This window comes from Nitrospira sp. (assembly GCA_030692565.1).
Lineage (GTDB): Bacteria > Nitrospirota > Nitrospiria > Nitrospirales > Nitrospiraceae > Nitrospira_D.
Genome location: JAUYAO010000044.1, coordinates 1 through 84815, shown reverse-complemented (window position 1 = coordinate 84815; position 84815 = coordinate 1). Strand labels below are relative to the sequence as shown.

76 protein-coding genes, 1 pseudogene and 1 riboswitch are annotated in these 84815 nt (G+C 56.5%); of the genes and pseudogenes, 65 read left to right on the top strand and 12 right to left on the bottom strand.

Annotated features, from left to right (window positions below; genetic code table 11):
* Nucleotides 1-595: 595 nt before the first annotated feature.
* The 5 genes from Q8N04_11700 to Q8N04_11680 all read right to left on the bottom strand — a co-directional run bounded on the left by Q8N04_11700 (nucleotide 596) and on the right by Q8N04_11680 (nucleotide 6746).
* On the bottom strand, nucleotides 596-1714 hold the full coding sequence (locus Q8N04_11700; protein MDP3091337.1) for an ISL3 family transposase: 1119 nt from the start codon (nucleotides 1712-1714) through the stop codon (nucleotides 596-598).
* A gap of 238 nt (nucleotides 1715-1952) precedes the next feature.
* Complete coding sequence (locus Q8N04_11695) at nucleotides 1953-2102, bottom strand: hypothetical protein (protein ID MDP3091336.1); 150 nt, start codon at nucleotides 2100-2102, stop codon at nucleotides 1953-1955.
* Between the two features lie 62 nt (nucleotides 2103-2164).
* The gene (locus Q8N04_11690; GenBank protein MDP3091335.1) at nucleotides 2165-3187 is read right to left on the bottom strand and encodes a ribonucleotide-diphosphate reductase subunit beta; all 1023 of its coding nucleotides are present in this window, start codon (nucleotides 3185-3187) and stop codon (nucleotides 2165-2167) included.
* Nucleotides 3184-5685: a ribonucleoside-diphosphate reductase subunit alpha gene (locus tag Q8N04_11685; GenBank protein MDP3091334.1), complete on the bottom strand. Its 2502-nt coding sequence runs from the start codon at nucleotides 5683-5685 to the stop codon at nucleotides 3184-3186. The genes Q8N04_11690 and Q8N04_11685 overlap by 4 nt, the downstream gene beginning before the upstream one ends.
* 249 nt (nucleotides 5686-5934) lie before the next feature.
* A riboswitch (cobalamin riboswitch) is annotated at nucleotides 5935-6141 on the bottom strand.
* A 314-nt stretch (nucleotides 6142-6455) separates the two neighbouring features.
* Nucleotides 6456-6746 carry a HigA family addiction module antitoxin gene (locus Q8N04_11680; GenBank protein MDP3091333.1) on the bottom strand — a complete coding sequence of 97 codons (291 nt, stop codon included), beginning with the start codon at nucleotides 6744-6746 and terminating at the stop codon, nucleotides 6456-6458.
* Nucleotides 6747-6981: 235 nt separating this feature from the next.
* Here Q8N04_11680 and Q8N04_11675 point away from each other — a divergent pair, with 235 nt between their 5' ends.
* On the top strand, nucleotides 6982-7212 hold the full coding sequence (locus tag Q8N04_11675) for a hypothetical protein (protein MDP3091332.1): 231 nt from the start codon (nucleotides 6982-6984) through the stop codon (nucleotides 7210-7212).
* Entirely contained in the window at nucleotides 7209-7643 is a 435-nt protein-coding gene (locus Q8N04_11670) for a PIN domain-containing protein (GenBank protein ID MDP3091331.1), read from the top strand. The genes Q8N04_11675 and Q8N04_11670 overlap by 4 nt, the downstream gene beginning before the upstream one ends.
* Nucleotides 7644-7700: 57 nt before the next feature.
* Here Q8N04_11670 and Q8N04_11665 read toward each other — a convergent pair whose 3' ends face one another.
* Nucleotides 7701-8027 carry a hypothetical protein gene (locus tag Q8N04_11665; GenBank protein MDP3091330.1) on the bottom strand — a complete coding sequence of 109 codons (327 nt, stop codon included), beginning with the start codon at nucleotides 8025-8027 and terminating at the stop codon, nucleotides 7701-7703.
* A 291-nt stretch (nucleotides 8028-8318) separates the two neighbouring features.
* Between Q8N04_11665 and Q8N04_11660 the strand changes: the two genes are divergently transcribed.
* Complete coding sequence (locus Q8N04_11660) at nucleotides 8319-9089, top strand: hypothetical protein (GenBank protein MDP3091329.1); 771 nt, start codon at nucleotides 8319-8321, stop codon at nucleotides 9087-9089.
* A gap of 75 nt (nucleotides 9090-9164) precedes the next feature.
* Here Q8N04_11660 and Q8N04_11655 read toward each other — a convergent pair whose 3' ends face one another.
* The 5 genes from Q8N04_11655 to galU all read right to left on the bottom strand — a co-directional run bounded on the left by Q8N04_11655 (nucleotide 9165) and on the right by galU (nucleotide 15632).
* Nucleotides 9165-10586 (bottom strand): HD domain-containing protein, encoded by a 1422-nt coding sequence (locus Q8N04_11655; protein ID MDP3091328.1) that lies wholly within the window; start codon nucleotides 10584-10586, stop codon nucleotides 9165-9167.
* A 14-nt stretch (nucleotides 10587-10600) separates the two neighbouring features.
* Nucleotides 10601-11089 carry a DUF2062 domain-containing protein gene (locus Q8N04_11650; protein MDP3091327.1) on the bottom strand — a complete coding sequence of 163 codons (489 nt, stop codon included), beginning with the start codon at nucleotides 11087-11089 and terminating at the stop codon, nucleotides 10601-10603.
* A 13-nt stretch (nucleotides 11090-11102) separates the two neighbouring features.
* Complete coding sequence (gene thiL, locus Q8N04_11645; GenBank protein MDP3091326.1) at nucleotides 11103-12137, bottom strand: thiamine-phosphate kinase; 1035 nt, start codon at nucleotides 12135-12137, stop codon at nucleotides 11103-11105.
* An 11-nt stretch (nucleotides 12138-12148) separates the two neighbouring features.
* Complete coding sequence (gene lon, locus Q8N04_11640; GenBank protein MDP3091325.1) at nucleotides 12149-14656, bottom strand: endopeptidase La; 2508 nt, start codon at nucleotides 14654-14656, stop codon at nucleotides 12149-12151.
* Between the two features lie 79 nt (nucleotides 14657-14735).
* Nucleotides 14736-15632, bottom strand: coding sequence for a UTP--glucose-1-phosphate uridylyltransferase GalU (galU, locus tag Q8N04_11635; GenBank protein ID MDP3091324.1), 897 nt, complete (start codon nucleotides 15630-15632; stop codon nucleotides 14736-14738).
* Between the two features lie 239 nt (nucleotides 15633-15871).
* Here galU and bamA point away from each other — a divergent pair, with 239 nt between their 5' ends.
* The 29 genes from bamA (at nucleotide 15872) to Q8N04_11490 (ending at nucleotide 47542) form a co-directional block, all read left to right on the top strand.
* Nucleotides 15872-18283, top strand: coding sequence for an outer membrane protein assembly factor BamA (gene bamA, locus Q8N04_11630; protein MDP3091323.1), 2412 nt, complete (start codon nucleotides 15872-15874; stop codon nucleotides 18281-18283).
* Nucleotides 18284-18312: 29 nt separating this feature from the next.
* Nucleotides 18313-18870 carry an OmpH family outer membrane protein gene (locus tag Q8N04_11625; GenBank protein ID MDP3091322.1) on the top strand — a complete coding sequence of 186 codons (558 nt, stop codon included), beginning with the start codon at nucleotides 18313-18315 and terminating at the stop codon, nucleotides 18868-18870.
* An 18-nt stretch (nucleotides 18871-18888) separates the two neighbouring features.
* Nucleotides 18889-19431 carry an OmpH family outer membrane protein gene (locus Q8N04_11620; protein MDP3091321.1) on the top strand — a complete coding sequence of 181 codons (543 nt, stop codon included), beginning with the start codon at nucleotides 18889-18891 and terminating at the stop codon, nucleotides 19429-19431.
* Nucleotides 19432-19626: 195 nt separating this feature from the next.
* Nucleotides 19627-20073, top strand: a complete 447-nt coding sequence (gene fabZ / locus Q8N04_11615) for a 3-hydroxyacyl-ACP dehydratase FabZ (GenBank protein MDP3091320.1) — start codon at nucleotides 19627-19629, stop codon at nucleotides 20071-20073.
* Between the two features lie 108 nt (nucleotides 20074-20181).
* A complete protein-coding gene (gene lpxA, locus Q8N04_11610; GenBank protein MDP3091319.1) occupies nucleotides 20182-20997 on the top strand; it encodes an acyl-ACP--UDP-N-acetylglucosamine O-acyltransferase in 816 nt (271 codons plus the stop codon).
* On the top strand, nucleotides 20994-21842 hold the full coding sequence (gene lpxI / locus Q8N04_11605) for a UDP-2,3-diacylglucosamine diphosphatase LpxI (protein MDP3091318.1): 849 nt from the start codon (nucleotides 20994-20996) through the stop codon (nucleotides 21840-21842). The genes lpxA and lpxI overlap by 4 nt, the downstream gene beginning before the upstream one ends.
* A gap of 144 nt (nucleotides 21843-21986) precedes the next feature.
* A complete protein-coding gene (locus tag Q8N04_11600) occupies nucleotides 21987-22949 on the top strand; it encodes a Gfo/Idh/MocA family oxidoreductase (GenBank protein ID MDP3091317.1) in 963 nt (320 codons plus the stop codon).
* Between the two features lie 79 nt (nucleotides 22950-23028).
* Complete coding sequence (lpxB, locus tag Q8N04_11595; protein MDP3091316.1) at nucleotides 23029-24162, top strand: lipid-A-disaccharide synthase; 1134 nt, start codon at nucleotides 23029-23031, stop codon at nucleotides 24160-24162.
* Nucleotides 24150-25895 carry a lipid A export permease/ATP-binding protein MsbA gene (msbA, locus tag Q8N04_11590; GenBank protein MDP3091315.1) on the top strand — a complete coding sequence of 582 codons (1746 nt, stop codon included), beginning with the start codon at nucleotides 24150-24152 and terminating at the stop codon, nucleotides 25893-25895. Before lpxB ends, msbA begins: the two co-directional genes overlap by 13 nt.
* Before the next feature lie 21 nt (nucleotides 25896-25916).
* Nucleotides 25917-26570: a lysophospholipid acyltransferase family protein gene (locus Q8N04_11585; GenBank protein MDP3091314.1), complete on the top strand. Its 654-nt coding sequence runs from the start codon at nucleotides 25917-25919 to the stop codon at nucleotides 26568-26570.
* 133 nt (nucleotides 26571-26703) lie between these two features.
* Entirely contained in the window at nucleotides 26704-28089 is a 1386-nt protein-coding gene (locus tag Q8N04_11580) for a 3-deoxy-D-manno-octulosonic acid transferase (protein ID MDP3091313.1), read from the top strand.
* Between the two features lie 2 nt (nucleotides 28090-28091).
* Nucleotides 28092-29183: a tetraacyldisaccharide 4'-kinase gene (gene lpxK, locus Q8N04_11575; protein ID MDP3091312.1), complete on the top strand. Its 1092-nt coding sequence runs from the start codon at nucleotides 28092-28094 to the stop codon at nucleotides 29181-29183.
* Nucleotides 29176-30900, top strand: coding sequence for a lipopolysaccharide heptosyltransferase II (waaF, locus tag Q8N04_11570; GenBank protein ID MDP3091311.1), 1725 nt, complete (start codon nucleotides 29176-29178; stop codon nucleotides 30898-30900). Before lpxK ends, waaF begins: the two co-directional genes overlap by 8 nt.
* A gap of 100 nt (nucleotides 30901-31000) precedes the next feature.
* On the top strand, nucleotides 31001-32035 hold the full coding sequence (locus Q8N04_11565) for a glycosyltransferase family 9 protein (GenBank protein MDP3091310.1): 1035 nt from the start codon (nucleotides 31001-31003) through the stop codon (nucleotides 32033-32035).
* The gene (locus Q8N04_11560; protein MDP3091309.1) at nucleotides 32032-33051 is read left to right on the top strand and encodes a glycosyltransferase family 9 protein; all 1020 of its coding nucleotides are present in this window, start codon (nucleotides 32032-32034) and stop codon (nucleotides 33049-33051) included. Before Q8N04_11565 ends, Q8N04_11560 begins: the two co-directional genes overlap by 4 nt.
* A 127-nt stretch (nucleotides 33052-33178) precedes the next feature.
* On the top strand, nucleotides 33179-33766 hold the full coding sequence (locus Q8N04_11555; protein ID MDP3091308.1) for a winged helix-turn-helix transcriptional regulator: 588 nt from the start codon (nucleotides 33179-33181) through the stop codon (nucleotides 33764-33766).
* 222 nt (nucleotides 33767-33988) lie between these two features.
* On the top strand, nucleotides 33989-34369 hold the full coding sequence (locus Q8N04_11550) for a four helix bundle protein (GenBank protein ID MDP3091307.1): 381 nt from the start codon (nucleotides 33989-33991) through the stop codon (nucleotides 34367-34369).
* 14 nt (nucleotides 34370-34383) lie between these two features.
* Nucleotides 34384-34908, top strand: coding sequence for a UpxY family transcription antiterminator (locus tag Q8N04_11545; protein MDP3091306.1), 525 nt, complete (start codon nucleotides 34384-34386; stop codon nucleotides 34906-34908).
* A gap of 38 nt (nucleotides 34909-34946) precedes the next feature.
* The gene (gene gmd / locus Q8N04_11540) at nucleotides 34947-36032 is read left to right on the top strand and encodes a GDP-mannose 4,6-dehydratase (GenBank protein MDP3091305.1); all 1086 of its coding nucleotides are present in this window, start codon (nucleotides 34947-34949) and stop codon (nucleotides 36030-36032) included.
* Nucleotides 36033-36364: 332 nt separating this feature from the next.
* Complete coding sequence (locus Q8N04_11535) at nucleotides 36365-38035, top strand: ABC transporter ATP-binding protein (GenBank protein ID MDP3091304.1); 1671 nt, start codon at nucleotides 36365-36367, stop codon at nucleotides 38033-38035.
* A gap of 193 nt (nucleotides 38036-38228) precedes the next feature.
* Nucleotides 38229-39308: a glycosyltransferase family 4 protein gene (locus Q8N04_11530; protein MDP3091303.1), complete on the top strand. Its 1080-nt coding sequence runs from the start codon at nucleotides 38229-38231 to the stop codon at nucleotides 39306-39308.
* Between the two features lie 9 nt (nucleotides 39309-39317).
* Nucleotides 39318-40343: a glycosyltransferase family 2 protein gene (locus tag Q8N04_11525; GenBank protein ID MDP3091302.1), complete on the top strand. Its 1026-nt coding sequence runs from the start codon at nucleotides 39318-39320 to the stop codon at nucleotides 40341-40343.
* A 21-nt stretch (nucleotides 40344-40364) separates the two neighbouring features.
* A complete protein-coding gene (locus tag Q8N04_11520) occupies nucleotides 40365-41270 on the top strand; it encodes a class I SAM-dependent methyltransferase (protein MDP3091301.1) in 906 nt (301 codons plus the stop codon).
* 362 nt (nucleotides 41271-41632) lie between these two features.
* Nucleotides 41633-42298: a glycosyltransferase gene (locus Q8N04_11515; GenBank protein MDP3091300.1), complete on the top strand. Its 666-nt coding sequence runs from the start codon at nucleotides 41633-41635 to the stop codon at nucleotides 42296-42298.
* 37 nt (nucleotides 42299-42335) lie between these two features.
* The gene (locus tag Q8N04_11510) at nucleotides 42336-43163 is read left to right on the top strand and encodes an FkbM family methyltransferase (GenBank protein MDP3091299.1); all 828 of its coding nucleotides are present in this window, start codon (nucleotides 42336-42338) and stop codon (nucleotides 43161-43163) included.
* An 18-nt stretch (nucleotides 43164-43181) separates the two neighbouring features.
* Entirely contained in the window at nucleotides 43182-44459 is a 1278-nt protein-coding gene (locus Q8N04_11505; protein MDP3091298.1) for a class I SAM-dependent methyltransferase, read from the top strand.
* 13 nt (nucleotides 44460-44472) lie between these two features.
* Entirely contained in the window at nucleotides 44473-45492 is a 1020-nt protein-coding gene (locus Q8N04_11500) for a GDP-mannose 4,6-dehydratase (GenBank protein MDP3091297.1), read from the top strand.
* Nucleotides 45493-45566: 74 nt separating this feature from the next.
* Complete coding sequence (locus Q8N04_11495) at nucleotides 45567-46487, top strand: FkbM family methyltransferase (GenBank protein ID MDP3091296.1); 921 nt, start codon at nucleotides 45567-45569, stop codon at nucleotides 46485-46487.
* A 38-nt stretch (nucleotides 46488-46525) separates the two neighbouring features.
* Nucleotides 46526-47542 carry a glycosyltransferase family A protein gene (locus Q8N04_11490; GenBank protein ID MDP3091295.1) on the top strand — a complete coding sequence of 339 codons (1017 nt, stop codon included), beginning with the start codon at nucleotides 46526-46528 and terminating at the stop codon, nucleotides 47540-47542.
* A 279-nt stretch (nucleotides 47543-47821) separates the two neighbouring features.
* Here Q8N04_11490 and Q8N04_11485 read toward each other — a convergent pair.
* A pseudogene (locus Q8N04_11485) lies at nucleotides 47822-48838 on the bottom strand (IS30 family transposase).
* Nucleotides 48839-48922: 84 nt separating this feature from the next.
* On the opposite strand from Q8N04_11485, the gene Q8N04_11480 reads away from it, so the two are divergent.
* From Q8N04_11480 to cysE, 33 genes are all read left to right on the top strand, one after another.
* Nucleotides 48923-49867 carry an FkbM family methyltransferase gene (locus tag Q8N04_11480; GenBank protein MDP3091294.1) on the top strand — a complete coding sequence of 315 codons (945 nt, stop codon included), beginning with the start codon at nucleotides 48923-48925 and terminating at the stop codon, nucleotides 49865-49867.
* A 66-nt stretch (nucleotides 49868-49933) separates the two neighbouring features.
* The gene (locus Q8N04_11475; GenBank protein ID MDP3091293.1) at nucleotides 49934-50656 is read left to right on the top strand and encodes a hypothetical protein; all 723 of its coding nucleotides are present in this window, start codon (nucleotides 49934-49936) and stop codon (nucleotides 50654-50656) included.
* 72 nt (nucleotides 50657-50728) lie between these two features.
* Nucleotides 50729-51661, top strand: coding sequence for a glycosyltransferase family 2 protein (locus Q8N04_11470; GenBank protein MDP3091292.1), 933 nt, complete (start codon nucleotides 50729-50731; stop codon nucleotides 51659-51661).
* A 223-nt stretch (nucleotides 51662-51884) separates the two neighbouring features.
* Nucleotides 51885-53723 carry an asparagine synthase (glutamine-hydrolyzing) gene (asnB, locus tag Q8N04_11465; protein MDP3091291.1) on the top strand — a complete coding sequence of 613 codons (1839 nt, stop codon included), beginning with the start codon at nucleotides 51885-51887 and terminating at the stop codon, nucleotides 53721-53723.
* Between the two features lie 101 nt (nucleotides 53724-53824).
* Nucleotides 53825-54901, top strand: coding sequence for a glycosyltransferase family 4 protein (locus Q8N04_11460; protein MDP3091290.1), 1077 nt, complete (start codon nucleotides 53825-53827; stop codon nucleotides 54899-54901).
* A gap of 138 nt (nucleotides 54902-55039) precedes the next feature.
* Entirely contained in the window at nucleotides 55040-56329 is a 1290-nt protein-coding gene (locus Q8N04_11455) for a glycosyltransferase family 4 protein (GenBank protein ID MDP3091289.1), read from the top strand.
* Nucleotides 56326-57348, top strand: coding sequence for a polysaccharide biosynthesis protein (locus tag Q8N04_11450; GenBank protein MDP3091288.1), 1023 nt, complete (start codon nucleotides 56326-56328; stop codon nucleotides 57346-57348). Before Q8N04_11455 ends, Q8N04_11450 begins: the two co-directional genes overlap by 4 nt.
* Nucleotides 57349-57397: 49 nt before the next feature.
* Complete coding sequence (locus tag Q8N04_11445) at nucleotides 57398-58504, top strand: NAD-dependent epimerase/dehydratase family protein (protein MDP3091287.1); 1107 nt, start codon at nucleotides 57398-57400, stop codon at nucleotides 58502-58504.
* Nucleotides 58501-59628, top strand: a complete 1128-nt coding sequence (gene wecB / locus Q8N04_11440) for a UDP-N-acetylglucosamine 2-epimerase (non-hydrolyzing) (protein MDP3091286.1) — start codon at nucleotides 58501-58503, stop codon at nucleotides 59626-59628. Before Q8N04_11445 ends, wecB begins: the two co-directional genes overlap by 4 nt.
* Before the next feature lie 18 nt (nucleotides 59629-59646).
* On the top strand, nucleotides 59647-60642 hold the full coding sequence (locus Q8N04_11435) for an SDR family oxidoreductase (GenBank protein ID MDP3091285.1): 996 nt from the start codon (nucleotides 59647-59649) through the stop codon (nucleotides 60640-60642).
* 104 nt (nucleotides 60643-60746) lie between these two features.
* Nucleotides 60747-61670 carry a glycosyltransferase family 4 protein gene (locus tag Q8N04_11430; protein MDP3091284.1) on the top strand — a complete coding sequence of 308 codons (924 nt, stop codon included), beginning with the start codon at nucleotides 60747-60749 and terminating at the stop codon, nucleotides 61668-61670.
* A gap of 72 nt (nucleotides 61671-61742) precedes the next feature.
* Nucleotides 61743-62471, top strand: a complete 729-nt coding sequence (locus Q8N04_11425) for a glycosyltransferase family 25 protein (protein MDP3091283.1) — start codon at nucleotides 61743-61745, stop codon at nucleotides 62469-62471.
* 100 nt (nucleotides 62472-62571) lie between these two features.
* The gene (locus Q8N04_11420; protein MDP3091282.1) at nucleotides 62572-63732 is read left to right on the top strand and encodes an O-antigen ligase family protein; all 1161 of its coding nucleotides are present in this window, start codon (nucleotides 62572-62574) and stop codon (nucleotides 63730-63732) included.
* Nucleotides 63733-63836: 104 nt separating this feature from the next.
* On the top strand, nucleotides 63837-64640 hold the full coding sequence (locus tag Q8N04_11415) for a glycosyltransferase family 2 protein (protein ID MDP3091281.1): 804 nt from the start codon (nucleotides 63837-63839) through the stop codon (nucleotides 64638-64640).
* Nucleotides 64637-65458 carry a glycosyltransferase family 2 protein gene (locus tag Q8N04_11410; protein MDP3091280.1) on the top strand — a complete coding sequence of 274 codons (822 nt, stop codon included), beginning with the start codon at nucleotides 64637-64639 and terminating at the stop codon, nucleotides 65456-65458. Before Q8N04_11415 ends, Q8N04_11410 begins: the two co-directional genes overlap by 4 nt.
* Entirely contained in the window at nucleotides 65455-66351 is an 897-nt protein-coding gene (locus Q8N04_11405) for a class I SAM-dependent methyltransferase (protein MDP3091279.1), read from the top strand. Before Q8N04_11410 ends, Q8N04_11405 begins: the two co-directional genes overlap by 4 nt.
* A 3-nt stretch (nucleotides 66352-66354) precedes the next feature.
* Nucleotides 66355-67557 (top strand): glycosyltransferase family 4 protein, encoded by a 1203-nt coding sequence (locus Q8N04_11400; protein MDP3091278.1) that lies wholly within the window; start codon nucleotides 66355-66357, stop codon nucleotides 67555-67557.
* A 43-nt stretch (nucleotides 67558-67600) separates the two neighbouring features.
* Nucleotides 67601-68713, top strand: a complete 1113-nt coding sequence (locus tag Q8N04_11395) for a glycosyltransferase family 9 protein (protein MDP3091277.1) — start codon at nucleotides 67601-67603, stop codon at nucleotides 68711-68713.
* Between the two features lie 21 nt (nucleotides 68714-68734).
* Nucleotides 68735-70627: a nucleoside-diphosphate sugar epimerase/dehydratase gene (locus tag Q8N04_11390; GenBank protein ID MDP3091276.1), complete on the top strand. Its 1893-nt coding sequence runs from the start codon at nucleotides 68735-68737 to the stop codon at nucleotides 70625-70627.
* 140 nt (nucleotides 70628-70767) lie between these two features.
* Nucleotides 70768-71502, top strand: a complete 735-nt coding sequence (locus Q8N04_11385; protein MDP3091275.1) for a sugar phosphate nucleotidyltransferase — start codon at nucleotides 70768-70770, stop codon at nucleotides 71500-71502.
* Entirely contained in the window at nucleotides 71503-72531 is a 1029-nt protein-coding gene (gene rfbB, locus Q8N04_11380; GenBank protein ID MDP3091274.1) for a dTDP-glucose 4,6-dehydratase, read from the top strand.
* Nucleotides 72519-73370, top strand: coding sequence for a dTDP-4-dehydrorhamnose reductase (rfbD, locus tag Q8N04_11375; GenBank protein MDP3091273.1), 852 nt, complete (start codon nucleotides 72519-72521; stop codon nucleotides 73368-73370). The genes rfbB and rfbD overlap by 13 nt, the downstream gene beginning before the upstream one ends.
* A gap of 144 nt (nucleotides 73371-73514) precedes the next feature.
* A complete protein-coding gene (locus tag Q8N04_11370; GenBank protein MDP3091272.1) occupies nucleotides 73515-74024 on the top strand; it encodes an HAD hydrolase family protein in 510 nt (169 codons plus the stop codon).
* Nucleotides 74025-74055: 31 nt separating this feature from the next.
* Complete coding sequence (locus Q8N04_11365; protein ID MDP3091271.1) at nucleotides 74056-75510, top strand: mannose-1-phosphate guanylyltransferase/mannose-6-phosphate isomerase; 1455 nt, start codon at nucleotides 74056-74058, stop codon at nucleotides 75508-75510.
* A 17-nt stretch (nucleotides 75511-75527) separates the two neighbouring features.
* A complete protein-coding gene (locus tag Q8N04_11360; GenBank protein ID MDP3091270.1) occupies nucleotides 75528-76928 on the top strand; it encodes a phosphomannomutase/phosphoglucomutase in 1401 nt (466 codons plus the stop codon).
* Nucleotides 76929-77002: 74 nt separating this feature from the next.
* Nucleotides 77003-77749, top strand: a complete 747-nt coding sequence (locus Q8N04_11355) for a DUF3108 domain-containing protein (GenBank protein ID MDP3091269.1) — start codon at nucleotides 77003-77005, stop codon at nucleotides 77747-77749.
* A 53-nt stretch (nucleotides 77750-77802) separates the two neighbouring features.
* Complete coding sequence (fbp, locus tag Q8N04_11350; protein ID MDP3091268.1) at nucleotides 77803-78807, top strand: class 1 fructose-bisphosphatase; 1005 nt, start codon at nucleotides 77803-77805, stop codon at nucleotides 78805-78807.
* Nucleotides 78808-78845: 38 nt separating this feature from the next.
* Nucleotides 78846-79769, top strand: a complete 924-nt coding sequence (locus Q8N04_11345; GenBank protein MDP3091267.1) for a class I fructose-bisphosphate aldolase — start codon at nucleotides 78846-78848, stop codon at nucleotides 79767-79769.
* Between the two features lie 37 nt (nucleotides 79770-79806).
* Complete coding sequence (locus Q8N04_11340; protein MDP3091266.1) at nucleotides 79807-81351, top strand: DegQ family serine endoprotease; 1545 nt, start codon at nucleotides 79807-79809, stop codon at nucleotides 81349-81351.
* 233 nt (nucleotides 81352-81584) lie between these two features.
* On the top strand, nucleotides 81585-82610 hold the full coding sequence (locus Q8N04_11335) for a TRAM domain-containing protein (protein MDP3091265.1): 1026 nt from the start codon (nucleotides 81585-81587) through the stop codon (nucleotides 82608-82610).
* Complete coding sequence (gene ispD / locus Q8N04_11330; GenBank protein MDP3091264.1) at nucleotides 82603-83319, top strand: 2-C-methyl-D-erythritol 4-phosphate cytidylyltransferase; 717 nt, start codon at nucleotides 82603-82605, stop codon at nucleotides 83317-83319. The genes Q8N04_11335 and ispD overlap by 8 nt, the downstream gene beginning before the upstream one ends.
* Nucleotides 83319-83813 carry a 2-C-methyl-D-erythritol 2,4-cyclodiphosphate synthase gene (gene ispF / locus Q8N04_11325; GenBank protein MDP3091263.1) on the top strand — a complete coding sequence of 165 codons (495 nt, stop codon included), beginning with the start codon at nucleotides 83319-83321 and terminating at the stop codon, nucleotides 83811-83813. The genes ispD and ispF overlap by 1 nt, the downstream gene beginning before the upstream one ends.
* A 12-nt stretch (nucleotides 83814-83825) precedes the next feature.
* Nucleotides 83826-84476, top strand: coding sequence for a serine O-acetyltransferase (cysE, locus tag Q8N04_11320; protein MDP3091262.1), 651 nt, complete (start codon nucleotides 83826-83828; stop codon nucleotides 84474-84476).
* Nucleotides 84477-84815: the final 339 nt, after the last annotated feature.

Here is an 84815-nt window from a genome sequence, read left to right as displayed (position 1 = left end):
ACGCCGGCCCTTACAGAAAGGCGAACGTCTGGCCGATCGCATCACCGCGCAACTCGCCGAAATGGCGCGCCGCCCCGCACTCGTCCGTTCGTTCTTCAGACATCCAAGTGTTGCCTATATTGCTGCCTGCTGAGTAATGGCGATGCCTGCATCTGGTTCTTGGACCCCGAGCAATGGAATAAACACGCTGTTGATCTGCGGAGCTTCACGGGGGCAGTCCTAACTACAGACGACCCCAATGCTCATGCATACAAACCGGTTGGTAAAACGATTCAAGGAATATTTGAGGAGTACAAGAAAGTAGGGAACAGAGACATTGCCCGACGTTACGCCTCTTGCCAGAAATAGGAGGTGGCTCCAGCAGAACGCTCTTTCGCACACAGATGGCTTTTATTACAGTCAGCGTTCACATCCCGCATGAACGCTTGCATTGACGCCGAGGATAAGTATGTCATTGCCACTCGTATCCGAGATTTGGCAATACATCTTGCACCTCCAGCAATACAAGATCATCTCCCTGCCCGAAAGACCGAGTGACTTCTCCTAATAAAAAAGGGGTTCATCTCCTCCCCGAGTGGGTGATTTCGGCCTGATTTCAGATCGGATCGAGCATGCAAGAGAGGACCTTGAGGCGCAAATACTCCTCGTTGCGTAGCCCGTAACTGCGCCGCTGAATGACGCGGATCTTGTTGTTGAACCCCTCGACGAATCCCAAGGCAACTTTGTTCTCCGGCTTGCAGTAGGCCGCGATACCGTCCCAGTACCGGTCGATCATCTCGGCGAACGTCTCGTGGGGCTTCAGGCGCTGCCATTTGAGCGATGTGCGCCAGTGCTCGAAGAAGCGCCGAGTCCAGCCTTCGCGCTCGTAGTCCCAGAGCTGCCCGAACTCCTCTTTGAGGAGGTAGGCCGTGTTCAACCGCTTGTTGGCCTTCAGCAGCAACCGCAGGCTTTGCCGGCCATCCGGCTTCAGGTTCTCCCGGTGCGAGAGTAGCGCGTACTTCTGGCCCTTGATGAACCGCCGATCCTTCCCCGTCACCCGGGAGTACTCGGCCTTGCGCACCGTGTCCAACGCCTCGCCGAGATGCCGCAGCACATGGAACGTGTCGAACAAGATGGCGGCTTGCGGCGCGTGCTCCGGCTTGCGCGTCGAGGTGCGGAACGCTTTCCACATGTCCCTCACGGCCAGCCGTATTGTCTTGCTTTGCGACACGCCCCGCCACTGGTAGAACTCGTCCATACTCACTTCTGAGCAGTCCTTGCCCCCGAACCAGATCGGCCGTCGTCGTTCCAAGTCGCTGACCACGATACGGCAGGTGTGCCCCTTGCGGATCGAGATCTCGTCGATCACGACTACCCTCGGAGCCGGCGTGCCCGCTCGACGAAACTGCTCCTGCATGTACTGCTCGTCGAGGGCCTTGATCGTTTTCCAGTCCAGCCGGGTTTCCTCGGCCACGTCCTTGATCGGCATGGTCCGGCAGCGCCGTCCCACGAAGAAGGCGAAGCGTTTGGTGTAGAACGGATTGTCCGCCAGCCAGTCCAAGATTTCCTGCTTCACCGTGCCGCACTGCTTGCACTCGACGCGACGAATCTCCACCTCCAGGTAGACCCGCGTGTCCCCGCAGGGCAGGTCGCGAACGCGGCGTGTCTTGCGGTCGTACCAGGATCGGGTGACCTGCCCGCACGCGCCGCATGCTGGTTTTTTCCCCGCCGGCACAGGTGGATGACGCGGGCCTTCGGGTCACCGATGATGCCCTGTCCCGTTGGCGTTGGCCGGAAGCCGGGGAAGCGGTAGGTGTCCCAGAGGTGTCGGTGTATGTGCATCCGGCAATCATGCCAGATTTCCAGACCCCGTAGAACGCAGCGTTCACGCCCCTATCCCCCTGAAAATGTCGTTTCTCGCGCTTCGTTTACCCACTCACCACGGAGAAGAACCCTTATTTGTATATCCATTATCAAAGATGAAACCGACGCCGCGACCGGGCGGCGCTCGTCTGAAGATCGGCCGCTGTGCTCTTATTCGACCACAATGATTCGAGCGCTTTTTTGAGTTCCCGGCCGACACCGATACGAGGATGCCCCAGACAGGTTGCAAGTATGGCCATGATGCTGTCTCCTTTCGACAAGCTGGAAACCGGTGTGGATCGACGACCAAGCTTTCCCGAGATTAGAAGGCGGCATCGAACGCCACAATCCCGGTCACCCCAACTTGATAGGCGGAGACCCGTCGCTCGAAGAAGTTGGCAAGCTCTTGGACGTCCTGGAGATTCATAAAGTCAAAGGGATTTCTCGTCCCATACTGCTTCGAGAGACCGAGGGTCGCCAGCCGTTGATCCGCCACGAACTCGAGGTACTGTCGCACGTCACGCATGGAGAGGCCTGCCACGCCGCCGCCGAGCAGATCTTCCGCAAAGGCAGTTTCGCACGCCACCGCGTCATCCATCATCCGGCGAATGTCGGCTTCGAGGGCTTCGTCAAACAACTCGGGTTCTTCACGGCGCACCTGGTTCACGACTTCGAAAGCAAAAGCCATGTGCGCGCTCTCGTCCCGAAATACCCAATTGGTGCCGCCGGCGAGTCCATGCAAGAGACCGCGTGAGCGCAGGAAGTACACATAAGCGAATGCGGCGAAGAAAAAGAGCCCTTCGATACAGGCTGCGAAACAGATGAGGTTTTTCAAGAACTGGCTGCGCATCTCACGAGAATCCAGCCGTTCCAGATGCTGGAGCGAGTCGATCCACTTGAAGCAGAACTCCGCCTTTCTCCGAACCGACGGGATGGTTTCGACCGCGGCAAAAGCTGAGAACCGTTCGTCGGGATCCGGCATGTAGGTATCGATCAGCGTTAAATAGAACTGGACATGCAGGGCTTCTTCATACAGTTGGCGCGACAGATACATCCGCGCCTCAGGCGCATTGATGTGTTTGTAGAGATTGAGTACGAGATTGTTCGCCACGATGGAGTCGCCGGTAGCGAAGAATGCCACGAGACGATGGACCAGGTGACGTTCTGCAGCGCTCATCTTCGTACGCAGATCGCCCACGTCAGTGGAAAAGTCGACCTCCTCCACGGTCCAGGTATTTTTGATGGCGGAACGGTACATCTCAAAAAATACCGGATAGGCCATAGGACGGAGCGTCAGACACATACCGGGATCAAGGAGCCGTAGGGGACGATCAATAGCGCTCATTGGCAGGCCTCACAGCTCTCAGGGTTATCGAGGGAACATGCGACAGAAGCAGAGGCTTGCCCTCCTTGTGGTGAGGCCGCTATCCATCCGGGATCGGCCTGCGGACGGGCGCCGCCGTTCGGCGATCCATCCGATGCCGTTTGCACCGTGGCCTTCGTGATCCGTGTCGCCGGCCTGGAGCGCAAGTAGTACGTCGTTTTCAGCCCCTTCTTCCAGGCATAAAAGTACATGCTCGACAGTGACCCGATATTTGGATTCTCGATGAACAGATTCAACGACTGACTTTGGTCGATGAAGGCCCCGCGATCGGCCGCCATGTCGATCAAAGACCGCATGGGAACCTCCCATGCCGTCCGATAGACGGCGCGGACGTCCGGAGATAATTCCTCCATCGACTGGACGGACCCTTCTGCCAACTTGAGTCGCGCCCGCATGGCGTCGGTCCACAAACCTTGTGCTTTGAGTTCGCTCACGAGGTATCGGTTCACTTGTAGAAAGTCGCCCGACAAGGTCTCGCGTTTGAACAGATTGGAGATCTGCGGTTCGATGCACTCGTAACAACCGGCGATTGACGCGATGGTGGCCGTGGGAGCGATTGCAATCAGCAACGAATTGCGCAGTCCGTGCGTCCGGATCCGGGCACGCAACGTGTCCCACCGTTCGGCATCTTGCGGTGAGACACCCCAGGCATCGAACTGCAGTTCACCTCGCGCCGCCCGTGTGTCCTCAAACGCGGGATGCCTCCCCTTGACGATCGAGAGCTCGACCGAAGCCGAGAGCGCGTGGAAATACACGTGCTCCGCAATGCGAGCCGACAGCGTCCGCGCGTCGGGCGCGTCGAACGGAAGGCGCATCTGGAAAAACACATCTTGCATGCCCATGAGCCCCAGGCCCACCGGACGCCAGCGAAGATTCGACGACCGTGCCGCAACGATCGGATAATAGTTGAGATCAATGACACGATCGAGTTGGTGAACGGCGCTCCGCACGGTTCGTGCTAGCCTTTCAAAATCAAGGGTCACCGTCCCGTCAGTGGCGATGACTGTGTGGCGTCCGAGATTGATCGAACCAAGATTGCAGACCGCAGTTTCATCTCGCGACGTCACTTCGATAATTTCCGTGCAGAGGTTCGACAGATGGACTGTCCGACCCGGCAGAGCCGTCTGGTTACAGGCCCGGTTGGACTTGTCCTTGAACGTCATCCAGCCGTTGCCGGTTTGCGCCAGCGTGCGCATCATACGTCCATACAGATCGCGGGCCTTGATGGTTTTCGCCGCGAGGCCGGCCTTCTCGGCTTGTTCATACGCCTGTACGAACGCGTCACCGTAGAGATCCGGCAGTTCCGGAACTGTTTTCGGATCGAATAGGCTCCATTCCTTATCCGATTCCACCCGCGCCATGAAGAGGTCGGGAACCCAGTTGGCCAGGTTCAAGTTATGCGTGCGACTGGCCTCGTCTCCGGTGCTATCACGCAATTCTAGAAAGTCTTCGATATCGGCATGCCAGGGTTCCAGATAGACACAGCAGGCCCCTTTGCGTTTCCCTCCTTGATTCACCGCGGCGACAGATGCGTCGAGCGTTTTCAACCAGGGGATGATCCCGCTTGAGTGCCCGTTCGTGCTATCGATGAGCGACCCGCGCGAACGCACGCGGTGGTAGGCAAGCCCAATGCCTCCTGAAAACTTCGAGAGCATCGCAACGTCCGTGTAGCGCTGGTAAATATGTTCAAGATGATCGTCGGGAGAATCCAGAAGGAAACAGCTCGACAACTGCTCATGTCGCGTGCCGGCGTTGAAGAGGGTCGGCGAGCTGGGAAGGTATTCCAGAGATGACAACAGACGATACAGCTCCAGCGCATCCGAAACCGTCTCGGCAAGAGCACATGAAATGCGCAAGAAAAACTGCTGCGGCGTCTCGATGACCTGCCGATTTGTGGGATGCTTCAGCAGATACCGATCATAGATTGTGCGGAGGCCGAAATACTCGAACTCGCGGTCACGCTTGGGATCGAGCGCATCGTTCAATTTGCGGCTATTCTGGACCACAAAATCCAGAAGTCGGTCGTTCACTAGACCCAGCCGGTGACCCGCGGCAATGGACTGGGAAAATGCATGAATTTCCTGATTGCGAACTTCTTTGTCGATATAGGTCGCGAGCAGCCTAGCTGCTAACTTTGCATACTGCGGTTCTTCCACAATGAGTCCGGCAGCCGTCTGAATGGACAGCCGGTCAAGTTCACGGGTTGTCGCTCCGTCATAGAGACCACTGATCGTTTTAGTGGCGATTCGAAGTGGATCGATATCGGAAAGGCCTGCGCAGCAACGATCGACGGCACGCACGATCTTAGTAACATCGACAGGCTCAGACGAGCCATTGCGCTTTTTCACGCGCATGGTCTGCTGGGGATGCGCATCCTCGGCTAGGAGATCTTGAGGCGGGTCTTGTTCGGATGTGGCCGCGGGGCTCGTACTTCTTGAAATAGGTTCGCTGGGCATCATGTGCTCCTCCTTCAACGGGTTATGCAAAAGGGAAGACCCTTTGTGTAGGACCGCGAGGAGAAGTAGCCAGGCGAGATGCGCGCGAACATGCGACGGTATCTCGGACCGACCTTCACCCCCACGGGTGACTGCAAAACCATATGAGGGGGGGGTGGTCGTGAACGAGAACGGAAGAGGGGACTGGATCCGAACCAGCTCAGACCGATGGACCTCCCTCGAGGTTTCCAGGTCGAACCGGCTCAGGTTGTCTCTCCCGTGCCGGATGCTGGCAGGTCTTCGGGCTCGCGAGCACTTCGGCCTTCGCCGAGTTCCTACTCTCCACCGCTTCCCAGCTCCAAGAGCCAGTGCGTGTCGTGGATTCGTTCTCGCTTACCGCTGCGGGGCAGTCCCGGATTCGCACCGGGTTCCCTTTTACTCTCCGAGAAAACTCAGAGAACCAGTATGGACGGCATACTATTGTGGCATTTGATTTTTGTCAACATAGGGTTCGGCGGATTCATTCGATCCACGCAACACCCCCGAGATACAGTGGAGTGGCGCTCTATTGGACGACCGTTGCCGGAGGCCGGATCCTCTGGACAACGGACCGGAATTCCACGGGACGGCATTGGATGCATGGGGTACGGCTGCACTTCATCAGTCCCAGATCGTGATTGACGCCTGGCGCAGAAAATATCATGGGTGTAGGTGTGGGTCATAGGTGTGTAGGTGTGGGGTCATTGCTTGACTTTGCATCGCATCACCCGCCTGTACTGACCTGCAGTACAAAGTTACGCAATGACCCCGCCTTTGATATTCACGATTTGGCGTTTGGCAACTCGCAGATCGAACCCATTCTGCAGTCCCATCCAGAGTTCAGAGGAGGTTCCTAGATATTTTGCCAGGCGCAACGCGGTGTCGGCGGTGATAGCTCGCTTCCCGTTCACAATGGCGCTGATCCGCCCAGGCGGGACGCCGATATTGCGCGCCAGCCGGTTGATGCTGATATCCATGGGCGCCATGAATTCCTCGAACAGAATCTCTCCCTGATGGATAGGATCAAGTAACGGTTTTCGTGCCATGACGTATCCAATGATCGTTGAGCGACGAAGCCCGCTACAAAATCCTGAGGGCAGTTTCTTTCGCCTCTCGTCGTAGGGCAAGACCTGAGGGGGATAAGAAGGTGTGAAGGGGCCCTAACGACGCGTGAATTTTCGACACAAGGATGAGTAAATGACATTTCGCCAGGGTCTGTCTTGTCGCGATGGTGAGCCCGTGTTACACTGATCCTGTGTTTGGTGTGACGGGAGGGGGCTGATGGCGAATCTTACGATTGCGATTGAAGAGATGGTGTTGAAACAGGCCAGGCTCCGCGCCCTGGAAGAGGGCACGTCCGTGAATGCGGTGTTGCGAAAGTATCTGGAAGACTACGGGGGAATGCGCTCTCGTCAGGAACAGGCCGTCACGGATTTGCTTCGCCTCGCCAAGGTTTCACCCGCCCGGCGTGGCGCCAAGCGGTGGACCAGGGATGATTTGCACGACCGATGAGTGAGCGGATCTTCCTCGACACGAATATTCTGGTATATCTCTTCGATCACGACTCGCCTGAGAAGCAGCGCCTTGCCCGCGAGATCCTCGCGAAGTATGGACCCACAGGGAGCCTCTTGCTGAGCACGCAGGTCCTGCAAGAGTTTTATGTCACCGTGACGAAAAAACTGGCCGTGCCCCTTGCTGTAGAAACGGCAGCTCAGGCTGTCAGCGACTTGGCGGCGTTGCCGCTTATTCCCATCGATTCTGCGCTGATCCTTTTGGCCATCCGGAGAAGCCATATGGCGCGGCTTTCGTTCTGGGATGCCCTCATCATCGAAGCGGCCCTAGCCGGCAAGGCAACACATCTCTATTCCGAGGACTTGCAACATCACCAGCAATTCGATGGCCTCCGTGTCGTCAATCCATTTCTCTCTGCCGCATCAACGTAACTGTCTCGATTCCGGCCAGGTGTTGGATTGCAAGAGAGCAGGCGCGATCGGCTTCCGCTAGTTCGGCGAGATTCCTAATCCCCCAAGCAGCGGCATGAGCGCCGCTTCACCCGGGCCTTGGCCGTTCTTCATGGCATCGCTGATTTCATCAAGGAGTTGGCCTGCCTGTGGATTCAGATTCTTGAGCTTTTCCCCCAGATGTCCGGACATCATGCCTTGTTGAACCTCTGCCTCTGAAAGTTTGCCTTCTTTGATGCCTTGCTGAAGGTGTTGGGCGAGAGCTTGCACCTTTGCCAAAAGGTCGGAAGGCATGCTGTTCAAAATTTTAGCGGCTTCTCCCGTTCCCATTTGAGCGGTACAGGGGAATGCCAGCAGTCCAATCAATCCACAGGTCATCATGGCGGTTCTGTAGTCGAATCGCATGGGGATTCCTCCGATCGTTCAGCGCCCAATCAGTTCATAGGCCTCTGCACATTATCTTCTTCCATCGACTAGGTGAATAGAAAATTCATGAATCCATAAGGAATGCTTGGACGGCTGTTCAGGGGCTGGATGGAGGGGAGAGCCCCGCAATAGGACAATGTCCGGACTGCTTGGAAAAGAGAATCCCCTAGGTGCTGAGGGGGACCAGTGCTATCGTGAGCCCACTATAGTGTTGTTGCATGAGGAGGCACGATGTTGGCAGGGATCGAAATACCCGATGTTACGCTCTACTTGGTGGCTGTCCTGGCGCTCTTGGTCATCTGGCAGTACTACAAGATGCAGATCATGGCCGGCCGAATTCTGGCGGTTGATATCTTCGACCGGTCAGGAATTCGCATGTATTTCTATGTGACGGCCGATGATGATCATATCTGCGACGTTTGTTCAGACGCGAACGGGCGCGTGTTTTCATCGTCTCAAGTCGCGAAGCGGTCATTCTCTCCACTGGACGGAAAGTGTAAACGGGCGGTGCCTTGTGCCAGCGTCCTTGTAGGTTTGTACGGAGGATGGCTTGAGGCCAGGGGCGTATTAGAGCGATTGCGGGCGAATCTCAGAAGCGGGCAAAGCATCCAACTATCCCCTGAAGAAATGCGCGCCATGGTGAATGGACAGTGGGAACGCAGCATCAGCGCGGATACGGACCGTCTGGGGATCCACATCATTGAAGCCATGTGTTACGAAAAAATAAATGCGGATGTTGCGATCGCCGGGTATCGTTTTGTCGTCGACCAGGCCAAGGAAATTCGACATCTGATGTTGTTGGTGCCTGCCTACCTTCGACTCACCCAGCTGTTGATCAGAACAGGGGAAGCGGCTGAAGCCCTTGAGCTGGTCGAACGGTTCGAAACACGCTTCCCGACCAATAGACGAGGACCGCATTTCCCCTCCGATGAGCAGCGCGAGATGATGCGGACTAAGAAGACGCAACTGCTGAAGGGCCTGCCGCTGGAGATTCCGGCCTAAACATTCCGTCTGTGTGCGCTCGATCGAGCGGTCGATAACGAAAGCGTGTCCGGCAGTCGATCGGCGAGAATCCCACTAATAATTTGATTCAAGGCTGGAGGGAGTCTTGTTGAGGACGGTGGCTGTGGCGCGCGATAAGGCTGCGTCATGGCGGTGATCCAGCCCGTAGACTCTGAACTGAATCAGGCGGGTCGGAAGCAAATCGAGAAATTCTTCCAGCGGGTCGGCTGAGACCTGTCTGGTCCCGGGGTCATAGACATAGAGCGGATTCCCTCGGCGATCTTTCGGATCCGGCCGTGGGTCGAGCGGGGCCATATCGACACGAAACTCCACCTTCCTCAGTTCTTTGGGCAGCTCCTTCGCAATTTGCAGCGCGAATTGCTCGTGACTCGGGAATGCCATGCCCCGTTCCTGCCCCTTCTCCTTCAATGCCGTGCTATAGGCCATCTTCCACTTCACATCGCGATCCAGGATGCGCGCCCATTCCTGGCCGAGCTGGCGGTGCGCTTTCTGGCGGGAGGTCGCCCATTGGCGGACCTCCTCCAGTAGCGACCAGTCGGTGAGTCTCAGATAGTCTTCCATCTTTTTGCGCGGATCGTTCGGGAACAGGAGCTTCATTGTGTCCCCGAAAATGTCCCGCAGGTGGATGTCGATGGCTCTCGTCGTGCGATGAAAATACACGTTGGAATAGAGGTACATCCTGGTGTTCAGGAACATTTGCAAGGCCGGGAGCCCGGTCTTGTGGATGGTGAATCCTTTGTCGGTGATGATGGTGTAGTGGATTAGTCGAGTCAGATCGACAGGGCCCACGGCCACGCCACACATGTACGAGTCGCGGAGCACATAGTCCAGGTTGTCGCCGGTATAGCTGCCGGAGATGACCGGTTGCAGCATGTCGAGCCAACGCGGGATCTTGGAATTGTCCTTCCCCTTTTCCTTCAGGATCAGATGGGCGATCTGATCGGGGTTCAGTTCTTCCCCTTTGTCAAAAGGCCCTGACGGGCTGCGCCGGATTTTCCGAATAATGGATCCGAGATGTTCGCGGACAATGATCTGTCCCAGCTTTTCGTGGGTGAGATGAAACCCGTGGAGATAGTTGTCGTCGAAGAAGTGACAAAAGGGGCCGTGGCCGATGTCATGGACTAATGCGGTCACTCGCAGCAGTTCCTCGACATAGTTGGCCGAAGGGACGTCCTTCACGACTTTCTTGAGATAGGGGTACAGATGCCGGGCGAACCGTCCGGCCACGTGCATGGTGCCGAGAGAATGGACGAACCGTGTATGTTCTGCCGAGGGATAGACCCAGCGCGCACTCTGGAGCTGATAAATGTAGCGGAGCCGTTGGACCCAGGGTGAATCGATCAGATCCTTTTCCGTGCGTTCGTGAGGATCGGGAATCGCATAGGGAACGGTGAACGAGACATACTTGTGGATCGGATCGGCGATGAGGGCGGAGCCGTCATAGGGGGCGTTGATGGGTTCGTCAACCTGTTGCATACGTAATCTGCATCTTAGCCCAGCGGATCATGGGGCGGCAATGGCGCAAGATCGTGTGGGGAGTGCGAGCGGCGATATTTCGAAATGAAATAGCAGGCGGCGGGATACGCCAGGAGCGATCCGATAAGGCTGAGGACGATACCCCCCAGGGCAAATGGCACGGCATAGGGGAGCATTTGTTGGTAGAGGGCGGCGAAACTGAGGTCGTGCCAATCGAAAACCGGCGTATCGGTTCGCCCGATCAGCAGGGCCCCGCTCCAGTAGGTTAGGCCGAGAATCGGGATGATCGTCCAGGGATTGTTGATGAGGGCTCCGGCCAGCAGAGCCACAAAATTGAGTTCGAACAGCCAAGTGAACAAGCCAACGAGAATCATGTGAAAGCCATAGGCCGGACAGAAGGCGACAAATACCCCGAGGGCAAAAGCAAAGGCGGTTCGCTGAGGCGACTCTTGAAGGTGCAGCACCTGGCGAAGGAGTGAGCGGAACGATCTGCTGTCAGCCACAATGTCTCATGCGTTAGGTGAAATGGCGGTAACTGGTGACGGGCAATGGTACTCTGGTGCCATCGGAAGCGAGGGATTGCAGGCCGAATCGGCGTGGACGAATCGTCCCGATTTTGGTGATCGGGCATCGCCTGGCTCGGGCCTGACGTATGAGCTTCTGCTCATTGAGTGCAGCGACAGTAAAAAGCAGTTCATAGTCTTCCCCGCCCGCCAGCGCCAGCGTGCTGGGATCCACTTCTTGCTTGTCGGCATAGGCTCGACAGGCCGGTGAAATGGGGAGGCGCGAGAGCTCAATCTCTGCCCCTACCTGGCTGGCTTCGCACACATGGCGGAGATCCCCGGAGAGTCCGTCTGAGAGATCGATCATTGCAGTCGCTAACGGTGCCTGATTGAGCCAGAGGCCTTCCCGTACCCGGGCGGTCGGGTGTTGGTGCCGGTCGATCAGAAAATCCCGGTCGGCTCTCGTCAGCCGGGTTTCTTGGTGTGGCGTGCGACAGCGTGTGAGGAGTTGAAGCCCTGCGAGCGAATCTCCGAGCGTGCCGGTGACGTAGATCCCGTCTCCGGCTCGTGCACCCTTTCGAAACAAGGCACGGCCCTCTGGAGTAGTGCCGAGCACCATGATGCTCAGGAAGAGGCCTTGGAGTGAGGCCGACGTATCGCCACCGATCAGATGCATATGGTACTGGTCACTTGCCGACATAAGCCCTCTGTATAACGCGAGGATGTCGGCGGCGCAGAGTGTGGGCGGAATCGCAATCGATACCAGAAGAAACCGAGGGGTGGCGCCCATGGCCGCGACATCGCTCAGATTAGCCATCGCCGCTCGATAGCCGACTGACGCTGGCGAGGTTGTGCGTAGGTCGAAATGGATGCCTTCGGTCAGGAGGTCGGTGGTGAGCACGGCCCAGTCGCCGGCGGGGATCGAGACAACCGCGGCATCATCCCCGATGCCTTTCCGAATCAACGGACTGCGCCGCTCATGCCGGCGCTGGAGTTGCCGGATGAGCGGAAATTCCTGGATGGGCTGTGTGGCCTTGCGGCGGGCCATAGGTGCCAACGTTATGGCCGGAGGTGAGCGGGCAAGGCCATGATGGTGGCCCGTGTGGCTCCCCCTCCGGCGGTTCTTCGGCTCTTCTGTGTCCGCGAGGGTTTACTCCGTGCGGCCGCCGACGGGGTGGAATTCTTCTTGGGCGCTGCCGTGGCCTTCGGCTTTCGGCGCAGGGCTACCTTCATGACATCGTCCATGGTGTCGGCAAAGTGCAGCTGGATGCCCTTTAGGATGTGTTTGGGGATTTCTTCCAAGTCTTTCTTGTTCCGCCGCGGGAGGATCACGGTCGTGAGCATGGCCCGTTTGGCTGCGAGAATCTTTTCTTTGAGTCCCCCGATGGCCATGACGCGGCCACGCAAGGTAATTTCACCGGTCATGGCCAGATCTCGCCGGACAGGAATGCCCGACAGCGCCGAGGCAATCGCGGTGGCCATGGTAATGCCGGCGGAGGGTCCGTCTTTGGGGATGGCTCCGGCCGGGACATGGATGTGGAGATCCTGCTTGCTGAACATGTCCGGATTGAGATTGAGGGTTTTTTCACGTGACCGCACATAGCTGAGGGCGGCCTGGGCGGATTCCTTCATCACGTCGCCGAGATGTCCGGTGAGTGTCAGATGGCCCTTCCCCTTCATCGCCGTGGCTTCGATATAGAGGACATCGCCGCCCGACTCAGTCCAGGCCAATCCGGTGGCGACACCGATTTCATCTTTTTCGAGTTCGGCCTCCGGGACATATTTGGGGACGCCCAAGTATTTGTGCAGGTTTGCTGGATTGACGGGGAAGCCCTGGCCTTTCCCTTCGGCGACTTTCTTGGCGACCTTCCGCATCACGTTGGCGATTTCGCGTTCCAGATTTCGCACACCGGCTTCACGCGTATAGTTGGTGATGATCTGCCGAAGCGCGGGGTCGCTCACCTTCACATGCTTGGTGGTGATGCCGTGTTCAGTCAGCTGCCGGGGAATCAAGTAGGTTTGCGCGATGCCCAGCTTTTCTTCTTCGGTGTACCCGGGAATTTCAATGATCTCCATCCGGTCGCGCAGGGCCGGAAGAATCGGATCGATCAGATTCGCCGTGGTAATGAACATGACCTCAGTCAGGTCAAATGGCACGGCGAGATAGTGGTCGGTAAATGCGTTGTTTTGCTCGGGGTCCAACACTTCGAGCAGCGCGGCTGAAGGATCTCCTCGAAAGTCCATGCCGACTTTGTCGACTTCGTCGAGCATGAAGACGGGGTTAGCTGTTCCGGCCTGCTTCATCCCTTGAATCAGGCGGCCGGGGAGCGCGCCGACATAGGTGCGGCGATGGCCGCGGATTTCGGCTTCGTCGCGCACGCCGCCGAGGCTGATGCGGACGAATTCCCGTCCCAAGGCTTTGGCGATGGATTTTCCCAGCGATGTTTTTCCGACACCCGGAGGGCCGACGAAGCAGAGAATCGGCCCTTTCATTTTCTCTTTGAGTTTCCGGACGGCCAGGTACTCGAGTATGCGCTCTTTCACTTTTTCGAGATCGTAGTGATCCTCATTGAGCACCCGGGCGGCGGCTTTGAGGTCGAGGTTGTCTTTGGACCGTTTCGACCAGGGGAGCTCAACCATCCATTCGAGATAGGTGCGGACTGTGGCGGACTCCGCGGTATCCGGATGCATCTTCTCCAGCCGCTTCAGCTGTTTCTCCGCTTCTTTCAAGACCTTTTCCGGCATCTTGGCCTCGGCGATCCGTTTCCGGAACTCCGTCACTTCTTCCGCCCGCTCGTCGAGTTCCCCCAGTTCTTTTTGGATCGCTTTGAGCTGTTCGCGCAGGAAGTATTCCCGCTGCGTTTTGTCCATCTCGCCCTTGGCCTGGGCCTGAATCTTTTGCTGCATCGAGAGGACTTCGATTTCTTTGCCGAGAATGTCGCTGACCCGTCGGAGCCGCTGGATCGGGTCCGGAAGCTCCAGGACGCTTTGCGTGACATCGACTTTGAGACCGAGGTTTGACGCCACCATGTCGGCCAGGCGTCCGGGCTCTTCCAGATTCTCGATGACGACCATGACGTCGGGAATCAGGACTTTGCCCAGGCTGACGATCCGTTCGATCTGCTCCTTGACCGTTCGCATGACGGCCTCGGATTCCAACGTCGTGGCCGTGATCTTGGTGTCGGGCATCTTGTCGATGCGCACGGAGTAGTAGGGGTCGGATTGAATGTAATTCGTGACCTTGGCTTTGGCGATGCCTTGCACGAGAATCTTGATCCGTTCATCGGGCAGCTTGAGCATGCGCATGATGATGCCGACGGTACCGATCGCATGAATGTCTTCGGGTTTTGGATTCTCGACGTCGAGCGCCTTCTGGGTGGCCAGGAAGATCATGCGATTGCCGGCCAGGGCTGCTTCGATGGCCTTGATGGACATCTCGCGTCCGACAAACAGCGGTAACACCATATAAGGGAAGACGACAATATCGCGAACGGGCAAGAGCGGCAGCTGGTCCGGGACTTCTACGTTCTGCGGGGGCTGAAGATCTTGTTCAATCGAGTCAGTCATGGAGCATCTGCCCTTTTCTGCGTTGGTGTTCCAAGCGAGCGGTGATCCACCCGGCGTTGCGGCGGTTGTGGTCCTGCGATCAGGTACGACGAGTGCCTGTGGCCGGACGCATTCTGTTTGAGAGGTATTCGTGAAAGTCAGGCCCGAGGGAGGGGTTCTTGAGCGCAAACTCTACCGTTGCAATTAAGAATCCCAACTTGTCTCCCGCATCGTGGCGGTGTCCCACCACTTCATGGGCATACATGGGCATTTTTTTTGCCAGTTCTTTCAAGGCATCGGTCAATTGGATCTCTCCGTTTTTCCCCGGGCGTGTCTTTCGTAGGATCGGGAAAATCTCCGGCGGAAGGATATAGCGGCCAATGACCGCGAGATTGGACGGCGCCTCGGCCGGCGACGGTTTCTCGACCAGGTCGTCCACGCGATGCAGGCCTTTCCCAAGCTTCGTCGGCGTGACAATCCCGTACCGGCCCACATCTTGTTTCGGGACTTCTTGTACACCCAGGACGGCCCCATGGCGTTTCTTGTATATGTGGATGAGTTGCGCGAGTGCCGGGACCTGGGCATCGATGATTTCATCCCCGAGGATGACCGCGAAGGGTTCATCGCCGATCAGATGCTGCGCGCAGAGAACGGCATGGCCCAATCCCAAGGCTTCCGACTGGCGGACATAGCAAAAATTCGCGAGGTTCGAAATCTGGCGGATCTGGTTGAGCATCTGGGACTTGCCGGTCCCTTTAAGATTTTCTTCCAGTTCGACGGAGCGGTCGAAGTGATCTTCGATGGCGCGTTTGCCCCGGCCCGTGATGACGATGATATCTTCGATGCCGGAGGCGACGGCTTCTTCAACCGTGTATTGGATCAACGGTTTGTCGACCAGCGGCAACATCTCTTTCGGGGAAGCTTTTGTGGCGGGAAGGAAACGAGTGCCGAGGCCTGCCGCAGGGATAATGGCTTTTCTGACGGTGTGCGATGACATCGGAGGGATAGTATGTGATGGGTGAAGTGAAGTCAAGAAATGGGCAATCTTTCTCGGCCGATTCACGCGGCGGTTCCGGTGTCTCCATACTCCTTTACATCATTGAAAGGGCTCAATATAATCCGAGAGTTTTGCGCCATGGGTCGCATCTGCATTCACTGCACAGCGAGTGAGGGGCGTTCTCTTACCGAGAGGAGCGCCGCGACGGTGCTTCCTCAGAATAGGATCGGCCGAGTGACATGACTTCGGCTCAGGCCTTGCGTGTGTTTCGGATAGGGTCGCAGGACATCGTGGCCGTCTACACTATTATGGTAGGGGGATCTGGGTTTGTGTTGTTGAGCGGGTATGGCAAGCTCCCATGGTGTGTCGTGATGCTGGTGCTCATCCTTTCTTGCCTGGCGGTGGGGGATGTGGTCGCTCAGATTGCCGGCATTAAGGTCAAGACCATCGAGATCCGTGGAAATAAGCGGATCGAGTTGCCGGCGATCGCCGGGCGCCTGACCCTTAAGGTCGGTGATCCGTACCAGCCGGAAACGGTCCGTGGACAAGTCAAAATTCTGTACGATACGGGGTTTTTTGAGGATGTGCAGGTCGAGACGGAAGCGGGTGAAGGAGGCACGGCGGTCGTCTTTGTCGTGCGGGAGAAGCCCTTCATTACCGAGATCGTGTACGACGGAAATGAAAATCTGAGCGACGATAAGCTCAAAGAGAAGACCACGATCAAGAGCCAGTCCTTTCTGGATCAGCAGCAGGCCAAAGAAAGCGCTGAGAAAATCCGCCTGGCCTACCAGGAAGACGGCTACTACAACGCGCAGGTGATCCCGGTCGTGCAAACCTTGGACGAAGACCGCAAGCGTCTGACTTTCTTTGTGAAGGAAGGGGACAAGGCGCGGGTGAAGGCTGTCGTCTTTGAAGGCATGCGCGCGGCGACGAAAGAGGAAGCCTTCAAGGTCACAGCCACGCGCGAGTGGATTCCCTGGTACGGGCTCTTCACGCAATTGAAGTTGCCCTCGTTCTTATCGGACGCCGGCATTCTGAAACATGATGAGTTGGCGAACGACGTCGAGCGGGTGAAGGAAATCCTGCTGAACAAGGGGTACCTGAATGTGCAGGTCGGATTGCCCACGGTGGAGCTGACGGAAGACAAGAAGTGGTTCATTATCACCTACAATGTGTCGGAGGGAGAACCCTTTACGGTCGCGGAGGTCGGCTTTCGGGGGTACACCGTTTTCGAGGAAGCGGAGCTTCGTGACAAACTGAAAATCAAGGACGGCGAGATCTTTCAGCGGGCCAAAATTCGCGATGAAATCACCCGTCTCACGGACATGTACGGCAGTAAGGGCTATGCGTTTGCCGATGTCGTGCCGAATGTGAATCCGAACAATGAAGAGCGCACCGCCAGCATCATTCTCAGCATCAAGGAAGGTGAGATGATGCGGATCCGGCAGATCAATATCAACGGGAACGACAAGACCCGCGACAACGTGATTCGCCGGGAAATCCGCGTCGACGAGCAGGATGTCATCGACACGCCCTCGCTGAAGCGGAGCTTCCAGCGCCTGAATAACCTGAACTTTTTCGAGACGGTTGAAATTCTTCCGGCGCAAGTCGAGGCCGACAAGGTCGATCTGAATGTGCGGGTCAAGGAGAAGCCCACCGGCCAGTTCAGTATCGGCGGCGGATTCAGCACGCTGGACAAGCTCGTGGCCATTGCGGATATCACCGAAGGCAATCTCGGCGGCAACGGCTACATGGGCCGTATCCGTGGCCAGCTCGGGCAGCAACGGACCCTCGGCCTCATCACCTTCCGCAATCCCTACTTGAATGACAGCCTGACGTCGGTTCAGCTCGATATTTATCGCAGCATGACGAACTTTATTTCCTATTTCGAAGAGAAGTCAGGCGCCAGCGTGACGTTTGGGCGGTGGCTGTCCGAGTATGTGACCGGAAGCATCAGTCTTGTAGCTGAACAGTTGAATTTTAAGGATCCTCAGGTCGGACTTTGTCCGGATCTCTTGCCGCTGATTTGCCGGCAGCTCGGTAATCAGACGACGACGGGGTTCCGGACGACCATGTTCCGGGATACCCGGGACTATTTCCTGGACCCTCGAGCCGGCTGGCGAGTCGGCGGCGGTGTCGACTACGGCACGCCGTTCCTCGGAGGGTCCAATAATTTCGTGAAGTATTATCTCGATGTGAGCAAGTATACCCCCCTGCCGTTTGATACGCGATTCTCAGTCCGGGCGCGTTTCGGAGCCATTGAAGGCATCGGCGGGAAACCGATCCCGCTGACCGAGCGGTTTTTCGTCGGCGGTATCAATACCATGCGCGGATTCGTGTTCGGACGAGCCGGCCCCGTGGTCCCGAATATCTTTTCAATTATCGGAGCGTCAAAGGAGTTGATATTCAACTTTGACTATATCTTTACGATTTCAGCCGATGCCAAACTCAACGGCGTGATCTTCTTCGATTACGGGAAGGGTTTCGATGACAATGAGAAATTTTCGCTGAACCTGCGGAAAGCAGCTGGTATTGAAGGGCGCTGGATTTCCCCGTTTGGACCGTTGCGCGTCGCCTACGGACTCAATCTCGCCCCGCAGACCGGAGAGCGGACCGGGGTATTTGAATTTACGATCGGGTCACTGTTCTAGTAGGTGACGGAAGGAATTGTGTGACGAGAATGGCCGCGATGACGAATCAATGCCGGAATACCTGTGCGGCGCTGCTCATGGTCGCATTCCTTGCCGTGAGTGGATGTGCGGGAGCGGGCGCCGGCGCGAAAGTCGAGGGGAAGATCGGGGTATTGGATCCGGCCCGAATTCTGTCCGATACCAACGCGGGGAAAAAAGCCAAGGACAACCTCACGGCCTTTTCCAAGAATCGACAGACCCTGATCGAGCTCGATGAAAAGGAATTGCGTCGGCTGGAAGAGGATTTCGTGAAACAGGCCAGCGTCCTGAGTCCCGCGGCCAAACGTGATCGGGAAGAAGCGTTTCGCCGGCGCATGCAGGAGTATCAGCAAAAGGTCACGGAGCTGAATCGGGAAGTGCAGGAGAAGCAAAAAGATGTGATGGACGGATTTCGCGGCAAGATCGAGACGGTGGTCGGCAAGGTTGCGAAGCGGCTGGGCTTGCAGATTGTCGTGGACAGCAGCAAAGGCGGAGTGACGCTCTATCGCGAGGACACGCTCGATATTTCGAATCAGGTGATTGAAGAGTTCAATCGGGACTATCCCTAGCAGGAGGAGACGGATTATATGAAACGACAGCGCGTGATCGGGATGCTCGGAGTGCTGGCGGCGAGCCTGTGGTTCGTCCATGCGGCCGTCGCGGCGGAGACGTTTAAGGTCGGGGTGATGGATCAGCAGGCGGTGATGGAACAATCCAAAGCCGGCAAGCGGGCGCTGGAGGAAATGAAGAGCTATTCGCTGACCCGGCAGAAAATCGTGAATGCGGACGACCAGGAATTGAAGGATATGGAGCAGTCCCTCCAGGATCCCAACAGCAAGTTGAGCGAGCAGGCAAAGCAGGAAAAACAGGAACAATTCCGGACGAAGCTGGAGGCCTATCAGCGTCGCCTGGCTGACTTTAATCGGGAAGTGCAGCAGAAACAACGCGAGATGGTGACGGAGTATGCCAAGAAGATTGCGGCGGCCGCACAAGCGGTGGCGCAGAAAGACGGCTATCAGGCTATTCTCGACAAGGGCAGCGATGCGATGGTGCGGATTGTGTTGTACCATCAGCCCGCGCTGGACGTGACGGATCGTGTCGTGAAGGAGTTCGATAGCCAGAATAAGTAGCGAGGCGGTGGCGCAGCAGGACGGCGATCAGCACTGTTTTCGGCGAAGGGCAGCGTGGCCATAGTGCGGATGGTGTTGTACCATCAGCCCGCGCTGGACGTGACGGATCGTGGCGTGAAGGAGTTCGATAGCCAGAGTAAATGGCGGCGGTAGGGTGACGTGACGGGGAACAGAGGAGGCAACGGCATGGCAGTGATGGAACAAGCAGAGATTCAAGCATTACTCCCGCACCGGTATCCGTTCCTGTTGGTTGATCGGGTGCTGGAGTTGGATCCCGACCGCCGAATCGTGGCGATTAAGAACGTGACGATCAACGAGCCATTTTTTCAAGGCCATTTCCCCGGGCGGCCGGTGATGCCGGGCGTGCTCATCCTGGAAGCGATGGCGCAGGTCGGCGGCGTGCTGGCCTTTAAGTCCGTGCAGGTCACCGGTCGACCGGTTGTCTATCTGACCGGCATCGATAGCGCGAAGTTCAGGAAACCGGTGGTGCCCGGCGATCGCCTGCGGTTTGAGGTCGATGTCGTCAAGAAACGGGCGCCCTTCTGGAAGATGCAGGCCAAGGCCTATGTCGAAGATGATGTGGTGTGTGAAGCGGAAGTGACGGCCATGGTGACGGAGGAGAAGACCGAGGCCCGTCAATAGTCATCCGTCATGCGTCAACCGTGAGAGATCATAGAGCTGAGCTATGACTTTTCTCAAGCGATTGACGAATGACCGTTGGCGATTGACGTTTCCCATTGGAGGTTCAGCGTGCAGATTCATGCGACAGCAATAGTTCATCCGGGTGCGAAATTGGCGGACGACGTGGTGGTCGGACCGTTTTGTCTGATCGGCGAGCATGTGTCGATCGGAAAGGGAACCAGGCTGTTTTCCCATGTCACGGTGGACGGGTGGACCGAGATCGGCGAGCGGAACGAAGTGCATCCCTTCTCGTCCATCGGCGGCCCGCCCCAGCACTTGGGCTATAAAGGTGAACCGACGAAGGTGGTCATCGGCGACGACAATATTCTGCGGGAATATGTCACGGTCAATCGAGCCACGGTGCAAGGCGGAGGGCTCACCTCCGTCGGCAGCAAAAATTTCCTGATGGCCTATGTGCATGTCGCCCACGATTGCCGGTTGGGGAATCACCTGATTCTGGCGAATGCCGCCAGCCTGGCGGGACATATCACCATCGGCGATCATGCCATCATCGGCGGGTTGACGGGCGTGCATCAGTTCGTGCGCATCGGAGCCTATGCCATGGTGGGAGGCTGTTGCGGCGTCGTCCAGGATGTGCCGCCGTTTACGCGGGCCGCCGGCGGGTATCGATCCAAACTCTACGGATTGAACTCGATCGGGTTGCGCCGTCACGGATTTTCCGGCGAGCGGATCTCAGTGTTGAAGAAGGCCTACGACCTCCTGTTCCGCGAGGGCCATCGATCCGCCGAAGCGATCAAGCTGGCTAGGGCGGAGTTCAAGGATCAGGCGGATGTCGCCCAGATCCTGACCTTCATGGAAGCCACCAAGCGTGGAATTTCCCGTTCGATCGGGAAGGACCAGGGCGATGAGGATGAATCCGCGTGACCACCTCAATGCCCACCGAAGACAAACGGATCGGACTGATCGCCGGGAATGGGCGATTTCCGATTATCTTCGCCGACAATGCCAAGAAATTGGGGTACTTTGTGTCGGCCGTCGCCCATGTGGGAGAGGCGGAGCCTGAACTTGAGCAGCATGTCGATAGCATCCACTGGGTGAAGATCGGGCAGCTGAACAAGCTGATCAATGCCTTCAAGAGCGATAATGTGAAGCGCGTGGTCATGCTGGGCGGCGTCAAGAAGACGCATGTGTTTACAACGGTGCGGCCGGATCTGCGGGCGCTGGCCTTGTTCGCGCGGGTCGCGCTCTGGCGGGACGACGACATTCTCAGGGAAATTGCGGCGGAGATCGAGCGGGAAGGGATTACGATTTGCGAGTCCACCTTCGGTCTTGAAGGCATCCTGGTCGAAGAAGGAACGCTTGCCTCTCGCGAGCCGTCCAAAAAAGAGTGGGAGAATATTCGATACGGCTGGGAAATGGCCTACGAAATGGGGCGTCTCGATATCGGACAGTGTGTCGTGATCAAAGACAAAGTCGTGGTGGCGGTCGAAGCGGTCGAAGGGACCGATGGCGCGATCAAGCGGGGCGGGGAATTGGCGAAAGAGGGCGCGGTTGTCGTGAAACGGTGCAAGCCGCAACAGGATCTCCGATTCGATTTGCCGGCTATCGGGCCGCGCACGATCGAGGTGATGGCCTCGGTGAATGCCACGGTGTTAGCCGTGGAAGCCGGACGAACCGTGATGCTGGATCGGGACCTGTTGTTGGAGAAGGCGCGCCAGGCCGGTATTGCCGTGGTCGGGATCAAGCATCTTGAACCGATCAAAGCGTAGCAGAGTGCTGAAAGAGGCTGCCGGCGGCGTTCTCGCTTCACGAAGAGGCTCAACGTACCGCCGCGTACGCCTCTTCGCTCGCTGCGGCCTTGCTGGACGGCCTCTTTGAGCACTCTGCTAAGTGAACCGGAGGAAGTGCCTTTAGTGAAAACAATACGGGCAGGCGTCATCGGGGTCGGACATTTGGGGCAGCATCATGCGCGCCTCTATGCGTCCATCCCCGGCGTGACACTCGTCGGCGTCACGGATCAGAGTCCTGAGCGCGGGCAAGAAATCGCCGGACGGCATGCCGCCCAGTTCTACCGCAGCCCCGAAGAACTATTGAAAGCGGTCGATCTGGTCAGTGTGGCCGTGCCCACGTCCTCTCACTATGCCGTGGCCAAGCGGTGTCTCGAAGCCGGCAAACACGTGTTGGTCGAGAAGCCGATTGCCGTGCAGCCGGCCGAGGCGCATGAACTGGTGGCGCTCGCCAAGGCGAAGGGTTGCCGGCTGCAAGTCGGTCATAGTGAACGCTTCAATCCCATCATGCGGACCATGCGGACGCACATCAAGCGCCCGGTCTTTATCGAGGGCCATCGACAGAGTAGTTACAGCCCGCGCGGGACGGACGTCGACGTGGTGTTGGATCTGATGATTCATGACCTGGATCTCGTGCTCTCGTTCAATCCCGGTCCGGTCGAAGAGGTGCGTGCGTCCGGCGTCGCGGTGCTCTCTCCGACGATCGATATTGCCCAGGCCCGCATTCAGTTCCGTGGCGGCTGTGTGGCGAATCTCACCGCGAGTCGGGTGTCGACGAACAAGATGCGCCGGTTGCGGCTGTTTCAGCGGGAACAGTATCTCTCGATCGATTTTCAAACCCGGCAGGCGGTGATCTCACGGCGTCGCATCGCGCCCGGTGCACCGCCTGAACTCGATACCGAAACATTTCAGGGGAACGCTGACGAGCCGCTCAAGCTTCAGCTGGAGTCCTTTGTGCAGGCCATCCACACCGGAACGCGGCCCGAGGTCTCCGGTGAGGACGGGGCCGCGGCACTGGATGTGGCGCATCTGGTTCTCGCTGCGATTGCTGAGTATACGGGGCGTGTGCAATCCCAGCCCGAACGGTGACGGCCAGCGTCGTCGGTCCAATGGTCCTTCCGGCGCGGACAGTTCAGCGTAACCTGACCTTCAACCTGAGAGACTGTCGATGTCGCGGATTTTGATCGTAGCCGGAGAGGCTTCCGGTGATCTGCATGGCGCCAACCTGGCCCGGGCGCTTCAGGAACTCGATCCCACTGTCCGATTAGTGGGCGTCGGCGGGGCGGCCATGAAGTCCGCCGGCGTGCAGCTGGTGGAAGGGTTCGGGCATCTCGATGTGATGGGGATCGTCGGGTTCTCGGCCCTGCGCGCGATCATCCGACGATTTGCCGCCATGCGCCGGCTGCTCCGGTCCGAGCGGTGGGATGCCGTGGTCTTCATCGACAATCCCGGGCTCAATCTGCGCTACGCCTGGTTTGCCAAATCGGCCGGGCTGCGGGTGATCTATTATATCGCGCCGCAGATCTGGGCCTGGCGGCCGGGCCGGATGAAATATATTCAACAGCGTGTCGATCAGGTGATGGTGATTCTTCCGTTCGAACCGGAGCTGTATCGGAAGGTCGGCTTGCCCTGTACCTTTGTCGGCCATCCGCTTCTGGATGCCGTGGCTCCGCACTATGATCAGGCGAAGCTGCGCGAACACTTCGGGTTGCAGCGGAGCGGCCGGGTCATCGCGCTCTTGCCGGGAAGCCGGTCGGCTGAGGTGCGCCTGCATCTCCCGATTCTTTTGGAAGCGGCGGAGCGTTTGCTGCGCGACGACCCGACGACGCAATTTCTCATGGCGCAGGCCTCGACGATTGCCGATGATCTCATTCAGCCGTTGCTGCAGAAAAGCTCGGCCCCGGTGAAGGTGGTCGCGGAACAGGCGAGCGAGGTCATGGCGGCCGCGGATCTGCTCTTCGTGGCGTCGGGGACTGCGACGCTGCAGGCCGCGGTCGTCGGAACGCCGATGGTGCTGCTCTATCAGGCGCATTCCTGGTTGACCTATCGGTTGGCCCGGTTGCTGATTCGAGTGAAGTGGATCGGTCTGGTCAATCTGGTCGCCGGGCGGACGGTGGTGACGGAGTTGATTCAACATGAAGCCACGGGCGCAAGGGTGTATCATGAAGCCCGGCGGTTGCTGGATGACCCTGCCGCGTATGATGAGATGAAGCGAAGTCTACAGGCGGTGAAAGCGAGCCTCGGGGAGCCCGGCGCTTCCCGTAGAGCAGCCCAGGTGGTGTTGAACGCATGTCGAGCGTAGACCGATTTCTTCGGTTATTGAAATATGTCCGGCCCTATCGGGGCCGGTTTGTCGCGGCGATTGTCTGTTCCGGCATGGTGGCGGCGTTGTCCGGCGTCTATGCCTGGTTGGTCAAGCCGGTGCTGGACGGGATTTTCATCGAGAAGAACGAGTCGCTTTTAGTGGTGCTCCCGCTTGCGCTCCTGGCGGTGTCGATCGTCAAAGCCTTCTTCAGCTACGGACAGACCTATCTCATGAACTACGTCGGCAATCGGGTGATTGCCGACATTCGCCAGGCGCTGTTTCTCCATCTGATGCGGTTGCCGGTCGGCTATCATGACGCCAATACGTCGGGCCGCTTGGTCTCCCGTGTGGTCAACGATGTGGGCCTGATGGCGAATGCCGTCTCCAACGTCTTGAAAGATATTTTTCAGCACGCCTTGACGTTTATCGTGATGCTCGGCGTCATCGTCTATCAAAACTGGCAACTGGCCGGATTGTCGATCATTGTCATTCCGCTCGCCGTTCTCACGATGTCCCGGATGGGTCGGCGTCTGCGGGCATTGGCGACCAGCGGGCAGGAGCGGATGGGGGACATGTCCTCGACGGTGCAGGAAACCTTATCCGGGATCCGGATGGTCAAGGCCTTCCGTCGCGAAGAGGCGGAGGCCGCTCGATTCGAGCTGAGCAACCGGGCCTTCTTGAGTACGACGCTGAAGGCCAATCAAGTGTGGTCGATCGGGTCGTCGCATATGGAAGTGATCGGCGTGGTCGGCGTAGCCGTGATCATCTGGTACGGCGGCTATCTGGTTCTTCATGGCAGTATGACGCCGGGCGCCTTCTTTTCGTTTCTGACGGCGATGTTCATGGCCTACACGCCGATTCGAAAATTGGCCGGGGCGAACAATTTGATTCAACAAGCCTTGTCCGCCTCGGAGCGGGTCTTTGAAGTTCTCGACCTGCCGACAGAGCAGGCGCAGGACCGGGGCACGCTCGTCTGCCAGGGAATCTCGGACCAGATCGAGTTGCGCGGGGTGTCGCTCAGCTACAACGGGCAGACGACGCCGGCCTTGACGGGAGTCGATCTGGCTATCCGTGCCGGTGAAATGGTGGCGTTGGTCGGGAGCAGCGGCAGCGGAAAGTCCACGCTGGTGAGCCTGTTGCCGAGATTTTACCAGCCGACGGGCGGGCAGATATTGCTCGATGGCGCTCCGTTAGAGTCCTATTCCCTTGCGTCGTTGCGCACGCAGATCGGCATCGTTTCGCAGGATGTGGTGCTGTTCGACGACACGGTCGCCAGCAATATCGCCTTCGGGCGTCCGGGCGCGAGCGCGATGGACATCGAGCAGGCTGCCAAGCAGGCCTACGCGCATGACTTTATTTCCCGGCTGCCTGGGGGCTATCAGACGACGATCGGCGAACGGGGTGTGAAGTTGTCGGGTGGAGAGCGTCAGCGCGTGGCCATCGCCCGGGCGATTTTGCGCGATCCCCCGCTGCTGATTCTGGATGAGGCGACGTCCGCGCTCGACACGGAGTCCGAGCGCATCGTGCAGCTGGCGTTGGCGAACTTGATGAAGAACCGCACGACGGTGGTGATTGCTCATCGGCTCTCGACCGTGCAGAATGCCACCAGGATAGTGGTATTGGATCGCGGCCGGGTTGCCGAGATCGGCACGCACGAAGAGCTCTTGCGGCACAACGGCCTCTATCAGCGGTTGCATGCGATGCAGTTCCAGGATGTGACCAATGTCTAAACGCCGCGTGACAGGTGACATGTGACAGGTGATGAGAGGCCAAAGAAAGCCACTCTGAAGAAACGGGTAGAGCAGTGGATCAAGTTTACGGTGCTGCCTCCGCTCGGAGCCCTGGTCATCCGTGGAATCAAGGGAAGTATGCGGCTTGAGCAGCGCGGCTATGAGCCGGTGGATGCGTTGTATCGAGAGAAGCGGTCCATCATTCTGGCCTTCTGGCATGCCCAACAGCTGATGATTCCCTTCGGGTATCGCGGGCCCGGGTCGCATGTCTTGATCAGTCAGCATGGCGACGGAGAAATCATCGCCCGCATCATCGCCCGGTTCGGTCATGAGGCCGTGCGCGGGTCGAGTACCCGCGGCGGCGCCGGGGCGCTGCGCTCGCTCATTAAGCTGGGGCGGTCGGGCAAAGATGTCGTCGTGACGCCGGATGGTCCCAAGGGCCCGCGGCAGGTGGCCAAGTTGGGCGTCATTCAATTGGCGAAAGCCACGGGGCTCCCGATTGTCCCTCTCGGCTTTGCCTGCTCAAAAAAAAACTCTTCTCGAGCTGGGATCGCTTCATGGTGCCGTACCCCTTTTCCCGCGGCGTCTTCCTGTGGGGAGCCCCGATCTGGGTGTCGCGGGAGGCGGATGACGCCGCGCTTGAGGCCGCTCGTGTCGAATTGGAATCGACCTTAAACCGGCTGACGGCTGAGGCTGAAGTCGGCGCGACGAGCGAGAAAAGCAAGACTGGCGCGAAAGGTGGGGAGTGCTAGTCGCGCCAGTCCCGCGCGTCCCGCCTGTCGCGCCTCTCTCGCGCTGCAGCGATCTCATGTGGCGACTGCTCTACAATATTCTTCTTATACTGGCTACGCCGATCATCCTTTGCATTCTGCTCGCCAAAAAACGGTGCCGGAGGGGCTTGCGTCAACGATTGTTGGGGGGGGACGGTCTGTCGAGTCTGTTCTGTCTATCTGGTCGGGCAGGCAGACCAAATAGACCAGATGGACTAGACGGACCAGAGAGACCGACCATCTGGATCCACGCTGTCTCGCTGGGTGAAGTGGTGGCGGTCACGCCCTTGGTGAAAGCCCTGCATCGCAGCCATCCCGATCACCGGCTGATCGTCTCGACGGTAACGGAAACGGGACGCGAGGCGGTTGAACAACGACTGGTCGGAATCGCCGAGCATCGCTACGCCCCGCTCGACGTTCCCTGGGCCGTGTCCCGCGCGATCGCGCAGTGGCAACCGGTGCTCTATGTATTTGTCGAGACCGAACTCTGGCCGAATCTCTTATGGACCTTGCGGGACCGGCAGGTGCCGACTGTCATGGTGAACGGACGGTTGTCGTCGCGGTCGTTTGCCCGGCAGCATATCGCCGGGCTCATTTCGTTCTATCGTTCGGTGCTGCGGTCGCTCACGCTGTGTCTCATGCAGTCGGAGCGTGATGTGCAGCGGATCGTGGCCCTGGGGGCCGACGCCGAACGGGTCCATAGGACCGGCAACATCAAGTTCGATCAGCCTCTGCCGACGATGGCGGCTGATACGTCGTTGCGTACTGAGTTGGGCCTGCGGGAAGGCGAATCACTCGTTCTCGCCGGGAGCACGCACGCGGGCGAGGAGGAGGCGCTGGTTGCGGCCTATCGGCAGATCGTCGTCACCCATCCTCATGCCGTTCTCATGCTTGCCCCGCGCCATATCGAGCGGGCCGCCGATGTCGTGACGATGGTTCAGGTGGCGGGTTTGCCGGTGCAGCGCAAGAGCCGGCTTGAATCAGTTGGATCCGGGGCGCGAGTCATCATCCTCGATACGCGCGGTGAATTGGCCCGGGCCTATCATGAGGCGACGGTGGCATTTGTCGGCGGCACCCTGATTCCCGTGGGCGGGCATAATTTGCTGGAGCCGGCCGTCTGGGGAAAGCCGGTCCTTTTTGGTCCCTATACGGACCACTGTGCGGAAATCGCGACGCTTCTTTTGGAATCCGGCGGTGCCGTTCGAGTATCCGGTGCGGACGATCTCGCGCGCACGGTTTGCGCGTGGCTGGAGGATTCGTCGGCGCGTCGCCAGGTCGGGGAGGCCGCACGCCGGACCGTGTCGGACAATCAGGGGGCGTTGCGGCGGAGTGTGGAATTGATCGAAGCCTGTATATCTCAGGCGCAGTCTTCTTCTTTCCGGTCTGTCGGTTCTGGACCGCGGCCGGTGATTGCGAGGCCGTGAACGTGGCATTCCTGCGTCCCGGCGATCCGGTTCGCTCCTGGCTGGGCGGCCCGGCCTTTCTGTACGGACTGGCGGTTCGCGCCAGGATGTGGGCGTATGATCAAGGATGGCAGAAGCAGGCACGATTGCCCTGCCGAGTGATGAGTGTCGGAAACCTGACGGTCGGCGGAACGGGGAAAACCCCGATGGTGATTCTGTTGACCGAGTGGCTGCAGGCGCAGGGGCACCGGGTCGCGGTGCTGAGTCGCGGCTACAAGCGGACGTCGACGGCGGCGCAGGTATTGGTGTCGGACGGGGAGCGAGTCTTGGTCGGTCCGGCGGAGGCCGGTGATGAGCCCTATCTCATTGCAAACCGCTGTCCCAAGGCCATTGTCGCAGTCGGGGCGGATCGCGCAACGGTCGGACGATGGCTGCTTGACCGATGGCCGGTGGACTGGATCGTGCTCGACGATGCCTTTCAGCATCGCGCCCTGTACCGTGACCTTGATGTGGTATTGATTGATGCGATGGATGCGACAGGATTGGATGGCTTATTGCCGGCCGGGCGCCTCCGTGAGCCGTTAGCCGGACTCGGGCGTGCGGATGCGGTCGTCATCACCCGGGCCGACTCCGAGCGGGATGTGGCCGCCGTGCGCGCCCGATTGCAGGCGGCCATGACAGGACATCCGGTTCAGGCAGAGGTGATCTTCAGGCTGGACGAAGTGGTGTCGGTCACGACCGGCGTGCGGCATGCGGCAGACTGGTGTGTGGGAAAGAAAGCCTGGCTGGTCAGCGGGATCGGCAACAGCGAGTCCTTCCGCCGGTTGGCGATGGAGAATGGGCTACAGGTATGTGGCGAAACCGCGTTCGCAGACCATTACGTGTATCGGAGCGAAGACGTTGATCGTCTGCGTGTTCAGGCAACACGATCCAATGTCGAGATGGTGCTCACGACCGAAAAGGACGCCGGGAAGCTCGCGCCACTGTTGCGGCCTGAGGATTCCTGGTGGGCCGTGCGGCTGCGGGCCGATGTCAGGCGCGGACAGGATGCGCTCCATCGCTTGTTGTCCGATGCCTCGGATGCGTCGAAGTCCCAGGGAGATGTGCGTGCGTAACGAATCGCCCTCTCGAATTCTGGTGCGCGCGCCGAATTGGATCGGCGATGCGGTGATGTGCGAGCCGGCTTTGCGCGGGCTGCGCGCGCGCTTTCCCAGCGCGGAGGTCACGTTGCTGGCGAAGCCGGCCATTGCCGAGCTGTTCATTGCCTATCCGGGCATCGATCGCCGGTTGGTTTACGATGATCGGGGGATTCATGCGGGACTGTCAGGGAAATGGGCGCTGGCGGGCCTCCTGCGTCGGCATCAGTTCGATCTGGCGGTGTTGTTCCAGAATGCCTTTGAGGCGGCGCTGATCACGTGGCTTGCCGGTATCCGCCGCCGTTACGGGTATGTCACCGACGGCCGCGCGTTTTTGCTGACCGATCCCGTTGCGCGGCCAGACCGCGCCACGCTCGTGCATCAAGTACACTACTATTGGGACCTGTTGAAGCCGCTCGGTGTGAACGGTTTGCCGTCTGTCCCAGCGTTGGCGGTCTCGGAGAACGAAACGCGTGCGATGGATGAACGGTTGAGGGATCTTGGCATAGGGCCGGACGATCTGGTTGTCGGCGTGAATCCTGGTTCAACCTACGGCGGCGCTAAGCGATGGCTGCCGGAACGATATGCGGAGGCTGCGCTGCGGGTCTGTCGCCAGATCGAACAGCAGCAGGGGCGGCCGGTCTCCGTGGTGATTCTCGGGGCGAAGGGCGAAGAGGAGTTGGGCCATTCGGTGGCAGATCGCCTCACGGTACGGTCAGCAGTGCTGTCGGGGCGGACGAATATTCGGGAACTGATGGCGGCGACCAAACGCTGCAGCATCTTACTGACCAACGATACCGGGCCGATGCACCTGGCGGCGGCGTTTGCGGTGCCGGTGGTGGCCGTGTTCGGTCCCACCGATTGGAAAACCACGGCGCCATACAGGCAGGAGGCGTCGATTGTCCGGCAGCCGGTCGATTGCGCGCCCTGTCTGTTGCGGGAGTGCCCCATTGATCATCGCTGTATGACCGGGGTGACGGTGGAGATGGTCTATGAAGCGTGTCTGTCTAGTCTATCTCGTCTCTCGGGTCTATCTAGTCCGGACCAGACCGACCAGACAGACCGAACAGACCAGACAGACCAGACAGACCAGACAGACCGAACAGACCAGACAGACAAGAAGGACCGGACGACTCTTCTTTCCGGCTACACCGTCTTCTTGGATCGTGACGGGACGCTGAATCCGGATCCCGGGTACATCGGGTCCCCTGACCAGTTCGAATTGTTTCCCGGTGTTGCCGCGGCGCTCGCCAGACTGACGCGCGCGGGCGCTCGACTGGTGGTGGTGACGAATCAATCGGGAGTCGGGCGGGGATTGTTTTCTTCCGGGGATCTTGATGCGATTCATGCGAAGCTTCGTCGATTGTTGCATGACGCGGGAGCATTGCTGGATGCGATTTATGTGTGTCCGCATCATCCGGACGATCGTTGTCGCTGCCGGAAGCCTGAGACGGGGATGGTTGACCAGGCGGTGCGTGAACTGGGCATCGATCTGTCCCGATCCTATCTCATCGGGGACCATGCCAAAGATATGGAGTTGGCCAAACGGGTGGGTGCGAAGCGCGTGTGGGTGACAACCAGCGAGCATGGAGCAGGGGCCCCGTCCGAGTCCGGCAATGATGCGGCAGTGGTCGCATCGTCGCTGGATGAGGCTGTGACGTGGATTTTGGCCGATGCGCGAGCCAGTGACTCGTGACTGGTGACGTGTGACAAGAATGAAGGTTGGAAGACAGTGTGTAGGGAGAAGCTGGCATAGTGTGATGCGCGTCACGCGTCACTCATCACGGACCATTGCCATGTCTGACTTCAAACGTATCCTGCTCATCAAGCCGAGCTCGCTGGGCGACATCGTCCATGCGATGCCGGTGGTGGCCGCGTTCAAACAGCGCTGGCCGTCAGCGCATCTGACTTGGCTGGTGAAGCGCCAATGGTCTGAGATCGTGCAGCGAATCGAAGGCGTCGATGCCGTGTGGGCGGTCGATCCCAGCCTGGGGTCGTGGGTTGGTCAAGCCATGGCACTAAGGGCCCAGCGGTTTGATCTGGTTGTTGATCTGCAAGGCCTCTTGCGCAGTGCGCTCGTGGGTCGGATGACCGGATGCGCTCAACGAGTGGGATTTGCTAACGGGCGCGAAGGGAGTCCGTGGCTGTACTCGCAGCGTGTGGCTGTGCCGACGCCTGAGATGCACGCGGTGGATCGGTATCTGCTGATGGCGGCGGCTGTCGGTGCGCCTGTGGAGAACGAGCCGCAATTTCGGTTTCGATTGCTGTCTCAAGATGTGACGGCGCTGCGGGAGCTGTTCAGGCGTAAGGGAATCGATCTGGATGCGCCGTGGGTGGCCATGAATGTTTCAGCGCGCTGGCAGACGAAACGCTGGCCGGCCGCCTCGTTTGCCGCCGTGGCGACTCAATTGGCGGCGCGCGGCATCGGACCGCTGGTGGTGATCGGCGGGCCCGACGAACGGGAGGCAAGCGGTCTCATGCGGAGTCTGACGGCCTGTCCGGTGGTCGATCTGACCGGCGAGACCCCGATCGGATTGTTGCCTGCTTTGTTGTCGAAAGCCTGCGTATTGATCACGAACGATTCAGGGCCGATGCATGTGGCCGCGGCAGTGGGGAGGCCGGTGGTGTCGATCTTCGGGCCGACCAGTGCGGTGCGTACCGGTCCTTACGGAGCAGGGCATACCGTCTTGACCCATGATCTGCCTTGTCGTCCCTGCTTCAGTCGCGTCTGCCGCAATGCGGTGCCGATGGAATGTCTCGAATCAATCACTCCTGAACAGGTCGTGGCGGCCGTTGTGTCCCAACAGTCCTGCCGTGCGGTGTCACGATGAATGTGCTGATCGTGCGTCCCGACGGGATCGGCGATTTGGTGCTCTCGCTTCCTGTTGCGACGCAATTGCGACAATTGATACCCGGAGTTCGCATCGGGGTGCTGGCGAATCCCGTGGCGGCGCCGATCTTGGAGCACCATTCCGATATCGATTATGTGCGAACGGTTTCCTTGCAGGCGTCGATACCCGACATGATGCAAGCTTTTTCCGGCGGGATCGATGCGGTCATTTTTCTCAAGCCGTTTCGGCGCTTGATGTGGGCGGCGTGGCGGGCCGGCATTCCGCTTCGCGTGGCCACGGGCTTTCGATGGCAGAGCGTGTTGGCGAATCGCTGGATTCATGAACACCGAAGCAGTTTTCAGAAGCATGAGTCGGACTGCAATGTGGAGATGCTCAAGGGGCTGCGGCTGACGCCGTTACCGGTGGCGGCGCCTGCGCTTCAACTCACCGAGGTGGAGCGAGCCGATGGGGGGCGACGATGGGGCGGCGCTGCATTGCCGCGAGTCGTCATGCATCCCGGTGGTGTGTCGGCCAGGCATTGGCGACCAGCGCATTATCGGGATCTTGCCCAGACGTTGGCACAACAAGGGTATGCGGTGGTGTTGACTGGCAGCCAGGTCGAACGCGATCAATTCCAGAGCGAGACGTTGGACGGTATCGTCCTCCACCCCGAGATCAACAATCTCATGGGGCAACTCGCCATTCGGGAGTTAATGGCGGTGATCGGGGCTGCTCATGTAGTGGTATCTGGCGCAACCGGTCCGGCCCATCTGGCTGCAGCCCTCAGTGTGCCTACGGTCAGTCTGTTTGATCCGCGTCGGAACAATCTGCCGATCCGCTGGAAGCCATTGGGGCGTGGGGTGCTGCTTCGCCCGGACGTCCCGACCTGTGATAAATGTATCGGCGAGGCTTGCCCTTATTGGGATTGTCTCGATCGATTTTCCGTTGAGGATATCGCCGCTCGACTCGGTGCCGTGGTTCGATCCGCCCAGCCGTTAACGATTCACCATATCTAGTCGCCGCCGACTTGGCCAATCTTCCCCTAGATCGTTGATATCCCTACCTATTGTGGAATTCTTTCTTGACTCCCTCTCCTAATTGTGTTCATATCCTGAACGTTTTTTAGTGGAGCCTCTAAATGAGATGAATCTTCAGGGACAACGAGACCTTATTTTGCTCACGGAGTTGGAGCGGGACGGCGCGATCACGCAGCGGTCTCTCGCTATTAAATTAGGTGTGGCACTTGGTCTCACGAATCTGTACCTCAAGCGGCTTGCGAGAAAGGGATACGTCAAAGTCACGACCATCCCATCTCACCGGATTCGTTATCTGCTGACGCCTCAAGGATTTGCCGAGAAGTCCCGGCTTACCTACCTCTACATGCAGTACTCCTTGTCGCACTATCGGGATATGCGCGCCCGTTTGCGCGATGTCCTGTCGCGGGTCACCGTGGTGGGAGGTCGGCGGATTGTGATCTTTGGGACCAGCGAATTTGCCGAAATGGCCTACCTCTCGTTGCGGGAGATGGACATGGAGTTAGTAGGGTTTGTCAGCGACGAGACGGCAGGGACGTTTCTCTCGTATCCCGTCTCGCATCCGAGTGTCTTGAAAGAGTGGGAGTTTGATGCCGTGGTGCTCGCCGATCTCGATCGGTCGCATGAACACGGAGAAATGCTGGTGCAGTACCAGGTTCCGAATGGCAAGGTGCTCGCGCTCGGCCCCACGGCCTGAGTAGACCGTACTCTCAGGTAGTTCTTTGTGTTCACTGTAAGTGAGAGGGCGAAGCTGTCTCCGAAGACTGGTCTATCTGGTCGAAGAAGTCTATTCGGTCTATCTAGTCTGTTCGGTCAGTTGATCAGATAGACCATAGGGACCGGACCCACCAGACAGACCAGACAGACCAGACAGACCAGAAAGACCAGAAAGACCAGAAAGACCAAACAGACCCGCACCATGAAATTAACCCGTTTTGAAGACCTTGAATGTTGGAAGGAAGCTAGGCAGTTGACTCGTCTGGTGTACGAGGCGGTGGGACAAAGCTCCCAATGGCAAAAGGATCTTCGTCTTTGTGGGCAAATGCAAGGCGCGGCCGTTTCTGTTATGGCGAATATTGCCGAGGGATTCGTTCGACATTCAGACAAGGAATTTGTCCAGTTCCTATTTGTAGCGGTGGCCTCCGCAGCTGAAGTTCAAAGCCACCTTTATGTGGCGGTAGATCAGGGGTATCCTGCGCCGGAGAAATTTGACTCCATGTATGTGCAAGCAGAAAAGACCGGCAGAACCATCTCAGGACTCATCAAGTATCTTCGACGTACGACCAAGTCGACCAAATAGTCCGGGTAGGCTGGATGAACCAGACAGACCAAACGAACCAGACAGACCAATCCCCCCGCTGGTATGCGCTTCGTACCAGGTCGCGCCATGAAAAGTTGGTGCGAGATCAGTTGGAGAAACAAGGGATTGAGCCGTTGCTACCGACAGTGAAACGGCTTAGTCAGTGGAAGGATCGCAAGAAGGAGATCGAAGTTCCGCTGTTTTCAGGCTATTGCTTCGTGCGGTTTTCGCAGCAGGATAGGCTTCCCGTGCAGAAGGTATCCGGCGTGGTGGAAGTTGTGGGGAGCGGGAGCCAGCCTGAGCCGATTCCAGATGAAGAGATTGAAGCATTGAAGACTCTCATGACCAGTGTCCTGCCATATGATCCCCATCCATATCTCCATGAAGGCATGATGGTGGAAGTGGTGCGGGGGCCATTGCGGGGTGTGCATGGCCTCCTCTTGCGGAAGGAGAAGCGGCATCGGCTAGTGATTGGTGTTCGCTTGATTCAGCAGGCGGCGGCGGTGGAGATCGATGTGCAAGACGTGGTGCCTTCATAACTGTGGCAATTAATCTGGGAAGCAATGGAGTCTCACGAATGCAAAAGGTCGCACTGGTCACCGGCGTCACAGGTCAAGACGGGGCCTACTTGACCGAATTTTTGTTGAACAAAGGCTATATAGTTCATGGCATCAAGCGCCGTGCGTCCTCGTTCAATACGGCACGGATCGACCATCTCTATCGTGATCCGCATATCGAAGGCGTACGGCTTTTCCTGCATCACGGTGATTTGACGGACTCCTCCAACTTAACGCGTATCATTCAGCAGACGCAGCCGGATGAGATCTATAATCTTGCGGCGCAGAGCCATGTGGCCGTGTCCTTCGAGTCTCCCGAATATACCGCGGATGTCGACGGTGTGGGGACCTTGCGAATGCTGGAGGCGATCCGCATTCTCGGTCTTGAGAAGAAGACCAGATTTTATCAGGCTTCGACATCTGAGTTGTACGGATTGGTCCGGGAAACGCCACAAAAGGAGACCACGCCGTTTTATCCACGGTCTCCCTATGCCGTCGCCAAATTATACGCCTACTGGATTACGGTCAATTACCGGGAGGCGTATGGGCTATACGCCTGCAACGGCATCCTCTTCAATCATGAATCTCCCATTCGCGGTGAGAATTTTGTCACTCGCAAGATTACTCGTGGCCTGGCACGAATCAAGGTCGGGCTCCAGGATACTCTGTACATAGGGAATTTAGATGCCAAGCGTGATTGGGGGCATGCGAAGGACTATATTGAAATGCAATGGCTCATGTTGCAGCAGGAGCGTCCGGAAGACTTTGTCATTGCCACCGGCGTGCAGTACAGCGTCCGGCACTTCATTAATGCGGTGGCCGGAGAGTTGGGGCTTTCCATTCGGTGGGAAGGTGCAGGGATTGATGAGAAGGGGTATGGGACTGATGGAAAGTGTATCGTTGCCGTTGATCCACGGTATTTCCGTCCGGCCGAGGTGCAGTCGCTTCTCGGAGATTCCTCGAAAGCAAAAGCAAAGCTGGGTTGGGAGCCGAAAATTACGTTCGATCAACTGGTTTCAGAAATGGCGTGTGCAGACCTAAAGTCTGCCGAGCGGGATAAGCTAGTGAGGAGCCACGGGTACGATGTCTTAGACCAGCATGAGTGATAATTCGTTGAGCCGTAGGGCTATCTTGACCCAATGAGTATGCGGTCGTCTTTTTGGTTCACCTCTTATTCAAGCTGCGTGTTTTTCTGATCCTGGACTTGATCGCTCTGGACATCTCCACTCGTTGTTTTGCCTTCATGGGTAGCAGTAGTTATTGTCCGACCGGCCGTCAGAGATATTGAGTAATGTACTCTTCATCGAGAAGCGATAGCCTTCCCAGCGTACTAAGAGGTCTGTGGCAACACCTCAGTTGTCGGCGTCAGAACCAGTTTAAGCTGCTCCTGGTTCTCATGCTGGTGAGTGCATTCACCGAGATTGTGAGCTTGGGGGCCGTGCTGCCATTTATTGGAATCATCACTGCACCGGAGGTTGTATTTAAGAGTCCGATGGTCGCGGAGCTGGTCCGGGTTTGGGGGGTCACATCAGCCGATCAATTGGTGTTGCCGTTCACGGTGGGATTTGCAGTGGCTGCGTTGGTGGCGGGAGTAATCCGTCTCCTTCTCTTGTGGGCCAGCACGCGACTTGCTTTTGCCAGTGGCGCCGATTTGAGCATTGAAGTCTATCGTCGGACGCTGTACCAGCCCTATCAGGTGCATGTCGCCCGCAATAGCAGCGAGGTGATCAACGGCATCACAAACAAGGTCAACAGCGTGGTATTCGGGGTGCTCCTGCCCGTACTCACGTTGATGAGTTCCATGGTCCTGTTGGTGGCTGTCACCCTTGCGTTGATTGCCATTGATCCGGTCATGGCTTTGGCAACGACACTGGGCTTTGGTGCGACCTATGGAGTAATTGCCTGGATGTTTCGGAGAAAGCTCAATCGCAACAGCGAACGCATCGCCTATGAACAGACGCAAGTTATTAAAGCGCTTCAAGAGGGGCTAGGTGGCATTCGTGATGTACTCTTAGACGGGACTCAACCAGTGTACTGCGATGTCTACCGTCAGGCAGATCATCCAGCTCGGTTGGCGCAGGGGAATAATATCTTTATGGGGCATTGTCCTCGCTATGCCATTGAAGCGTTGGGGATGATCGTGATTGCCGCTCTGGCCTACAATTTAGGCCATCAGCCTGGCGGACTCGCCATGGTTTTGCCGGTATTGGGCGCGCTTGCTCTTGGTGCGCAACGCCTGCTACCTGCTTTGCAGCAGGCCTATAATGCTTGGGCTGTGATCATTGGAAGCCATGCGTCAGTCGTTGATACTCTTTATTTATTGGATCAGCCTCTTCCTCCAGAGTCGCTGCAGCCTGCACCGGCTCCGTTAGTATTTCACGACAAGATCAGTTTCAACGCGGTCCGCTTTCGCTATAGCCCTGAAGGCCCTTGGGTATTGGATGGGCTCGGTCTCACAATTCCCAAAGGAGCCCGGATCGGTTTTGTGGGGAGCACCGGTAGTGGGAAAAGCACCGTGCTGGATTTGTTGATGGGGCTACTCGTTCCTACCGAGGGGGATGTCCTGGTAGACGGTCAGTCCATCTCAGGCAACCGTCTCAGGGCCTGGCAGCGAACCATCGCCCATGTCCCGCAAAACATATTTCTGGCGGATACTACTCTGGCTGAAAATATCGCTTTTGGTGTGCCGCTGGCAGCCATTGATATGCAACGGGTTCAACAAGCTGCACGGCAAGCTCAAATTGCAGATTTTATTGAAAGTCGTACCGATGGCTATGGGGCTTATGTTGGAGAGCGGGGCATCCGGCTGAGCGGGGGGCAACGGCAACGAATCGGCATTGCTCGCGCCCTGTACAAACGTGCGAGCGTGTTGGTGTTTGATGAGGCGACCAGTGCGCTCGACAATACGACTGAACAGTCCGTGATGGATGCCATTGATGGACTGGATCGTGGTCTCACAATCCTGCTCATCGCTCACCGGCTTACCACCGTGCGACGCTGTGATGAAATCGTGGAGCTTGGGAGCGGTCGCATAGTCGCCCAAGGATCATACGACCAGCTGCTAGTATCCAGTCCCTCGTTCCGTGGAAATGCTCGGGTCGTTGGGTGAGAGGCCTGGTCAAGTTGTTTCTTGGACTGAGAGAAGCATGTTCCGAACACTCCGCCTTACACGACACTCCTGGTCGGCTTGCTAATCATATAGATCGCCGGTGTGTGCTGTATCGAATCTATTCTTGTGTGATGGATGCTCTTGAGGCTCGGGCCGCTCTGTGGCGTGGGGCCTTTTGCCGGAGTGCGCATTGATGAAAGTTCTTTTTGTCGCCGGCGACGTCAGGCGAATCGGGGGAATTGAAAAGTTCAACAGAGATTTTCTCTCAGCGCTCACTCACGGCGGGGCGGACATCATCCTTGTTGAGCGACGAGAGGGACAGTTGTGGGCGAAGATTTCTTTTGTCGCCAGATTCCTATGGCGGTTCTTCGTGGATCGCCCTGATATTGTTTTTTGTGCGCATTTGAATTTTTCCCCGGTGTGCGCGTTTCTGAAAGCATTGTGGGGAACGCCGTACACATTGGCACTCTATGGGATTGAAGTGCTTGATGTGAAAAGCTTCTTGAAGCGCCGTGGGATTTCAGAGGCGCGGATGATCATTACGATTTCTGAATATACGAAGGGATTGATTCTTAAACAATTTCCGGAAGTCGAAGACCGTATGTTCATGCTCCCGAGCGCTGTCGATGGGGATGCGTTTTTCGTGAAAGAAAAAAGTCGGATCTTGCTGGACCGATTTAAACTCGCAGGGCGACCGATTATCCTCTCGCTGGCCAGACTTTCCACACTTGAGCATAAAGGGCAGGATCGGGTGCTGAAAGCGCTTCCTCGTGTATTGGAACAGGTGCCCGATGCGCTCTACCTCATCGTCGGGAGCGGTCAGGATGAGCGTGTGAACGCAATTCTTACCGAGCATCCGGAACTCAAGAAAAGTGTGATTATGGCTGGGGCGGCAGCCGATCATGAGCGGGTCGATTATTACAATCTTGGAGATGTGTTTGTGCTTCCGTCAAAGTTCGAAGGTTTTGGCATTGTGTTTATTGAATCGTTAGCCTGTGGCGTTCCGGTTGTGGCAACTGCCGGGTACGGCTGCCGCGAAGGGCTTCTCGGTGGCGAATTAGGGCTGCTGGTTCAGCCGGACGATGTAGATTCGATTGCAGATGCAATCGTCACGATTCTGGCCAGAACAGCGCCCTGCAAATTGTTCGACCGCGAATATTTGCGCAAACGAACGCTGGAGGTCTATGGCATCCGTGCGTGGAACGAACGTGTGGAGGCGTTGCTGGAATTGTTCGGCGCGCCCAAGCCGACGACAGGGAAAACTGCGGCATAAGCCTTTGATATGAGCCAGCCGATTTTCGCCTCAATCTGTATCTTGAGCTACAACCGGCCAGAGTTACTTCTGCGGCTGCTGAAAACCATTGATGTATCTCGAGGAGACGAGATTGAAGTGGTGGTGTGCGAGGACTCCAGTCCGAGGCAGCAGGAAATACGAGACGTCGTCGCCGGATTTAGATCGGACCGCTCGTATCCTGTGGTGTATTTGGCGAACAAGAAAAATCTTGGATATGACGGAACTTTTTGTGAATTAGTCAAGCATGCAAGTGGAACCTGGCTGATCTTCATGGGTGATGACGACGAGTTTGTGCCGGGTGCCCTTGATAAAGTCTTGGGTTTTTTGCGCGGCTACCCTGGGCTAGGGTACGTGATGAAATCGCACTATCTGATTTACGACGAGAAAAGGAAGGAGCGGTTTCGATATTTTCAGCAGTCCATGTTCTTCGAGCCGGGGGTTGAAGCCTATGTTGAGCTGTTCCGGAAGAGCGTCTATATCGCAGGGTTTACGATTCGCCGGGAGTATGCTGCTCCTTTTCTGACAGACCGGTTTGACGGAACGATGCTCATTCAGCTCTATTTGCTTGCCGAAGTGGTGTTGCGGCATCCCTCCGCGTATTTTGATGACCCCTTTACGCAGCAGTACGCCTCTCACGAGCACAACGTGGGCGATGTCATGTTCGATCGAGAGAAGGGGAAATTCATCCCACGTCGCCCCACGCTTGAAATATCATTGAACTTTCTGAAAAGTTTTTCCCGGATCACGGAGTTTGTCGACCAACAACATGCGATTGCGTCGACTGAGCGTATCAAAAAGGATATGTCCAAGTATTTTTACCCGAGCTTGGCCGTTCATCGGAACTCAGGATTGAAGGCGTTTTTTCAATACGTCCGCGAGCTCAACAAGCTGGGCTTTAATGCCTCCTACTTGTACTACCTCTACGTCGTGTTGCTGGTGGTGCTGGGTAAGGGGGTCTGTGATTGGGGTGTTTTTCAGCTTAAGCGGGTATTGGGTCACACGCCGAGATTGTAAGGGGGCATAGTGAGACCGATCATGACAAGTAGGCCAGTGGCAGCTGAAAGCCTGCCGATGCGGGTATTCAGAAAGCTCGGAATGGATCCAATCGCGTGGTCGTTGCGCCGGTTGTATTGTCCGGTCGGCAGGGATGCGCTGGTGTTGGAGGTTGGAAGCGGTGCGTCCCCTTATTTCAGGGCCAATGTGCTGTGCGATGCCTATGAGGAAACACAGGAGAGATTCTACGCCCATCTTGTACGCGATCGGCCGACTATTCTGGCGTTTGGCGAACGATTGCCGTTCAAGGATGGGAGTTTCGATTTCGTGATTGCTTCACATGTGCTCGAACATTCCGCCGAACCCGAGAAGTTCCTGAGCGAGATTCAGCGTGTGGGAAAGGCGGGATATATTGAAGGGCCCGATGCATTCATGGAGCGATTGACGCACTATGGTTTTCACCGCTTAGAAATTGCCGACACGGATGGCCAGCTTGTCATAAGAAAGAAGAAACATTACATCCAGGACGAAGAAGTTGTCGGGCTGTTTCATAATAAAGCGCGGTCCATATTTCCGAACTGGGTGTCCCGATTTCCCTTCCATTTCCATGTCCGGTATTTTTGGAATAGAGAGAGCGGCGGAATCAAGTATCGGATTCTGAACCCGGAGTGTGATGCGAGTTGGGATGGACCACAGTCAAGCGCAGCCGAGCTCATTCAGAACCCGGCACCGATGGCGATCATCAAACAACGGATTCTGGCAGTCATTCGGAGGCTGTTTTCCCAGAACAGTAGGAATAAATCGCTAGATCTGATGAACCTGCTGGAGTGCCCGAACTGCCATCGGCAATCCTTCAAGTTGCAGGGTGGCCATGCCGTATGTGAGGGGTGTCAGGCCAAACATTCGGTGTACCTGCCGTGCGGTACCGGCAATTCAATCCCGGCATGAGTCGCATTCTCTATATCGGTGACCTGAATGAGTATGGGAGAGGATTCCAACGCTATCGGACATTAGAAGGCCTTGGGCATGAGGTCGTTGCCTTGTCACACACAAAAGTATCACCCCCCGGGCGTATTGATCCTCCCTCCATTCTCTATCGAGTGCGCTGGAAGCTGAAAATCCCGGTCGATGACATGTGTGTCAATGAGCAGGCCTGCGCTGTCCTTCGATCTGCCCCGTTCGATGTCATATGGATTGAGAAGGGAAATATGATGTGGCCGTGGACCTTGCGGCATATCAAGGCTCAGATGCCTTCTGCAAGGTTGGTTTCGTGTTCAGAGGACGATATGTTTGCCTGGCACGGACATTCGATGTGGTATCGCTGGGGCGTCCGCTACTACGATGTTGTGTTTACGACGAAACGATATAACCTCAGCGAACTGAAATTGTGGGGCGCTAGGCAGACGAGGCTCTTTCTTGACTCATACGATGAGCGTGTGCACAGGCCTATTTCCTTGACCGAGACAGATCTGGCGCGCTTTTCTTGCGACGTGAGCGCAATCGGTGCATTTGAGAAGGAACGAGCCGAATCATTACTATATCTTGCCGAGCACGGGGTGAGGGTGGTGGTGTGGGGTAATGGATGGAGTGGATGGGTGAATCGACACCCACACCTTGTCGTGAAGAACGAGTTTCTTTTCGGTGAGGACTATTCGAAAGCTATTTGCGCCACCAAAATCAATCTGAATTTTCTGCGCAAAGTGAATCGGGATGAAGTGACAAGCCGCAGCGTGGAAATTCCTGCCTGTGGCGGGTTCATGCTTGCGGAGAGAACTAGCCGGCATGGGGAATTTTTTGAGGAGGGGAAAGAGGCGGAATTCTTCGCGTCAAACGATGAACTCCTCGCCAAGATCACGTATTATCTCGCCCACGATGAGGACCGGGAGCGGATCGCGCGTGCCGGCTGTGAACGCTGTGTGAAGAGCGGCTACAGCATGCGTGTTCAGTTGGCTCAGATGCTAAGAGCTATTTCTTGACTGGCTTAACAGTCATTGGTTCGGAGGGTAAGCGGCCATGGCCATGGATGTTCTGCGAATATTAAAAACTGCTGCTAAACACACGCTTACCTTTCCTCAAGTTCTACTCCATCGAGTGAAAGGGATTGAAGGCAGTCATGACGAGCTCGTCACTTTCTTTAGGTACTTTCCATTTGCAACAATAAATAAAGATCGAACGGTTTCTTTTTCGATGAACGGGCGCAAGGTTAAAATCTTCTACGGGGATTTATTCCCTATGGCGGCGGGGATATTTAAGAGCGGTGAGTATGACGTTCTTCCCGTTGCGGGCAAGGTTGTCGTTGATATTGGTGCTGCTATCGGTGATACAGCAGTGTATTTTCCCCTGAAGGGGGCAAGCAGAGTTTACAGGTATGAATTGAATAGAAGGTATTTTGATTTGGCGCAAAGGAATATAGACCTTAATAATTTTAGAGATAAAATTGAAATCGAGTATTGCGGTGTTTCAAGCAGGAAGATCAGTAGCTCGGACGCTATCCTTGGGGCATGTGTTCCAGAACAGGACAGGCAAGAAGTGGACAAGGCTCCCTTCAAGACGCTTGATGACATAGTCAAGCGAAGTGAAGTGCGAGATGCTATTTTGAAGTTAGACGTAGATGGGTTTGAGTATGAAATAATTCGTTTTGCGAGTCGTGAGACGTTGCGTCGTTTCAGCCTCATTTTCATTGAATATCATTTTGGACCACAAGATCTGGAAAGCAAGCTCGTTGAAGCTGGTTTTTCGGTTGAGAACAAGAAAATTACTACTGTGGTTATTTCTAGGCATCCAGATGAGTATCGCAATATGGATATCGGTTATATCCTAGCCAAAAGAGGGAATTGTTAATTATTAAGGAAACAACATATGAGTAGCGCTAGTTACAGGACTATTGAAAAGTGCAGAGTTTGTGAGTCCCAAAACTTGATGAGCATCTTGTCGCTCGGGGACTTGTTTGTTTCCGACTTTCTCGACGTGCCAGACAAGTCGAGGGGGATCAAGGCTCCACTTGAGCTGGTGTTATGTGATCAACATGCCGGGGGGTGCGGGTTGCTGCAGCTTCGGCACACAGTTTCCGGCGAAGCCATGTACCGAAATTATTGGTACCGATCAGGTATCAATAAAACCATGACGGACGAGTTGAATAGCATTGCTGAGAAGGCCGCCAAGATCGGAAAGCTTCAGTCGAATGACTATGTCATCGATATTGGCGCAAACGATGGCACATTGCTCCGGGGTTATAAAGTTGCCGGGCTCAAGACAATCGGGTTTGAGCCGGCAAGAAACCTGGAAGCGTTTGGAACGCAGGGAACGACAAAGATCATTGTGGATTTCTTTAATGCCGATGCCTGGAAGAAGACGTTCGGGACCGATCGGGCCAAAGTCATTACAGCCATCGGGATGTTTTATGATCTCGACGATCCCAATGCTTTTGTCTCCGATATTGTGAAGTGTTTGGATGATGAGGGCTTGCTGATCATCCAGATGATGTATCTCCCGTCTTTCTTGGAGCGTAATGCTTTCGACGGAATCTGCCACGAGCATCTTGAGTATTATTCTTTGCAATCTCTTGAACGGCTTCTTGACCGACATGGGCTCAAGGTGTGCGATGTTGAGATGCGAGAGCATATCAATGAGGGCAGTGTGCGCGTCTTCATCAGGAAGGCTGGCTTAGGCCGTTCCCTCAGTCTTGATGCGGGGGCCGAGGGGCGGGTCACTGCCCTGCGAGCAAAGGAGGCCAGTCTTGGCCTTGACCATCAGCAGACCTATGACGCGCTCGTAAAGCGAATTCTGGATGCGAAGGAACAGGTTGTCACCTTGATACGACAAGAGGTGGCCAAGGGTAAAAAGGTTCATGGGTATGCCGCCTCGACGAAGGGTAATACAACCCTCCAGTTTTATGGTCTTACCCCGGACTTGATTGAAGCCATTGCGGATAGAAACCCTCAAAAATGGGGAAAATATACGGCGGGAACCGTCATTCCAGTTATTTCAGAAGAGGAATCCAGGGCTCGAAAGCCGGATTATTATTTTCTTTTGGCGTGGCATTTCTTGCCGGAGTTCTTGAGTAGGGAGACGGAGTTTCTTCGCAAAGGCGGAAAGTTTATTGTTCCGATGCCAGAATTTAGAGTGATAGGAAGCTAGGCGCAGTATTCCTATGAATACAGAAAAGAAAGTTGCCGTAATTACAGGAGTGAATGGCCAGGACGGTTCTTATCTGGCGGAACTCTTACTCGGAAAAGGTTATGCGGTTCATGGGCTATTGCGTCCTCCCTCGATAGGCGAGAGTGGGAATTCTTTCTCCAATATTGGTCATCTTCTGCTGAGCCCACAGCTTACGCTCCATCATGTTGATATTACAGACGAGAACTCGCTTAAGAAGGTCGTGTATGCAATAGAGCCAAGCGAAATTTATCACCTGGCTGCACAAAGCCATACCCCAAAGTCCTTTGAGAATCCTTGGGGGACTTTTCAGGCAAATACTCATAGCACTCTCTCGCTTCTGTCGGTCATTAAAGACGTGATGCCGCGGGTTAGATTTTATTTTGCCGCGAGTAGTGAACTGTTTGGAGATGCGGTTGAGTCCCCGCAGAGCGAAGTTACCCCGTTTAATCCAAACTCCCCCTATGGGATTTCAAAAATTGCCGGTTATTATTTGACTAAACTTTATCGGAGAAAGTATTCGATTTTTGCATGTTCAGGAATCTGTTTTAGCCACGAGTCTCCTCGTCGTGCCAATATTTTTGTAACAAGGAAAATTACTTTGACCGCTGCGCGTATCAAGTACGGCCTGGCCGAAAAATTAGTACTGGGTAATTTAGAGACGAAGCGGGATTGGGGATACTCCGGGGATTTTGTCGAAGCAATTTGGGCGATGCTGCAGCAGGATTTGCCAGATGACTATGTAATCGGCACTCAGGAGAACCACACGATACAAGAATTTGTTGAGCGGGCATTTGCTTATGCGGGGCTCGATTGGAAGCGGTATGTTGTTGTAGATCCCCAGTTGTATAGGCCTGCCGAAGCTACTCCGTGGCTTGCAGACACAACGAAAGCTAGGCGCCATTTAGGCTGGAAGCCTAAGACATCATTTAGTGAGCTCGTAACAATGATGATGGACAGCGATCTTGCAATCGCACAAGGGGAAAGAGATCGGCCTGATAATCGTAATCATTGAATCTTGATGGCGAAAGGCATGCCACCCAAGTGCTCTGACTCTACGGAGAAACGCCTTGATTGGGGGGAGTGTTGATGGAAACTAGACTGAAAAGACTGCAGCTCGCTATCAAAACCACCGCAAACTGGCCGTCTGCAATAGCAGTTTGGCTTGGATTGGCGCAGGAGTGTCATGCGCGGTTTAAAGGGGGCCATGTTCTTAAGTTCAACCGGAATTCCTGGCTTGAATATCTCCGATGCGTGTATCTGTTTCATCATTTCCCCTCTGCAACTCTTACAGAGAACACGGTTAATTTTACATACAAGGGTAAGGAGTTGTCTTTTGCATTTGGGAAGTATGGGTTCGATACGGTGCTGGAAATTTTTGGTGGTGATCCCTACCGGGAATTCTTTGAGTCCACTAGCGTTCGAGGCAAGCAGGTTGTTGATATAGGGGCGGCTTTCGGCGACACTGCGGTCTCGTTCTTGCTTGAGGGCGCCAAGGCGGTGTATGCGGTTGAGGCCTTCCCTGGGTACTTTCGGTTGGCAGAAGAGAACATCCGAAGAAATGGATTCTCAAATTCTTGCCAGATAATTCTTGCTGCTGCGGGAAAGAGTCCGGGGTCGCTAACAATTGATCACGATCTGGAAGATATGTTTGGGGTAGGCATCGAGAGCTCCGAAGTGGGCACGTCGATTCCCGTAATGACGCTTGAAGAAATCGTGAATAGATTTGAGGTTGATTCCGGGATTCTGAAGATGGATGTGGAGGGCTATGAGTACGATATATTGTTGAATACGGATAAGGCAATTCTGCGAAGATTTTCCGATATGGTGATTGAATATCATTATGGGTTCGAGAAATTGAAATCTCATCTTGAAGCTGCGGGGTTTGTCGTGAAGCATACTCCTCCCCACTTGGTGTACATGCCTCAACTCAAGGATGAGCAGTCGCGGAATATGTGGGTAGGGAACATTTATGCAACCCGTGAGAAGGAAAGTTGTCAAACAGCATGAACGCGGCCACGAATCTTCGCCGCATGCGAGCATGATTCATGATTGATAGCCAAAACAAAATCACTCTCAGTGTGTGCATCCCAACATACAATCGTCCGCATGAGCTGGAGCGTATGCTGAAAGGTCTCTTGCCGCAGATGACCCCAGAGACAGAAGTGGTCGTGCGAGACGATAGTACCACTGCAGATTCAAAAGACGTATTTGACAGGATGGTCGCGGGGAAGGCCATTAACTTTCAGTACTTCACTGGGCCAAAAATTGGTCTTGATGCGGCTAGTCTGTTCTTGCTGGAGCGCGCGAAGGGTGAATTCTATTGGCTGTTCAGTGACGATGACGAACTTTTGTCAGGCGGGATAGATGCTGTGCTTGGTTTGATTAAGGCTAATCCTGATCTGAATTTGATTTGGGCAAATTTCGACTCAGATCTTCCTCGAGGGGTGGCAATCCAGGGTAGACCGTCCGGTTTCTTTCGAGATGGAAGCGAAGCGTTGGAGGTTGTAGGAACTGGGATAGGTCTTGTATCGACACAAATCATGCGGAAGCAGAGTGGTTTGTCAGGTTTGGACATCGCGCGCAAGCATGTGGTGGGTTTTTCGTTTGCATCGACCTGTGCCTATCTTCATGTCCTCTCTGGGCCGGGCAGGTTCTACTTCCTTGCCGGCCCCTATGTCCTAAACCACCCAACTACCGTTGAGGAAATAAAGAGGGCGACAATCAAGACCGGAGAGATCGTAAACGAAGGATTCAATGTTTATGGAATTCATTTCTATTCTATTGTGAAGGAGTTTGAAGGGAAATTTACCCGTCGATCGATCCGAAAGATTCTAAAAACGAATTTCGCCGCGCTTTGGAGGGGTATGCTCGTCGGTTGGGTTGGCGGGTGGGATACTCCTTCTGGGAAGCTGTGGAAAATGTTTAAGTACTATTGGAGTTTCCCGGAATTCTGGATTGCCTTGCCGGTTTTCCTGATGCCTTTGTGGGTGAATAGAGTTCTATACAAGGTATACAAGCTCTTCTTTAGTCATCGCAGATTGCGTGTTTTGCAGGAGTATTGAGTTGATTGGAGCTTCGTGGGCACAAGGGTTGGTTTTTCTGACTCCCTCACCCCGGTAGAGTAGGTCTTACGAACAAATGTGGTACTCCGGCCTGGGCAAGAGTGAATGGTGGCGGCAGTGTGTCGTGAGTGTGGGTGGTCTGTTTTACGGTTTATGGATTGAGTGCGGCCTACAGTGTGAGACCTTTGGCATTTGTAATTGTACGCCTTGCAAGTGGTTATTTCGAATTGGGTGGAGCGGATGGGGTGGCTGAGAGAGTGTGTCTGTGCATTCAAAATCTTAGCACACCAGGTGGTGAAAAGCATGAGCCGGACTGTGCCAGTTCAGAATTTTCCGCGGGCGATCGTTGAGCATCGCCTGCACGCGTTTGATCGCCCGCCGCGAGACGCGCTGGAACTCGGTGCCGGCGGGAAAGAACTGCCGCAGCAAGCCGTTCGTGTTCTCGTTCGTCCCCCGCTCCCAGGGACACTGGGGATGGGCAAAGTAGACCTGCATCTTGGTCTGTTTGGTAAAGAGGCGGTGCTCCCGCATTTCCTGGCCCTGGTCATACGTGAGGGAGCGGCGGAGTTGGGCAGGCAGCGTCCGCACTTCCCGGGCGAAGGCCCGCCGCACGGCGGTCGCGTCTTTGGCCGTCAGCGGCACCAGCAGCGTAAACCGGGTGGTGCGTTCCACCAGCGTCCCGAGCGCCGACGCGTTCGCCTGGCCGACCAACAAGTCGCCCTCCCAATGGCCGGGCACCGTGCGATCGGCCACCTCGGCCGGCCGTTCGTCAATGCTCACGATGTCCTGGACGGGGCGCGACGAGCGGCGGATCTTGCGGGGACGACGACAGCGGTGACGGCGTCGCAGATAGCGGGCGAGTTCGCGTTTCAACGCCCCGCGGGGCAGCCCCTACACATACGTGTAGATGGCTTCGTGCGAGAGGCGCATCGTGAGATCGTCAGGATACCGCTGGCGCAAGCCGTGGGCAATCTGTTCAGGCGACCAGCGCTGAGCGAGCAGCGTCAACACGGCCCGGCGGCGCCGGCGATGGACCGCGAGCTTGCGGGGCTTCCGGGGACGATGGGCCCACCGGTGGGCGCGGTGATGGGCTGGGACAGCCCGATAGGTGATGGGACAGGCGCGGTGCCGAGCAAGTTCCCGCGCCACCGTGCTCGGCGCGCGCTGCAGCGCTTGAGCCGTGGCCCGCAGGCTATACCCGGCAGCCAACATTCGACTGAGTGCTTCACGTTCCATAAGAGTCAGGCGTCGGTAGAGGGCCCTGTGCAACTCCTTGGTTCCTGGATGCTTCAGGATACTGGTGTTGCACTAGAACCTTGAACCCACAGTCTCTCTCTTTGTTAGGTCGATAATTATCCTACAATAAGCAAAGGATCGAGCATGAACTCTGCAATAGAGTCGAATGGAACCGTCCTGGGCAATGCAGCAGCCAGAATCAGGAGTCTCTATTATGTGATTCGGTCAACGAGGAATTGGATCGATGCGCTTTTGGTTCGCTATGGGAGTAAAGAGAAATGTCTTATCCGATTCAGAAACGGTTATGAATTGCCGCTGACCAAGCAGTCCTGGCAAAAATACATTCTGCACACGCACCTGTTTAGTTTGTTGCCCTCAACAAAACTGTCAGGTGAGTCTATGACCTTTGACTACCATGGCAGGCAGTTAGAATTTGCGTTTGGGAAGTATGGATTTGACACCATCTTCGAGATATTCGCATTTGATCCCTATCGTGGGTTTCTCGGTTCTGTCAGTCCTAAGGGGAAGCGGGTCATCGATATCGGTGCGGCATTTGGGGACACAGCTGTCTATTTCTTGCTGGAAGGTGCTACTCATGTCGTGGGTATTGAGGCTTTCCCAGGGTATCATCGCCTTGCCGAGAGAAATATACGGCAAAATGGATTGACTGCATCCTGTGAAATCTTGTTGTCTGCGGTGGGGGGGAAGGCCGGCAGTATTACGCTTGATCCCGCTTCTGAAGATATGTTTGGCGCCAATCTTCTTACTCCTCAGGCTGGGCAGACCGTTCCGATGATTACGCTTTCCGACATAGTCAGCCGCTTCGACGTTGCCGATGGTTTCCTTAAGTTAGATACCGAAGGTTTCGAGTACGAGATCTTGCTCAAGACTCCCAAAGCTGTCCTGAGAAAGTTCTCGGACATGATGATTGAATATCACTACGGCTACGAAAAATTGGACCAATATCTGCGCGAATGCGGCTATTCAACATCGCATACGGGGCCGACTCATGCCTATGTGCCTCATCTTGTTGGGGAAGAGGCGAGAAATATGTATACCGGTCACCTTCTCGCCAAAAGAATCGACTGAGAAATACGCAATCAAGTTTTGACTGCCTGGAACGCAAGCTGATTCAGAAAGTGGGTATCTTGAGCCATGAGAGCTGAGCTGGGACTGCTGTATGAAAAAGGTGGGGTGCTAGGTATCGGCAGGAAGCTAGTTGAGGTCGGGGCTCGACTAGCCCGGGATATGCTGAAAAACCTCTACTTCCGCATCACTCCGTCAGGCAGTTTTGAGTATTGTGGGCACCGACTGAAGTACTTCCGTCATACCTACAATCTCGCCTATCAAAATGAAAGAACAGTTGAGATACCCGTAGCTGAGTGGTTCCTGCGAGCTCATAGACAAGGGGCAAGAATTCTCGAGGTGGGAAATGTCCTCAGGAATTACGGATTCAGACAACAGCGAGATATTCTCGATAAGTATGATTCGTCGCCGGGCCTGATCAACGAGGACGTCATTGATTTTGCCCCAAGTGAAAAATACGATGCGATCATCAGTATCTCAACGTTAGAGCATGTTGGATGGGATGAGGCGGAGCGGGATCCTGGGAAAATTCCATTCGCGTTCAAGAATCTAAGGGATAATTGTATGCGATCGGGCGGCGTGATGCTGGTGACCTTGCCTCTCGGGTACAACCAATATTTCGATGAGTATCTGGAGCGCGGAGGCGATGTTTTCTCAGAACGGCATTACCTCAAAAGAATATCAGCCGACAATCAGTGGGAGCAAGTAGAGTATTCCAAGGTTGCAGCGAGTAAGTTTGGTGAACCGTACAATAATGCCAACGCCATGTTTATTGGAATCGTCCGGGCCTAACTTCACAGGCTTCACGGGTTCGCCTCCGGCTCAACTCCGCAATTATAGATATCTCTGACCTCCCCTTCTTCTATGCTTCTGAGTGTCTGTATCCCAACATATGGTCAGCCCAACCAGATGAGGCGAACGCTGGATAGTTTGCTTGGGCAGGATTTGGAGAGTGTCGAAATTGTCATTCGGGATGATAATCCGGATGCTGAAACGGAGAAGATCGTATCCGGGTATTTGACCAGGCTGCCCATCAGATACTTCCACTTAAAAAAAGAAGGGGTCGATCTCGCGTTCATGTTTGTCAGCCGGGAGGCGCGGGGCAATTTTGTGTGGTGGTTTGGTGATGATGTGTTTTGTCCAGGGACGGTTGGCAGAGTCCTCGGTGTTCTAAGGGATGTGCGTGACATAGACTTTATGTACATCAATTCGACTGATATGGCCGGAGAGAATTACTCTATTCATCTTGGTGAGAGCCGACTGACGAAAGATCGGGATGAGGTATTGTCTACACTGAAGGATCAGCTTGGTTTTTGTTCTGCCATGCTCTTCAGGCGGGAGACGTTATTGTCGGGTATGGAGAAGGCTCTCGCATTTATTGGCACATCATGGGTAACCCTGTTCTTATCGTTGAATGCACTGTCGGTGGGCAGGAAGTTTTATCTGCTGGACGGGAGAAATTTCTTAAGCGATGAAAAGCCTGCAGGGGAGGCCCGCTGGTATGATTCGTTTGAAGTGCATGGAATTAACTATGCGCTCGTCGCCCGTGAATTTACGGAGTCTTTTGACAGGAAACTACTAAGGCATGTCCAGGCTCAGAAGTTTGGGCGCTCCTGGAGGGCCGTTGTCGTCGAGCGCGCGAAAGGGTTTACGACAGGCTTTGGCTCGTCAACCCCCAAAATTGTCAAGATGGCAAAATTGTTCTGGAGCTATCCTGAGTTCTACCTTGCCTTTCCTCTCATGCTCATCCCTCGGCCCATGCTGCGGCTGTGTTATTCCCTCTACAAAAGAGCCTGATGTGCCAGGGATGCCCTCGGTTAGTTCATCGTAGCGCAGGTTTGTTGGAGGGGCAGTACGGAGAGTTCGGCCTCGTCTCAGTTGGCAGCCCTCAGTCAATAAGCAGAGTTACTGTCCCGGGATTGTGTGCTCGGATCTCTATTGCCTTGGGCTCAGAGCAGACGGAGTCAATCCGGGATACGGTACGTACTGACGGGGAAGCGTTGCAGGAGTTATTAAGATTATGTGTGGGTTGGCAGGAGTGTTTCTTTCCCGAACGACAGCCGGTCAGTGCTCTGCTGATGACGCTGTGCGAAAAATGTGTGATCGAATGCAAGCGCGCGGTCCAGATGCTCTGGGGTATTGGACGGATTCAAAAGCAGATCTGAGTTTGGGTCATCGTCGGTTGTCGATTATCGATTTGGAGTCTCGCGCAAACCAGCCGATGCTTTCCGATGACGGCCGCTTTGTGATTGTGTTCAACGGAGAAATATACAATTTTCTCGAGTTGCGCCGTGGGCTTGAGGAAGACGGTGACCGCTTTCGTACGCAAAGCGACACGGAGGTGCTGCTGCGACTCTTTGCCCGGCATGGCGAGGGAATGCTGTCTCGCTTGCGCGGGATGTTTGCCCTTGCGATATGGGATCGCATCACTCGTACGGTATTGTTGGCCCGGGATCCTTATGGCATTAAGCCGTTGTACCTTGGTCAGAGCAAGAAGGGCTGGCTATTTGCTTCTCAGGTGAAAGCCTTGCTCGCCTCCGGTCTGATTTCGTACGACTCCGATCCGGAGGGGCAGGCTGGGTTTTGGCTGTTAGGGAGTGTCCCTGAGCCGCGCACCTGGTTCCGTGATATCACTGCCGTGCCTGCCGGTAGCTGGTGCCGTATATCCGCAGACGGTCAGCTCGTTGGTCCTCACAAGTATTGGGATATCGGGGATTCCTGGCGCAAGGCGCCGGAGTGCCGTATGACGGCCGACGACGTTCAAGAGGCTGTGCGCACTGCGGTTTCCCGTTCTGTGCAACAACATCTGGTCGCCGACGTCCCGGTGGGTATATTCCTTTCCGGCGGGATCGATTCCGGCAGTCTTGCGGGATTAATGAAAGACAACGGAGCGCGAGATGTCCTCGGTGTTACGGTGGCATTCAGGGAATTTCACGGACAGCACGAAGACGAAGTGCCCGCGGCCAAGGAGATTGCCGAGCGGTTCGGGATCAGGCATCACGTGCGGGTGATTACGCGACAGGAGTTTGATTCCGACCTCCCGAGGATCCTCTCGGCCATGGATCAGCCGAGCATTGACGGGATCAATACATGGTATGCGAGCAAGGCTGTGGCTGAGCTGGGTTTGAAGGTGGTCATTTCCGGTATCGGCGGGGACGAATTGTTTTATGGCTATCCAAGCTTTCAGCAGCTTCCCTTGCTTGTCTCGCGACGGAGGCGGATGGCGAAAGTTCCCGGGGCCCTGTTGGCGGCAGATCTCGCGCTGCGCGTTTTTTCGCGATACAGCGGGAATTCGCGTTGGCGCTGGTTAACCCGTCAAGCCGGAAATCTGTACGGCGCCTATTGGCTGCGGAGAGGCCTCTTTACGCCTGACGACCTGCCTACACTGCTGGAGGGAGGGGGATCGTCCCAGGGGTCGCGACAGCGTGATCCCGCGGCCCTCCTGGAGTCTGTCGCTGGCGACCTCCCGGCTGATTCTATGGCTGCTGTAGGGCAACTCGAGTCCATGGTCTATCTTCGCAATCAGTTATTGCGGGACAGCGACTGGGCCAGTATGGATCATAGTGTAGAGTTGCGCACGCCGCTGGTTGATGCCTGGCTGTTGCGGGATTTGATGCCTGTACTCAGATCGTTCGGGCGACTACAAGGAAAGCATTTGCTCGCCGCCAGCCCCGTCACGCCGCTGAGTCAGGCCATGACCGGTCGAACGAAGTCAGGCTTTGGGATTCCTTTGGGCGTATGGATGAACCATGAGGTGGATCGCCTTGCTGGCCGCCATGGAGTATCCGCCGCACATGAAGCCGGGCAGAGCAGCCGTCGCTGGGCCGCCACGGTCGCGAATGCGATCTATGCGCGATGAGTCGGCCTAATCCGTCCAGAAGACCTGTTGTTCTGGTCTTCGCTCGTTCCTATCTTCCGGGTTATCGAGCCGGAGGACCGGTTCGAAGCCTCTCTAATCTTGTGGAGGCGTTGAGTGCCGAATACGATTTTCGTATCGTCTGCCTGGACCGGGATCACCGCTCGGATATTCCTTATCCGGACATTAAAGTGGGCCAATGGCAACGCCGAGGTGGGGCCGCCATTTTCTATGCAGCTCCATCCGATCTGGGATTTGGCTTCTGCCGAAGGGTGGTATCCGATGCCAATCCGGACATGATTTATCTCAACAGCTTGTTCGACCGGTCGTTTTCAATGTTGCCGCTTGTCGCTTTAGGGCGCGGCCGTTCGACTCCGATCCTTCTCACTCCGAGGGGCGAGTTTTCGTCGGGGGCTCTTGGGCTAAAAGCGACCCGCAAGCGGGGTTTTGTACTCGCAGCCAGAGGGGTCGGACTTTACAAACATGTGTTTTGGCATGCCTGCTCCGAGCCGGAGGCCGAACAGATTCGAGGTGTTTTATCTCCGCGGGCTGGCAGGTTGTTTCTTGCCAGCAATTTACCGGAAGCTGAGTCCGCGCGGATCATCCCTCATGTCGAGAAACAGCCCGGTACATTGCGCCTGGTTCTTGCGTCCCGCGTGGTGCCTATGAAGAACACCCTGGCTGCAATTCGTATTGCGTCTCAACTATCCGGGCGAGTTCAGCTTGATCTCTGGGGGCTTGTTGAGGACAAGCCATATTGGGATCTTTGTCAGCAGCAGATTGCCCTCTGTCCGGATCATGTATCGGTGCGTCATCGAGGAGAAGTTGCTCATGAGCATCTGTCTGAGCGGCTTCACGAATACGATGTGATGCTGCTTCCGACGCTCGGCGAGAACTTTGGCCATGCGATTCTTGAAGGACTTGCTGCGGGTCTTCCCGTGGTGATCAGTGATCGAACCCCCTGGCGCCATCTGATGCGTGCAGGTGTCGGGGCCGATTTGCCGCTAGCGGACGAACAGGCTTTTGTGCGGGAACTGAGTCGCTATCAAATGATGACCGAAAACGACATGGCCAAGATACGCGAAGCCTGTACACACTATGTTGCTGCGTGGCGTGCAAGTCATGTGGACCTGGACGCTTACCGGAGTATGTTTGATGCCGTCCTGGCATCCAACTCGTGAGGGGCCCTGGTGCGTCATATTGGTGCTTGGACCCCGGTGGAGATTTCTTCGGTGGTTCCTGGGGTGAGATTGTCGGAGAGTGACCGAATGTGTCCGGGGAGCGGTGGCGGAGGCTGTTTAAGGGGTTGGTCTGAGTAAGTGCGACTTCTTATTGTTAGCCAGTATTTCTGGCCGGAGAATTTTCGGATCAATGATTTGGCACGCGAGTTTCAACGGCGCGGTCATGTCGTAACGGTCCTCACGGGTTTGCCGAATTACCCGGCGGGGACTTTCTCTTCAGGGTATGGTTTCGGCGGACCCTATCGGGAATGCTACGAAGGGGTAGAGGTAATCCGGTGTCCTTTGTTTCCCCGCGGCAGTGCGACCGGAGTGCGCCTGGCGCTCAACTACCTATCTTTTGCGGTAATGGCAACGCTCAGGGGGGGGCTGAGCTGCCGAAAGAATTACGATGTGATTTTTGTCCATGAGCCATCTCCAATGACGGTGGGGTTCCCCGCTCTTGCGCTAAAAGCTCTGACACGAGCCCCAATATTGTTCTGGGTGCTGGATTTATGGCCTGAGAGCGTTTCGGCCACGCAAGCGATTCGGTCGTCGCGCGCGCTGCAGTGGATCGAGCGTATGGTGCGGTTCATCTATCGGCATTGCGATCGGATCCTTGTGCAATCACGAGCCTTTGTATCTCATGTCGAACAACAGCGTGTTCCTTCGGGGAAAATCCTGTATTTCCCGAGCTGGGCGGAAGCTCTCTATGAGACTGCCGTCGGTCGATTGCCTGTGCCGGAGAGTGTCCATTTTCCGGAAGGGTTTCGAGTGATGTTCGCCGGGAATGTGGGGGCGGCGCAGGATTTTGAGACGATCATTGCGGCGGCGGAACGGGTGAAATCGAGAGCGGATATTCACTGGATTATTGTCGGCGATGGACGCATGTTGAGCTGGGCTCAGGCTGAAGTGGAACGACGGCAGTTAGCCGGCACCGTACATTTTCTTGGCAGGCATCCGCTTGAAACCATGCCGGCGTTTTTTGCGCAGGCCGATGCCATGTTGGTGACTCTCCGGCGTGAGCCCATTTTTGCTTTGACAATTCCCGGGAAGGTGCAGTCCTATCTGGCTTCGGGGCGTCCGATTATTGCCGCACTTGACGGGGAAGGGGCTCGGATTATTCGAGAGGCGGGAGCAGGCCTCGTCTGTTCAGCCGAGCAGCCGGAGGCTTTGGCCGATGCTGTGCTGAGAATGGCGGAGACTCCACGCGAAGCCAGGGAACTGATGGGCCGTCGCGGAGCGGAATACTACGCCGCGCATTTTGACCGGTCCATGCTGTTCGACCAGCTTGAAAAATGGATGCAGGAGTTAGTCGAAAGGCAAGGGAACATACGGGCGTCGGCTGCATCCGAATCGGCCTTGTCGAGTGAAAGGGGAAGACCTTCATGAGCGATGTGTTGAAGGGGAAAACGGTGTTGATTACCGGAGGGACCGGATCATTTGGTCGGGCATTTGTGGATATCCTCCGGCCTCGTGAGGTGAAAGAAATCCGCATTTTCAGTCGCGATGAATTGAAGCAAGAAATGATGCGGATAGAGCTGAACGAACCGCGCCTCAAATTTCATATCGGCGACGTCAGGAGCCGCGAGAGTGTGGATGCGGTCATGCAAGGCGTGGACTTTGTCTTCCATGCCGCGGCCCTGAAGCAAGTGCCGTCCTGTGATTTTTTCCCTATGCAGGCTGTCTACACCAATGTCATCGGCAGCCACAATGTGGTTGATTCTGCCATCAAGCACGGGGCGACAAAGGTCATCTGTCTGAGCACGGACAAGGCGGTGTATCCGATCAATGCGATGGGTATGACGAAGGCCTTGATGGAAAAGGTGGCTCAGGCTGCCGCGCGCACGACCGGTCCCGGCGCTACCGTGGTGAGTACGGTGCGGTATGGGAATGTGATGTACTCGCGTGGCTCGGTCATTCCGCTCTTTGTCCAACAGATCAAGGCGCAACAGGCGCTGACCATCACCGAGCCAGGCATGACGCGGTTTTTGCTTCCGCTATCGGAGGCCGTGGATCTCGTTCTCTTTGCATTTGAGCATGGACGCCAGGGAGATATTCTAATTCGTAAAGCGCCTGCCTGTACGGTGGCCGACTTGGCCGCGGCCATGAAAGCGGTATTTCAGTCCACGGTTCCTGTGAAAGTGATCGGCGTTCGTCATGGTGAAAAACTCTATGAAACGCTGGCGACCCGTGAGGAGTTGCGTCGGGCCGACGACATGAAAGAGTATTACCGGGTTGCCATGGATTCGCGGGATCTCAACTATAGCAAGTATTTTACGGAAGGTGATTTACAGGAGGCCGAAGTGGATGACTACACGTCCCATAATACACAACGGTTGACCGTGAAGGAGGTCGAGGTGTTGCTGCGCACGCTGCCGGAAATCCGGCAGGCGCTGACAGGGCGATGACCTGGCTCCGCGTGGTTCCCGTAGTTCCTTCCTCGGGTAGGATTTCTTTATGACAACGATAGCAATTACAGGAGCGGCTGGATTTCTCGGTTGGCATCTACGAGTACATTGCCACGCCAAACCTGAGATCAAGATTCTTCAAGTTGATCGGGAAGGTTTTCGCGATCCCGCCCGTTTCCAAGAAGTGATCCGGCAAGCCGATGCGGTTGTCCATCTGGCAGGCCTGAATCGCGGCAATGATCAGGACATCGAGCGTGTCAACCTCGAGCTCACTAATCAGCTTATTACCGCCTGTAGGCAAACGGGGGCGCGACCTCATGTGCTCCTGGCAAATTCAACCCATCAGGAGCGGGATACGGCCTATGGGCGATCCAAACAGAAAAGCGCCGCCCTGCTGGGGGCTTGGGCATCAGAAATCGGAGCCGTTTTTACAGACCTTGTGATTCCCAATGTATATGGAGAGGGAGGGCGCCCGTTTTACAATTCCGTCGTGGCCACATTTTGCCACCAGCTTGCCTCGGGAGAGGAGCCGAAGATCATTCAAGATGGGCAGCTCGAGTTGATGCATGCTCAGAGAGTGTCACGTGCGCTCGTTGCGGCCATAGAGGGCCATGTATCCGGCCAGGTGCGGGTGGAGGGAGAGCGGCTGTCAGTGTCCGAATGCCTTTCGAAGTTGCAGGCGTTTGATCGGTGTTACCGGGCGCATCTTGTCCCCGACCTGAAAGCCGATCTGGATCTGGACCTGTTCAACACCTACCGATCGTTTCTCTATCCGCGTCATTATCCGGTGACGCTCCAATTGCACAGCGATGCCAGGGGGCATCTGTTCGAGGCGGTCAAGAGTCTGCATGGTGGGCAGTGCTTCATCTCGACAACGAAGCCCGGTATCACCAGAGGCAACCACTACCACGCCAGGAAGTTCGAACGGTTCTTAGTCCTGGGCGGGGATGCGGTCATTCGAATTCGGAAACTGTTGACGAGGGATATCGTGGAATTCAAGGTATCGGGAACTGTTCCGCAGTATATCGATATGCCGACGTTCTGTACCCATGACATTACCAATACAGGCCAGGCGGAGCTCACGACGTTGTTCTGGGCCCACGAGATCTTCGATCCACAACGATCCGATACGATTCGGGAGCCTGTAGACTTATGAAAAAGCTGAAAGTGATGACAGTGGTGGGTACTCGCCCTGAGATCATTCGATTGTCACGAGTCTTGACCGCCCTTGACCGCTATACTAATCATTGTCTGGTGCATACTGGCCAGAACTACGATTATGAGCTGAACGAAATCTTCTTCAAGGAGCTGGAGCTTCGGAGACCAGACTATGTCTTGGGGGCTGCCGGGCAATCGGTTGCGGAAACGATCGGAACCATTCTGATCAAGATCGATCCGATCCTGGCCAAGGAGCAACCCGATGCGCTGTTGGTGCTGGGCGATACCAATAGCTGTCTGGCCGTCATTGTCGCCAAGCGCCGGAAGATCCCGGTGTTTCATATGGAAGCGGGCAATCGATGCTTCGATCAACGCGTTCCGGAGGAGTTGAACCGGAAGATCGTCGACCATCTGAGCGATATCAATATGACCTACAGCGAGTTGGCTCGTGAGTATTTGCTGAGGGAGGGGGTAGCTCCGGAACGTGCAATCAAAACCGGCAGCCCGATGTATGAAGTGTTGTCGCATTATCAGGGAAAGATCCGCCGGTCGAAGGTGCTGAAAGCGCTCCGTCTTTCACCGAACAAGTACTTTGTTGTGAGTGCTCACCGAGAAGAAAATGTCGATTCGCCGGCGCAGTTCAAAAGGCTCGTCGACTTGCTCAAGGCTCTCGCCGAGACGTTCGGGCATCGGGTTATCTGCTCCACGCACCCGCGTACGCGGGTGCGTATGGAATCAGAGAAGGTGAAATTGCCGACATTGGTGGAACTCCACAAGCCCTTCGGACTATTTGATTATGTCCATTTGGAGACGCAGGCACGTGCGGTCTTATCGGATAGCGGGACGATCACCGAAGAGTCCTCGATTCTTAACTTCCCTGCGGTGAATATCCGTGAGGCTCACGAGCGGCCGGAAGGCATGGAAGAAGGCGCGGTGATGATGACGGGGCTTGATAGGGAAAGAGTGCTTCAGGCCTTGTTGATTTTGGAAGCTCAGCCTCGTGGAGATAAACGCGGGTTGCGGATCGTCCGGGATTACGATGTGCCGAACGTGTCTGAGAAAGTGGTCCGCATTATTCTGAGCTATACGGATTACGTGAATCGACTTGTCTGGCACAAGTGATCCGGTATCTGGCAGACTGTGGCTGACCGAATTCTGGTAACGGGAGCGAACGGGTTTGTGGGGACGGCCCTCTGCCGCTGCCTGCAGGAAGCCGGGTTCCTGGTGAGGGGGGCGGTTCGAGATCGGGCGAAGCTGCCGCAGAGCGTGGTCTCAGATTCCAACGGCCTGGAGCGGGTGGTGCTGCACGACCGATCCGGTGCGGACGAGACAAACCATGCGCTGCAGGCCGTGCAGGTAGTGGTTCACTTGGCGGCTCGAGTCCATGTGATGACCGACGATGCGGCTGATCCGCTCTGCGAGTTTCGGCGGGTCAACACAGACTGGACGGAGCGGCTGGCGCGAGCCGCTGCATCGCGAGGTGTCCGTCGGTTTGTGTACTTGAGTTCGATCAAGGTCAACGGCGAACAGAGCCTCTTCCCGTTTACCGAACAGGATCTCCCGAATCCACAGGACCCCTACGGAGTTTCGAAGTGGGAGTCAGAACAGGCTCTTGCGAGAGTATCGACGCAGACAGGGCTGGAGATCGTCGTTGTCCGGTCACCGCTTGTATATGGACCCGGTGTCGGAGGGAACTTTTTACAATTGCTGAAAGTTCTGCGTCGGGGTGTGCCACTACCCCTGGCCAGTATTCAAAATCAGCGCAGTCTTATCTATCGTGGGAATTTAGTCGATGCGCTAGTCTGTTGTGCGCAGGACATACGGGCTGCCGGTCACACCTATCTGGCCAGTGACGGGGAGGATCTTTCCACTGCTGAATTGATCCGGCGGCTTGGCAAGGCGCTCGGGGTATCTGTACGTCTGTGGCCGTTGCCGGTATTCCTCCTTCGCTTCCTGGGAAAGATCTTGGGAAAGCAGGCTGTCATCGATCGGCTGCTCGGTTCGCTGCAGGTCAACTCGTCAAAGATCAGGCAGGAGTTGGACTGGCAGCCTCCTTTCTCAGTAGACCAGGGACTTACTGAGACAGCGGCCTGGTATACTCGGGGGCCTGCTGTGAACTCCCTCAGGTCGGCCTGACCCGATGTTGCCGTGTTATCTATACCGATCTCATGAGTAATGCAGTTCCTTTTTGCCTTCTTATTTCTCCCTTGATTGCGTTTGGGATCACCTGGATCGTGATTATGGGGCTGCTTCGCCATTTTGCCGGTCATCTTCTCGACCATCCCAATGAACGATCACTCCATGAACGACCTGTTCCGAGAACGGGAGGTATCGGTGTCACGGCTGGTATCGCCGTGAGCATGTCGCTGGTTTCTCCTGTTGCGTGGTGGCCGCTATGGATCGGGGCAGTGCTGCTGGTGGCGATTTCTTTTCTGGATGATCTCGGGAACCTTCCGATCGTCTCCCGACTGGTCATACATTTCGTTGCGGCGACCGGATTCGTGTGGGGGGTGCTTTTGTGGCAGATTGGATTGGGTTGGTCCGTTGTTGCGGTGATTGCTATCGTGTGGATGATCAACCTCTATAATTTCATGGATGGGATGGACGGGCTTGCCGGCGGTATGTCGTTGATAGGGTTTAGCTTCCTATCGGTTGTGGCGTGGCTTGGCGGAAGTAACTTGCTTGCACTTGTGAGCGCTTCGATTGCCGCTGCATCAGGAGCATTCTTACTCTTCAATTTTTATCCAGCCAGGATGTTTCTTGGGGATGCGGGTTCGACGACGTTAGGTTTTCTTGCAGCCGGGCTGGGCCTCATTGGATGGAGAGACGGAGTCTGGTCAATCTGGTTCCCTGTTCTCGTCTTTTCACCGTTCATTATGGATGCATCTCTGACATTGGGGAAGCGGATTTTCCGCGGCGAGCGATTCTGGCGAGCCCACCGCGAGCACTGTTATCAGCGGCTGGTGCTGAGCGGGTGGAGCCATCGAAAGACCGCGTTGGCGGAGTACGGTCTCATGTGTGTGTGCGGTGCCGGGGCATTGGCGTTTCAATGGGCCGCCCCCGATATTCAAATTGCAATTTTGGGAGGTTGGATTCTGCTGGCTGCGGGTCTTGCCCTAGCCGTGTCCCTGGCCGAGCGGCGAGGTGTACCACGTGAAGGTTGAAGGGACGAGGCCTCCGTTCGTCATATGCCCGGTGTGCATCGGGGCACACGGTTTGTTGGTGTGTGGTCGGGTATGACTGAACGGGAGTGTCACCGGAACGAGCCGGGGCTTGATGGGATACTCGTCATCAACCCCAGAGATTTTGTAGATCGCCGGCGGAGTATCGAACGGCAGCTTCAGAGCCTCGATCTGAAATATGAATTTATCCATTCGTACGATGCCGGCGATTGGGATGCAACCATTGCGAGCCGATACTTTACGGACTCACTCCTGAGTCCCGGGCAACAGTCCTGTGCGTTGAAGCATCTCCAGGCATTGCGCCTGATCGTCGAGCGTAATTGGCAGCGGGCGCTGGTTTTGGAAGATGATGCGCTCCTCGCCGGGCAATTTGTTCCTCGGCTCCAGGCGGCGCTCAAAGAATCTTCGTCCATCGCTTCTCCGCATGTGCTGTTCATCGGCAGCGGGGGGAATCTCTATACGCCTCGGCGCCTGAAGGTCCCGGGCCGGCATTTGTATAAGTCCACTCGCGGACGGTTGGGAGAGGCCTATGTATTGGGGAGCCAGGCGGCCCGTTTACGGATAGGGTGGATCGAACAGCGCGGGATTATCTTTCCCATCGACAACCTCTTCGAGCGGATCGATCGGGAACTCGGGATCGCCATGTATTGGCTCGAACCTCCTATTGTGGAACAGGGCAGCAAGAATGGGCACTTTCGCTCCGTCCTAGAGCCGGCCCCTCCCAACTTTGTCCGGCGGGTGACGTCCGTATTCCAGAAAATCCGCCGAAAGTATCTCTACTAGTTCTTTTTAAAATATGGCAGTCATTTCCTCTCAACGACTCATCGATCTGGGGCGGCTTGCGGCCATCATTGCCTGCGTAGGGCTCTTGTATTCACCCTCGGTGGGCACGATCGGCCTGGTCCTAGCTTATGTGGCGTTCCTTGCGAGTGGTCAGGCTATTGACCGTTTCAGGCAAGTGCTGAATCGGCCATCAAGTCATTGGGCGATTGCCTTTCTCGGGATTGTCCTGACAGGGGTGTTGTATGCCTCGGTTCCTTGGTCTGAGCGATGGATCGATGTGTTCAAGTGGCGTACCATTTTCTGGATGTTTCTAACGCTAGCCATATTTGATGAGGCTCGTTGGAGGGATCGGCTGTTGGCTACGTTCCTCATTGGAACCGTCGTGGGGGTTGCCGGTTCGTTTGCAGCCGCTACTGGTTTAGTGACTCTCTGGCGTGGCCCCGCCGATCTGCTGCGGAACTATGGCACGCAAGGGATGGCCTTTGCCTGCGCTGCTTTGATTTGTGCCTGGACGGTATTGGAACAGAAGAGCCTTGGTCTAGCCCCTTGGGTCTGGCTCATACTTGGAGTTTTCTTCGTCACGAACATTGTATTTATTACGGATTCGAGAAGTGCGTACGTTGTTTTGGGGCTGGGTCTTAGTCTCCTCCTGTCGTGGCGGGCGTCGTGGAAGCATCGGGTACTCATTCTCGTCGGACTCTTCGTGGCTGCTGGCTTGGCTTTTGCTGTCTCTCCTAAAGTTCAGGGAAAAATGAGCAAGGCCATAACAGAATGGACCCATGAGTCTGACTTGGAAAGCCATACAGGATTCGGTGCCAGGCGTGTGTTCTATGCCAACACGCTTGAAATCATCGGCGAGCATTGGGTATTTGGTGTTGGAACGGGAGGATTCCCTCAAGCGTATCGTGAGCATATCGCCGGTAAGTATCCTCCCGAGGATTGGCGGGCCGAGCCGACGGGAGACTCGCACAATCAGTATTTGGCCGTTTTTGTTGAGCACGGGATCGTCGGCATTCTGGTTTTTATAGGGTGGTTATTTGCATTGGGTTTTGATCGTGACGGTCCTCAAGCCTACCGGGGGTTGGCTGTCGCTATCCTTGCCGGATGGTGCGTGACGAGTCTCTTCAGCTCACATTTCAGAACGTTCGCGGAGGGACATCTCCTGGCAACATTCTTGGGAGTCCTCTTGGCAGTGCCACGCTCAACGGCCGAGGGGCTGGAGAAGGGGAAGGTGATCGGTGATGCGGGAAGAGCGAGATAGGCGAGACTTGCGAGATTTGTTGGAAATACGGGATATGGCAGCAGACGAGTCACGCCTTTCGCGTCAGTCCTGCTTGTCTCGCAAACCAGATAGGCCAGTGTAGCATGCAGAAAATATCCGCCTACATCATTGCCTATAACGAAGCCGGGAAAATTGCCTCTACGATCAAGAGCGTGCTGTGGGCGGACGAGATCGTCTTGGCGGATTCCGCCAGCACAGACGGAACGGATCGGATCGCGGCGGAGATGGGGGCGCGGGTCGTTCAGATTCCGTTCGAAGGATTCGGCCATCTGCGCAACCGCGCCATCGCCGCGTGCACGCACGAGTGGATTCTGAGCATCGACACCGATGAGCAGTGCACGCCGGAAGTCCGCGATGAAATCCTCGCCTTGCTGGCCGGATCCCCTGCGCATGGTGCGTACCTCGTGCCCCGGCGGAATTATTTCATGGGGCAATGGGTGGCGCATTCCGGCTGGTATCCGAATTTCAGGCAACCCCAGTTCTTCCGCAAAGGCGCGATGACCTATGTGGAGTCCCCCGTTCATGAAGGCTATGAATTGCTGACTCCCAAGCCCGTGGGGCGGTTGAAGCATGCCATCTGGCAGGTTCCGTTCAGAAACTTCGAAGAAGTACTCAAGAAGGCGAACCGCTATTCCACCCTCGGGGTGTTGAAGATTGCAGACAAGCGCGTGTCGATGGGGCAGGCTCTGGCGCATGGGGTCTGGTCTTTCATCAAACATTATGTGTTCAAGAAGGGATTCCTGGACGGCTGGCCTGGATTCGTGATCGCGTTCGGGAATTTCGAGGGTACGTTTTATCGGTATGCCAAGCGATATGAAGCGCAAGAACATTGGCCGCTCCCTACGCAGGCTCCGCTGCGCCGGCCCGGCGGATCGCCATCGGCATGAAGACCGCCGTCATTGTCACGACCTATAATCGCCCCGATGCCCTGGGCGCCGTCTTGGCGGGATTTGAGGCGCAGACCGATCAGGACTTTGAGCTGGTGGTGGCCGATGACGGGTCGACGTCCGAGACCGCTGCGGTCATTCAAGGTTTTCAGCGTCGGAGCAAAGGCTCGGTTCGGCATGTGTGGCAGGAGGATCGAGGCTTTCGTGCCGCCGCCATTCGGAATCGAGCGGTCGCCGCCACGACAGCGGACTATATTATCTTTACCGACGGGGATTGCATTCCGTCCCGGCTGTTTGTAGGGGCGCACAAGCGCCTGGCGGAGCCGGGATATTTTCTCGGCGCGAATCGAGTGCTGTTGTCTGCCGGGTGTACGCAGCGCGTCCTGCGCGAGCATCTTCCGGCTCATCAGTGGTCCTGGGTGCAGTGGGCCCGCTCCTGGGCCCGCCGCGATATCAACCGCCTCTTGCCGCTCCTGGTATTGCCGGACGGCGTGTTGCGTAAGTGGGCCCCAAACCGATGGGAAGGGATGAAGACCTGCAATCTGTCAGCCTGGCGGAACGATCTCTTGCGCGTGAACGGTTTGGATGAGGCGTATGAAGGCTGGGGGTTGGAGGATTCTGACCTGGTCATTCGACTGTTGCGGAGCGGGGTCAAGCACAAGTCAGCGCGCTATGCCGCGCCGGTGTTTCATTTGTGGCATCAAGAGCAGGCGAGAAGTCGGCTGGAGGAGAACCGGACGCGACTGGATCAGGTCCTGCGAACCAAGGACACGGAAGCGGTTGTCGGGATCAGCCGATATCTGATGGGAGCAAAATGAGCGGTAGCGATGGCGGCAACGGCGGTCTGATTGACAGCGGGCGGTTGATCGAGTGTTGCCCGGTCGGGTGCTCGGACACGTTGGCCGAAACAACGATTGTGTTGCCGGAAGGGCCGTTGCGACGCTGTCAGGCGTGCGGCCAGCTCGTCAGTCAGATTACAGCAACAGCTTATGCCAGCTCGATGAAAGAGTTCGATACGCCGAGAGGGACGCTCCCGACTCTGCGCACACAGCGCCGGCACGATGCTCGGGCTGCCAAGTTGTTTGGGACGGTGCGCGCGCTCATTCGCTCCGAGTCGGGGAGGGGTGCCAGGCTGCTCGATATCGGCTGTTCCAGCGGGGCGTTGCTTCAAAGCGCGGTGACGCAGGGGTTCGATGCCGAAGGGGTCGAGCCTGCGGCGCAAGCGGCGGAGTTTGCCAAGAGCACCGGATTGAAAGTCTTTCACGGGTATCTTGAGGAGGCACGCTTTCCCGCATCGAGCTTCGATGCGGTGACCCTGATGGAGGTCATCGAACATCTTCCGGATCCCAGTGCGCTGTTGAGAGAGGTGTGGCGGATACTCAAGCCAAACGGAGTGCTCGTGGTGGGAACGGGCAATGGCGCGAGTTGGACGGTTCGGTTGGTTGGCGCCCGCTGGGGATATTTTCAGGTGGCGGAGCACGGCGGCCATATCAGCTTTTTTAATCCGAGCTCGCTGGCTAAACTGGCGCGGCGGTGCGGATTTGATGTCGAGCGGAGCGAAACCCGGCGGGTCTCTCTGGCAGAGCGGAAGGAGGCCGGTTATGTATCGTATCGTCTGCTCAGAATCGCAACAGAAATTCTGGCGATGCCGGCTCGCCTGTTCGGCAAAGGGCATGACATGCTGGTGTTCCTTCGAAAGTGTCCGGTGTAGAGGGTGTCATTGGTAACCCTCCGTCCAAGACTCAAGATTGCGGTGCTGATCAAACGGTTTCTGCGCACCGGGGGCGCGGAAAAGTATGCCATGGAGGTCGTGCGGCGCTTGGCGTCAGATCACGAGATGCATGTGTTCGCGCAGGAGTGGTCGTTTGCCGGGCCTGAACCTATTACGTTTCACAAGATCCCCAGAGTGTCTCGCAAACCGGCCTGGTTGAATCAGCTGTTGTTCTCCTTTTGTTGTCGCAGGGCGGTCGTGCAGGGGTTTGATGTGGTGCATTCGTTTGAAAAGGTTTCAACCTTCGATGTGATGACGGTGCAATCGCCGTGTTTCAAGTCTTCCGGTATCGCAGCAGAGAGACCGTGGAAACGGATGCTGGGCTGGATGAGGATGGCGGTGAGTCCCCGGAAGCTTGCTTGGTTGTGGCTGGAGCGGAAACAGTTTGCTGACGATCCGGCGCGAGTCGTGATCGCCGTGTCGGATCAGGTAAAGCGAAATGTTCAATCGCAGTATTCCCTTTCTGATGAGCGGTTCAGACTGGCCTATACCGGAGTCGAGGTGTCACCTGCGACCGTGGATATTTCGAAGCATGACCGGGATGAGCTTCGAGCTCGATGGGATATCGGGATCCATGACCTGGTTGTCTTGTTTGTCGGGACGGAGTTCAAAAGGAAGGGGTTGGATGCGCTCCTGCAAGGTTTTGCCAAGGTGCCGCGCGCGCAATTCAAGTTGCTCATTGCCGGTGGCGGAGGGGAGCGAATCGAGTCCTACAAGAAGCTGGTCGATAGCTTGCATCTGGGTTCCGAAGTTCGGTTTTTGGGATTGGTCGACAGTATTGATCGGATCTACTCCATCGCTGATATGTATGTTCTGCCAACCCTGGCTGACCCCTGTCCGCTTGCCCCGCTTGAAGCCATGGCGGCTGGGGTTGCCACGGTCATGAGCTCATCGACGTATAATGGAACTGCCGAATTGATTCGACAGGGAGAAGCGGTGATTCTCTCGAACCCTCAGGACCCGGAGGAGATCGCGGCGGCCCTGCTCAAACTCATGGACCCTCATGTCCGACAGCAGGTGGCGGAGAAGGGACAGCAATTAGTGCGGCAACTCACCTGGAACAAGACCGCTGCCGTGACAGCGGCTGCCTACCAAGACATCATGCAGTCGAGGTCTTTGGCTAGGCAGATCGTCCAAGGAGCTTGAGGGGGCTTACGGCTGTGTGGCAGCGATCCAGTAAAAGGTGGCGGTGAACAAGGCGTATGAAAGCGTGCTGGTGGTGTGCACCAGGCGAATCGGCGACGTGTTACTGGCCACGCCGGTTATCCGCTCGCTGAAGGCCGCTGCGCCTCATGCTGCGATCGACATGCTGGTGTTCAGCGGGACGGAGGACGTTGTCGCCGCCAATCCAGATATCCGCCGAGTGTGGACCATACCCACGAGAGCTTCTGTCCGGGAGTCGTTGACGCTGCTGTCGAAGATTTGGCGCCGTTACGATCTTGCCTTGTCAGTTTTGCCTGGTGACCGACCGGTGTTCTATGCCTGGGCGGCCGGCCGGCGTTCTGTGGCGACCGTCACTCCTGGGCGGAAGTCCTGGTGGAAGCGGTTGTTGCTTGATGCCCAGGAATCATTCGACAATTACGATGCGCATACGGTGTCCATGAATCTGCGCTTACTCACGTTGCTCGGAGTGCCCGCGATTGCGACCCCGGTTGTGACCTGGGCTGCTGAAGATGAGGTGGCTGCGCGAGCGGTGTTTCCGGGTATGGAGGGAAGCGAGCGCTACGCCGTTCTTCATGTGACGCCCAAGTTTGTCTATAAGGCCTGGACTGTGTCTGGCTGGGCCATGCTGGGTCGATGGATCAGGGACTGTGGTCTAAAAGTCGTGGTGGTGGGAGGGACTTCCGCAGACGAGCGTGTTACAGTCGCCCGGATATTGGAAGGGCTCCCTTCCGACGTCATTAATCTGACGGGCCTGGTCACGTTGCGCGCGCTTGGGTCCATACTGAGCCGGGCGGCGCTCTATGTTGGGACGGATACCGCCGTGACACATATGGCTGCGGCGCTTGGCGTGCCGACCATTGCACTGTTCGGTCCCTCGAATCCGGTCAAGTGGGGGCCGTGGCCGAACGATTGGCCTGCCGATTCCCCAAGCCCTTGGAAGAAGGCAGGGTCCCAACGACAAGGCAATGTCTACGTGCTGCAGGGAGAAGGCGATTGCGTGCCATGCCTTCACGAAGGCTGCGGGCGTCACGTCAGTAGTGTGAGCGACTGTCTGCAGCAGCTATTGATAGGTCGGGTGATTGAGGCAGCAATGCTTATGCTGGCCCAACAGGAAACCCGTCCGTGGCAGCAAGTATAAAATGAGGGTGTAAGGAGTAGCGTGAGGCGTACTGCGACGCGGGTTTTTCATGCAATTGCGGCGAAGTATGGCCAGCTTGTGCTGCGCTTTAGGTCGATTCTTGTCGTCTCGACCCATCTTGGCCTAATTGTCGCGGCGCATCTCACGGCCTTCCTCCTCCGTTTTGAAGGGAACATTCAGCCACCTTTTGACGTGATCATGTGGCGATATCTCCCTGCTGTTCTTCTGATTTATTGGGGCGGTCTCTGGGTGTTCGGGATTCAGCGCGGATTGTGGCGTTATGTTGGGCTCCATGACTTGGGACGGATATTTTGGGCGACGCTGACAGGATCTGTCGCCTTCTTTGTAATATTTCATGTGGGGTTTGGATGGGCTGAGTATCCACGTTCGATAATCATTTTGACCGGCCTCTTGAGTGGATTCTATATTGCCGGGATTCGACTTGCGGTACGCTGGTTTCGGGAGTGGCTTCAAATCGTGGCGCCGACGGCTCGGCGGGTCCTTATTGTGGGAGCTGGGCATGCCGGAGAACTGTTGGCCAGAGATATGTTGTCAGACCCCAGCTTCAACAGCCGTCCGGTGGGATTCATCGACGATGATCCCGTGAAGCGAAAGATGAAGATTCACGGGGTGCCCGTGGTCGGGACGATCGTTGACATCAAGCGGGCTGCGGATCGGCTGGAAGTCCACGAGATTATTGTGGCCCTGCCGTCTGCCGGGACCGGCACCAAGCAGAAGATTCTCGCTGCGTCTGAAGGCTGTACGGCGCCGATCAAGATCCTGCCGAATATGAAGCAGCTCTTAGGCGATCCGGTATCGCTCCAGCAAGTGCGACCGATGAGTCTGGAAGATCTGCTCCAGCGCGAACCGATTCAGACCGACCGGCAGGAATTGCATCCGCTGATCGCGGGTAAGACGGTGTTAGTAACAGGGGCGGGAGGATCGATCGGATCCGAGTTGTGCCGCCAGATCGCATCGTACCGGCCGGAATCCTTGGTGTTGTTTGAACGTTATGAAAACTCCCTTCATGCGTTGCTGTTAGAGCTGCGTGCGACATTTCCTGCGGTCGGTGTTCTTCCTATCATCGGCGATGTCACGGTTCCTGAACGGGTGGCCGAAGTGTTTCGTCAGACGGGTCCTGACCTCGTTTTTCATGCGGCGGCCCACAAACATGTGCCGTTGATGGAGCTGAATCCGAAGGAGGCAGTTCGGAATAATGTGCTGGGCACCCGTATCGTCGCTGAAGCGGCGTTGGCGGCGGGGGTCGATCGGTTCGTGTTGATCTCAACGGACAAAGCCGTCAATCCCACGAGTGTGATGGGTGTGACCAAGCGCATAGCGGAGCAGGTCATTCAGGGATTTAATCACCGCGGTCGGACCAAATATACCGTGGTCCGCTTCGGGAATGTCTTGGGGAGTAACGGCAGTGTCGTGCCCTTGTTTACGGAGCAGATTCGCAAAGGCGGCCCGATTACGGTGACGGATCCGGAGATCAAACGATTCTTCATGACGATTCCTGAAGCCGTTCAGCTGGTGCTGCAAGCGAGTGTGATCGGGCAAGGCGGGGATGTGTTTGTGCTTGATATGGGTGAGCAGATCAAGATTGTGGATTTGGCCCGGAACATGATCGTGCTTTCCGGCTTGGTGCCGGGGAAGGACATCGAAATCCAGTTCACCGGGTTGCGCCCGGGGGAGAAGCTGTACGAGGAGCTGTTTGATGAAAGTGAACAGACCGAATCAACGGCCCATGAAAAGATCAATCGTGCGGTCAGCCCGCTCCCGCAGGCCGATCTCGACCGCTGGCTGGATCAGCTTGGAACGAATCTCCTGCAGTGGAATGAAGATGACCTCCTGCTGCAACTCCGGCAACGGATTCCGAGTTTCACGCCGTCGGTTCCTCAACGGGTGTCCTGACCAGGTGCCTTCCCCGCCTCCATCGTTGAATACAAATCTGGTAGGAAAAACAGCCTCTTCCCTCTATAGTTCTAACGGGTATCAACCGATATAAACGAGGCAGAGGCGGCGAAGATGGCTCAGATGGGGAGGGGTTGATTGTGAAAGGTGTTGTGCTGGCAGGCGGGCTGGGGACCCGGCTCATGCCCCTCACGAAAGTTACGAATAAGCATCTTCTGCCGATTTACGACCGGCCAATGATCTATTACCCGATCCAGGCGTTGGTCAATGCAGGGATTCGAGACATCATGCTCGTCACCGGTGGAAACAATGCCGGCGATTTTCTCAGGCTTTTGGGGAATGGCAAGGAATTCGGGCTGAGACACCTGAACTATACCTATCAGGAAGGGGAAGGCGGGATTGCCGATGCGCTTCGGCTGGCGGAACATTTCGCGGACGGCGAGGCGATCTGCGTGATCTTGGGCGACAATATTATTGAAGGCAATATCGCCCGTGCCGCCGAGGCGTTTCGGCAGCAGAAGATCGGGGCGAAGATTCTCCTGAAGGAAGTGAAAGACCCGCAGCGGTTCGGTGTGCCGGTGTTGGACGGCGAGCGTGTGCTGAAGATCGAAGAAAAGCCGGCCTATCCCAGATCGGCCTATGCGGTGACAGGGCTGTATTTCTATGATGCACAGGTATTCGACATTATCAAAACGCTGAAACCGTCTGGGCGAGGCGAATTGGAAATTACCGACGTCAACAATGCCTACATCAACGCAGGTACGCTGACGTGGGATCTGCTTGAGGGCTGGTGGACCGATGCCGGCACCATTGAGTCTCTTCATCTCGCCAATCAATTGGTTAGTCAGACCGGGGCGAATAAGCTCGAGGACTGAATGAAGATCCTCCTCACCGGCGGCGCCGGATTTATCGGATCCCATCTCGTTCGCCGATTGCTGGCCAGGCCTGAGCATCAGGTCATCAATCTCGATGCCCTGCGGTATTCCGGCAATCTGGCCAACCTCGAATCTGTGCAGCAGCATCCCCGCTACCGGTTTGTCCAGGGGGATATCTGCGATCAGCCGCTGGTGGAATCGGTGATCCGGGAGCATCAGATCGACGGGGTTATCAATTGCGCTGCGGAAACGCACGTCGATCGATCTATTCTCGATCCGGGCAGCTTTGCGCGGACCGATGTCGTGGGGACGGGCGTGTTACTGGAAGCGGCCCGCCAGGCAGGGGTCCGCCGATTTCTCCAAGTCAGTACTGATGAAGTGTATGGCAGTGTCGAAACCGGGACATCGCGTGAAACCGATCGACTGGCGCCTCGCAGCCCCTACTCCGCGAGCAAGGCGGGCGGGGAGTTGCTGGCCCTCAGCTATGGGACAACCTACCAGTTCCCCGTGGTCGTGACCAGGGGAAGCAATACCTATGGTTCTCACCAGTACCCGGAGAAATTCATTCCTCTGTTTGTCACCAATGCGATCGATGCACAGCTCCTTCCGCTCTATGGCGATGGCCGTCAGTGCCGCGACTGGCTTGCTGTCGAGGACCACTGTGCGGGGATCGAGCACGTCTTCCTGCACGGAGAGCCCGGGACGGCCTACAACATCGGCGGGGGGAATGAGCGCGAGAATCTCACGGTTGCTGAGATGATTCTCGACTCTCTGGGGCAACCGAAGAGTTTATTGCGGTATGTCAGTGATCGCCCCGGCCATGATCGCCGGTATGCGGTTGATTGCAGCCGATTGCGGGAACTAGGCTGGAAGCCGGTCGTGTCGTTTGCTGATGGGCTCCGCGAAACGGTCCGGTGGTATCAAGCGCACGAATCCTGGTGGCGGCCGATCAAGTCGGGTGAGTTCAAGCGCTACTACGAAGAGCAGTATCGTCGTCGATTGGAAGAAGGGACGGTATGCGGGTCCTGATCACCGGTGCCAACGGACAATTGGGGTGCGAATTACGTCGGATATTCGCTTCCGAGACGGTCATCCTGAAAGATCTTCCTGATTTCGACCTCACTGGATCGCGGGTAGAAGAGGGTGTCGCAGAGGCAAGGCCAGATCTCATTATTCACGCCGGAGCCTATACCGATGTGGATGGGGCCGAGCGCGAACCCGATCGAGCGATGGCGATCAATGCGTACGGAACCGCGCAGGTGGCCCGGGCGGCAGCGCGAGTGGGCGCCCGGTTGCTGTACATCTCGACGGACTATGTCTTCCCCGGCACTCAGCGACACCCCTACAACGAAGAGGATGCGCCGGCTCCCATCAATGCCTATGGGCTGTCGAAATGGAGAGGTGAGCAAGCGGTGGCGGAGTCCGGGGCGGATGTTCTGATCGTTCGTACGGCATGGCTCTACGGCGCAATGGGGAAAAATTTCGTCAAGTCGATCATGCGTGCAGCTCAGACGCAATCCTCTCTGCGGGTAGTCGACGATCAACGAGGATCCCCCACTTCCGTTGAAGATCTGGCCGCAGTCATTCAGGCGATGGCGGCAGGATCGGTACGAGGTATTCTGCATGTGACCAACCGGGGAGATTGTACCTGGTACGAATTTGCCCGGGCGATTGTGGAGGAAATGAACCTCGAAATTTCAGTTCTTCCCATCTCGACGGCGGAAGCAGGACGACTGGCTCTGCGCCCCCCCTACTCGGTGCTCGGACAGCAGCGGTTAGCGCAGCTGGGTCTGGCGCCTCGGGACTGGCGTGCGGCTCTGAACCAGTTCGTCAAGGCTGAGCGGGCGTTGGTTTCGGTCCATCCGTAGGGTTGTTGGCTATCGTCTCTTTCTTTGTCCAATTCAATTTTCCTTTGTAACGAGCAGGTGAATCGGTAAGATGGTGCAGAAGGCTCCTGCCATCCGTAGCTTTTGCTAGGTGAGAGGACGTCCATGTCTGGAAACGAGAACACGATGAAAGAGAAGGCCCTTGAGCGGAGCCGGCTGGGCGAAGTTCGCCTGTTTGCTACGGATGTCGACGGAGTGTTGACAGATGCGGGCATGTACTATTCCGAATCTGGCGACGAGTGGAAAAAATTCAACACCCGCGACGGGATGGGGATCAAGCTGTTGCAAAAGGCCGGCTATGTGACGGCGATCGTCACGCAGGAACGAACGAAGATTGTAGCGCGGCGCGCTGAAAAGCTCGCGATTCCAGAGTTGCATCAGGGGGTGATGGATAAGCTCACGGTGATTCGCGAGATGGCGGGTCGCCACGGGTTGTCATTGAGCCAGGTCGCCTATATCGGTGACGATGTGAATGATCTTGAGGCGCTGCGCGCGGTCGGCTTCTCGGCCGCTCCGGCGGACGGTATGCCCATCGTGTGCGACGCCGTGCACTATGTGTGTCGGAAAAAAGGTGGGGAAGGGGCCGTGCGAGAAATTGCGGAGATGCTGCTCAGTGCGCGTGTGGATGTAGCGTGAATACGGTGTGTTGAGAAGAAGGGGATCGCTTATGAAGGCGCGAAAGCACAATCTGTATCCGGTGATCATGGCCGGGGGAAGCGGGACCAGGTTTTGGCCGCTGAGCCGGCAATTGTTTCCCAAACAATTGCTGAAAATCGGTGGAGAGCAGACGCTGATTCAACAGACCATGCAGCGGGTGCTGGGGTGTGCTCCGTCGACTCAGGTGCTCATTTCGACGAATGCGGCTCAGGCGGAATTGATTCGTGGACAGCTGGGCGACTGGAAGCATGATCTGAAAGACGGATTCGTTCTGGAGCCTGAAGGGCGGAACACCGCACCGGCGATTGCGCTGGCGGCGCTCGAAGTCGTGCGGCGCGATCCGGACGGACTGATGCTGGTGGTGCCGGCCGATCATGTGGTGTCCGGGCAAAGGGAATTTTCAGCCGCCGTGGGGTTGGCTTCGCAACTAGCGGATGCGGGCTATCTCGTGACATTCGGGATCAAACCGATCAGGCCGGAAACCGGCTATGGCTATATCAAGCCGAATAGACGAAAGCTTTTAGGTACGCGGGGAACGCTCAAAGGGTATCGCGTCGATAAATTCGTAGAGAAGCCGAACGCCGCCAAGGCCGCACAGTATCTCAAGGCAGGGCAGTACTATTGGAACAGTGGGATGTTTGTGTGGCGCGCCGCGACGATCCTCGAAGAAATTCGGACGCATCAGCCTGCGCTCGGCAAAGTCGTGGATCGCATCGCCCAACTGCAGGCCTCAGGCGCTCCCAAACAAACGATCGACGAAGTCTACCGATGGGCGACGTCTGTCTCCATCGATAACGGAGTCATGGAGCTCTCGTCCAAGGCGGCAGTCGTGCCAGTGAAATTCCGATGGTCTGATGTGGGGAGTTGGGGAAGTCTGGATGAAGTGGCCGAGAAGGACAAGGCTGGAAATGTGCTGGTCGGACGGGTCGTCGACTTCGAAAGCTCACGCTCGATTGTGTATGCCGATCGGCGGGTCGTCGCCACCATCGGGCTTGAGGACATGGTGGTGGTGGATACGCCCGATGCCACGCTGGTCTGCCCGAAGTCTCGCGCGCAGGATGTCAAAAAGGTGGTGGAGATACTCAAGCAGCAGAAGGCGCCGGAACATCTGGAGCATCTGACGGTCCATCGTCCGTGGGGATCCTACACGATTCTCGAAGAGGGAGCCGGCTTCAAGGTGAAGCGAGTGACGGTGAATCCAGGCGGGCGTCTCTCGCTGCAGTTGCATCATAAGCGGAGCGAGCATTGGGTCGTGATTGCGGGAACCGCACGGGTCACGAGAGGCGAAGAGGTGTTTGACCTCCAGGTCGGACAGAGCACCGCGATTCCCGTCGAGACAAAGCATCGGTTGGAGAATCCCGGCAAAGAGACCGTCCATATTATCGAAGTTCAGAATGGTCCGTATCTTGGGGAAGACGACATCGTGCGATTTAAAGATGATTACGGACGAACCGCAAATGCGTAGGAGATAGAGGAGCGGCTATGGGATTGTTTCGCGAATACGACTTGCGCGGCATCGTTGGGAAAGAACTGACCGTCGACATTGCCGAGCTGGTGGGGCGTGCGTATTGTACGCATGTGCGAGGGCGCGGTGCGAAGACCGTCACCGTGGGGCGTGATGGCCGGCTGAGTTCTCCGGAGTTGTATCACGCGTTGGTCAAGGGGTTGCTTGCCGGCGGCCTCAATGTGATCGATATCGGGATCTGTCCTTCTCCGCTGGTCTACTTCTCATTGCACACCTTGCCGGTTGACGGCGGTATCATGATTACCGGGAGCCACAACGCTGCCGAGTACAACGGGTTCAAGATTTGCGTCGGGAAAGAAGCGATTCACGGCGACGAGATTCAGGCGCTGCGGCGAGTGATGGAACAGGGGCAATTTGTCTCTGGTCAGGGAACGTTGACAGAGCACCCCATCATTCCCGACTACCTGGCCTATATTAAGAAGAGCTTTGCAGGGGTCGACGCAAAGCGATTGCACGTGGTCATTGATTGCGGCAGCGGGGTGGCAGCGCTTATTGCGAAGGATGCCCTGGAGCTACTGGGTTGTAAGGTGACGGGACTGTATTGCGAGTTGGATGGGCGATTTCCGCATCATCATCCGGATCCCACGGTGTTGGAAAATCTTGCGGACCTTATGCAAGCGGTCAAGGAGCACAAGGCGGATGTGGGTATCGGTTACGACGGCGATGCGGATCGGATCGGGGCCGTGGATGAGCATGGGCAGGTGTTGTGGGGCGATCGATTGCTCGTGATCTATTCTCGCGATATTCTGGCGGTCAAGCCGGGCAGCACCATCATCTCCGAAGTGAAAGCGTCACAGAGCCTCTACGACGATATTGCCCAGCATGGAGGCCGTCCAGTGATGTGGAAGACGGGCCATTCTCTGATCAAGGCGAAGATGAAAGAAGAGAAGGCCGTCTTGGCGGGCGAGATGTCCGGGCACATGTTCTTTGCCGATCGCTATTTTGGTTATGACGATGCGGTGTACGCCTCTTGCCGTCTCGTGGAGATTCTTGCCAAAGGCGTAAAGCCGCTCTCCGCGCTAGTCGCCGATCTTCCGGATACGACCGTGACGCCGGAAATTCGTGTGGATCTTCCCGATGCGATTAAGTTCGATGTGGTCAAGCGGGTGCGCGATCGGTTCGAAACGTATGCCAAGACCAAGCAGGGGCTTGGCCCGGAACAGCGTCGTGTTCGTGAATTGGTGACGATCGACGGCGTGCGCGCGGTCTTTGAAGATGGCTGGGGGTTGATTCGGGCGTCGAATACACAGCCCGCATTGGTGCTCAGATTCGAAGCCGCCACGCCTGCGAAACTGGATGCGATTCGTGCGATTGTAGAAGGCGAGTTGGCCGAAGCTCGTCGGGAACTCGAACGCTAGTGCCGGGGTTAGGGTCTTTGCTCCGACGGATCCTCCGTTCCAATACAACGTGCGTGCTAGCCTGGGTACTCTGCGTGCTTTCAGCCGGGACCCCCAGTTTAGTCTATGCCGATGAGAGCGCCCTTTCTTCGGCTCGCCCGTTCAGGGTGGGGGAGCGGCTGACCTACGATATTACCTTTCTGAATATCAGCGCAGGAACGGCCGTGATGGAGGTCGGTTCAGGCGATGCCGCCGGTGATCATCCGTCGGGGAAATTCATCACGACGGCTGTGTCGAGCCCCAAGGTCACCCGGTTTTTCCCCGTCGACAATCGTGTCGAATCCCTGACGGATCTGACGACGCTGTTGCCGGAACAGATGACCTTCCGGAGGCGAGAGGGGAAGAAGAAGGAAGATATCGAGTACATCTTTCATCGGAAAGACAACACCGTCTCAGCCACGCGAGGCGGGATCACGGAAGTCCTCTCGATTCCAGCCGATACCCAGGATCTGATTTCCTGCCTCTATTATGTCCGAAGCCTGTTGCCGCTCAAGCAGGGGGCATCTCAAGCCTTGACGGTCTATCACGATAAGAAGATCCGCCAAGTTGAAGTGCGGGTTGAGAAGATTGAGATGCTGGAAGGGTCTTGGGGAAATCTTGAAACAGCGCAAGTCCTTGTGATCATGCCGTTTCAAGGGATCTTTCTGAATCAGGGGAATATCCGCGTGTGGTTTACGACCGACGAGCGACGGATTCCGTTGCGCATGAAGGCCAAAGTGGTGATCGGATCGATTGTGGCCGACTTGGTGAACGGAATTCCGGAGGTCACTCACTCGAAGTAAGAGAGCGAACTTTCGTTGCCGGGATCAGGTAAACCCGCTATACTGCCTGCACTATGGGCCAATTTCCCCTTACATTAAGCCGCTTTATCATTCGCACTCAGGCTGAGCACCCGGGAGCGACCGGTGAATTTTCCAGCCTGCTGAGTCAGATCGGACTCGTCGGGAAAGTCATCGCTCATGATCTGCGCCGCGCCGGCCTGATCAACATCCTTGGTACGACCGGTGAAACCAATGTGCAAGGCGAAACCGTCAAGAAGCTGGACGAGATCGCCAATGATACCTTCCTTCGCGCGTTCCAGGGCGACGGTCTGGTCTGTGCGGTAGGCTCTGAGGAAATGGAACAGATGGTCTCTCTGCCTGAGAATTGGCCTCAGGGGAAGTACATGCTGCTCTTCGACCCTCTTGATGGGTCGACCAATACCGATTGCAATATGCCCTTGGGCTCGATTTTCTCGGTATTGAAGTATACGCGGACCGATCGCCCGCCGACGGAGAGTGATCTGCTGAAAAAAGGCGTTGAGCAGGTCGCAGCCGGGTACCTGTTGTTCGGGTCCAGTACGATGCTGGTGTATACCGCCGGACGTGGCGTGCATGGGTTTACCCTGGATCCCAGCATCGGAGAATACTTGCTCTCGCATGAACGCATCCAGATTCCCGAGCGAGGGAAAGTCTATGCAGTGAATGAGGGCAACCGTCACAAGTGGACTCCCGGCATGCAGAAGTATATCGAGTTTCTTAAGGCCCCGGACAAAGCCACCGGGCGGCCGTACAGCGGTCGATATTCGGGGTGCCTGGTCGCAGACGTGCATCGTATCCTGCTCGGCGGAGGAGTGTACCTCTATCCGGGCGAAGTGGATAAGCCGGAAGGAAAACTGCGGCTCCTCTATGAAGCCAATCCGTTGGGCCTGGTGGTGGAGCAGGCCGGGGGGCGAGCCTCTACCGGTACGACGCGCATTCTTGATATCGAGCCGAAAAAGCTCCACCAGCGGGTTCCTTTGATGATCGGCAGTCGGGGCGATGTCGAGACCGTCGAAGCCTTTACTCAGGGCCGGGCGTAAGGCGCATTCTTCACGTCATTTTCTCCGGGAGGATTGTCATGGCAGATCGGGTACGGGAAATTCTCAGTTGGTATGAAAGTGATAATGCCGGCACGAAGGCAAATCTGGCGCGTATGCTGCGCCACGGCAAGCTGGCCGGAACCGGCAAGCTCGTGATTCTGCCGGTCGATCAGGGATTCGAGCATGGGCCGGCCCGTAGCTTCGCCCCCAACCCGGCTGGCTATAATCCCCACTATCATTTTCAGCTCGGTATCGACGCGGGATGTAATGCCTACGCCGCGCCGTTGGGATTTCTGGAAGCGGGCGCCAGCCACTTTGCGGGCCAGATTCCGTTGATCCTCAAGTTGAACAACCACGATGTGTTGCACGATGAGAAAGATCCGTTGCCGTCCGTGACGAGCAGCGTCAGGGATGCTTTGCGGTTAGGCTGTGCGGCCGTGGGATTTACGATTTATCCGGGATCGGCCCATTGCAATACCATGTATGAGCAATTGCGCGCTATTACGGAAGAAGCCAAGGCCTCCGGTCTGGCGGTCGTCGTCTGGTCCTATCCGCGCGGGTCGTCGCTCAGCAAAGAGGGGGAAACGGCGATGGATGTCGGAGCCTATGCGGCGCAGATCGCCGCGCAACTCGGTGCCCACATCATCAAGGTCAAGTTGCCGACCGCCCATCTCGAGCAGGCGGCTGCCAAGAAGGTCTACGAATCGACCCAAATCCCGCTCAAGACTCTGGCAGAGCGTGTCAAGCATGTGGTGCAGAGTTCGTTCGACGGCCGCCGCATTGTGATTTTCTCCGGCGGCGCCAAGAGCGAGGACAAGAACGTGTTCGATGAAGCACGGGCCATCCGGGACGGCGGCGGGTTCGGCAGTATCATCGGGCGGAACTCTTTTCAGCGTCCGAAGGCGGAGGCGGTAAAGTTCCTCCACACGATCATGGGGATCTATTCCGGAGAAGTTCAATAATTGTTCGGTCGACGATTCATTGGATGAAGGTGGAAGCATGATGGAAACACCCACTCAGAGGCCTGAATCAAGCCGCAGCTGGATGGTCGCCGCGGTGCTGCTCACGGCGGGGATGATCATCGGATTTGTGGTGGCTTCCGATCTGGGATGGCTCTCGAACGGTCATGCCGTTCCGGATAGCGGGGTTGCCCCGCTGGTCAGGCCGGTTGCCACGGCGCCGCAGCCGGTGTTGCCGGGGATGGGAAACCTGACGTTTGTCGAGATTGCCAAGGCGGTCAAGCCGGCGGTCGTCAACATCTATGCGACCAAGACTGGTAAGGGAGAAGGCGGGGCTCATGCGACGCCGTTTGAGGATCCGTTTTTTCGCAAGTTTTTCGGCGATGAGTTTTTCCGCCGGTTTGAGCAGCAACAGCCGAAAGAAAAGAAGGAACGCGGTTTAGGGTCAGGTGTCATCGTTGAGTCGAACGGCTTGATCATCACGAACAACCATGTGGTCGGCAAGGCCGATGAAATTCGTGTGACGCTTTCGGATAAACGCGAGTTCAAAGCCAAGTTGATCGGGACCGATCCCAAGACCGACATTGCGGTTGTGAAAATCGATGCGACGGGCCTTCCAACGGTGGCGTGGGCCGACTCGGATTTGCTGGAAGTCGGCGAGTTTGTCTTAGCCGTCGGCAACCCATTCGGACTCACGCAGACGGTCACGTTGGGCATTGTCAGCGCCCTAGGTCGGGCGGCAGGGATTGCGGAGTACGAAGACTTTATTCAAACCGATGCCGCGATCAATCCGGGGAACTCCGGCGGTGCCCTGGTGAATGTGCGCGGCGAGTTGGCGGGCATCAACACCGCCATTTTCAGTCAGAGCGGCGGCAACATGGGAATCGGATTTTCAGTCCCGAGCAATATGGCCCGCTCCATCATGGATCAGCTGGTCAAGACTGGTAAGGTCGTCCGTGGCTGGCTGGGTGTGTCGATTCAAGAGTTGACGCCGGAATTGGCGAAGCAGTTCGGCGTCACCGACACCAAAGGTGTGCTGGTCAGCGATGTAATGGACGGCAGTCCGGCAAAGAAAGCCGGGGTAGAGCGCGCCGATGTGATCGTAGAGTATGACGGGAAGCCGATGGATTCTCCCACGCATCTGCGGAACGCGGTGGCGCAGACGCCGGTGGGAAAGAAAGTATCCGTCAAGCTGATCCGTGACAAGAAGCCGAAAACGATCGACCTGGCCATCGTCGAGCAGCCGAAATCCATGACGCAAGCGGGGGAGGAGGAGTCGGCTGAAGCGGCGGCGCCAACCGGCATTCTGTCCGATCTGGACGTGCGGGAGCTGACTGATGAAGTGGCCGGCCGGTACGGAATGAAGTCCGGCGAGCGCGGAGTCGTGGTGGTGCGGGTGAAGCCCGGCAGCACGGCCGAGGAAACCGGCGTCCGGGAAGGCGACCTGATTATCGAGATCAATCGGCAGCCGGTGACATCGCTGAAGACCTACGAGCGCATCGCGGCTAAGTTGCCTAAGGACGAGGCCGCGCTCATGCTGTTGAAGCGGCAGGGACGGACGATCTATCTGACGCTCCGCCCATGAAGCGCCAGAGGCGGACTCTGCTTCGCCGATGTCATGAAGAAAATGGGTGGGGATAAGGGCGGACGATGCATCGCATATTCCCGCCCATGAAGCGCCAGAGGCGGACTCTGCTTTGCCGATGTCATGAAGAAAATGGGTGAGGGGACAGGGGCGGATGATGCATGGCATATTCCTGCCCATGACAGGGTGAGAGGGTGCCCGGAGGGGCGCCATGAGGGAGAGGGGGTTCCGGTATGATATCGCGAGCCATATTTATCCTTCTCAGTGCGCTGGCGGGTATGGTTTTGTTCTTGCGGGCCGAAAGCGCCAGCGGGGCGTTCTGGTTGTACGGGTTCGGGATCGGGGCGGTCACCGGCGGACTGATCGTCGTTGGCGAATACGCATTACGAACATTGTCATTCGGTATCATTGTCGGTGCGACGGCAGGCCTGGCAGTCGGGCTCTTAATGACCGGGCTGGTCGAGTGGGTTGGCGGTGAAATCTTCGATGTGCAGACGTTCCTCTTTCACATCGGCGGACTGGTGTTTCTCCTCGGGTTCCCCTATCTGGGTTTGGTGCTGGGGGCGCGATTCGGGCAGGAGCAGTTTCCCGTGTCTCAGCCACGGGCGACCGATCTCTCCGGCAGTTCGAATGGTCTTAAAGTGCTCGATACGAGCGTCATCATCGATGGTCGCGTCGCGGACCTCTGTGAAACAGGTTTTCTGGAAGGCACGTTTTTCGTTCCGCAGTTCATCCTGCACGAGTTGCAGCATATCGCGGACTCGTCCGACTCCCTGAAGCGCGCTCGTGGCCGCCGTGGACTTGATATTCTCAATAAGATTCAGAAAATGGCGGATATCGATGTGCAGGTTGTGGAAGAAGACTTCCCGAATGTGAAGGAAGTGGATGCGAAGCTGGTCGTCTTTGCCAAGAAGAAGGGCGCGCGCATCATGACGAATGATTTGAACTTGAATAAGGTCGCCGAGTTACAGGGTGTCCGGGTGCTCAATATCAATGAGCTCTGCAATGCGTTGCGGCCGGTCGTCTTGCCGGGAGAGACCATTCGGGTGTTCGTCTTGAAGGAAGGCAAAGAAGCCGGTCAGGGCGTGGCCTATCTCGACGACGGCACGATGATCGTCGTCGACAATGCCCGACGGTGTATCGGCCGCAATGTCGATGTCGTGGTGACCAGTGTGTTGCAGACGACCGCCGGACGTATGATTTTTACCCGCTTGAAGGAAGATGCCGAGCGAGAGGAGCTGCAAGTCGCTCGTGGATAGACGTGTGGTCGCGGTCGTCCCCGCAGCCGGCAAAGGGCTGCGGATGGGCGGCTCAGTTCCGAAGCAGTTCCTCGCGTTAGGCGGTGAGCCGCTCGTCGTTCATTCTCTGCGCGTGCTGCAGTCTTCCCCGTGTATTGATCAGATCATCCTCGCCGTTCCGCAAGCCGATCTCGACTATTGTCTGAACGATCTGGCCGTGCGGTACGGATTCTCGAAAATCACTAAAGTGGTTCCTGGCGGACGGGAGCGGCAGGACTCCGTTCGCCATGCCCTCGAACATGTTCCGGAAGAAACGGAAATTGTCGTCGTGCACGATGCGGTTCGTCCGTTTCTGACGGAGCAGATGGTCGCGGAAGTGGTGGCGGCAGCACGCCGGCATGGCGGTGCCATCATCGCGCTCCCCATGCGTGATACGGTAAAGCAGGTCGGGGCTGAACATCGCATTGAGCGCACCGTCGATCGCCAGCCGCTGTGGCTGGCGCAGACGCCGCAGGCATTCCGGTGTGACTGGCTGCAGGCGGCGCATCGCAAGGCGCATGCGGAGTCGGTGCATGCAACGGATGAGGCGTTTCTTTTTGAATGGGTCGGCCATCCCGTGGTGGTCGTGGAAGGCAGCGGAGAAAACATCAAGGTAACGCGACCGGAAGATATGGTGATCGGGGAAGCGATCTTGGGCTCCCGCACTGCCGCGCGTTCGGGAGGATCGTAATGGCGACGAAGATTCGCGTGGGCTGCGGGTATGACGTGCATCCCCTTGGGGCCGGGCGAAAACTGATTCTGGGCGGGATCGAGGTGCCGCATACCAAAGGGCTGCTGGGCCATTCGGACTCCGATGTCCTGGTCCATGCCGTGTGCGATGCCTTGCTGGGAGCGATGGGCGAAGGGGATTTAGGCCGTCATTATCCCAGCTCCGATCAGAAGTACAAAGGGATCTCCAGCCTCAAGCTCCTCGAAGATGTGATGGGGAAGCTGACGAAAATGGGCTACCGGGTCGTCAATGTCGATACCATCATTGTGGCCCAAGCTCCGCGCTTGAGCACCTTCCTTGCTGCCATGCAGAAACAGATGGCGCAGGGCATGGGGATTGATGCCGATCAAGTGAACGTGAAAGTGAAGAGCGGCGAAGGCCTCGATGCGGTAGGACGGGAAGAGGGCATGCAGGCCCATGCCGTCTGTTTGATTGAGGCCCAGTCACCGTCGTAGTATAGCCCTGCCATGCTGAAAGCCATTCGACAGGATCTTCAGGCCGTCTTCGATCGGGACCCGTCGGCCACCAGCCGGTTGGAGGTCATTCTGACCTACGCCGGCTTCCACGCGCTGCTCATCTACCGAGTCGCTCATTGGTTGAAGTCCTACGGTGTGCCGTTTGTGCCGCGAGCGCTGTCGCAACTCGCCCGCTGGCTGACCGGTATTGAAATTCATCCCTCTGCCACCATTGGGACCGGATTCTTTATCGATCATGGAATGGGTGTCGTGATCGGTGAAACGGCTGAAGTCGGTGATTATGTCACGCTTTTTCAAGGCGTCACGCTTGGCGGCACCGGCAAAGAGCGCGGGAAGCGACATCCGACGCTGGGTAATCACGTGGTCGTCGGCGCCGGGGCCAAGATTCTCGGCGGCATCAAAATCGGCGACAACGTCAAGATCGGTGCAAATTCCGTCGTCATCAAAAACGTCCCGCCCAATTCCACCGTTATCGGCGTCCCGGCCCGCGTCATCAAGACACAGGGCGAACGGTTGCCCGATGTGACGATGGATCAAACCAACCTGCCCGATCCTATCAGCGACCGGTTTACCGCGCTTGAACAGGAGTTGATCGAACTCCGCAAGAAGCTGGAAAACCGCGACTCCCAGCTGCCGTTCTAGCAGGATGCTGAAAAGGTCCGCCGGCATCGTTCTCGGCTCATCACAATCCTCAACGTACCCCTGAGGGTACGCCTCCGGTTTCGATTCGCCTGCGGCCTTGTTGGACAGCCTTTTTGAGCATCCTGTGGTAATTGTAGTTCCAAGATTGCTGGAAATACTCGCGCCATATTTTTTTGCACACCGAATTTGTCAGAAGCCTGCTAGGAGCCTGTCCGAGTAATGTGCATTTTGGACTGGACAGGCAGCGGGCATTGTGGTTTCTAGGCGGCATGGCTAAAACATTCAAATCCTGGGACGTCGATCAGCCGGTACTGCTCCCTCCGTCCGTGCAGGAGCTGG

What these genes read in the sequence shown, in the direction of transcription:
- Q8N04_11695 (MDP3091336.1), bottom strand. Translation starts at nt 2,102, where the DNA reads ATGGCCATACTTGCAACCTGTCTGGGGCATCCTCGTATCGGTGTCGGC.
- Q8N04_11690 (MDP3091335.1), bottom strand. Translation starts at nt 3,187, where the DNA reads ATGAGCGCTATTGATCGTCCCCTACGGCTCCTTGATCCCGGTATGTGT.
- Q8N04_11685 (MDP3091334.1), bottom strand. Translation starts at nt 5,685, where the DNA reads ATGATGCCCAGCGAACCTATTTCAAGAAGTACGAGCCCCGCGGCCACA.
- Q8N04_11680 (MDP3091333.1), bottom strand. Translation starts at nt 6,746, where the DNA reads ATGGCACGAAAACCGTTACTTGATCCTATCCATCAGGGAGAGATTCTG.
- Q8N04_11675 (MDP3091332.1), top strand. Translation starts at nt 6,982, where the DNA reads ATGGCGAATCTTACGATTGCGATTGAAGAGATGGTGTTGAAACAGGCC.
- Q8N04_11670 (MDP3091331.1), top strand. Translation starts at nt 7,209, where the DNA reads ATGAGTGAGCGGATCTTCCTCGACACGAATATTCTGGTATATCTCTTC.
- Q8N04_11660 (MDP3091329.1), top strand. Translation starts at nt 8,319, where the DNA reads ATGTTGGCAGGGATCGAAATACCCGATGTTACGCTCTACTTGGTGGCT.
- Q8N04_11655 (MDP3091328.1), bottom strand. Translation starts at nt 10,586, where the DNA reads ATGCAACAGGTTGACGAACCCATCAACGCCCCCTATGACGGCTCCGCC.
- thiL (MDP3091326.1), bottom strand. Translation starts at nt 12,137, where the DNA reads ATGGCCCGCCGCAAGGCCACACAGCCCATCCAGGAATTTCCGCTCATC.
- lon (MDP3091325.1), bottom strand. Translation starts at nt 14,656, where the DNA reads ATGACTGACTCGATTGAACAAGATCTTCAGCCCCCGCAGAACGTAGAA.
- galU (MDP3091324.1), bottom strand. Translation starts at nt 15,632, where the DNA reads ATGTCATCGCACACCGTCAGAAAAGCCATTATCCCTGCGGCAGGCCTC.
- bamA (MDP3091323.1), top strand. Translation starts at nt 15,872, where the DNA reads ATGACTTCGGCTCAGGCCTTGCGTGTGTTTCGGATAGGGTCGCAGGAC.
- Q8N04_11625 (MDP3091322.1), top strand. Translation starts at nt 18,313, where the DNA reads ATGGCCGCGATGACGAATCAATGCCGGAATACCTGTGCGGCGCTGCTC.
- Q8N04_11620 (MDP3091321.1), top strand. Translation starts at nt 18,889, where the DNA reads ATGAAACGACAGCGCGTGATCGGGATGCTCGGAGTGCTGGCGGCGAGC.
- fabZ (MDP3091320.1), top strand. Translation starts at nt 19,627, where the DNA reads ATGGAACAAGCAGAGATTCAAGCATTACTCCCGCACCGGTATCCGTTC.
- lpxB (MDP3091316.1), top strand. Translation starts at nt 23,029, where the DNA reads ATGTCGCGGATTTTGATCGTAGCCGGAGAGGCTTCCGGTGATCTGCAT.
- msbA (MDP3091315.1), top strand. Translation starts at nt 24,150, where the DNA reads ATGTCGAGCGTAGACCGATTTCTTCGGTTATTGAAATATGTCCGGCCC.
- Q8N04_11580 (MDP3091313.1), top strand. Translation starts at nt 26,704, where the DNA reads ATGTGGCGACTGCTCTACAATATTCTTCTTATACTGGCTACGCCGATC.
- Q8N04_11565 (MDP3091310.1), top strand. Translation starts at nt 31,001, where the DNA reads ATGTCTGACTTCAAACGTATCCTGCTCATCAAGCCGAGCTCGCTGGGC.
- Q8N04_11560 (MDP3091309.1), top strand. Translation starts at nt 32,032, where the DNA reads ATGAATGTGCTGATCGTGCGTCCCGACGGGATCGGCGATTTGGTGCTC.
- Q8N04_11555 (MDP3091308.1), top strand. Translation starts at nt 33,179, where the DNA reads ATGAATCTTCAGGGACAACGAGACCTTATTTTGCTCACGGAGTTGGAG.
- Q8N04_11550 (MDP3091307.1), top strand. Translation starts at nt 33,989, where the DNA reads ATGAAATTAACCCGTTTTGAAGACCTTGAATGTTGGAAGGAAGCTAGG.
- Q8N04_11545 (MDP3091306.1), top strand. Translation starts at nt 34,384, where the DNA reads ATGAACCAGACAGACCAAACGAACCAGACAGACCAATCCCCCCGCTGG.
- gmd (MDP3091305.1), top strand. Translation starts at nt 34,947, where the DNA reads ATGCAAAAGGTCGCACTGGTCACCGGCGTCACAGGTCAAGACGGGGCC.
- Q8N04_11530 (MDP3091303.1), top strand. Translation starts at nt 38,229, where the DNA reads ATGAAAGTTCTTTTTGTCGCCGGCGACGTCAGGCGAATCGGGGGAATT.
- Q8N04_11525 (MDP3091302.1), top strand. Translation starts at nt 39,318, where the DNA reads ATGAGCCAGCCGATTTTCGCCTCAATCTGTATCTTGAGCTACAACCGG.
- Q8N04_11520 (MDP3091301.1), top strand. Translation starts at nt 40,365, where the DNA reads ATGACAAGTAGGCCAGTGGCAGCTGAAAGCCTGCCGATGCGGGTATTC.
- Q8N04_11515 (MDP3091300.1), top strand. Translation starts at nt 41,633, where the DNA reads ATGTGGTATCGCTGGGGCGTCCGCTACTACGATGTTGTGTTTACGACG.
- Q8N04_11510 (MDP3091299.1), top strand. Translation starts at nt 42,336, where the DNA reads ATGGCCATGGATGTTCTGCGAATATTAAAAACTGCTGCTAAACACACG.
- Q8N04_11505 (MDP3091298.1), top strand. Translation starts at nt 43,182, where the DNA reads ATGAGTAGCGCTAGTTACAGGACTATTGAAAAGTGCAGAGTTTGTGAG.
- Q8N04_11500 (MDP3091297.1), top strand. Translation starts at nt 44,473, where the DNA reads ATGAATACAGAAAAGAAAGTTGCCGTAATTACAGGAGTGAATGGCCAG.
- Q8N04_11495 (MDP3091296.1), top strand. Translation starts at nt 45,567, where the DNA reads ATGGAAACTAGACTGAAAAGACTGCAGCTCGCTATCAAAACCACCGCA.
- Q8N04_11490 (MDP3091295.1), top strand. Translation starts at nt 46,526, where the DNA reads ATGATTGATAGCCAAAACAAAATCACTCTCAGTGTGTGCATCCCAACA.
- Q8N04_11480 (MDP3091294.1), top strand. Translation starts at nt 48,923, where the DNA reads ATGAACTCTGCAATAGAGTCGAATGGAACCGTCCTGGGCAATGCAGCA.
- Q8N04_11475 (MDP3091293.1), top strand. Translation starts at nt 49,934, where the DNA reads ATGAGAGCTGAGCTGGGACTGCTGTATGAAAAAGGTGGGGTGCTAGGT.
- Q8N04_11470 (MDP3091292.1), top strand. Translation starts at nt 50,729, where the DNA reads ATGCTTCTGAGTGTCTGTATCCCAACATATGGTCAGCCCAACCAGATG.
- asnB (MDP3091291.1), top strand. Translation starts at nt 51,885, where the DNA reads ATGTGTGGGTTGGCAGGAGTGTTTCTTTCCCGAACGACAGCCGGTCAG.
- Q8N04_11450 (MDP3091288.1), top strand. Translation starts at nt 56,326, where the DNA reads ATGAGCGATGTGTTGAAGGGGAAAACGGTGTTGATTACCGGAGGGACC.
- Q8N04_11445 (MDP3091287.1), top strand. Translation starts at nt 57,398, where the DNA reads ATGACAACGATAGCAATTACAGGAGCGGCTGGATTTCTCGGTTGGCAT.
- wecB (MDP3091286.1), top strand. Translation starts at nt 58,501, where the DNA reads ATGAAAAAGCTGAAAGTGATGACAGTGGTGGGTACTCGCCCTGAGATC.
- Q8N04_11430 (MDP3091284.1), top strand. Translation starts at nt 60,747, where the DNA reads ATGGGGCTGCTTCGCCATTTTGCCGGTCATCTTCTCGACCATCCCAAT.
- Q8N04_11425 (MDP3091283.1), top strand. Translation starts at nt 61,743, where the DNA reads ATGACTGAACGGGAGTGTCACCGGAACGAGCCGGGGCTTGATGGGATA.
- Q8N04_11415 (MDP3091281.1), top strand. Translation starts at nt 63,837, where the DNA reads ATGCAGAAAATATCCGCCTACATCATTGCCTATAACGAAGCCGGGAAA.
- Q8N04_11410 (MDP3091280.1), top strand. Translation starts at nt 64,637, where the DNA reads ATGAAGACCGCCGTCATTGTCACGACCTATAATCGCCCCGATGCCCTG.
- Q8N04_11405 (MDP3091279.1), top strand. Translation starts at nt 65,455, where the DNA reads ATGAGCGGTAGCGATGGCGGCAACGGCGGTCTGATTGACAGCGGGCGG.
- rfbB (MDP3091274.1), top strand. Translation starts at nt 71,503, where the DNA reads ATGAAGATCCTCCTCACCGGCGGCGCCGGATTTATCGGATCCCATCTC.
- rfbD (MDP3091273.1), top strand. Translation starts at nt 72,519, where the DNA reads ATGCGGGTCCTGATCACCGGTGCCAACGGACAATTGGGGTGCGAATTA.
- Q8N04_11370 (MDP3091272.1), top strand. Translation starts at nt 73,515, where the DNA reads ATGAAAGAGAAGGCCCTTGAGCGGAGCCGGCTGGGCGAAGTTCGCCTG.
- Q8N04_11365 (MDP3091271.1), top strand. Translation starts at nt 74,056, where the DNA reads ATGAAGGCGCGAAAGCACAATCTGTATCCGGTGATCATGGCCGGGGGA.
- Q8N04_11360 (MDP3091270.1), top strand. Translation starts at nt 75,528, where the DNA reads ATGGGATTGTTTCGCGAATACGACTTGCGCGGCATCGTTGGGAAAGAA.
- fbp (MDP3091268.1), top strand. Translation starts at nt 77,803, where the DNA reads ATGGGCCAATTTCCCCTTACATTAAGCCGCTTTATCATTCGCACTCAG.
- Q8N04_11345 (MDP3091267.1), top strand. Translation starts at nt 78,846, where the DNA reads ATGGCAGATCGGGTACGGGAAATTCTCAGTTGGTATGAAAGTGATAAT.
- Q8N04_11340 (MDP3091266.1), top strand. Translation starts at nt 79,807, where the DNA reads ATGATGGAAACACCCACTCAGAGGCCTGAATCAAGCCGCAGCTGGATG.
- Q8N04_11335 (MDP3091265.1), top strand. Translation starts at nt 81,585, where the DNA reads ATGATATCGCGAGCCATATTTATCCTTCTCAGTGCGCTGGCGGGTATG.
- ispF (MDP3091263.1), top strand. Translation starts at nt 83,319, where the DNA reads ATGGCGACGAAGATTCGCGTGGGCTGCGGGTATGACGTGCATCCCCTT.
- cysE (MDP3091262.1), top strand. Translation starts at nt 83,826, where the DNA reads ATGCTGAAAGCCATTCGACAGGATCTTCAGGCCGTCTTCGATCGGGAC.